Annotated in this window: 89 protein-coding genes, 1 other RNA gene, 2 pseudogenes and 1 other annotated feature; of the genes and pseudogenes, 6 read left to right on the plus strand and 86 right to left on the minus strand. The window is 28.5% G+C overall.

The window, feature by feature from the left end:
• The 19 genes from ACTHUW_RS01620 to ACTHUW_RS01710 form a co-directional block, all read right to left on the minus strand.
• Window positions 1-1,049 (minus strand): RelA/SpoT family protein (locus tag ACTHUW_RS01620; RefSeq protein WP_442212354.1); only part of this gene is annotated, 1,049 nt, incomplete at its 3' end.
• 22 nt (window positions 1,050-1,071) lie between these two features.
• Window positions 1,072-1,584, minus strand: a complete 513-nt coding sequence (locus ACTHUW_RS01625) for an adenine phosphoribosyltransferase (protein ID WP_442198031.1) — start codon at window positions 1,582-1,584, stop codon at window positions 1,072-1,074.
• An 18-nt stretch (window positions 1,585-1,602) separates the two neighbouring features.
• A complete protein-coding gene (gene recJ / locus ACTHUW_RS01630; RefSeq protein WP_442212357.1) occupies window positions 1,603-4,008 on the minus strand; it encodes a single-stranded-DNA-specific exonuclease RecJ in 2,406 nt (801 codons plus the stop codon).
• A 69-nt stretch (window positions 4,009-4,077) separates the two neighbouring features.
• On the minus strand, window positions 4,078-4,419 hold the full coding sequence (locus ACTHUW_RS01635) for a LapA family protein (RefSeq protein ID WP_442212359.1): 342 nt from the start codon (window positions 4,417-4,419) through the stop codon (window positions 4,078-4,080).
• A 13-nt stretch (window positions 4,420-4,432) separates the two neighbouring features.
• Window positions 4,433-6,106: an ABC1 kinase family protein gene (locus ACTHUW_RS01640; protein WP_442210510.1), complete on the minus strand. Its 1,674-nt coding sequence runs from the start codon at window positions 6,104-6,106 to the stop codon at window positions 4,433-4,435.
• 118 nt (window positions 6,107-6,224) lie between these two features.
• Complete coding sequence (gene secF / locus ACTHUW_RS01645; protein ID WP_442210512.1) at window positions 6,225-7,088, minus strand: protein translocase subunit SecF; 864 nt, start codon at window positions 7,086-7,088, stop codon at window positions 6,225-6,227.
• A gap of 12 nt (window positions 7,089-7,100) precedes the next feature.
• Entirely contained in the window at window positions 7,101-8,369 is a 1,269-nt protein-coding gene (gene secD / locus ACTHUW_RS01650; RefSeq protein ID WP_442199064.1) for a protein translocase subunit SecD, read from the minus strand.
• 20 nt (window positions 8,370-8,389) lie between these two features.
• Complete coding sequence (locus tag ACTHUW_RS01655) at window positions 8,390-8,893, minus strand: gamma carbonic anhydrase family protein (protein WP_442198692.1); 504 nt, start codon at window positions 8,891-8,893, stop codon at window positions 8,390-8,392.
• A gap of 14 nt (window positions 8,894-8,907) precedes the next feature.
• Window positions 8,908-10,260, minus strand: coding sequence for a thioether cross-link-forming SCIFF peptide maturase (gene scfB / locus ACTHUW_RS01660; protein WP_442210514.1), 1,353 nt, complete (start codon window positions 10,258-10,260; stop codon window positions 8,908-8,910).
• A gap of 63 nt (window positions 10,261-10,323) precedes the next feature.
• The gene (gene scfA / locus ACTHUW_RS01665; RefSeq protein ID WP_442198690.1) at window positions 10,324-10,470 is read right to left on the minus strand and encodes a six-cysteine ranthipeptide SCIFF; all 147 of its coding nucleotides are present in this window, start codon (window positions 10,468-10,470) and stop codon (window positions 10,324-10,326) included.
• 65 nt (window positions 10,471-10,535) lie between these two features.
• Complete coding sequence (locus ACTHUW_RS01670; RefSeq protein WP_442199328.1) at window positions 10,536-10,916, minus strand: TIGR04086 family membrane protein; 381 nt, start codon at window positions 10,914-10,916, stop codon at window positions 10,536-10,538.
• 83 nt (window positions 10,917-10,999) lie between these two features.
• Window positions 11,000-11,275: a preprotein translocase subunit YajC gene (yajC, locus tag ACTHUW_RS01675; protein WP_442197894.1), complete on the minus strand. Its 276-nt coding sequence runs from the start codon at window positions 11,273-11,275 to the stop codon at window positions 11,000-11,002.
• A gap of 90 nt (window positions 11,276-11,365) precedes the next feature.
• Window positions 11,366-12,487 (minus strand): tRNA guanosine(34) transglycosylase Tgt, encoded by a 1,122-nt coding sequence (tgt, locus tag ACTHUW_RS01680; RefSeq protein WP_442197896.1) that lies wholly within the window; start codon window positions 12,485-12,487, stop codon window positions 11,366-11,368.
• A 14-nt stretch (window positions 12,488-12,501) separates the two neighbouring features.
• Window positions 12,502-13,524: a tRNA preQ1(34) S-adenosylmethionine ribosyltransferase-isomerase QueA gene (gene queA, locus ACTHUW_RS01685; protein WP_442210516.1), complete on the minus strand. Its 1,023-nt coding sequence runs from the start codon at window positions 13,522-13,524 to the stop codon at window positions 12,502-12,504.
• Between the two features lie 4 nt (window positions 13,525-13,528).
• Window positions 13,529-14,536: a Holliday junction branch migration DNA helicase RuvB gene (gene ruvB / locus ACTHUW_RS01690; RefSeq protein WP_442197892.1), complete on the minus strand. Its 1,008-nt coding sequence runs from the start codon at window positions 14,534-14,536 to the stop codon at window positions 13,529-13,531.
• Window positions 14,537-14,548: 12 nt separating this feature from the next.
• On the minus strand, window positions 14,549-15,136 hold the full coding sequence (gene ruvA / locus ACTHUW_RS01695) for a Holliday junction branch migration protein RuvA (protein ID WP_442197891.1): 588 nt from the start codon (window positions 15,134-15,136) through the stop codon (window positions 14,549-14,551).
• Between the two features lie 12 nt (window positions 15,137-15,148).
• Window positions 15,149-15,643, minus strand: coding sequence for a crossover junction endodeoxyribonuclease RuvC (gene ruvC / locus ACTHUW_RS01700; protein WP_442197890.1), 495 nt, complete (start codon window positions 15,641-15,643; stop codon window positions 15,149-15,151).
• A gap of 70 nt (window positions 15,644-15,713) precedes the next feature.
• On the minus strand, window positions 15,714-16,295 hold the full coding sequence (locus tag ACTHUW_RS01705) for a hypothetical protein (RefSeq protein ID WP_442197889.1): 582 nt from the start codon (window positions 16,293-16,295) through the stop codon (window positions 15,714-15,716).
• A gap of 67 nt (window positions 16,296-16,362) precedes the next feature.
• Window positions 16,363-17,106, minus strand: a complete 744-nt coding sequence (locus ACTHUW_RS01710) for a hypothetical protein (RefSeq protein ID WP_442197888.1) — start codon at window positions 17,104-17,106, stop codon at window positions 16,363-16,365.
• A gap of 110 nt (window positions 17,107-17,216) precedes the next feature.
• Here ACTHUW_RS01710 and ACTHUW_RS01715 point away from each other — a divergent pair, with 110 nt between their 5' ends.
• Window positions 17,217-17,726: an HPP family protein gene (locus ACTHUW_RS01715; protein ID WP_442212362.1), complete on the plus strand. Its 510-nt coding sequence runs from the start codon at window positions 17,217-17,219 to the stop codon at window positions 17,724-17,726.
• 141 nt (window positions 17,727-17,867) lie between these two features.
• Here the strand turns inward: ACTHUW_RS01715 and ACTHUW_RS01720 are convergent, their stop codons facing one another.
• The gene (locus ACTHUW_RS01720; protein ID WP_442212364.1) at window positions 17,868-18,596 is read right to left on the minus strand and encodes a YebC/PmpR family DNA-binding transcriptional regulator; all 729 of its coding nucleotides are present in this window, start codon (window positions 18,594-18,596) and stop codon (window positions 17,868-17,870) included.
• Between the two features lie 80 nt (window positions 18,597-18,676).
• A complete protein-coding gene (gene cysK, locus ACTHUW_RS01725) occupies window positions 18,677-19,594 on the minus strand; it encodes a cysteine synthase A (protein ID WP_442210518.1) in 918 nt (305 codons plus the stop codon).
• A gap of 128 nt (window positions 19,595-19,722) precedes the next feature.
• Between cysK and ACTHUW_RS01730 the strand changes: the two genes are divergently transcribed.
• Window positions 19,723-20,079, plus strand: a complete 357-nt coding sequence (locus ACTHUW_RS01730; RefSeq protein WP_442197884.1) for a sulfite exporter TauE/SafE family protein — start codon at window positions 19,723-19,725, stop codon at window positions 20,077-20,079.
• Window positions 20,076-20,432 (plus strand): TSUP family transporter, encoded by a 357-nt coding sequence (locus ACTHUW_RS01735; protein ID WP_442197883.1) that lies wholly within the window; start codon window positions 20,076-20,078, stop codon window positions 20,430-20,432. Before ACTHUW_RS01730 ends, ACTHUW_RS01735 begins: the two co-directional genes overlap by 4 nt.
• Window positions 20,433-20,453: 21 nt before the next feature.
• On the opposite strand, the gene ACTHUW_RS01740 is transcribed toward ACTHUW_RS01735, so the two are convergent.
• From ACTHUW_RS01740 to ACTHUW_RS01770, 7 genes are all read right to left on the minus strand, one after another.
• A complete protein-coding gene (locus tag ACTHUW_RS01740; protein ID WP_442197882.1) occupies window positions 20,454-20,831 on the minus strand; it encodes a CoA-binding protein in 378 nt (125 codons plus the stop codon).
• Window positions 20,832-20,884: 53 nt separating this feature from the next.
• The gene (locus ACTHUW_RS01745; RefSeq protein ID WP_442197881.1) at window positions 20,885-21,532 is read right to left on the minus strand and encodes a YigZ family protein; all 648 of its coding nucleotides are present in this window, start codon (window positions 21,530-21,532) and stop codon (window positions 20,885-20,887) included.
• Window positions 21,533-21,590: 58 nt separating this feature from the next.
• Window positions 21,591-22,022, minus strand: coding sequence for an NUDIX domain-containing protein (locus ACTHUW_RS01750; protein ID WP_442197880.1), 432 nt, complete (start codon window positions 22,020-22,022; stop codon window positions 21,591-21,593).
• A 69-nt stretch (window positions 22,023-22,091) separates the two neighbouring features.
• Window positions 22,092-22,727: a HEAT repeat domain-containing protein gene (locus ACTHUW_RS01755; protein ID WP_442197879.1), complete on the minus strand. Its 636-nt coding sequence runs from the start codon at window positions 22,725-22,727 to the stop codon at window positions 22,092-22,094.
• A gap of 9 nt (window positions 22,728-22,736) precedes the next feature.
• A complete protein-coding gene (gene hflX, locus ACTHUW_RS01760) occupies window positions 22,737-24,011 on the minus strand; it encodes a GTPase HflX (protein ID WP_442197878.1) in 1,275 nt (424 codons plus the stop codon).
• Window positions 24,012-24,065: 54 nt separating this feature from the next.
• Window positions 24,066-24,362, minus strand: a complete 297-nt coding sequence (locus ACTHUW_RS01765) for a sporulation protein YunB (protein WP_442197877.1) — start codon at window positions 24,360-24,362, stop codon at window positions 24,066-24,068.
• Window positions 24,349-24,681 (minus strand): hypothetical protein, encoded by a 333-nt coding sequence (locus ACTHUW_RS01770; RefSeq protein ID WP_442197876.1) that lies wholly within the window; start codon window positions 24,679-24,681, stop codon window positions 24,349-24,351. The genes ACTHUW_RS01765 and ACTHUW_RS01770 overlap by 14 nt, the downstream gene beginning before the upstream one ends.
• A 206-nt stretch (window positions 24,682-24,887) precedes the next feature.
• Here ACTHUW_RS01770 and ACTHUW_RS01775 point away from each other — a divergent pair, with 206 nt between their 5' ends.
• Complete coding sequence (locus ACTHUW_RS01775; protein ID WP_442197875.1) at window positions 24,888-27,851, plus strand: penicillin-binding protein 1A; 2,964 nt, start codon at window positions 24,888-24,890, stop codon at window positions 27,849-27,851.
• A 60-nt stretch (window positions 27,852-27,911) separates the two neighbouring features.
• On the opposite strand, the gene spoVAE is transcribed toward ACTHUW_RS01775, so the two are convergent.
• From spoVAE to spoIIAA, 5 genes and pseudogenes are all read right to left on the minus strand, one after another.
• Window positions 27,912-28,268, minus strand: a complete 357-nt coding sequence (spoVAE, locus tag ACTHUW_RS01780; protein WP_442197874.1) for a stage V sporulation protein AE — start codon at window positions 28,266-28,268, stop codon at window positions 27,912-27,914.
• 1 nt (window position 28,269) lies between these two features.
• Window positions 28,270-29,079 (minus strand): annotated as a pseudogene (locus tag ACTHUW_RS01785) (stage V sporulation protein AD); the annotation flags it as partial.
• A pseudogene (locus ACTHUW_RS01790) lies at window positions 29,069-29,431 on the minus strand (sigma-70 family RNA polymerase sigma factor); the annotation flags it as partial. The pseudogenes ACTHUW_RS01785 and ACTHUW_RS01790, both read right to left, overlap by 11 nt.
• A 6-nt stretch (window positions 29,432-29,437) precedes the next feature.
• Complete coding sequence (gene spoIIAB, locus ACTHUW_RS01795) at window positions 29,438-29,875, minus strand: anti-sigma F factor (RefSeq protein WP_442197873.1); 438 nt, start codon at window positions 29,873-29,875, stop codon at window positions 29,438-29,440.
• A gap of 16 nt (window positions 29,876-29,891) precedes the next feature.
• Window positions 29,892-30,227 carry an anti-sigma F factor antagonist gene (gene spoIIAA / locus ACTHUW_RS01800; protein WP_442199317.1) on the minus strand — a complete coding sequence of 112 codons (336 nt, stop codon included), beginning with the start codon at window positions 30,225-30,227 and terminating at the stop codon, window positions 29,892-29,894.
• A 187-nt stretch (window positions 30,228-30,414) separates the two neighbouring features.
• Between spoIIAA and ACTHUW_RS01805 the strand changes: the two genes are divergently transcribed.
• Window positions 30,415-31,368 carry a phosphoglycerate dehydrogenase gene (locus ACTHUW_RS01805; RefSeq protein WP_442211065.1) on the plus strand — a complete coding sequence of 318 codons (954 nt, stop codon included), beginning with the start codon at window positions 30,415-30,417 and terminating at the stop codon, window positions 31,366-31,368.
• 51 nt (window positions 31,369-31,419) lie between these two features.
• On the opposite strand, the gene ACTHUW_RS01810 is transcribed toward ACTHUW_RS01805, so the two are convergent.
• From ACTHUW_RS01810 to ACTHUW_RS01875, 14 genes are all read right to left on the minus strand, one after another.
• Entirely contained in the window at window positions 31,420-32,865 is a 1,446-nt protein-coding gene (locus ACTHUW_RS01810) for a leucyl aminopeptidase (protein ID WP_442212366.1), read from the minus strand.
• Window positions 32,866-32,917: 52 nt separating this feature from the next.
• Window positions 32,918-33,511, minus strand: coding sequence for a nitroreductase family protein (locus ACTHUW_RS01815; RefSeq protein ID WP_442212368.1), 594 nt, complete (start codon window positions 33,509-33,511; stop codon window positions 32,918-32,920).
• Window positions 33,512-33,601: 90 nt separating this feature from the next.
• Window positions 33,602-33,889, minus strand: coding sequence for a DUF92 domain-containing protein (locus ACTHUW_RS01820; RefSeq protein WP_442212370.1), 288 nt, complete (start codon window positions 33,887-33,889; stop codon window positions 33,602-33,604).
• 38 nt (window positions 33,890-33,927) lie between these two features.
• Entirely contained in the window at window positions 33,928-34,449 is a 522-nt protein-coding gene (gene heR, locus ACTHUW_RS01825; protein WP_442212418.1) for a heliorhodopsin HeR, read from the minus strand.
• A gap of 94 nt (window positions 34,450-34,543) precedes the next feature.
• Window positions 34,544-35,464, minus strand: coding sequence for an alpha/beta hydrolase (locus tag ACTHUW_RS01830; protein WP_442212373.1), 921 nt, complete (start codon window positions 35,462-35,464; stop codon window positions 34,544-34,546).
• Window positions 35,465-35,512: 48 nt separating this feature from the next.
• Window positions 35,513-36,385 (minus strand): hypothetical protein, encoded by an 873-nt coding sequence (locus tag ACTHUW_RS01835; protein ID WP_442212375.1) that lies wholly within the window; start codon window positions 36,383-36,385, stop codon window positions 35,513-35,515.
• A 91-nt stretch (window positions 36,386-36,476) separates the two neighbouring features.
• Window positions 36,477-38,153 carry a DUF262 domain-containing protein gene (locus ACTHUW_RS01840; RefSeq protein ID WP_442212377.1) on the minus strand — a complete coding sequence of 559 codons (1,677 nt, stop codon included), beginning with the start codon at window positions 38,151-38,153 and terminating at the stop codon, window positions 36,477-36,479.
• A gap of 62 nt (window positions 38,154-38,215) precedes the next feature.
• Window positions 38,216-38,929, minus strand: coding sequence for a M48 family metallopeptidase (locus ACTHUW_RS01845; RefSeq protein WP_442212379.1), 714 nt, complete (start codon window positions 38,927-38,929; stop codon window positions 38,216-38,218).
• Window positions 38,930-42,019, minus strand: coding sequence for a type I restriction endonuclease subunit R (locus tag ACTHUW_RS01850; protein WP_442212381.1), 3,090 nt, complete (start codon window positions 42,017-42,019; stop codon window positions 38,930-38,932). It lies immediately after the preceding gene.
• Window positions 42,016-43,236 carry a restriction endonuclease subunit S gene (locus ACTHUW_RS01855; protein WP_442212383.1) on the minus strand — a complete coding sequence of 407 codons (1,221 nt, stop codon included), beginning with the start codon at window positions 43,234-43,236 and terminating at the stop codon, window positions 42,016-42,018. The genes ACTHUW_RS01850 and ACTHUW_RS01855 overlap by 4 nt, the downstream gene beginning before the upstream one ends.
• Window positions 43,230-45,593, minus strand: a complete 2,364-nt coding sequence (locus ACTHUW_RS01860) for a type I restriction-modification system subunit M (protein ID WP_442212385.1) — start codon at window positions 45,591-45,593, stop codon at window positions 43,230-43,232. Before ACTHUW_RS01860 ends, ACTHUW_RS01855 begins: the two co-directional genes overlap by 7 nt.
• Before the next feature lie 173 nt (window positions 45,594-45,766).
• Window positions 45,767-45,916, minus strand: coding sequence for a hypothetical protein (locus tag ACTHUW_RS01865; protein ID WP_442212387.1), 150 nt, complete (start codon window positions 45,914-45,916; stop codon window positions 45,767-45,769).
• Window positions 45,917-46,010: 94 nt separating this feature from the next.
• On the minus strand, window positions 46,011-46,403 hold the full coding sequence (locus ACTHUW_RS01870) for a hypothetical protein (protein WP_442212389.1): 393 nt from the start codon (window positions 46,401-46,403) through the stop codon (window positions 46,011-46,013).
• Between the two features lie 67 nt (window positions 46,404-46,470).
• Window positions 46,471-47,022 carry an HD domain-containing protein gene (locus ACTHUW_RS01875; RefSeq protein WP_442211083.1) on the minus strand — a complete coding sequence of 184 codons (552 nt, stop codon included), beginning with the start codon at window positions 47,020-47,022 and terminating at the stop codon, window positions 46,471-46,473.
• Between the two features lie 132 nt (window positions 47,023-47,154).
• On the opposite strand from ACTHUW_RS01875, the gene ACTHUW_RS01880 reads away from it, so the two are divergent.
• Window positions 47,155-47,925 (plus strand): nitroreductase family protein, encoded by a 771-nt coding sequence (locus ACTHUW_RS01880; RefSeq protein ID WP_442212391.1) that lies wholly within the window; start codon window positions 47,155-47,157, stop codon window positions 47,923-47,925.
• 57 nt (window positions 47,926-47,982) lie between these two features.
• On the opposite strand, the gene ACTHUW_RS01885 is transcribed toward ACTHUW_RS01880, so the two are convergent.
• From ACTHUW_RS01885 to rpsU, 39 genes are all read right to left on the minus strand, one after another.
• Window positions 47,983-49,431: an NAD(P)/FAD-dependent oxidoreductase gene (locus ACTHUW_RS01885; protein WP_442212393.1), complete on the minus strand. Its 1,449-nt coding sequence runs from the start codon at window positions 49,429-49,431 to the stop codon at window positions 47,983-47,985.
• Between the two features lie 25 nt (window positions 49,432-49,456).
• Entirely contained in the window at window positions 49,457-49,948 is a 492-nt protein-coding gene (locus ACTHUW_RS01890) for an HD domain-containing protein (protein WP_442212395.1), read from the minus strand.
• 131 nt (window positions 49,949-50,079) lie between these two features.
• Window positions 50,080-51,891 (minus strand): BCCT family transporter, encoded by a 1,812-nt coding sequence (locus ACTHUW_RS01895; protein ID WP_442212397.1) that lies wholly within the window; start codon window positions 51,889-51,891, stop codon window positions 50,080-50,082.
• Between the two features lie 219 nt (window positions 51,892-52,110).
• Window positions 52,111-53,424 carry a WD40/YVTN/BNR-like repeat-containing protein gene (locus tag ACTHUW_RS01900; RefSeq protein WP_442199773.1) on the minus strand — a complete coding sequence of 438 codons (1,314 nt, stop codon included), beginning with the start codon at window positions 53,422-53,424 and terminating at the stop codon, window positions 52,111-52,113.
• 129 nt (window positions 53,425-53,553) lie between these two features.
• Window positions 53,554-53,991, minus strand: a complete 438-nt coding sequence (locus tag ACTHUW_RS01905) for a DUF2871 domain-containing protein (RefSeq protein WP_442212399.1) — start codon at window positions 53,989-53,991, stop codon at window positions 53,554-53,556.
• Between the two features lie 30 nt (window positions 53,992-54,021).
• Window positions 54,022-54,408, minus strand: a complete 387-nt coding sequence (locus tag ACTHUW_RS01910) for an HsmA family protein (RefSeq protein ID WP_442210570.1) — start codon at window positions 54,406-54,408, stop codon at window positions 54,022-54,024.
• Between the two features lie 143 nt (window positions 54,409-54,551).
• On the minus strand, window positions 54,552-55,118 hold the full coding sequence (locus tag ACTHUW_RS01915; protein ID WP_442197355.1) for a TetR/AcrR family transcriptional regulator: 567 nt from the start codon (window positions 55,116-55,118) through the stop codon (window positions 54,552-54,554).
• A gap of 186 nt (window positions 55,119-55,304) precedes the next feature.
• The gene (gene putP, locus ACTHUW_RS01920) at window positions 55,305-56,786 is read right to left on the minus strand and encodes a sodium/proline symporter PutP (RefSeq protein ID WP_442197356.1); all 1,482 of its coding nucleotides are present in this window, start codon (window positions 56,784-56,786) and stop codon (window positions 55,305-55,307) included.
• Between the two features lie 191 nt (window positions 56,787-56,977).
• Complete coding sequence (locus ACTHUW_RS01925; protein ID WP_442197357.1) at window positions 56,978-58,135, minus strand: DUF362 domain-containing protein; 1,158 nt, start codon at window positions 58,133-58,135, stop codon at window positions 56,978-56,980.
• A gap of 106 nt (window positions 58,136-58,241) precedes the next feature.
• Window positions 58,242-58,582: RNase P RNA component class A (gene rnpB / locus ACTHUW_RS01930), an RNA gene on the minus strand.
• Between the two features lie 27 nt (window positions 58,583-58,609).
• On the minus strand, window positions 58,610-59,344 hold the full coding sequence (locus ACTHUW_RS01935; protein WP_442197358.1) for a zinc ribbon domain-containing protein: 735 nt from the start codon (window positions 59,342-59,344) through the stop codon (window positions 58,610-58,612).
• 22 nt (window positions 59,345-59,366) lie between these two features.
• A complete protein-coding gene (locus tag ACTHUW_RS01940; RefSeq protein WP_442210573.1) occupies window positions 59,367-60,194 on the minus strand; it encodes a Nif3-like dinuclear metal center hexameric protein in 828 nt (275 codons plus the stop codon).
• Window positions 60,172-60,873: a tRNA (adenine(22)-N(1))-methyltransferase gene (locus tag ACTHUW_RS01945; RefSeq protein ID WP_442212401.1), complete on the minus strand. Its 702-nt coding sequence runs from the start codon at window positions 60,871-60,873 to the stop codon at window positions 60,172-60,174. Before ACTHUW_RS01945 ends, ACTHUW_RS01940 begins: the two co-directional genes overlap by 23 nt.
• Window positions 60,874-60,926: 53 nt before the next feature.
• Entirely contained in the window at window positions 60,927-62,054 is a 1,128-nt protein-coding gene (rpoD, locus tag ACTHUW_RS01950; RefSeq protein WP_442199547.1) for an RNA polymerase sigma factor RpoD, read from the minus strand.
• 25 nt (window positions 62,055-62,079) lie between these two features.
• Window positions 62,080-63,876, minus strand: coding sequence for a DNA primase (gene dnaG / locus ACTHUW_RS01955; RefSeq protein WP_442212403.1), 1,797 nt, complete (start codon window positions 63,874-63,876; stop codon window positions 62,080-62,082).
• 22 nt (window positions 63,877-63,898) lie between these two features.
• Complete coding sequence (locus ACTHUW_RS01960; RefSeq protein WP_442199549.1) at window positions 63,899-64,372, minus strand: DUF188 domain-containing protein; 474 nt, start codon at window positions 64,370-64,372, stop codon at window positions 63,899-63,901.
• Window positions 64,373-64,487: 115 nt separating this feature from the next.
• Entirely contained in the window at window positions 64,488-65,471 is a 984-nt protein-coding gene (locus ACTHUW_RS01965) for a deoxyguanosinetriphosphate triphosphohydrolase (protein ID WP_442212405.1), read from the minus strand.
• A 105-nt stretch (window positions 65,472-65,576) separates the two neighbouring features.
• Window positions 65,577-66,389 (minus strand): pyruvate, water dikinase regulatory protein, encoded by an 813-nt coding sequence (locus ACTHUW_RS01970; protein WP_442199637.1) that lies wholly within the window; start codon window positions 66,387-66,389, stop codon window positions 65,577-65,579.
• Window positions 66,390-66,401: 12 nt separating this feature from the next.
• Complete coding sequence (locus tag ACTHUW_RS01975; RefSeq protein WP_442199638.1) at window positions 66,402-67,091, minus strand: helix-turn-helix transcriptional regulator; 690 nt, start codon at window positions 67,089-67,091, stop codon at window positions 66,402-66,404.
• Window positions 67,063-69,138: a glycine--tRNA ligase subunit beta gene (gene glyS, locus ACTHUW_RS01980; RefSeq protein WP_442212407.1), complete on the minus strand. Its 2,076-nt coding sequence runs from the start codon at window positions 69,136-69,138 to the stop codon at window positions 67,063-67,065. Before glyS ends, ACTHUW_RS01975 begins: the two co-directional genes overlap by 29 nt.
• On the minus strand, window positions 69,139-70,014 hold the full coding sequence (gene glyQ / locus ACTHUW_RS01985; protein ID WP_442199639.1) for a glycine--tRNA ligase subunit alpha: 876 nt from the start codon (window positions 70,012-70,014) through the stop codon (window positions 69,139-69,141). It lies immediately after the preceding gene.
• Between the two features lie 52 nt (window positions 70,015-70,066).
• Window positions 70,067-70,237 (minus strand) — a binding site (T-box leader).
• 62 nt (window positions 70,238-70,299) lie between these two features.
• Window positions 70,300-70,794, minus strand: coding sequence for a DUF4342 domain-containing protein (locus tag ACTHUW_RS01990; protein WP_442197369.1), 495 nt, complete (start codon window positions 70,792-70,794; stop codon window positions 70,300-70,302).
• A 22-nt stretch (window positions 70,795-70,816) separates the two neighbouring features.
• A complete protein-coding gene (gene recO / locus ACTHUW_RS01995) occupies window positions 70,817-71,563 on the minus strand; it encodes a DNA repair protein RecO (RefSeq protein ID WP_442199640.1) in 747 nt (248 codons plus the stop codon).
• A gap of 26 nt (window positions 71,564-71,589) precedes the next feature.
• Window positions 71,590-71,742 (minus strand): YqzL family protein, encoded by a 153-nt coding sequence (locus ACTHUW_RS02000; RefSeq protein WP_442199641.1) that lies wholly within the window; start codon window positions 71,740-71,742, stop codon window positions 71,590-71,592.
• A 93-nt stretch (window positions 71,743-71,835) separates the two neighbouring features.
• A complete protein-coding gene (era, locus tag ACTHUW_RS02005) occupies window positions 71,836-72,735 on the minus strand; it encodes a GTPase Era (RefSeq protein ID WP_442197372.1) in 900 nt (299 codons plus the stop codon).
• A complete protein-coding gene (locus ACTHUW_RS02010) occupies window positions 72,716-73,138 on the minus strand; it encodes a cytidine deaminase (protein ID WP_442197373.1) in 423 nt (140 codons plus the stop codon). The genes era and ACTHUW_RS02010 overlap by 20 nt, the downstream gene beginning before the upstream one ends.
• A gap of 15 nt (window positions 73,139-73,153) precedes the next feature.
• The gene (locus ACTHUW_RS02015; protein ID WP_442212421.1) at window positions 73,154-74,188 is read right to left on the minus strand and encodes a DUF3048 domain-containing protein; all 1,035 of its coding nucleotides are present in this window, start codon (window positions 74,186-74,188) and stop codon (window positions 73,154-73,156) included.
• A 14-nt stretch (window positions 74,189-74,202) separates the two neighbouring features.
• Window positions 74,203-75,474 (minus strand): hemolysin family protein, encoded by a 1,272-nt coding sequence (locus ACTHUW_RS02020; RefSeq protein WP_442199512.1) that lies wholly within the window; start codon window positions 75,472-75,474, stop codon window positions 74,203-74,205.
• A gap of 21 nt (window positions 75,475-75,495) precedes the next feature.
• The gene (locus ACTHUW_RS02025) at window positions 75,496-76,185 is read right to left on the minus strand and encodes a diacylglycerol kinase (protein WP_442197375.1); all 690 of its coding nucleotides are present in this window, start codon (window positions 76,183-76,185) and stop codon (window positions 75,496-75,498) included.
• Window positions 76,186-76,202: 17 nt separating this feature from the next.
• Window positions 76,203-76,658 carry an rRNA maturation RNase YbeY gene (ybeY, locus tag ACTHUW_RS02030; RefSeq protein ID WP_442199511.1) on the minus strand — a complete coding sequence of 152 codons (456 nt, stop codon included), beginning with the start codon at window positions 76,656-76,658 and terminating at the stop codon, window positions 76,203-76,205.
• Window positions 76,659-76,668: 10 nt separating this feature from the next.
• Window positions 76,669-77,640 carry a PhoH family protein gene (locus tag ACTHUW_RS02035; RefSeq protein WP_442197377.1) on the minus strand — a complete coding sequence of 324 codons (972 nt, stop codon included), beginning with the start codon at window positions 77,638-77,640 and terminating at the stop codon, window positions 76,669-76,671.
• A 2-nt stretch (window positions 77,641-77,642) separates the two neighbouring features.
• Window positions 77,643-78,887, minus strand: coding sequence for a sporulation protein YqfD (yqfD, locus tag ACTHUW_RS02040; RefSeq protein ID WP_442212409.1), 1,245 nt, complete (start codon window positions 78,885-78,887; stop codon window positions 77,643-77,645).
• A gap of 12 nt (window positions 78,888-78,899) precedes the next feature.
• Window positions 78,900-79,175: a sporulation protein YqfC gene (gene yqfC, locus ACTHUW_RS02045; RefSeq protein ID WP_442210590.1), complete on the minus strand. Its 276-nt coding sequence runs from the start codon at window positions 79,173-79,175 to the stop codon at window positions 78,900-78,902.
• Window positions 79,176-79,231: 56 nt separating this feature from the next.
• The gene (locus ACTHUW_RS02050; RefSeq protein ID WP_442212411.1) at window positions 79,232-79,825 is read right to left on the minus strand and encodes a hypothetical protein; all 594 of its coding nucleotides are present in this window, start codon (window positions 79,823-79,825) and stop codon (window positions 79,232-79,234) included.
• Window positions 79,826-79,833: 8 nt separating this feature from the next.
• Window positions 79,834-80,835 carry a flotillin-like protein FloA gene (gene floA, locus ACTHUW_RS02055; RefSeq protein ID WP_442212414.1) on the minus strand — a complete coding sequence of 334 codons (1,002 nt, stop codon included), beginning with the start codon at window positions 80,833-80,835 and terminating at the stop codon, window positions 79,834-79,836.
• Between the two features lie 17 nt (window positions 80,836-80,852).
• Window positions 80,853-82,148, minus strand: coding sequence for an NfeD family protein (locus tag ACTHUW_RS02060; RefSeq protein WP_442212416.1), 1,296 nt, complete (start codon window positions 82,146-82,148; stop codon window positions 80,853-80,855).
• Window positions 82,149-82,267: 119 nt separating this feature from the next.
• Window positions 82,268-82,999, minus strand: a complete 732-nt coding sequence (gene nagB, locus ACTHUW_RS02065) for a glucosamine-6-phosphate deaminase (protein WP_442199507.1) — start codon at window positions 82,997-82,999, stop codon at window positions 82,268-82,270.
• A gap of 93 nt (window positions 83,000-83,092) precedes the next feature.
• Window positions 83,093-83,539: a GatB/YqeY domain-containing protein gene (locus tag ACTHUW_RS02070; RefSeq protein ID WP_442198766.1), complete on the minus strand. Its 447-nt coding sequence runs from the start codon at window positions 83,537-83,539 to the stop codon at window positions 83,093-83,095.
• Window positions 83,540-83,559: 20 nt separating this feature from the next.
• Window positions 83,560-83,742, minus strand: a complete 183-nt coding sequence (gene rpsU / locus ACTHUW_RS02075; protein WP_442199506.1) for a 30S ribosomal protein S21 — start codon at window positions 83,740-83,742, stop codon at window positions 83,560-83,562.
• Window positions 83,743-83,868 lie beyond the last annotated feature (126 nt).

Below are 83,868 nucleotides of genomic sequence, written 5' to 3' on the forward strand. Positions count from 1 at the left end.
AAATTTTCTTCTTCTTTATTTCCCTCTTTATATTTCCAATGTGCTGCTATACCATATTCTGCAGTTTTGTGCATATCCCAAGTTCTTATTTGAACTTCAAATATTTCACCACCAGGACCTATCAATGTAGTATGAAGTGATTGATACATATTTGCTTTTGGCATAGCAATATAATCTTTAAATCTTCCAGGTATAGGTTTCCACAAAGTATGAACTACACCAAGAGCACCATAGCAATCTTTTACTGAATTTACTATTATCCTTATAGCGGTTAAATCAAATATTTGTTCAAAAACTTTATTTTGATAAACCATCTTTCTATATATGCTATAGAAGTGTTTAGGTCTACCATTGATTTCACTTTCTATATCAACTTCATCTAATTTAACATTCAATTTATCTATTACTTCATTAATATATTCTTCTCTTTCTTTTCTCTTTTTAGAAACCTTATCTACTAAATCATAATATCCTTCTGGATCTATATATCTAAGAGATAAATCTTCTAATTCCCATTTTATTTTAAAAATACCTAATCTATTTGCTATAGGAGCATAAATTTCTAAAGTTTCTAAGGCCTTTTCTTTTTTCTTTTCATCAGACATATATTCTAAAGTTCTCATATTGTGAAGTCTATCTGTTAACTTAATTATGATAACCCTGATATCTTTTGCCATTGCAATGACCATTTTTCTCAAACTTTCAGCTTTTCTTTCTTCCTTTGTCTTATATTGGATTTTCTTTAGTTTAGTTACTCCATCTACTAAATTAGCTACTTCCACGCCAAATTCTTCTTTGACTAAATTATAGCTATTTTCAGTATCTTCAATGACATCATGAAGTAGACCAGCTATTATAGTGCTAATGTCCATATTCATATCTGCTAATATTATTGCAACATTAACAGGGTGAATTATAAAATCTTCACCTGAATTTCTCAGCTGTCCCTCATGAGCCGATTTAGCAAAATTATAAGCCTTCCTTACTTTTTCTACATCTGCTTGAGGGTTATATTGTTTTATTTTTTCAACTAGCTTTTCTATTGACAATTAACCCACCTACTTTATCAATTTAATATTTCACTAATGATTTCACATTATATCCTTTTATCTGATCAATACCATTTAAAAAAGTTAATTCTATCAAAAAATATAATCCCACTACTTCTCCACCTAATTGTTCAACCATTTTAATGGTAGATGCTACTGTTCCACCTGTAGCTAAAAGATCATCAACTATAATAACCTTATCATTCTTCTTTATAGCATCCTTATGTATTTCTAATACATCCGTACCATATTCTAAATCGTATTCATAACTAATAGTCTCAGCCGGTAATTTCCCAGGTTTTCTTATAGGTATAAATCCTTTATTAGTAGCATATGCAAGCGGTGCACCAACTAAAAATCCTCTTGCTTCTGGCCCAAGAATAAGATCAAACTCTACATCTTCTGTCAATCTCTTTAATTCATCTATTGAATATTTGAATGCATCTTTATCCTTTAGAACTGTTGTAATATCTTTGAAACTTATCCCTTCTTTTGGAAATCCATCTATATTTCTAATTTTTTCTTCTAAATTCACTCGTGTTCCTCCTTTAATTTATACTACATAATCATTTAAAGACCTTAATAATTTGGAAGATTTTATATCCACTTTATTTTCTGTCTTTATTAATTTAATATAATAATTTTTACTATCTATCTTTTTAAAATCTAATAAGTTTGTTTGCTTTAAAATTTTAAGAGCAAATACAATTTTCATCTTATTTAAATTTTTATCAGATAAAGAATTGATATATTTATCTATTTGAAGTTTAAATACTTCTTTATTTCCCATAAAGGTCTTATAAATGAACCTTAGTTCTTTTATATTTGGTGTCCATTTTTCAATATTATCCATATTGTTTTTTAAATCATACTCACAGGATAAAACTTCAATATCAGGATGTATATTTCTCATAATATCATAAATTTCTTTATCAATAGGCAAATCATAAAGAATTGTTTTTTTATTATTATTTATAATTTCATTTTTTGTAGGATTAATTATAATTTCAATTTTCTTAAATATATCTCTACCCGATTTATCAATTCTTTTCATAAGTAAATTCAAATTATCTAAATCATTAATATATATCTTTATTTTTTTAGCTTCTAATATTTTATCATATAAATAATCTATTTTGTTTATATTAGTATTATTTAAAACTATATTTTTATTATATTTTTCAACTTTTGATGATATATTTTCAAAAACATTTTCAAAATATTTATTTTCAAACTCTTTATTTTTTTTAGAATTAATAATTATATCACGAGTAATAATTTGAACAGTTTTTTTATTCATGTATTCATTTATATCCAAGCTACCTATTATATTTATAATATCAGTATGTTCTATTTCATAAGCTAAATGTCCTAAATTAAATCCAATAGAATCAATTTCAATGCCTTTATATATTACAGATAGTTTTAAATGTGATTTATCTTTTCCTACTGCCCTAATATCCTTTACTATTGCATCTTCAAATAAAAATACTGGACTTGAATTACCCATTCCAAAGGGTGAAAGATTTTCTAATGTTTTTACAGTATTTATGCTTATATCTTCTGCTTCAACTATAGCATCAATTTTGACTTCTTTTATAAAATCTTCATCATCTAACATGTGACCTACAATATCATTGATTTTTTCCTTAAATATTGGAAGATTTTCCTGGTCTATGGAAAGTCCTGCAGCCTGACTATGACCTCCAAAGCCTAAAAATAAATCCTTACATTCTTTAAGGGCATCATAGATATTTAGGGGACCTATACTCCTTGCTGATGCCTTTCCTATTCCTTTATCATCTATTGAAATTAAAATAGAAGGTCTATGATATTTTTCAGTGATTCTTGAACTCACTATGCCTATAACACCAGAATGCCAATCTTTAGATGCAAGCACTATTATATTATCATTTGCCATATCATGTTTTTTAACCATTTTTTCAGCTTTTTCTAAAATCTCAGCTTCTACCCTTTGTCTATTCTTATTTTCTTCATCTAATTTTTTTGATATTTCTAATGCCTTTTCATAATCTGTTGATGTAAATAGTTCTACACCTAAACTTGCTGATTCCATTCTCCCAGCTGCATTTATTCTTGGACCTATTATAAATCCAACATGACCTGAACTAATCTTTTTATCTTTTAATCCTGTAACCTCTATCAATGATTTTATTCCTAAATTTGAAGTTTCTTTGATTAAGTCTAATCCTTTTTTTACTATTAATCTGTTTTCATCAATTAAATCTACAATATCTGCTACAGTTCCTATAGCTACTATAGGAAGAAGTGACAGATAGTCAACCTCAATTTCAAACTCGAAACTCACAGCTTGAACTAATTTAAATGCTACTCCAACACCTGCTAATTTTTTGAAAGGATAAGTGCTATCATGCCTACTTGGATTGATTACAGCTATAGCTTTTGGCAAACTTTCACTTGGTGTATGATGGTCTGTAATTATCATATCAATTCCTATTTCATTTGCATAATCTGCTTCAGATATGGAAGTTATACCACAATCTACAGTTATAATTAAATTACCTTTTTGCATTTTTATATAATCAATTGCAGATTTGTTTAATCCATATCCTTCACTATGTCTATTTGGAATATAAAATTGTACTTTTATACCAATTTGAGAGAAAAAATTAACAAGCAGCGAAGTGCTTGTTACTCCATCCACATCATAATCTCCATATATCCATATCTTTTCATCCAGCTCTATAGCTTTCATTATTCTTTTAGTTGCAAGCTTCATATCATTTAAAAGAAATGGATCATGCAAATCATTATAAGTAGGATTTAAAAATTTTCCTATATCTTCCTTGTTTTTTATTCCTCTATTCAATAAAATTTTAGTAATCAAATAAGATATATTCATTTCTTTTGAAATGTTTTTTATATCATTTTCATTTTGATTTAAAAGCTTTAAAAACTTTTTGTCATTATTTGTCATATATTCACCCACTATATTTGTAAACATATATAATATTATAGCTAATAGATAAGTTTATTTCAACATTGTTTAATATTTTTCATTATTATTTGTCATATTTTCACTATCTACTTCTTTTATTTCATTGTTATTTAACTCTTGTTTTTTTCTATCAAGTCTAGTACAATCCTTTTTAAGTCTTTCTATTTCTATATTTTGATCTTTTATAGTTTTTGACATCTTCCTATGTCTAACCATTCCTAAAAGTGCTACTATTATTGCTCCAACTAAAGCGGAGATAAATATAACTAATGCTTGTGAAACTTCTACCTCAGTAAATAAAAAATTAATAAGTACAGATGCAGAATTTTGAAGAGCAAATACTGCTATTAATATAGCAAATACTAAAGATATTATAAACCACAGTTGCATGAAAATCCCTCCTTTATTTTTTGATTTCCCAAGAACGAAATATTATAGATATAATAAGTATTATACCCATTACTCCTGCAAGTAAAAACCCTATAAGCCCTATAGCACTCATTCCCAATATTTGAGGACCAGCTTCATTTTGAGCTATAGTTGATGAACCTATTATTATGGCAGATATTATAAGACTTAAAGAGAGCTTATTGGATATAGAGTTTAATTCTTTTCTGAATTTAGAAAGCCCTTCATGGTTCATATTTATCGTAGTCTTATCATTGCTTATTTTATAAAATATATTATTTAACATCTTAGGTAGTTCTGATACTTCTTCTAGCATTGTATGAATAGAGCTTGAAGTTTTCTTAAATATTTTTTTACTATTTAATTTATCCTTTTTTATAGTATCTAACAAATCTTTTGAAACATCTGTAAGATTAAATCTTGGATTTAGATTTTTAGCTGTACCTTCTATTGATATAATTGTCTTTATTAACACTATTAATTGACTTGGCACTCTCACCTTATGCTTATAAGTTATTCTTAAAATGTCAGTAAGTGCATCACTAAAATCTATTTTATCAAAAGATAAATTATAATAATAATTTAATACATAGTTTATATCTCTTTTAAACAACATCTTATTAGTATCTTTTGGTATAGAATCCATCTTATAAAGTGTTTCTACTATTTTTTCAGAGTTTTTTTCTACAGAAGATTTTAAAAGCAACATTAATAATTTAGTGCTTTCATCATCTAAATATCCAACCATACCAAAATCTACAAATCCTATTTTTTCCTTCTCTACTACAAATAAATTCCCAGGATGAGGATCTGCATGAAAAAAACCATGAACAAATACTTGTTCCATATATGTTTTAGCTAAATTATATGCTATTTTTTCTTTATTATAGATATTTTTTGATAGTTCTTTGATATTATTTATCTTTATACCATCTATCTTAGATGTTACAAGTATTTTCCTTGTAGTAAATTCCCAAAATACTTTTGGTACAAAGGCATACTTATTTTCTTTTAAAGCTTCTTTAAAGTTTTCATAATTTTGAGCTTCCATAGTATAATCCAATTCTCTTCTTAATGTTGTTGAAAATTCTTCTACTATATCTTTAAAATTAACTACATTTTTCTTTACAACATAATCATCTATAATTCCCGCTATTGTATCTAATATATCTAAATCTTTTTCAATTAAATTTTTTATGTTTGGTCTTCTTATTTTTATTACAACTTCTTCACCTGAAAAAAGTTTAGCATTATATACCTGACCAATAGAAGCTGCTGCTAGTGGATTTTCATCAAATTCTAAGAAGCAATCTTCTATATTTTTGCCTATTTCTTCTTTAAATAATCCTCTAGCCTTATCTAAGCCAAACTCTCCTACATCATCTTGTAATTTAGATAACTCCTCTACTATATCATTAGGTAGTAAGTCATATCTAGTACTCATCAATTGCCCTAGCTTAATATAGGTAGGTCCTAGCTCTTCTAGAGCCATCCTAAGTCTTTCACCCCTAGTATAATTCTCACTTAATTTACTAGACTTTCTAAAAAAAACCTTCTTAAAAAACATCCTATTAGGAAGTCTATCTGCAACTACACTAAAGCCATATTTAGTTAGAATATTATAAATTTCCCTATATCTATGTATTTTAGTTGTTTTATTTTTTTTCATATCTACCTACCTCTACTAGTATTACTTTATTATTAGTTTACCCCAAATTCATCCATACTAATAACCATATAATTAATAAATTATATAAATAAAATCTCAGGAAAACCTGAGATTTTATTTATTTTGAATTTGCTTTTAATAAATACCATACTGGACTTGCAATAAATATTGAAGAATAAGTTCCTATTAAAACACCAAGTATTAAAGGAAGTGCAAATTCTCTGATTGCATCTACTCCAAATATATATAGACAACCAATAGCTACAAGTGTAGTAAATGAAGTATTTATAGTTCTTATTATAGTTTGAGATATACTAGTATCTACTAATTTATCATATTCTGTTTTCTTAAATAATCTTAAATTTTCTCTTATTCTATCAAATACAACAATAGTATCATTTATAGAATAACCTACTATTGTAAGAAGAGCTGCTACAAATGAAACATTTACAGGCAATTTTAATATAGCAAATATAGCTAGAGTTATTAGTATATCATGGGTTAATGCTATAAGTGCAGATATACCAAATTTAAACTCAAATCTAAAAGTTATATATATAAGCATTCCAACCATTGCAATAGCTATAGCAATTAATGCATCATTTCTAATCTCCTCACCTATTGAAGGTCCAATCTTTATAGATTGTAATGGTTTGTTATCTTTTAAATCATATTTTTCTTTGAATTTATTAAATATTTCATTTCTTTCTTCTATAGAATAATCTTCTTTTGTCTTAATGATTATTTCATGATTTTCATCACCAGCATGAACTATATCAGCATCCTTATCATAATCATCAGTTATTTCTCTTGCTTCTTTTACAGGGATATTTTTACCCAAATCTATCTGAATCAAAGTTCCTCCAGTAAAATCAATTCCAAAATTTAATCCATTTATAAATAACATCACTATTCCAATTACAATAACAATAGTAGATATTATAAAAAATATATTCCTTTTTTTAATTATTTCTAAATTCAAATTTTCTCCCCCCTATGCGCCAAACATTTTTGTATTTTTTGTTATTTTCATATTAATAACTAGTTTTAATAATAACCTTGTAATAAATAAAGCAGTAATCATAGATGTGATTATACCTATTATAAGCGTTACTGCAAAACCTTTTATAGGTCCTGTACCAAAATTAAATAAAACTATTCCTGCAATAAGGGTAGTTATATTAGAATCTACAACAGTTGATAGTGCATTTTTAAAACCAGCATCTACAGAAGATCTAATTGATTTTCCAAGTCTTATTTCTTCTTTTATCCTCTCAAATATTACCACATTAGCATCAACAGCCATACCAATAGAAAGTATAAGCCCTGCTATACCAGGAAGTGTAAGGGTTGCATTTAAACTAACCAATGTAGCTAATACTATAAGTATATATATAGTAAGAGAAATATCAGCTATAAGTCCTGGTAATCTATAAAAACCAATCATAAATAAAAATATTAATATAATTCCTATTGTAGCAGCATATACTGACTTATCTAAAGAAGTAAGTCCAAGGCTTGGTCCAATTTCAGATGCTTGTACTTCTTCCATTTCTATAGGAAGTGCTCCTGCCTTTATAAGAGTTGATAATTCTGTAGCTTCTTCTATTGTAAAATTACCTTCTATAGTAGCAGATCCATCTGTAATAACATCATTTACAGCTGGTGCTGATATAACTTCATCATCTAAAACTATACTTATAATCCTACCTTCACCTACTGGATTTGCCATAGCTTTTTCTGTTCCTTCTTTAAACAATTTCGCACCTTCAGAATCAAATTCCAATGATACTACCGGAACATTTTTACCAGTTGTTTGTTGTTCTATATATACAGGCTCAGAATTCTTTACATTTTTTCCACTTACAATAACTTCGCCTTCTGAATTGATGAATTGTAACTCTGCAGTTTTTCCTATCATATCAAAAGCTTCTTGGGTATCTTTTAGTCCTGGAAGTTCAATTCTTATTCTATCTTCCCCTTCGATTGTTATAATAGGTTCTGTAACACCTAATCCATTTACACGTTGGTCAATTATAGCTTTAGCTTCTGTCATCTTTTTCTTTAGTTCTTCTCCACTCGCATCACTTTTTGCTTCAAGTACAACATATACTCCACCTTCTAAATCAAGACCCAAATTAATAGATTTATTAATTGGCTCAATTTCAAATTTTCCAATATTAATTCCTTCAAGAGCTACAAATACACCTGTACCTACTATCAAAAGAATTAAAAGGAAAATAATGATACTTTTAGACTTCATAATCTTTCCTCCTCAAAATATTACTCTTTATGTTTTTTTGATAATTCAACATAGTTTTTTGCTGATTTTTTTAAATTTTCAATTTCATCATCTGTTAATTTTCTTATGACCTTAGCAGGAGAGCCAAGTGCAAGTGTTCCTTTAGGAATTATCTTTCCTTCAGTTACCAAACTTCCAGCTCCTATAAGTACATTTTCTTCTATTTTAGCTCCATTTAAAATTATAGCTCCCATTCCTATAAGCACATTGTTTTCAATATTGCATCCATGAATTATAGCTTTATGACCTATAGTTACATTGTCTCCTATTATTGTAGGAATGTTTTTTTCTACATGAATTATAGTACCATCTTGAATGTTTGAATTTTGTCCAATAACTATTTTATTGATATCTCCTCTTAATACAGTTTGATACCATATATTAGAATCCTTACCTACAAATACTTGTCCTATTATATCAGAACTTTCTGCTATAAAACATGACTTGTCAATTACAGGTGAAAATTCTTCAAAATCTTTTATCATTTTATACCTCCCATTTATTCCTCTAAATTTGCAAGTATGGAAATTGAACTTTCAATTCTCTTTTTTTCCATTTCACAGCCTATAGTATAAGGCTTGTTTATGTTTTTATTAAAATTATAAGCATTTGCATGACATCCACCACTACAATAAAACTTTGCCCAACAATTAGAACAATCTTCCTTATTATATACATTTGCTTCATTGAATTCATCAACTAAGCTAGTATTTTTTATACCTTCATCTAAATTCCCAAGTAAAAATTTCTCATCTCCTACAAATTGATGACAAGGATATAAATCTCCTTCTGGAGTTACAGCTAGATACTCAACCCCTGCTCCACAACCTGAAGCTCTTTTTATTGCACACGGGCCTTGATTTAAATCTATCATAAAATGAAAAAAGTTAAAATCCTTATCTTTTCTTTTTATCTTTATATATTCTTTAGATAATTTATCATATTCATCTAATATTGTAGCCAAATGTTTTTCAAGTATTGCATATTCCATTTCTGGTTCAGTTACAACAGGTTCAACAGATACAGATTTAAAACCTAGCTTATACATTTCCATTATGTCTTTAGAAAAATCTAAATTTTTCGAAGTAAAGGTTCCTCTTAGATAGTAATCCTTACCATTTCTTGAATTTGCCATATCTAAAAATTTAGGAACTATCAAATCATAGCTACCTTGTCCATTTATAGTTTTTCTCATATTATCATTTACTTCTCTTCTTCCATCTAAACTAAGTACAACATTGGACATGTGTTCATTGATAAAATCCATTTTTTCTTGATCTAGGAGTAAGCCATTTGTAGTTATAGTAAATCTAAAATTTTTATTGTTTTCTTTTTCTATTTTTCTACCATAATAAACAAGTTCCTTTACTACATCAAAATTCATAAGAGGTTCTCCACCAAAAAAATCTACTTCAAGGTTTCTTCTATTCTTAGAGTTTTTAACTAAAAAATCCAATGCTTTTTTTCCAGTTTCTAGACTCATAAATGCCTTTTCACCATTGAAATCTCCTTGGGATGCAAAACAATATTCACATCTCAAATTACAATCATGGGCTATATGAAGACATAGTGCTTTCACTATTTTTTCCTTATTCATATTAACATCTTGCAAGTAATTATCATTAGAGAAAATCATCTCATTTGATTCTAATTCTTTTATTTCTTCATATCCTTCTTCTATAAGTTTCATATCATATCTATCTTTTAAATCTTCTTTTATAAGCTTTAAATCTTTTTCTTTATATAAATCAATTAAATCCCATATTAATTCATCCACAAGATGTACTGCACCACTATTTACATCAAGTAGGACAAATTTATCATTTTGCTTAAATTTATGTATATTTTTCATTTGTTTTTTCCTCCTGTGCTTTGCTAATTCAAACGATAAAAAAGTAGTGTTTCACACTACTTTTTACCTCTTTGTGTTTTCACAACTTTGGTTACCTACTGTGCATGATGTCTTACATGCTGATTGACAAGATGTCTGACATTCACCACATCCACCATATTCCATTGTGTTTTTTAAATTTTTACTGCTTAACGTTTTAATATGTTTCATTTTCTTACCCCCTAATTCATAACTTACGTTTAAATTATATCATAAACTATACTGGGTATAAAGCTTTATTTTAAGTTTACTCCTATCATTCCAGCTATCATTCCTGTAAAAAGTCCAACTAATAATTTTGTAAAAGTAAAAATAGAAAATGCTGAGCTTTTAAAAGCTATTATACTAAAAAGTATTAAAACAAGCATATAGGATAGGCCTACTATTCCTCCATTAATAAAACCTTTTTTAGATGAATTAATAGACATTTTTATTGCACCTAAAGATATAGATAATATTAATATTATAGTATTGACTAGTGGTATCCATTTTTCTCCTAGACTTGTATAGGTAAATATTAAAGTGAATATTATAAAAAACACCAAACTTACTATAAAACTAAGTAATAAAGATTTCCCTAATAATAAAAAATATTTATTATTTTTTTTATTATCCATCAAACACACCTCCACCTTAATTAATAGATATGCATGTTTGATTTTTTTTATGACAATAAAAAAGACTGGCCAAAGGCCAATCTCTAATTATTTGCACTCACGTTTACTTGGTTACCTACTGCCCATTTCTTTATATCGAATTTTACCTTGTCAGCACCAACTTCAATTGTAATATCATCTTCTTTTATCTTTCTAATTATCCCAACTATACCGCCTATAGTTACAATGTGATCTCCTACTTGTAAATTACTTCTCATTTCACGTACTTTTTTATCCTTTTTTTGTTGCGGTCTGATAAGTAAAAAGTAGAATATAGCAAGTAATGCTATTGGAAATGCAAATGCTCTTAAAATATCCATTAATATATACACCTCTTTCCATTCATAATATATTCATTATATATTTTTTATATGTCTTTTTCAAGATAAGTAAAGAATTTTCTAATATATTTATTTTAAATAACCATATTTCTCATAAAATTCGTCCCTATATTCAAGTAATCTATCTTCTTTTATAGCTTCTCTTATATTTTCCATAAGCTTGATTAAGAAATATAAATTATGTGTAGTTGTAAGTCTTGCACCTAATATTTCATCTGCTTTAAATAAATGTCTTATATAGCTTCTAGTATAATTTTTGCAAGTATAACAGCCACATTCACTATCTAGTGGAGAAAAATCTTCCTTATACTTTGCATTTTTAACTACAACTCTACCACTACTTGTAAAAACAGTACCATTTCTTGCAATTCTTGTAGGAAGTACACAATCTGCCATATCTATACCACGAATCACAGCTTCAAATAAATAATCTGGACTACCTACGCCCATGAGATACCTTGGCTTATCTTTTGGCAAAAGTGGGACAGTATAATCTAGTACTTCATACATCAATTCTGCAGGTTCTCCTACACTAAGTCCTCCTACTGCATATCCTGGAAAATCTAAATCTGTTATTTCTTTAGCACTTTGTTCTCTTAAATCCTTATACATACCACCTTGTACTATGCCAAAAATGCCTTGACTTTCAGGATTTTTATGAAAATCCTTACATCTTTTTGCCCATCTTGTAGTTCTTTCTAGAGACTTTTTAACATAATCTCTATCTGCTGGATATGGAGGACATTCATCAAATGCCATAACTATATCTGAACCAAGAGAATTTTGAATCTCTATGGATTTTTCTGGACTTATGAAATGTTTAGAACCATCTATATGAGATCTAAAATGAACTCCTTCTTCCTTTATCTCTCTAAGATCGCCTAAACTAAATACTTGAAATCCACCACTATCAGTAAGTATAGGTCTATCCCAATTCATAAATTTATGAAGTCCACCTGCTCTTTCTATCAGCTCATGGCCAGGACGTAAATATAAATGATAAGTATTACTTAATATTATCTGAGCATTCATATCCTTTAGCTCCTCTGGTGTCATAGCTTTAACAGTAGCTTGAGTACCAACAGGCATGAAAATAGGTGTTTCTATTTCACCATGAGGTGTAGTAATTTTTCCAAGTCTTGCCTTTGTATTTTTTTCTTCTTTAATAAGTTCATATTTAATTGCCAATATATTCACTCCCAAAACTATTTTATAATCATTGCATCTCCAAAACTAAAAAATCTATATCTTTCCTTTATAGCTTCTTCATATGCATTTAATACATTTTCCTTGCTTGAAAGTGCACTTACAAGCATTACAAGTGTTGATTCAGGTAAATGAAAGTTTGTAATAAGAGAATCTATTACTTGGAACTTAAAACCTGGATATATGAAGATATCTGTCCATCCTCTAGATTCTTTTACCCTACCATCTACACTAACTGATTCAAGGGTTCTAGTAGATGTAGTACCTACTGAAATTATTTTTTTATTGTTTTCTTTTGCCTTATTGATTATATGTGCTGTTTCTTTGCTTACCTCAAAAAATTCTGAATGCATCTCATGATTATCTACATCATCTACCTTTACAGGTCTAAATGTGCCAAGACCCACATGAAGTGTTATATAGGCTATATTTACACCTTTTTCTTTTATAGCTTCAAGTAATTCATCAGTAAAATGTAGACCAGCAGTAGGTGCTGCAGCTGAACCTTTAATTTTAGAATATACAGTTTGATATCTTTCCTTATCTTCTAATTTTTCTGTTATATAGGGTGGCAGAGGCATTTCACCTAATTTGTCTAATATTTCATTAAAAATACCATCATAAATAAATTTAATTTTTCTAGTTCCACCTTCTTTTATATCAACTACTTCTGCCTTTAAAATTCCATCTCCAAATTCTATTATATCACCAATTTTTGCTTTCTTACCTGGTTTTACAAGAGTCTCCCAAAAATCACCTTCTATGTTGTTTAGGAGTAAAAACTCTACCTTTCCACCAGTATTTTCTTTTTTACCTAAAAGTCTTGCAGGGATTACACGAGTATTGTTTAATACAAGTACATCACCTTCATTTAAAAAATCAATTATATTAGTAAAGTTTTTATGTTCTATTTCTCCACTTTCTTTATCTAAAACCAAAAGTCTTGATTTTTCTCTATCTTTAAGGGGTGTTTGTGCTATAAGTTCTTTAGGTAAATCAAAATAAAAATCACTTGTTTTCATAAAATCATTCCTTACTATTGATATTAAAATGTTCCAAACATTTTTTAGTTATAACCCGACCTCTTGGAGTTCTATTTATAAATCCAATTTGAAGTAAATAAGGTTCATATACATCTTCAATCGTATTTCTTTCTTCACCAATGGTTGCAGCTAGTGTATCTAGCCCTACAGGTCCATGAGAAAAATTATGGATTATAGAAAGTAATAATCTCTTATCTATATTATCAAGTCCTAGTTCATCTATTTCCAATAAGGTTAGAGCCTTATCAGCTACTTCCTTTGTAATTATTCCATCTTCTACAACCTCAGCATAGTCTCTAACTCTCTTTAATATCCTATTAGCTATTCTAGGTGTCCCTCGAGATCTCTTTGCTATCTCAAGTGCACCTTTTACATCTATTTCTATACCTAGTATTCCAGCTGATCTTATAACTATACTTTCTAAATCCTCTATATTATAATAATCAAGTTTTGCCATAACTCCAAATCTATCTCTTAATGGAGATGTTAAAAGTCCAGCACGAGTTGTTGCTCCTATAAGAGTAAATCTGGATAAATCAAGTCTTATAGAACGTGCGCTAGGTCCTTTTCCTATTATTATATCTAGAGCAAAATCTTCCATAGCAGGATAAAGTATCTCCTCAACACTTCTATTTAACCTATGAATTTCATCAATGAATAGAACGTCTCCTTCACCTAAATTAGTAAGTATTGCAGCTAAATCTCCTGCCTTTTCTATTGCAGGACCAGATGTAATCCTTAGATTTACCCCCATCTCATTTGAAATAATACTTGCAAGAGTTGTTTTACCAAGTCCAGGAGGTCCATATAGTAATACATGGTCAAGAGATTCATTCCTAATTTTTGCAGCTTCTATAAATATCTTTAATTTTTCCTTTACCTTGTTTTGACCTATATAGTTTTCTAATAATTTAGGGCGCAAAGTACTTTCTATATCAATATCTTCATCTTTTATATTACTTGTAATTATTCTATTTTCCTTTTCATCCATAATTATCACCTCTTATCTTTTTGATAATTCACTTAAAGATAATTTTATTATATCTTCAGTGAGAAGCCCTTCTACATCAATACGTGCTATTATATTTCCAACTTCATATTTTGTGTAACCAAGTGATACCAATGCATCCATTGCTTCATCAGTATTAGAGTTTATTTTTATACTACTAGTATCTAGTTTTTCGATATCATAATCTTTAATCTTATCTTTTAATTCTAGAATCATTCTATTAGCAGTTTTTTTGCCTACTCCTTGTGCTTCAGATAATTTATTTGCATCTTCATTTATAATAGCATATTTTATTTCATCTACTGACAATGTAGATAGGATTCCAAGTCCTACTTTTGGTCCTATTTTTGATACTGATATTAAATTCAAAAATAATTCAAGTTCATTTTTTAAACTAAAGCCATATAAACTCATATCATCTTCTCGTACATTTAAATAAGTATAAACTTTAACTTCTTCACCTAGTTTTAAATCTCTTATAGTGTTTACAGATGTGCTTATCTTATATCCAATACCATTATTTTCTATAACAATATAATCTTCCTTCATCTCTTCTATAAATCCCTTTATATATCTATACATTTTATCACTCCACTATCTCATTTTAAATAATTTATCAAAGGCACCAGAATGAGCATGACTTATAGCAACAGCCAGTGCATCGGCAGCATCATCTGGTTTAGGTATTTCCTTTAAATTAAGTAATATCTTCACCATTTCTTGAACTTGTTTTTTTGTAGCCCTACCATATCCTACTACACCTTGTTTTACCTGAAGTGGAGTATATTCAAATATTTCTATATCTTGATTCATAGCTGCAAGTATTTCTACTCCTCTTGCTTGTCCAACTTGAATAGCTGTTTTTACATTCTTATTAAAAAACAATTCTTCTATTGCTACACAATCAGGATTGCTTTGTTTTAATATTTCAGTTAACTCATCATATACACACTTTAATCTCGCTTGTGGGCTCATAGTAGATGGTGTGGTTATTACTCCATAATCTATAACTTTAAAATTATTTCCAACATAATCTACAATACCATATCCTACTATAGCTATTCCTGGATCTATACCAAATATCCTCATTTATACATCTCCTAAACTTTCTATTATATAATTCTATCATATTTAAACGAATAATAGAAAACTTCATAAGCTAGCTTATGAAGTTTTCTATTATTGCTCCTATGTCATCTATACTATCAACTAATATACCTTTTTTTAATTTATTTTTATCATAGTCACTAAAAAATTCAATAGATTGATCTAATTTCTTAAACAAGGTTTTCTTGCCCTCATCATCTATCTTATATATAGAGACAAATCCTTCATATTCTCCTACTATATAATGATTTGGACATAGATAGTCTTTTGAAATACGAATTATAATCCTATCAGAATCAAATCTCAAAATTTTCATTTCATGATTTGTTTTAAAATTCTTTTTAAATTTTTCTTCATTCATTTTTATGTATTTTTTCTTATCAGCTTCAAATTCCCTTAGAACATGTTCACACTCAGTATAATAATTTTCATATTCAATAATTGTATCTTCATTTATCTCTTCCTCAGGACTAACATTTATTTCTTTTGATAGTTCTTCTTTAGCTTTGTCAATTTCCACTTTGTTTTTGTTATCTTGCTTATTTAAAGTAATATCTAAAAATGTAAATACTAAAAATACAAAAACAAGTGATAAAGCTAAAAACAAATAAAATATTTTATAAGATTTTTTCATAATATCCTATCATCCTTTCTTAAAGATATTATGTCCTATAAATTATTTTATATTCAATTATATATAATTAGCAGGGGTATCTCTTTAAGACCCTATCATTTAATGCATACCAACATGATCCTTTAAATATATTCATAAGATTTTTTATAAGTTCTTTAACTAATATATCATAAACTCTATCTAATTCTTCTTTTGTAAAATTTATGTTTTCTTCTCTTATATTAAATTCATTTGGATTAAAATCAAGTTTCAATTGTCTATCAATATAATCATCAATATTTTTTATTTTAGAGTGGATTATTTTTTCTGCAAAAACCCTTATAAGGCTTGTATATTCTGAACTTTCACTTTCATTTATATCAATTTCTTCTCTTATTTTATGTCTAACATTATTGATTTCTTGATTTGCATAATTAAAATGAAATAAATATGTTTTATCATAAAGAGTTTCTAAATCAAAATATTTAAGTCCCATTTCTTCTAACACATTGATCCATTTATTATTGTAAAACCCATATTTATAACCTTCCATATAAAAACAAAGTTCAATCCTATCAATATCTTCATGAATAACCTTTGTAATTGATTTAGCTATAGTAAGTGGATTCTTTCTGTGTTTTAACACATTTTTTATTTTATTTTCAATATTCTTCATACAAATATATTGAGGATAAATATTACTTATATTTTTTTCCAAATCATATAATGATAACAATATATGGATTGAATTTATATCATTTTTAAATAAAAATTTATTTTTAAGACCTTCATACAATTCCCAAGGCTCTATAGCAGAAGCTTGCAAATCCATCCCTCCTTCTTTAGAAATTATTACCAGTATAAAATAAAATAAACCTATTTATTTTATTATTTTTTGTGTTGTGATACTATATAATTATATTTATTTAAACATAAGGGGTGTTGATAATCATTTTTTTTGATTCTAAATTCAAAGATAATATTAAACGATATATATTTCAATGTATATTAGCTACAATTTCAATAATGTTTATATTATTATTTTTAAATTATTTTGTATATACAACCATAATAGCAAGTCTTGGTGCTACTACTTTTATTGTTTTTACAATGCCAAAGACTCATTCCGCTCAAACTAAAAACATATTAGGTGGTTACACACTTGGTATAGTTTTTGGTATAATCTTTCATCTAATATCAATATTTTTAATAGATATAATTGATTCTATCAACTTACATACACTTTATATGATTACTGGAGCATTATCTGTAGGAGTTACAAGCTTCATTATGACTATTACAAATACAGAACATCCACCAGCTGTAGGAATGGCTCTATCTTTAATTCTAACCCCTTGGGAGTTTAAAACTTTATTTTTTGTCTATCTATGTATAATCCTTATGATAGTAGTAAAGAAGCTACTTAAAAAGCAACTAATTGATTTACAATGATTGCTTTTCGACAAAAAAAGACTCGAACGTTTATTATACTATTATATCATATTTTTTTCAACAATTGGCAAAAATAAAACACTCTTCTTTGAAAAATCTTACATCAAAGTTAGAGTGTTTTATTTGTATTTTAATTAATTTTTATTCCATATCCCAGTTGTGATGTACTTCTTGTACATCATCATGATCTTCAAGATTATCTATAAGTTTTTCCATGTTTTTTAAATCTTTTTCATCATCTAATTTTGTTTCATTTTGAGCTATGAAAGATACTTCTGCTGTTGAAAATTTATATCCCATAGATTTAAGATTTTCTCTTACATCTTTAAAATCTTCTGGTGAAGTTGTAATTTCAAAATATTCATCTTCAGCCTGAAAATCCTCTGCACCAGCTTCAATAGAATTCATCATTAATTCTTCTTCATCTATATGATCATTTTTTTCTATCAGTAATATACCTTTCCTATCAAACATAAAAGATACACAACCTGTTGCTCCTAAATTACCATTGTATTTAGAAAAGAAATGTCGCACATCAGCTGCTGTTCTATTCTTATTATCAGTTAAACATTCCACCATTACAGCAACTCCATTTGGTCCATAACCTTCATAAGTAATCTCTTCATAAGTTACACCATCTAAATCTCCAGAACCTTTTTTAATAGCCCTATCTATATTATCATTTGGCATATTTTCTGTTTTAGCCTTTTCTATAGCATTAGCAAGTTCAGTGTTATATTCAGGATCATCTCCACCTTCTTTTACTGCTACTGTAATAGATCTAGCTAATTTGGTAAATATTTTTCCCTTTTTTGCATCTTGTCTGCCTTTTCTATGTTTAATATTGGCCCATTTTGAATGTCCAGCCATTTATATTCCTCCTTTATAACTTCCTTTAAAATTATTAATATTCTAACACAATATTAATAATTTTTAAAGCTAAAGTATCATTAGTTAAATATATTCATACTTAAGTATCTCTCACCACTATCAGGTGCTATTACTACTAATCTTTTTCCCTTACCTAATTCTTTAGCTACCTTTAAAGCAACATTTATTGCAGCCCCAGAAGAAATACCTACAAATATACCTTCCTTCTTAGCTAATTCTCTAGTAGTTTTTACTGCATCTTCTCCACTTACCTTTTTTATTTCATCTATAAAATCCATATCTAATACATGTGGAATGAATCCTGCTCCTATACCTTGTATTCTATGCGTTCCTGGATCTTCACCACTCATCACTGCAGACTCACTAGGTTCTACTGCTATTATCCTTATATCCTTATTTATTTCTTTTAAAACAGATCCAACACCAGTTATAGTACCTCCTGTACCAACTCCAGCTACAAATGCATCTATATTCCCATCTGTTTGTTCAAGTATTTCTTTTGCTGTAGTTTTTTTGTGCATTTGTGGATTATTGTTATTTTTAAATTGCTCTGGCATAAAATAATTATCATTTTCACTTTTTAATGAATTGGCCTTTTCTATGGCCCCATTCATACCTTTTTCACCCATAGTTAATACTAATTCTGCTCCGTATGCTCTAAGTAAAGTTCTTCTTTCCATACTCATAGTATCAGGCATTACGAGTATCACCTTATATCCTTTAGCTGCACCTATCATAGCAAGACCAATTCCAGTATTTCCACTAGTAGCTTCTATTATAGTTGAGCCTTCCTTTAGTAATCCTTCTTTTTCAGCTTCTTCTATCATATTTAAAGCAATTCTATCCTTTATGCTACCTCCAGGATTAAAAGATTCTAATTTAACCAATACCTCTGCACTATCACTATCAATAATTTTTCTTAATTTAATCATAGGCGTTAGACCTATTAATTCACTTATATTATCTACAATTTTCAAAGTTATACCTCCTAATTTTAAACCCTTAATTTCCTACTCATTTATATGTATTAATATTATTTTATATTATATGAACTGTCAAGGAATAAGATTTGATTTTAAAGCTAATATTAATTAAAGGTGATTATATGAAAAATAAACTCAAATTAATTTTAATTGGATTATCTACAGGCTTTATAAATGGATTGTTTGGTTCAGGAGGAGGGATTTTGATAGTACCTTCTCTTATATATATATTAAATATAGAAAGACACAAGGCTCATGCAACTGCTATATCAATTATTTTACCCCTATCTATAATAAGCACCTATATTTATATGAAAAACAATCTAATAGATTTTAACATAGTATTTTTCATATCTATTGGAGCTATGATAGGTAGTTTTTTTGGAGCTAAATTTTTAAATAAAATTTCTACCACAGTTTTAAAAAAAGCTTTTAGTCTATTGATAATTTATATATCTATAAGGTTGATAATATTATGAAATTAATATTGATTGGGATTTTTTCAGGAATATTAGGAGGTATGGGTATTGGAGGGGGAACTATCTTAATCCCTGCTTTAATATTTTTTTTAAATCTAAGTCAACGAGGAGCTCAAGGAGCTAATTTGATTGTATTTATTCCTACAGCTATAATTGCACTTATAATACATTTTAAAAACAATAATATAATAAAAAACATAATAATTATTATAATAATACCAGGTATAATAGGCTCTATTATAGGAAGTGTGCTAGCTGTGAAAATAGATGAAACTATATTAAGAAAAACATTTGGAGTATTTATCTTGTTTATAGGAATTTATCAATTCTTTAGTAAAAGGGAAAAATCATAAAAGAGACCCTAAGGGTCTCTTTTATGAAAGTGCTACAAGAACACAATCTTCTACTATATTAAAGTCATTTTCTTTTGCTTTTTTAATTACATCTTCATTAAAAGTTCCTGGTTGGAACCACACATTTTTTACGCCCTTTTCTTTTGCCTCATCTAAGGCACCTAGACTTACTCTTGGTGGAACTACAAAATCTATAACATCTGGTACTTCTGGTAAATCTTCAATTGATTTGTAGCATTTATCTCCATTTATATCTTCATATCCTGGATTTACAGGATATACTTTATAATCATTATCCTTTAATTTTTTATATATTTTATATCCAAACTTATCCTTGCTAGGACTAGCACCTATTACTGCCCATACTTTTTTATCTAACATATCTTTTTTATTACTCATCAAAATCAACCTCCTAGTTAATATTTTACCCCTTAAACTTAGATAAAAACAATTTATTTTATTAGTTTGTCATCTTTAAAGGATAGGTATTCATCTTCTAATCTCATGATATAAACCTCTCCATTAGTTATATCCATTAATAAATTTTTCAATTCTTCTAATTCACCTTTTTTTGATAAGATTATCATATTAACTGCATCATCATAGCTAGTATCTTCTATAAAAAACTTAGAATTATTTATTATATTTTCCATCTTGCCATTAAAAGTATAATCAAACCTTATTTTATTCTTTTCATATAAAACTTTATCTACTATTAAAGCATTGTTTAAAGCAATTTTTGCTCCATTTAAATAAGCACGAACAAGCCCACCTGCACCCAGTTTAATTCCACCAAAATATCTAGTTACCACAATCACTATATTCCTAAGATCCTCTTTTTTGATTAATTCTAAGATAGGTATTCCTGCAGTTCCACTTGGTTCTCCATCGTCATTATATCTTTGAATATTACTATTTTCTCCCACTACATATGCATATACATTGTGTGTTGCATCCTTATGCTTTAATTTAATTTCTTCTATGAAATATATAGCTTCTTCTTCACTTTCTATAGATTTTGCATAACCTATAAATTTAGATTTTTTTTCTATAAAATAATCTTCTCCAAATTTATGTATGGTTTTATATATATCTTTCATAACTACTCCCTTCCTTTTTAAAAATATTATACCATAAGAAAAAGGGCATATGCCCTTTTTATACTACAAGTAAATTTTCGCTTTTGAGTTTTAAATATTTCTTGTGTGAGAGATTTACTAGTGATTTATCTTGACTATAAGTAATTTTTTCTATAGCTTCATCTATTTCATAAAAACCACCCTTTTGAAATTCATCATCTATGTCATATTCCAGAGAATTTGCTTCCATTATAAACCATATTATTTCATTGCATACAGGTTTTCTTCTACTTACAGAGTAAAACTCATAATATGTTTCACCAGCTGTTGAAACTATAGAAACATCTTTTAAACCAGTTTCTTCTTTTACTCTTTTTTTAGCAGTTTCAATTGCCAAGTCTCCACTTATGATTCTACCTTTTGGAAGTACCCATTCATCTTTTTCATTCTTTAATATAAAGACCTTTCCTTCATGAAATACAACGCCACCAGCACAATTTCTCAAGAGCATATTTAAAAACCTCCTTTTTATTATTACTATAATCATATAACAATTTGTCAGAAATTTCAATTGATTTCTTTAATTTGCTTTTAAAATTTTTATAGCTTCTATGGCTGCACGCTTTACATATTCTTTTTCATTATTATCACTTAAAATTAATTTCAATTTATTAACACTAGATTGATCACCAATTTCTTTTATAGATTTGATAGCATATTGCCTAACTTGAGCATTATCATCATAAAAAAACTTCTCTAAAACCTCTTTATAATCTTTGCTTTTAATCTTTCCTAAAGCTGAAATAGAAAGTCTTCTATAATTGACATTCTTACTTTTTAACTCCATTAATAAAAATGGTATCAATCTTTCATTTTTTAATTCACCAATTAACCATATTAATATCATTCTATCTTCAGGATTTTTAAACTTAATATATCTTTTATAGATTTCACCAGCTAATTTTTCTTTTTCTTCTTTAAGCAATGTGTTTATATATTCTAATCTTTTTCCTTTTTGCATAGATATTATCTTTATCAATTCATCATCGTTTTTTTGCCTTTTATATTTTATCTTTGCTTCTATAATATGTTTTTCCACTTCATTATATGGCAAGTTTCTTATTTTTGATATTATCTTTATACTTTTGCCTTCAAGATATAAAAGATAGCTTATTTGAAAGCTTTCCATTTTATCAATAGTCTCCCACTTACTCATCCTATCACCTTAATCTATAATATATTTTTTATATTTATTATAGTCTTTTTTGTTTAATACTACATCTATAATAGTTCCATTTTCTTCATGTGTCATCTCATTAGGTGTATAATTATTTAATAAATATGAAGTAATATCAGAGTCAGAAAAAGGTATAAGTAATTTAGCCTTATAAAATTTATCTGAAAGTGCTTTTTCTATCTCTTGCCATAATTTATCAATATTTGTGTTTTCCCTTGCAGAAATATATAATTTTGGTCCTTCTATATTATATCCTATATCTTCTATATCTTTTTTATCCATCTTATTAAATACGGTTATAATAGGTTTACCTTCTACATCTAAATCATTTAATATGTTTAATGTAGTTTTAATTTGTATATCTAAATCACTATTTGTAGCATCCACCACATGAATCAAAACATCTGCGAAATTCACTTCTTCTAAAGTACCTTTAAAGGCAGCTACTAAATGTGTAGGAAGTTTACTTACAAATCCAACAGTATCAATAATAAGTGCCTTTTGCCCATTTGGTAAATTAGTTTTTCTAAGTGTGGTATCAAGTGTTGCAAAAAGCATATCTTTTACATATACATCTTTTTCTATATCATATTCATTTCCAGATTTTAATAATTCATTAAAAAGAGTAGATTTACCAGCATTAGTGTATCCTACAAGAGCAATTATAGGAATATCTGAATCCATCCTATTTTGTCTTTTAGTCTCTCTAATACTTTCTACTTCTTTTAATCTTTTTCTTATTTCATCAACCCTATTTTCAATATGTCGTCTATCTGTTTCTAGTTTTTGTTCACCTGGACCTCTAGTACCTATCCCACCACCAAGCCTTGAAAGTTCTATTCCAAGTCCTTTAAGCCTTGGTAGTCTATATTTCAGCTGAGCAAGCTCTACTTGAAGCTTACCTTCTCTTGTGCTAGCTCTTTTTGCAAATATATCTAATATAAGTGTGGTTCTATCAATTACCTTTACATCTAATACATCTTCTATATTTCTAAGTTGAGCTCCTGATAATTCATCATTAAAAATTACTGTATCTATTTCTAGTTCTTCACAATAAACTGATACCTCTTCAAGCTTTCCCTTTCCTATATAAAGTCTATAATCAACCTTATCTTTATTTTGAATTACAGTTGATATAGGATTTGCATTTGCTGCAATAGCAAGTTCTTTTAATTCTTGCATAGAACTTTCAATATCAAAATCATCTCTTTTATTTAAATTTAATCCTACCAATAAAACTCTTTCTTTCATTTGTTTTTCCACTAAAGCACCTCTATTCTTCTTTATAGTAATAGTATAACAAAAAAACTACAACTTTTATTCAACAACATTTAAAAAATCTTTTTCTGGTACAGATATATAGCTATCTGGAACCTCTCCTACAATAACAGTTTCAGCTATGGGTATCTGAGTTATAACTTTTTCAGTTTCTGTAGCAAGTGGTACTATTATTCTTACATTGGTCTTTATTATAAGTATTACCCTATGAACAGTTTGATTAATACCTGATTCTATAAATTCTGAAGTGAAATCTACAGTAACAGATCCTTGAGGTGTCATTTTCATACTTACTTTTGGACCATATTGAGATAAGAGTTGACTATTTAATGCCAATTTGTCTTATTTCATCTTGAACAGCTAAAGCTATATTTGAAGAAATTTTAGTCATCATCATTGTATTATTCTGTATAGTTCTTAATTTACCCTCATTATCATAATTTAAATTTATTAAATTTTTATATTGTAATTCTTCTCCTATGTTTTCTTTTACAGCATCGTTTATTGCTTGAGTTGCTACCATTCTAGCTTTAACCTGGCTTATAGCTAAAATAGTAGGCCTTATATTTTTATCAATTATTAAAAAACTATAAATAATAAATACTATTAAAATAACTATAATAACATATCTTTTTTTAAAAGTTTTTCTCTTCATATAATCACTCCTATTTTTATTATATGTAGCATATGCGCTTTATTTGCCAAATAATAATTTTGTTATATAATATGTTTTAATGGCAATATTTATAGTATAATTAATAAAATATAAGGTTAAAAAGTTATCTCTTTTTATTTTTTATGATATAATTGTCTTTATATAATAATATTAATTTTTATATGTATATTAGAGGAGGTCCATAAATGTCTAACGAAAAAAATGCCAAAACAGATAAAAATAGAAAGGAACATAAAAAAAGAAATACTGTACTTAAAGTTTTACTAATAGCTTTTCTTTTATTTGTTTTTATCTCTGTTGGTACTGTAGGTGGAATATTGTTTGGTGTAATAAAAGATTCACCAGAAATAAATCCATCACATGATATAAATACACTAAGTGAGAATTCCAAAATATTTGATACAGATGGTACTTTGATTGAAGAAATTCTTACAGAAGAAAAAAGAACCATAGTAAAACTAGAAGAAATGTCACCTTTTGTGCAAGAAGCATTTATTGCAGTAGAGGATGAAAGATTTAGATCTCATTCAGGTATAGATTTAAGGGGTATAGCAAGAGCTATAGTTGTAGATATCAAAACTCGTTCCTTAGATGAAGGAGCATCTACTATAACTCAACAATTAGTAAGAAACCTATATCTTAGTAAAGATAAGGTCTTTACTAGAAAGATAACTGAAATGTATTTAGCTATGAAAATGGAGAGAGAGATATCAAAAGATGATATATTAGAAGCATATTTAAATACAATATATCTTGGTCAAGGAGCATATGGAGTTGAAGCTGCATCTAAAACATATTTTAATAAAGATGCAAAGGATTTAACACTTGCAGAATCCTCTCTTTTAGCAAGTATAACTAAATCACCTAGTCAGTATCAATTATTTAAAAGGATTGAACCAGAAAATATTGAAGATGACAATGTGAATGTAGTAGGAACAATAGAGGTAATTGGTAAACAATATGTTGCAGTATTTAATGAAAACATACTAAATAGACAAAAGACTATTCTTTCCCTCATGAAAGAACAAGGTAAAATTACAAAGGAAGAATATACAGATGCCTTAAGTGAAGATGTAATTTCACTTATTAATCCAGGACAGATGAAAAATCAAAATATAAAAACTTCATATTTTACAGATTATGTGAAAAAACAAGTTACAAAAGATTTAGTTTCAAAAGCAGGCTACACCAAAGAAGAAGCTGAAGAAGCATTATTTATAGGTGGACTTAAAATATATTCTACCATTGATGTAAATATGCAATCAAAGGTTGAAGATATATATAATTCCTTTACAGATAATGTAGCTAACAAATCATGGTTAAGACCAGATTATAGGACAAGTGGAGGAAATATTGTAGATAGCTATGGAAGAATTTCATACTATCAAAAAGAAAACCTATTAGATAGTGAAGGTAATTTATACCTATCAAAAGATTCCTATTCCATAGATGAAAATGGGAATTTAACTATAAAATCACCAAAAATAAAATATACTAATCTAGATGTAGTAGATTATTTCACTAAAGAAAATGGTACAATTTATACTCATATAACAGGCTCATTAAATATAAATAAAGAAAGTTTCACTGTAGATAAAGAAAATAAAAGTTTTACTATAAAAGCAGAATATTATAAAGAGCATAGTGATTTATATCAAGTAAAAGATAATGCACTTCATATATCTAAGGATGTATTTTTTAATGATGAAAAAGGTGCCATTCAACCTCAATCTGCCGTTACAATAATGGATCCTACAACAGGTCATTTAAAAGCAATAGTAGGTGGTAGGGATGATGAAGGACAAATGATATTAAATAGGGCTACAAGTCCAAGGCAGCCTGGTTCTGCTATTAAACCTCTTTCAGTATATACACCAGCTTTAGATAATGGATTTACAGCTGCATCAGTAGTTGATGATGTTCCTTATACTAATAGTAAAGGTTGGAGTCCAACAAACTATTCAGCAAGTGTTTTTTATGGTTTAACTCCAATGAGAAAAGCACTTGAACATTCTTATAACGTATCAGCTGTTAAATTTTTAAACAAGGTAGGAATAAATGCCTCAGTAGATTATTTAGCTAAATTTGGAATCATAAACAAAGATAATCCAGATAATGATACATTTGAAGAAGCAGATAAAGATGAATCACCACTTGCTTTAGGTGGTATGACACGTGGTATATCTACACTTAAAATGACAGCAGCTTACAATGCTTTAGCCAATCAAGGGAATTATATAGAGCCTATAGCATATACAAAAATTGAAAATAATAAGGGTGAAGTTATCCTAGATAATAAACCAAAACAAAATACAGTTGTAAGTCCTCAAGTTGCCTATATTATGACTGATATGCTTGAAACTGTAGTTAAAACTGGTTCAGGGTCCAGAGCAAACTTCCCAAATATGTCTGTAGCAGGTAAAACTGGTACAACAAATGATTCAGCAGATGTTTGGTTTGCAGGATATACTCCTTATTACACTGCAGCTGTATGGATAGGAAATGATAGCCCAGCTATTAAACTTTCAGAATCAAGTAGAATTGCTGCAAGTTTTTGGAGCCAAGTAATGAAATCAGTTCATGAAGGTTTAGACAATAAAAGCTTTAAACGTCCTGAAGGCATAGTTTCAAGACAAGTATGTATTGATTCTGGAAAATTACCTACAGATCTATGTTCTAAGGATCCAAGAGGAAGTAGAGTTAGAACAGAATTGTTTGTAGCAGGCACAGAACCACGCGAAAGATGCGATGTTCATGTATCTGCAAAGATTGATACTTCAACAGGAATGCTTGCAAATGAGTTTTGTCCAGATGATGTAGTCAAAACAGGTGTCTTTATAAAAAGACCTACACCTTATTATCCATCAAAAAATGGTGGTAAAGTACCAAGAGATTATCAATATCAAATGATCAATAAGGTTTGTGATGTTCATACAAAACCATCTAATCCAATAAAAGATTTTATCGATGATATATTAGATAAAGATAAGGATAAAGATAAAGATGATGATAAAGATAAGGACAAAGAACCAGAAACACCAGAAGAAAAGCCTGAAGAGCCTAAAGATCCAAAACCGGAACCTAAACCAGATCCACAGCCTAAACCAGATCCGGATTCTAATAATGGATCCCAAGATAAAAAAGAATAAAAAATCAAAATAAATATTATTAAAGCAAAAAGAAGGCAATTTATCATAAATTGCCTTCTTTTATTTTTTAGTTTTAGGATTAAAAATTACAGCCATAATATATCCAAAAAATATAGCTGCTCCAACTCCACCTGAGGTGGCAGTAATTCCTCCTGTAAATATACCAATAGCACCTGTCTTATCTACAGCTTCTACTGCTCCTTTAGCTAGAGCATAGCCAAAGCCAAGAAGTGGAACGCTTGCACCAGCACCAGCAAATTTTACTAAGGGTTCATATATTCCAACAGCTGTAAGAATCACTCCAGATGTAACAAATGATACTAATATATGAGCAGGAGTTAATTTTGTTCCATCCATGAGTAATTGAGCTATAAAACATATTATTCCTCCTACTAAAAAAGCCTTTATATAATCCATATTATAATTCACCACCCAAATTATTTGAAATAGTAACAGCATGAGCTATACATGGAATGGATTCTCCCTGCTGAGCACTGGTAGTAGAATGTAGTGCTCCTGTTGCAATAAGTAATATTCTATTTATCTCCTTGTTTTCTAATAAATAATGAAGATATCCATTAAAAACTACAGCAGAACATCCACATCCACTTCCTCCTGAATGAGTATCTTGTTTTTTATTATCAAATATTAAAACACCACAATCAGTATGTCTTTTAGAAATATCTAATCCTTCCTTTTTACACATGTCTATTAGTATTTCTGATCCAATCACACCTAGATCTCCTGTAGCTATATAATCATAATCATTAACTTTAAGGCCACTTTCTCTAAAATGAGCTAGAATTGTATCACAAGCAGCTGGTGCCATTGCAGCTCCCATATTGTTTGGATCTATTATACCCTTATCTATTATCTTTCCTGTGGTTACATGACTTATATAGGGTCCATTTCCCTGTGATGATAATATAGAAACTCCTGCTCCTGTAACGGTCCATTGAGAAGTTACTGGTCTTTGGTTTCCAAGTTCAAGTGGAAATCTAAATTGCCTTTCAGCTGTAGAAAAATGACTTGATGCTATACACACAACTTTATCAGCAAAACCTCCATCAACTGCCATAGCTCCAAGTGAAAGAGCCTCACTCATTACAGAACATGCTCCATACAGACCAAAAAATGGAGCACCAATATCTCTTGCAGCAAAGCCTGTAGCTATGATTTGATTTAATAAATCTCCACCAAAGATATATTCAATAATATTTTGCTTTAGTAGCTGTTTGCTTTAAACTCCTGCTAACCTTTATAATTCCATCATCACGTAAAAATCTTCTTATTTCCCCTATTATCATAGGGACAGCATATGTAGAAAATTTTACATTGTAGCTATCATCAAATTTTTGTATAGCTTTTATAAGGCCTATAGAACCAAGTTGAAAAATATCCTCAGAATCATAACCCCTGTTAATAAACTTTTTAACCACACTACGTATAAGTCCCAAATTATGATTAACTAGTATATCTTGTGCTTCTTCATCTCCGGCTTGTGCCTTGTTGATTAATTCAATAGTTTCCTCATGACCTAATAAATCATGGGTTTTAGTTTGTGCATTACAAAATTCCATACTACACTACTCCTCTGAAGATATTTTTTTGAACTCTTTTACCATCTTAATCCTTGTTCCATTATTCTCCTCAGAATATACCTCCAGTCCACTCATGAATGTTTCCATTACAGTAAATCCCATACCAGATCTTTCAAGTTCTGGTCTTGAAGTATAAAAAGGTATCCTAGCCTCTTCAATATCTGGTATACCAACACCAAAATCTTGAATTATTATCTCAAGCACCTGTCCTTCTATACTGCATTCTATAAGTATTTTACCTATCTTATCTTCATATCCATGGATTATTGAATTAGTAACTGCTTCAGATACAGCAGTCTTTATATCTGCAAGCTCTTCTATAGTAGGATCTAATTGAGCTGCAAAAGAAGCTACAACAACTCTTGCAAAAGCTTCATTTTGTGATTTACTAGGTATTTCTAATTTCATCGTATTATCTTTCATTTTCTTTAACACTCCCTTATAAATGTTCTAAAACTTCATCTTCAGTATCATAAACTTCAACTAATTTATATATTCCACTCATTTCAAGTATCTTACTTACTCTTGGATTAACATTAGTAAGAAATAATTTTCCCCCAAGCTCATTAGTTAATTTATACCTTCCCATTATAAGTCCTATTCCTGAGCTATCCATAAAATTAAGCCCCTTGAGATTAATAGATATATTCTTATAACCTACTTGAGAAAATAAAGCATCTATTTTTTCCCTTATCTTTTTAGCATTGTGGTGATCTAGTTCACCATTTACATCTACAAATAGTGTGTTTTTCTTATTAGTAAAATTTATATTCACATTCTTCCCTCCTATTTTTGTTTCTACTCTTAATAATTCTATATAGACCTTTAAAAGTCCTTCAATGAAATTTGACTAGTTTTATATAGTTTTAACTAGTTTTGTAGTATTATGTAGTTATTAAGTTAAATATATATTTTAAAAGTTAATTTACCCTATAAAGTGGTATAAATGTAATTGGAGGTGTATTAGTATGAAAGTTCTTTTTACCTATAAACAAAGAGAAGAAAATATAAAAAAAATAAAAGATTTAGGATATGAAGTAATAATTAAAGATAGGGATAAGGAAGATTTAAAAATAACAGATGATATTTTAGATATAGATGCAATGGTTTGCTATAAACCATTTGAAAAAATAGATATATCTAAATTAAAGAATTTAAAATGGATTCAATTATCAAGCATAGGAATAGATCAAGTACCAATAGAAAAACTTAAAAAAAATGATATTATACTCACAAATAATAGGGGTGGATATAGTATACCTATGGGCGAATTTATAGTGATGAAAATACTAGAAATGCTAAAAAACTCAAAAGAATTCTATATTAAACAAAAGAATAAAAACTGGCAGATGGATACATCACTATTAGAGCTTTTTGGCAAAACAGTAGGCTTTATAGGAACTGGAACAATATCAAAAGAAGCAGCTAAAAGACTTAAAGGATTTGATGTAAATATATTAGGTATGAATACAGATGGTAGGGATGTAGAATATTTTGATAAGTGCTATTCAAATGATGAGATTGATGAAATGCTAAAAATCTCTGATATAGTAGTTGTAGCCATACCATATACAGAAAAAACACATCATCTAATCAATAAAGATAGATTTGATGCAATGAAAGATGAATCATATTTCATAAACGTAGCTAGAGGAAGTATAGTAGATGAGGATGATTTGATTCATGCACTAGAGATAAAAAAAATAAGAAAAGCAGCAATTGATGTTGTAGAAGAAGAACCCTTAGATGAAAAAAGTAAACTTTGGGATTTGGACAATATTATAATAACCCCTCATAACTCTTGGATATCTGAAAATAAAGCTATAAGAACATTTGATACCATATATGAAAATCTTAAAAGATTTAAAAATGATGAAGAACTAAAAAATAAGGTGAATATAAATAGAGGATACTAAAAAAGAATCCACTAGAAAATCTAGTGGATTCTTTTTTATTTTATTCTTCTTTTAATTTTTTGCTAAATAATAAAGTGGTCTTACAGCTATACCCGTTCCACCTTTAGATAAAATACCATTTCCCTTTTTAGCAAAGGCAGTACCAGCTATATCTACATGAATCCAAGGGAGATCTCCATTGAATTCACCAACAAATAATCCAGCTGTAACAGTTCCAGGATTACCAGCTGTATTAGTTAAATCAGCCTCTTCATGTTTTATAAGCTCCTTATATTCATCAAATATAGGCATTCTCCATATTTGTTCACCGCTTAATTTAAAGCTATTATCTAAATCCATGAAGAATTCACTATCATTACTAATAGCAGCAGAAGCCGCATCACCAGTACAATAAATAGCAGCACCTGTAAGAGTTGCTATATCAAGTACCTTATTTACATTTTCTTTAGTAACAATATAATTCATAGCATCAATCAGAGTAAGTCTACCTTCTGCATCAGTATTTCCAATAAAAATAGTTTTTCCACCCATAGAGTTTATTATATCTCCAGGTCTATAACTATTTCCAGCAATCATATTTTCACAAGCTGCAACCACACTAACTACATTTCTTTTAACCTTAGCTTCAGAAATAGCGCACATAGCTCCAATAACGGCAGCAGCACCACCCATATCACTTTTCATAGTTACCATGCCAGAAGTCGGTTTTATAGATAGTCCACCTGAATCATAAGTAAGACCCTTACCAACATATCCTAATATATCTTCATTTTCACTATCTCCCTTATATCTCATAATAATGAATTTAGGTTCTATAGCTGATGCCTTAGCTACAGATAAGTAAGCATCCATTTTTAATTCCTTTATTTCACTTAAACCAAGTACCTCAACCTCAAAACCTTTTTCTTTACCTAATTTTTTAACATCTTCTGAAAGTTTTAGAGGATTCATTATATTAGCAGGTTGATTGACTAAATTCCTTGCAATTATATTTGAATTTGCAAGAATCATAGCTTCTTTTTTTACATCTTCAAAATTACTAGCATTATCAACTAATATATCTAGAGATATTTCTTCTGATTCTTCCTTATCAGTCTTATAATCATCAAATTTATAATCTGACATCATAATAGATTCTACAGCAGCCTTAATATTTATATCATTAATTTCTATATTGTCATTATTAAATATTAGCGCCATATTCTTAATATTTTCTTTTTTTAGAGAACGAAATCCATCAGCTAAGGTATTGAGTAATTTTCTATAAGATATATCATCCTTCTTTCCTAGTCCAACAAGCACAACTTCAACCAATTTATCCCCACTTGAGATAGTCATTTTATAAGTTTTACCAAGCTTTGCTTCAAAACGCTTTGATTTCTTTAATTTATCTAGTGGAATATCTATTCCATCAAGTTCTAATTTGTCTTCATAAACCGGTAGGATCAATCCATCATACTTATTAATTTCTTTTGTTTCAATTAAAGATATTTTCATTTATACAAGTCCCCTTTATAAAATAATTTGCTATCTATTATTATATAACAAATTAATCTAATATTCTAATTCTTTTATCTAGAGATTCAAATTCTTTTTCTCCAGCCTCTTCTTCTTTCTTACCAAAAGGCATTTGTGCAATTAATTTCCAAGATTCATTTATATTCCATTCTTTTTGTATATCGCTTTCAATAAGTTCAGTATAATGTTGAAGTGATGCACCTAAACCTTCTATAGCTAGACCAGTCCATACATTATATTGAAGCATGCCTGATGCTTGAAGTGAATAAGATGGGAAACTATCCTTATATAATGGAAATTGCTCTTGAAGAGATTTAACAGTCTCTTGATCTTCAAAAAATAATATAGTACCATATCCAGACCTGAAAGATTCTATCTTTTCCTTAGTAGGTTCAAATTGACCTTCTGGAACTACCTTTCTTAAAGCATCTTCAGTTATATCCCAAAATTTATTATGGTTTTCATTTAAAAGTAACATCACCCTACCAGTTTGAGAATTAAAAGCTGTAGGTGTATGTTTTACACTTTCCTCTACTATTTCCTTAATCTTTTCATCTGAAACTGTAGAAGAATTACTTATACTATATATACTCCTTCTATTTTTCATTGCATTAAAAAATTCCATTAAAAAAACCTCCTATTATTTGATAATTCTGATCATTAATACAGATTTACCCTAAGTAGGAGGTGATATTCAAATATTACTATAAATTCATTATAGAAAAATCAAAGTAATTAAAGTAGCTAGAAATATACTTGTTATATTTACAAAATCATTATTTATAAGCTTAAAGCCTCTAGATAATCTTCTTATATTTCCATTTGAAATTTTTCTTTCAGTTTCCTTATCATCTTCATCCAGATATATAGCTTGAATGGAAGCACCTAGAATACTATCTATAATAGTACCTAAAAAAAATATAACATAATATAAATCAGTAAATCTCTTTAAAGTTTCTGCAACTATAAGTATAAGAAATACAAAAACAAAATATATAATCATACCAAAAAACCCACTACAAAAGTAGTAGATTTTAAAAATTAAGGTTGCATAACTCCAGCAAAAGCAATCCATGCAAGGACAGATTTTGCAACTAAGCTTAATATAATATATGCTCTCTCGCCATAAATATAATCTTTCCATTTACCCACTTTTTTGTATTGTAAAATCATATTTATAGGGAATAGATTAAAGAATACAAAATATGAACCAGCTAATGCATATACAAACCATGGTACTTCAGAAGGTTCAGCATTACCAAATGCATATAATACTATAACTATCCATGGAACAATTCCTGCAACAGATCCAAATACAAATGGTTTCCAATCTGTCTTTTCCTTATATTGATTAATTTCTTCCATTATAAGTCCAAATAAATTCATAGAAGCATTAGCTACAAACATAAGCATCAATGCCCCGATACCATATACACCAAAAAGCATCGCTATAAGTACAATCATAAGTGATGAACTTAGTGCATATTCATACCATCTAAACCTATTCATTCCCCTTTCTAAATCCCTATTGTAAATCTTGTTTCCCCAAGGGCTTACAATGATAACTAATTTCTTTTTTCATATATATCACTCCAATCTGTTGTGATGAATATACCCTTGGGAGTTAGATTGAAGCAATACTTTGTTTAATATATGTTTAACTTATATGATTTTCTATCCATTTAATAATATCATCATACACTTCTCTTTTATTTATCTCATTTAACATTTCATGTCTACCATCAATATATAATTTCATATTTACATCTTCTATTCCTATATCTTTATATGTGATATATAGATTTTTTGCCATTTTCCCATATCCTCCTACTGGATCCTTATCACCTGAAAATATGAATATAGGTAAAGATTTTGGTATTTTTTCCAATCTCTCATCAATATAAAGTTTAGATAATCCCCCAAAAAAATACTTGAAAAATATAATGGGAAAAATTGTTCCACATAGTGGATCTTCATCATATTTCTTAACCTGTTCTTCATCCCTAGTGAGCCATGAAAATTTTGAATTTGGATGTTCTATCTTTTTATTAAATCCTCCAAAGCTAATTTTATCTATTAAATAATCTTTCTTTTTAGAATTATATATTTTGGACTCAACAATTGATACAAGTTTACCTAGTTTTACATCCATCCCTTTCATTTTAGCAGAGCCTGAAAGTATTAGACCATCTATAGTATATCCATATCTGATTATATATTCTTGAGCAATAAATGAACCAAAACTATGACCTAAGAGTATTATAGGTAGATTAGGATATCTCTTATTTATCATAGTATTAATTATATATCCATCTTCCACTATATTGTTAAAACCATCTTTTCCTATATCACCCAAATCACCTATTCTTTTTGCAGTTTTACCATGTCCTCTGTGATCAGATGCATATACAATATAACCTTCATTGTTCAGATATCTAGCGAATTCTTCATACCTAGCTGCATGTTCTGCCATACCATGAAATATTTGAATAAGTCCCTTGGGACTACTTACTCTATCCCATATATATAGGTGTATTGGAAATCCGTTTTTTCCTTTTATGAATGTACTATTAGCCATGTGAATTCTCCTTTTTGTAATTGATATCTTTTATATATACCAATTATATCACACCAATCCCTCATATCTAAGCCTTGCATCTATTTCTATTTTCTTTTCATTTATTGCATTATAGATACATGTACTTAAATAGGAAATAGGATTTTTAATCTTCACAGTTTTACTTATTTCTTTAAATTTATTTATTGCATATTCTATAGTGAAATGATCTAGCTTTTCTAAGTCTTTTTTTACCATAGATGATGGAATATAGGTATTTCCTATTTTTACCTTAATATTATTTTCTATGTCTAATAAAAGCATCTTTATAGCATGACTTACAGCAGATCTATATGATTCATCTAAATCATCTATATAGCAATTATTAAGTATTCTTTTAAAATCATCATTAAAATTATTAGGATTATTCCTTCTGTCAATTTGTCTTTCTTCTTTTTCTTCTCTTACTACTACTTCTTCCTTTACTATAGTATTAGACTGACTGATAGACTTATTTATATCTTTTGTTGAATTCTTTGTAGAAGTCTCTGGTATTGGTGGGGTAATTTTTACCTCTTGGATTGGTTCATTTTGTTCCTTTGCATTAGGTAATAATCTTTTAAGCTCTTCATAATCAATTGTATACCAAAGGGTCCTGTCCATTTTCATAGTATTATAATTTCCTATTAAAAGTAATTTCATTTCCCTTAATTTCTTAAAAATTCTTTTTACTGTTTCCTTACTCCAAAATGGAAATTCTTCTCTCCATTCTTCTATAGTATTGTATGTCCAATATTTTCCGTCCCTAAAATTATGATTTTTCTTTCTATTAACCTCTAGCCAGTAATTAATTTGCTGAAGTACTATTGTCTCATTTAATCCTAAAACTCTTGCTATATCTCTATTAACTACTATTGGGTTACTGTTAAATAAATTTTGCATAAAATTACCTCCAAATTTTTATATTTACTACTTATATAGAAATTTGGAGGTAAAGTTACTATTGTATTTTTGGTTTTTTGTGTTCGAAAAATTATTTATTTCTAATTAATTTTTCGACTAATTCTTTTTGTCTGATTCTAAGAATATCTGGTGTCCAATTATCATTTTTCTCTAAAAAAATCTTATTAGCATGAAAAGCATCTACTCTTTGTTTTAAATATCTTTCCTTCTTTTCTTTAAATTCTAAGTTGCTCAATTTAGAATTTTTAATTTTACTTATTAATACTAAATTAGCGATCTTATGAGTCCATTTTTCTCTTTCTAAATCATTAAAATCTTTTAACCACTTACTATTTTCTCTAGGATTTTGTGGTAATACATGTTCTACACTTATTCGTTTATATCCTGATAAATGTACAGTATTATCACTCATTAAATATTCTAATTTTAATAGTATATATCTACCAAATCTTCTTTTATATACTTCTCCTTCTATCATCAATCTGAATTGATTCATATCAATATTAAATAAATCATTATTATTAATCAAACTATCAATATTATTCTCATCTGTTTTTTCAATTTGTTTTAATATACGATTCATAGCCTCTATTCTTTTAGTAGGATTTTCTTGACAAATCCAATCACCTGCAAATTTATATTCTAATCTTTTTAAAAACTCGAATAATTTATTCATTTTAAATTTACTATAATAAAAAAGTAAAGGAGGAATCCAATCTTCAGATGGGAGACCTATCTTCATAATTGTAATTAGATTTTTATATTCATTGCTAAGTTTATCGCTTTCAAGTTCTATTATTTGATTATATATATCATCATAATTCATCATTAAATTAATTGTTTCTTTACCTAGTGATATAATATTTTTATTATAAATATTTTTTTCAAACTCTTCTAATAAATTTATCCTAGCCTTTTCTTTTACAAGGATTGTTCTTATAAATGCTAAAAATCTATCAAAATCCTCACCATATTTACCTTCTATTTCTTCCCAGATTCTTGCATATTTTTTTATTTCTTTGTCGCTTGTAATTGCTCCAATATTTTTTGATTTTAATATGTCGGAACTTGTTAATGGAATCCCTCTGTCATTTAAAATTGTGAATAATCTAAATGCATCTTCTGTGTTATCTGTTGATACATAAATAAACAATGCTTTATTTAATAAAAACTCTGCAAAATCTTCTAATCGCTCATTATTTTCTAAAAAATTACGCACTGTTAAAATTGCATTAGCCATATTAGATATAGAAATATTATCCTCATTGATTTTATCACTAATATATTGTTTGTTATTTGTACCATTTTCTTTAACAATATTTTCTTTAATAAAATCTTCTACCCTATCTCTTATATGAAATGTAATTCTTTGTCTAGAAGGGATTTTTAAAAGCTTATTTTCTTCTTGAAAAATTAATTTTTGAAGAGTTCTTTTATAGCTATCATTATCTAAAACATCCCTTAATGATGCAATTATTATAAGAAAAGTAGTAAGACGTTGTTGACCATCTAAAACTTCATATTCATCATAATCTTCATTATCAGTCTTTTTTAAAACTAGTGATCCTAGAAAATATTCATTTTTAGGTTTATTATCAAATGCAAATTTCAAATCATCAAGTAGCTCAGATACGTTATCATTTTGCCACACGTAAGATCTTTGATATTCTGGTACTACAAACCAAAAATCCTGAGAAAAAATCTTTTGAAGCAATTTCTTATCAACACTTATTTTACCACTTCCCACTAATATCACTCCTAATATTTAAATTTTTTATCTTAATTCTACTTTTATATTAAACCTTCTTATCAAATCCTAGTATTACTCTCATACACCATATTATTAAGTTCAGCCCTTATGCCCCTCCAATTTGGCATGAACTTGTCCATATATGCATGAAATCTTTCATTATGGTGTCTTTCTAATAAATGCACCATCTCATGGACTATTATATATTCAAGGCATCTTGGTGTTTTTTTAGATAATTCTAAATTTATCCATATTCTCTTTGCTTCCACATTACAAGTTCCCCATTTTGTTTTCATTCTCTTTACTCTACTTTCATTCACAGAAACTCCAATTATTTTTTCCCATTTATTGATATAGTCTGGTATAGTTTGCTTTAGATGATTTCTATACCATTCATTCATTATTTTCTCCCTTTTTTCTATAGTGCTATTAGACTTTACATACAAATCTATATATTTTTTATTTCTTATTTCTACCCTTTGCTTTTCTTTTGTTTCAATTACATTTAACAAATATCTAGTCCCTGAAAAATAATGACTTTCTCCAGATATAAACTCTCTTTTTGATTGTCTATCCTGTGATAGAAATTTTGATTTTTGTTTTTTTATCCAAGGAAGTTTTGATATTGCAAAGAGTCTTACTGATTCATCATCTAGCTTTTTAGGTACAGCCAGCCTCACCCTACCTTCTGGTGGATGAACTGACAAATGAATATTTTTTATATTTTTTCTTATAAACTCAATATCAATATTTCCTATATTTATATTTTCCAATTAATATTCACCTTGATTCTTTATTATGTCTATAGTAGAGTCTACAAGCTCTTCATCATCTCCTAGATATTCTCTTAAAGTGTTTTTTACATATCTTTCCTTTATTCTATTCCCTCTCCAACCATCTGGAGTGTTGAATTCAAGTTCTGCATTTATTTCTAATACTAAATCCTTATCTTCATTTAAATTATCATATAGAGCCATCTTAGCTTTAGTATTAATTTCTTTAGGATAGGATTTTGAATCTGATGGATTTTTAGCCCTTTTAGTTAAATCTATGATTGTTTTTAAATACTCTTCATAATCTTTCACTTTTTCTTTTCTCTCTCTAATAAGTTCATCTAATAAAATAGACATCTTTTCATAATATTTTGGATTAGTAGGTTTTTCATCCGTTATTAATTTTCTAACATTGTTTTCTATAGTTTCTGCTGTAGCTTCCTTATCTTCCTTTATACCTTCAGGTAATTCATCTAAGGCATCCTTACCTCTTTCAACTATTAATTCTACTAAAGAAAGGTCATCAAATGCTGATATTTTTTTGTGTTCTTTTGCACTTATATATGAATCTATTAAATGTCTCATAGCTGGCTCATAAGATTTCAAATCAATATAATCATTGGCTGCTATCATTACTTCCAATCGAATGTTGTCATAATATTTTACATCTTTTTTTATTGAATCAATTTCACTATCACTATATCCTGCTTCTTTCATTTCATTAGCTATATGTGAATATGCTCTAAGCAGTCCTGCACTATATTTATATAAGGCTTTTCTCTTTTCTTCATTTTCTTTTAGAGCATCTTTATCACTGGTATCTTCTGCGCAGAAATATCTAATATATTCCTTAGATTCTTTAGGTGGTACTACTGGTTCACAAAGTGCCTTTATACTTTCAAGTGCAGTATCCAGCCTTTCACTAGATTTTTCTAACCTATCTTTTAAAAGACCTTCAACATCTTCTTTTTCATATGAGTCAAATGCTTCGGATGTATAGTCTTCTACTGATTTTTCTAAGCTTTTGAATAAATCCATATAGTCGATCACATAGCCATATTCTTTGTCCTCTCCATCTAAACGATTAACCCTACAAATTGCTTGAAATAGACCATGGTCCCTCATAGATTTATCAATATATAGATAAGTGGCTGGTGGAGCATCAAAACCTGTCAAAAGCTTGTCTACTACTATTAGTAATTTCATTTGAGCTGGTGATTCTATAAATTTCTTTTTTACTTCCTCTTCAAACACCTCTGGCTTTTTACCATTTAGCATCTCCTGATATACTTCATATTTCTCTATATTTTCAGTATCTTCTTCTCCTGTAGATTCACCTTTTATATCAGATATATGAGGATTATATGAGGTAATGATAGCGCATTTTTTAAAACCTTCTCCTTGAAATATTTCATAGTATTTACAGGCTTCATAGATACTTCCAGCGACTAAAATAGCATTACCCTTGCCACTTTCTAATCTATCTTTGGTGCTCATATCATGAATTATGTCATTTACAATTATCATAAGTCTTGATTTGGAGCTTAGTACTTTTTGTAGAGTGCCCCATCTTTGCTTTAATTTGATTTTAGTATGGTCTGTAAGTCCTCTTGTTTTAGCTTCAAACCATTCATCTATCTTTTCTTGAGAATTTATATCTTGTTCTACATCCCTTGCTTCATATTGTAAATCTAGTACAACTTCATCCTTTACTGCTTCATCAAATTTATAGGTATGAATATATGATCCAAATACTTCTATACTTTTTTGTTTGTCTTTTTTAAGAAGTGGAGTACCAGTAAAACCTATAAATAATGAATCTGGTAGAATGGTTTTCATAGCTTCATGTAACTTACCTGATTGAGTCCTATGACATTCATCTACAAATACATAGATATTACCCTTTGCTTTGAAATCCTTGGGTAGTGAATTATTAAGTTCCTCTATATACTTATTGTAATCAGATTCTTTGACCTCTCCACTTTTTTTACCAAATTTATGAATTAAAGAATTTATAAGAAGTGGAGTCGTAGAGTTTAGCTTTTCTATTAAATCTGAACCACTTTTAGTCCTGTAGATACTTTCATCTACACCCTTAAAAACCTTCTCAATTTGAGAGTCTAGCTCTTCCCTATCAGTTATAATTAATATTCTTGAATCCGCTATATTTTCCCTAATCCATTTGGCAAGCCATACCATAGTGAGACTTTTTCCACTTCCTTGAGTATGCCAAATTATACCACCTTCTCTTTTTTTGATTCTTTTAGTAGCTGCATTTACTCCAAAATATTGATTTGGTCTACAAATCTTCTTGATACCACTATCAAACACTATAAAGTCATGAATAATTTCTAAAAATCTTTCCTTGTGACATAATTTTATTATTTGTTTATCTAATAACTCTTTTACTTCACCAGATATTATTTTTACTTCTTCAGATAAGGGATCATTTGCCTTGTCATCTTCTTTCCAGTTTAAATAATATTTTTCACTAGTTTCAATAGTTCCATATCTAAGACCTGCTGTATCATTTCCTGCCATGACTAATTGCATAGTATTATAAAAAGGTTTTATAAATTCTTTCTTCTGATTATCTAAGTTTTGTCTTATGCCTTCTGAAATTGATACAATAGATCTTTTAAGTTCTATAACTCCAAGGGCTATTCCATTTACATATAGGACGATATCTGGTCTTTTAGTATTTTCTCCTTTTACAGTGACTTCTTCTGCAATATAGAAATCGTTGTTTAGAGGGTTTTGCCAATCTATAAACATAACAGTCTCATTGTTTTCACTAAAATCTTCTTTTACCTGAACACCATATCTAAGTAATGTATATACTTCCTTGTTTATATCATATAAACTTTCAATATTATTAGTAGATATTTCTATGAATTTTGAAGTAGCACGATTTATAAGAGTATCACTATAGTTTTGTTCTTTTAAATAATTTCTCAAAAGTTCTTCTTTAATGTTTGAATTGTTTTCCCTATCTTCAAAATTACCAAGATAATTATAGTTTAGCTTGTCAGTAAAAACATTTACTACTCTATTTTGAGTTTGTCTTTCTCTTTGACCTACTTTACTCATATCAATCTAATCCTCCCTGTAAGAAGTTCTTGCATCATGCCTTTTTTAATAGTTTTATATTTTTCTAGTTTTTGTTGTTGTAGTTCTATTTCTGAGTCCATGTCAGATAGTATTTGAGCTATAGCTTTTTGTTCTTTTATGTCTTTAGGTGTTTTTATATTCAATAATTTTAGTGATTCAAAATTCAAAGCAGCCATTGTAGTTGAGCTAGATAATTGTGCAATTTCTTTTTTCATGTAAGTCAAGAGATAATAAAAAAATTTATTATATATTACTATTTTAGGATTTAAATGAAATAAATTATTAGCTATAACTCCTTCAAAATCATATCCAACAATTCCAGGTTCACCATATCTAATCATAAACAAATCATCATTTGATACATGATGTTCAAGTCCTGGATCTTTAATATATCTAGGCAACTCATCATTTTTTGTTAAATCTACTATTCTTATAAACCTTACTAAACCTTCTTCTTTTAATACTCTCTGCTTTAATACAGAGCATTGAACCCCTTGTTTAAAATTAAATAATTTTTCTAAATTTTTAGTTATCCACTCAGCACTAAATCCATCTAATCTTTTCTTTCCTGTAAGTAACTCTTGAATTGTTCCTTGTTTCATTTTTTTCTTTTTATCTATTAATTTTTGAGTTGATTCAATTAAATCATCCATATCACTTAAGACTGTAGCAATAGCTTTTTGTTCTTTTAGTGGGGGTAATAATATTGGAGTTTCTCTTATTGTTTTAAGAGATAAGTTTCTTATAGTAGTTCCAGTTAGTTTATTTTCATAAAATTTGTTAATAGATTCCATTTGTAATTGATAAAAAATATATTTTTTATTTGCACCTTTATTTATATTTATATAACTAGCACTCTTTCCCAAAATAATTTTTTCATTATTATAGAAAGCTAAATTTCCTATTGTACCATTTATTGACATTAAAATTGTATTATTATTTAAATTTTTCTTATGCTTTTCATATTCAATTTTATTTATACATTTTGTCTCTTTAAAAATTTTTATTTTTCCATTGATTAAATTATTTCCATTTATAAAATAAGTCTCAGAATTAGATACATACTTAGGAGTAGTATGTATTCCGTCTCCTATCAAATTAGATATTTCAATAAGATTTACTACTTCCCAATCCTCAGGTATAACTCCGACCTCTGTCTTCTTATATCCATCTCTAATTTTCATCTCTTCTACCATGAAAATCCCATCCTCTTTAAATGTCCTTCTACCTTACTTTCTAATTCTTTTATCTCTTCTTCTATTTGAGGTAATGGCTCGTCATATCTTTCTGCTAGTTCTTTTATCCTTGTTGTTAATCTGTGAGATATTCTTTCTAATTCTCCATTTACTTCTTTAGTTATTGTTGGAACCCATTTATAATCTATTACGAGTCCCTTTATTTGATCTTCACTTAGTTCTTTATATTTATTATCTACTTTTTTATTTAATTCTTTCTCTAACTTTTTGATTTCTTTGTTAGCTTTTGATTCATTATCTACTAATTTTAAATAATTATTTAATACTTCATATTCTTCTTTGTAGTCTTCATTATCTTTGGTTTCTTTTATTTTGCTCTTTAAATTTCCCTTTGTAATGTTTCCTTTGTCGTTTTTTATTTCTTCAAGTATTCCTTCTTCTTCACTATGTTCTTCTTCATATTCTTCTTTTTCTCTTGATATTTCATCTTTTTCTACTTCTTTTGCTTCTATATATTCCTTTTCTTCAATGAAATATTTATCTATTATTAATTCTTGGGGTACCAAATCTTTATCTGCTATCCAGCCATTTTCAACTATCATATAAGTATCATCTTTCATAGTATCTAGCCAATAGTTCATTAGATATTGGTATATGTCATATTTATCTATAAGTATTCTGCCATCAAATTTTTCTAATATATCTTCTGATATTATTTCAATTATTTCCTTTGGGTTTGATCCTGTCTTTATATTTCTAAACATTTCCCTATATTTATTAGACCAATTATTTATAATAGTATTTATTTCTTGCCTGTAGTTTATAAATTCTTCATCATTAAATATAGTTTCCTTTATATTTTCTTTTTCTACATTTAATTTGCTATATCCTTCTTTTTCACTATTAGAAAAAAGTGTATTTCTTGATTTTGGATATACCTCCCAATATTTTTCTAACTCATCTATATCTCTATTTGGTATTCCCCCACTTAGATGAGCTCTTATATCTTGGATGTCTTCCTCTTCAGTGTTATCAATATATCTTGGGATGTTTAGATTATATTCATTTTCTTTGATTTCATCTATTGGTATCATTCTAGAATATTTAGGTATTTCAGTTTTATTATTAAATACGTCTACTATTTTATGAATATCTTGTTCTCTTAATCTATTTTTATTTCCATCTTTGATAAAACCTTTACTTGCATCTATCATAAATATACCTTTTCTTACAGAAGCATTTGCCTTATCAATTACTATGATTGCTGCAGGTATTCCTGTACCATAAAATAGGTTAGCAGGGAGACCTATTATACCTTTTATATATCCTCTTTTTATTATATTTTCCCTTATAGTAGCTTCTGCATTTCCTCTAAATAATACTCCATGAGGAAGTATTATGGCACCTTTTCCTTTGTTACTTTTTAAAGATTTTATTAGGTGAAGTAAAAATGCATAGTCACCATTTTTAGCTGGTGGAAGTCCATATCCATCAAATCTTTTGTATAAATCATTTGCTGGGTCAAAGCCATTGCTCCAACTCTTTGTAGAAAAAGGCGGATTTGCTACTGCAAAATCAAATGTTTTAAGTTTACCTTCTTTATCTCTGAATTCAGGTGAAGATAAGGTATCTCCTTGACGAATATCTGATAGTTCATTGTTATGTAATATCATATTCATCTTTGCAAGTGCTACTGTTGCTACATCTTTTTCTTGACCATATAGGGTAAGACCGTTTCCTGATTCATCTGCTACCTTAAGTAGTAGGGAACCACTGCCTGCTGTAGGGTCATATACTGTTTGAGATTGTTTTTCTATACTTTCAACCCCTATTACCTGGGCCATTATTCTTGATACCTCTGCCGGGGTATAGAACTGTCCCTTACTCTTTCCTGATTCAGTTGCAAAATGCTTCATGAGATATTCATAAGCATCACCTAAAATATCATCGCCTTCTGCTGTATTACTACCAAAGTTCAATTTTTCATCTTCAAATATGGCTATTAGATTAGACAACCTATCTACCATTTCTTTTCCTTTTCCAAGCTTATCAGAATCATTGAAGTCTGCTACTGTTATAACCCCTACTAAATCATTTTCATCTGCCATTTTTCTAATAATCTTATTAGTCTTGTCTCCTATTTCTTTATCACCCTTTAATTCCATAAGGTCTTTGAAGCTTCCACCTTCAGGCACATAAATAAGGGCATCTTTTTTACCATAGTATTTATCTGTTACATATCTCATAAATAAAAGTATTAGTATATAGTTTTTATATTGAGAGGCATCCATGCCTCCCCTTAATTCATCACAACTTTTCCATAGTTTGTTATATAATTCACTCTTTTTTATAGCCATTTTGTCAATTCCTCCATTGTTGTAAATTAATTATATATATATAATTATTATATATATCTTTAGCTATTTTAGCAATTTTCTAAACTTAATTAATAAGTATAATGAGATTTAATATAAAAAAACATAGGTAAAATAATCAATTATTTTACCTATGTTTTAGAAAAAATGTACTTCTAGTTTTTACATCCATTTTTGTTACAAGTGATTCTTTGATGAGAGTTTACCCAATGACTCGATTGATCTTTAGTATCAATACCACATCCAGTCTTTCCACCTTTATTTCCACTATGAATAACACCAGTTGGAATATGCTTTACAGCCATAATATCCCTCCTTTCATATTTTTTTAATAATACTAGTAATTATTACTATAAAAACATATGAAAAATAATATTTATTGAATCATATAATTATTTCCTACTTAACTCCAACTTTTTCTTCTCTTTTGCTTTCCTTCTCACCATACATACCCTTATTCCTAAAATAATGAACCATCAACAATCCTCCAAATACAAGACTAAGCACTGACCATATTGCAAGGTCTGCATATGAACCTATATTTGTTATACCTATTAATCCGCCTAATACATAAAAAACTATAGCTGTTATAAGTATGCCTTTTTTATCTTTTGAAATCATTGCAAGTATTCCACCTATGAGCATTGATATAGCTAAAAGAAAACCTGCACTGCCACTTATCTCACCTTGACCTTCCATAGCGTTTCCTAATCCAACTACACATGATTGAAGCATTATTATCATAAATAGTACTAATGATATGATACCTATAACTTTTTTCACTATGAACATCTCCTCATTTATTAGTTATATCTATTATTTCAAATGAGGAGTCCATTTGTAAGGACAGTAAAAATTGCTAATCAAATACTTTTTCTACATATTTTATGTATTCGTGATATTCTTCATATTTATCTAGGATTTTAAAACTTTCTATAAGTGAGCTATAGTACCACTTGTGTTCCTCTTTATCTTTCATATTAAATCTCTTCCAAAAATTTTCTCCCATATCTTCTCTACAATAATCTCTATATAATGATTTAATATTTGCTAATTTATCTGCTAAAGCCACTATTAATATATCTTCGTCTTTTTCATTTTTCAAATAATTTATTGTATGACCTTTTCTTTCCTTCCAAGATTTTGTCTTATCTTCACTTTGTGCACTTACTAACTCAGCTATTCTCCCATTAAACATTTCTTCTAATGTTTCAATGTTTACTTGTGAATCTTCAACTACATCATGTAAAAGTGCTGCACATATTATGTTTTCATCATACTTGATATGACTAGCTATTGTAGCGACTTCCATTGGATGCATTATATAAGGTATTTCCTTACCCTTTCTCTTTTGATTTGAATGGGCTATGGTTGCAAACATTATAGCCTTGTCTATTAATGAATTAGTCAATATATTCCCTCCAATATAATAATATTTAAAATCCTATTATATTATATCATGAAAATATTTTGAAAATTCAATAGATATATAGAGGATTATTTAAAACTATAGCGAATAATATAAAATAGAGGAGGAATTTATATGAATGAAACCTTAGAAGTATTAAATAATAGAATGTCCCTTAGAAGGTACAAGGAAAAAGAAATTACTGATGAAGATTTAGAGAGGATTCTTCATTCTACTATGAGGGCTCCTAGTGCGGGTAATATGATGCTCTATTCTATACTGGTTATAAAGGATAAGGAAAAAATCAAAAAACTTAGTGAAACCTGTGATAATCAACCCTTCATAGCTAAGGCTCCATTAGTGCTGCTTTTTCTTGCTGATATGGAAAGATGGACTGATTATTTAAAGCACTGCGATATTGAAGAGTATTGTAAGGAAAATGATATGGACTATAAGGGTCCAAATAATGCAGATCTTTTCTTGTCTATATCAGATACTATGATTGCTGCTCAAAATGCTGTAATTGCTGCTGAATCACTTGGTATTGGTTCATGTTATGTTGGAGATATTATGGAGAATTATGAAGTTCATAAGGAAATGTTTGATTTACCTGATAAGGTTTTTCCTATAGGGATGTTGACACTTGGTTATTATCCTGATGATATGAAAAGAAGAAAGACTTCTAGATTTGATGAGAAATATATTGTGTTTAATGAAAAGTATAAAAAGTTATCAAAAGAAGATTTTGATCATATGTTTAAACATTTGAATGATAAAATCAATCCTAATAATAAGGCCCATGCAAAAAATTATGGTCAATTAATTTATTCAAGAAAATTTGGTGCTCCTTTTTTTAAAGAAATGGAGAGGTCTGTAAATGTGATACTGGATCATTGGAATAGATGATAAGATTTAAAAACCCAACTCCTAATTTTTAGGGTTGGGTTTTTATCCTAACTGTACTTATTTCTCAATTTTTCTAATCTTAGTTATATCTACTCTTTTAGGAACTGAATCTAAATTTTCATCTCTTATTTTTACTTGATCAATTGGTATATCTTTTTCTTCTGATATCATTTTTTTTACTCTTGGTCTACAAAATCTACCTTGACAATTTCCCATACCTGCTCTTGTTCTTCGTTTTATAGCATCTATCGACTTAATGGGAATATTTCTATTCATTGCATCAATTATTTCATATTCTGTTACCTTTTCACATCTACATATTATATTTTTCTTTGGGTCTTTATGATCAATTTCTCCTTCAAAGCCCTCTTTATTTTTTATTATAGATTTCCTATAAGGATTAAAGTCTTTATCTTTTTTTAATTTTAAACCTATTTCTTTCAATATATCTACAACCATTAATCCTATAGCTGGGGAGGATGTTAGTCCCGGTGAATCAATTCCTGCAACATTTATAAATCTCTTTATATTACTTTCTTCTATTATAAAATCTCCTGTATTACTTCTTGCCCTTATTCCTGAGAATGTAGTTAAAGCTCTTTTTATATTAAAGTCAGGTATGGATTTTCTGGCGCTGACAACTATTTCATTTAAAGACTCCAAGGTAGTATCTACATTCCACCTGTCTCTTATATCTTCTGCATCTGGTCCTATCATAAAATTACCATGGAAGGTAGTTGTGACTAATACTCCCTTTCCTTTATTAGTTGGAGTCTGGAATATAACAGTATTTACTAGATTTCCTTGATCTTTTCCTAGTAATATATATTGTCCCTTACGAGGTAATATTTTAAAGCTATTGTCTCCTACCATATTAGCTATATTATCACTATAAATACCTGCTGCATTTATAATATATTTTGTATGGATTTCTTTATCCTTAGTTTTCAATATGAAGTAATCTTCTTTTTTTATGATATTTGTTATTTCTGTGTTTAATTTAAGATTTACTCCATTTTCAATAGCATTTTCTACTAGGGCTATTGTCATTTCATAAGGAGATGTAACTCCTACACTTTTACAATAAAATCCGCTCTTTACTTTTTCACTGATATTGGGTTCTATTTTTTTTATTTCATCGAAGGATATTATACTAATGTCATCTTCATCATGACCTACTTTAATTGCATTTTCATAAATTCTTTCTAAGTTTTTTTCATCTTCTTCATCAAATGCTACTACTAATCCTCCTGTTTTTCTATATCCAAAATTAAGTTCTTTGTCTAATTCTTCAAACATTCTATTGCCTTTTATACATAGTTCTCCTTTTAATGTGCCATGCTCACTTACATAGCCTCCATGAACTATACCACTATTTCCTTTTGAAGCTCCTAAAGAAACATCGCCTTCTTTTTCTATTAAGGAAATATTCAAATCATATTTTGATAATTCTCTTGCAATAGATCCACCTATTACTCCAGCACCTATTATGCTAATATCATACATAAAATTCACCTTCTATCTATTAATCCTACATATTATATAGGTCTTTAAATATCTTTTTACCTGCTGAGCTTTTAAATATATTGGTATAAATATTCTTTTTTTCTTCCTTAGATAAGTCATTCTCATAAACATTTACTAGAAAGTCAGCTTCTACTAATATCTGATGGTCTATTTTTTCGATATTGTCATAAGTATGATGATTTGCTATTAAAAAATCTACCCTATCTATTAGTTCAGCTCTATATCTCATTCCTTCAAGTATCTTCCTTGCTTCAGGTGGTCCTTCTATCTCTTGATAGTTTCCAGCAGAACTCTTATATTTTTCCAAGCTATTTTTAATTCCTATATCATGCATTAGTGCTGCTATTTCAATGATTTCTTTTGTATCTTCATCTACATTTTCTATTTCAGAAATGGTTTTTGCAAATCCATATACTTTTAGAAAATGGTTTACTTGCTGTAGATCTTGACTATAGTAGTCAATCATTTTATTTATTACTTGTCCTATTTTAGCCATTAATTCTCCTCCAATAATCAATTATATTAATATAATTATATCATACGAGTCTCTCATATTTCTTTTAATTTATTACATAAAAAAACTCCAAATTTCTTTTTGATATTTATAGAAATTTGGAGATAAAGTTACTATTCTTTTTTTTCTTCTTCTTTATTTTTATTAACCAATGCTTTATCATGAACTTCTGTATTAATAGCTTCGTTGATAACATGACCCCTTCTTACTTCTTTAACTCTCTTATAGACTATTTTTTCTACTTCGTATTCCTGTTTTAGTCCTTCATTTAAGGAATAAATCATCATCAAGAGAATAATTGCAAAGGGCAAGCCTGTAATGACTGAGGCTGTTTGTAGGGCTGTTAACCCACCACCAATAAGTAAGGTAGCAGCAACTACTCCTTCCATTACTGCCCAAAATACTCTTTGAGGTATAGGTGAATCTAGTTTTCCTCCTGATGTTAAATGATCTACTACAAGTGAACCTGAATCAGAAGATGTAACAAAGAAAACTGTCACAAGGATGATACCTACTACTGATAAAATACTACTAAGTGGTAGTGAATCCACCATAGCAAAAAGTGCAAGTGAAGTATCTGCGCCTATTATTGATGTAATGTCTGAAAGTCCATTAATTTCTTGAAATATTGCCGTTCCTCCAAATACTGACATCCAAAATAAGGATAATAATGATGGAAATAGCATAACTCCTAGAATAAATTCTTTTACAGTTCTTCCCTTTGATATTCTTGCTATAAACATGCCAACAAAAGGAGACCAAGAAATCCACCAAGCCCAGTAGAATATTGTCCATCCTCCCTGCCAATTACTATCAGCGAAGGTCTCTGTCCATGAACTCATTTCCATAAAGTTAGACATAAAATAACCCATATTTTGTGTAAAGCCACTCAGTATGTATACAGTTGGTCCAACCAATAAAATAAAGATCAAAAATATTCCAGCAAGAACCATATTGATCTCACTAAGTCGCTTAACTCCTCCATCAAGTCCTAATACTACTGAGATTGTAGCTAAGGCTGTAATTCCTATAATTAATCCAACTTGAATTGGTACACTAATTGAAACACCAAACAAGTGGTTTAGACCTGCATTTATTTGTGATACTCCAAGACCTAGTGATGTTGCTAATCCTGTTAAGGTTGCTAGTACAGATAATATATCAATTAGGTTACCCCAAAATCCATAAATTTTGTTTCCAATGATTGGATAAAAAACTGAACGTATGGTAAGAGGTAGCCCTCTATTATATGCAAAAAATGCTAGTGCTAATCCTACTAGTGAATAAATAGCCCAAGGATGTATTCCCCAATGGAAAAATGTGGTAGCCATCGCTGCTTGTACGGCTTGTGGACTATTAGCTGGTAGGTCTCCAAAAAGTGGTGATGGACTGTTTAAATGTGATATTGGTTCTGCAACACTCCAAAATAATAAGCCAATTCCCATTCCTGCACTTAGAAGCATTGCATACCAGCCAAACTTAGTGAATTCTGGTTTAGCTTCTGCCCCACCAATTTTTAAATTCCCATATTTTCCAAATGCAAAAACAATTGCTGCAATTACAAAAATATTTGCTGATAAAATTAAAAACCATCCTGCATTATTAGTAATTCCATTTAAAGTAGCATTAAAAACATCTTCAGCCCTACTTGGAAACATAAGTGTTAATGAAATAAAAATAGCTAAAAATATTACAGAGAAAACAGTTACTTGGGGATGTATATCAAAACCATATCCTTCCCAATTATTTTCTCCTGGTTCCTGTTTTTTTGATTCATCAAATAAAGATACTGTTGGACGAATCTGTAAACCTTTAAATGGTTTACGATTTTTTATAGCTTTTCGCCTTGCTTCTTTTTCTGCTTTTTTTAACTTCTTTGCTAAATTTTTTTGTGCTTCTATTTCTTCTTTTTTTTCATTCTTCATAGAATTCCTCACTTTCTTTAGTAATTTTGGTTTTGCATATCATTATACATTATTCTAATTATATATCCAAGGGAATTTTGTATGTTTCTCTGATTTTTATACGAATTATATAATATTTTGGCAATAATATATATTATTGCCAAAATATTATATATTTTATCATTAAAACAATTTTAATTGAGTACCTCTTATATAATTTACCATATTCTTATATTCGGCTTATCCTAATTCTTCAGAATGTGGTTCTACTAATCCTATATACTCCCACGTTTTTCCCTTATCTTCTGATTTTAATTTTGCTTTTATTCTTCCTCCTAGATAATCCCCTTGAGAGCCTTGATTTACTAAAAGAAATAGCTCTCCATTTTCTTCATATGGGATTTCTGGTTGGATAAAAGGCTCAAAGCTTGCATCCATCCACTGTTTTTCTATAGTTGGTAATATTATAGGTTCAAATGTGCTTCCTCCATCTTCGGTCCTATAAAAGTTGGTTTCTGCTCCTTCTATTCCTGGATAAGATATGAATCCTATATTTTCATCTATAAAGCCTGCTGATTGTATTAGCCAAGTACTAGGTCCAAACCCTATTTCTTTAAAGCTATGACCTCCATCAGTGCTCTTATATATGACTTGTACTTCTTGAGACATTGTTCTTCCAGCACTTGCTACTACATATCCTATATCATCTGTTGGAAAGCTTAAAAACTTCACTCTATTGCTATCTATTTTTTCATCTATTATAGTAGTTTCAAAAGTTTTTCCCATATCTTCTGAATAAGTAATCATGAGGGGATTTTCCCTATTGCCACCATATACAAAGGCTGTTTTTTCAGGACTTACTATATAGCTACCTTCTTGTAATTGGTTATAGTAATCATTACCATCTCCAGTTTCTACTAATGTTTCTAGTGAAATTGGAAGCTCTATCCAATTAGTTCCTCCATCATAACTTACATAGCAAGTTTGATCTTCTATTTTATAGGTATATTGCTTCTTTCCATAGGGAATTTCAGTTACGTGTTCATTTTCATATTCGTCTCTTTCTTTTTCTCCACTTGCTTGATATTTTTCTAAATCATATCCTGCAGGTCTTTGAATCTTTTTTACTGTAAAAATAGTTTCTTCATCTAACTCTTCTTCTTCAAACCATAAAACCCATTGAATAGAAATTTTATTATTCTTTATAATGCCATTTAAATTATAATCTATCTCTTCATCTATTTGTTCAGGTTCGATTAAAAAGTTTATTTGAATTATATTTTCTTCTTTAACTTCAATACTATCAATAGCATAGCTATTTATCTTTTTATTTCTAGCTACAAATTTTCTTTGGTATTGACTTATATATTTATCTAGCCATTCTTCCCCTACTTTTCTTATATTACTTGTATCAGACTCAACTGAAAATCCTTCTGGAGCTTTAAATACTAATTTACTTTGTTGATATTTATAATATCCAAAATAGGAAAGAATTAGAATTAAAATTACTGCTGATATTATTAAAATTTTGGATTTTGTATCTTTAAGTTTCATAATTTGTTCTCCTAACTATATATAATTTTACATAATATAATTATATCATAGCAATACTTAATATCTAAATTTAAAAATATATAAAAAACCCCTAGAATATTTTACTTTATTCTAAGGGTTAAAATGCAATTATATTTTTTGTGTTTGATACTTAAAATCTTTAGATGCTTTATTTAAAATTAAAAGCATTGTTATAAGTCCAATTGTTAGAGAAATATGTCCAAGTCCAGCTATTCCACTAAAAGCTTTATTCAAGCTGCTACTAACATTTGATTCTAATACTTGTGTAATACCTCTTACTAAAAACATTACTATAGTTGTCATAAGCCCTACATTATAAAAGATATTAAAAATCTTAAATCCTTTAAAAGTACTCATTTGAAACTTATCTTCAAATAAAGCAAGGATTAGAAAAAACATCATACCTAAAATCAAAGTGTGGACATGTATGAATGCTAAAGGTGTGCCTCCTTCTACTCCATTAAATTTAGTGAATTCTCTATAGAAAACACCTGATGCAAGACCAATTATAGCGTAATAAATTGCAATTTTTATATAACGATTCATCAATTTATACCTCCTATTTAATATATAAAATTATATTATATTCATTCCCACCAACATCCCTAATATAAAAGAAATTAACCAAATAAGCCAAACTACTATACTGAACTTGTGGAAATTTTTCTTTGCCTTTTCATCACCTTTTACATATACTAAAACAGCCCATATTAGATGTATTAACATTAGAGTAACAGCAAGTCCTCCTGTGACCTGATGAATTCCTAGCTTACTTCCACCTCCATCTTGTGCTATCTGTCTCATCAAAATAGTTCCGGTAGTATCTAGTATCAATCCTATTAAAAAGCTAATTAAATGTTTTACTTTTATAGTGCCTGATAACTTCTCACCCCATACACCAAATGTATAAAATATTAGGGCTAAAACCATTGCTATACTTGCTATTATTAAAGTACTATCCATATTCATTCTCCTAACATACTATGTTTAGAAGTAATTTTTACTAAGGCTTCTAAGCACAGTTCTTATTTTTTACTTAGCATTTAACACATTAATGAACATTGTTCATCGTTGTTCAAATTAAAAATCATACTTAGGTGTATGATTCAATTTGACATTATTTTTTTTAGAAGTTCAATAAAAAATTTCATATCTTCTTTTTCTTTTTTAAGCATAATTAACATATTCTGAAATATAAACTCCGACATATTTTCTTTTGAAATAGTTTGCGACCATGGATACTTTTGTAATTCCTTATCCATATCTATTAATAATCTTATTTTATCGTACATTTTTTGAAAATATTCATCTTCTTTTTGTCTTCCCATTAATTTTTCGTGAGTTTTTAAAAGAGCTAATTGTTCAAGCCAATTCTGTTTAAACTTATGAAGATATTCATATAAAATACTATAAACCTTTTCTAGATTCTCATAAAAATCATTATCTCTTAAACTTCTCCAATCAACATCATTGAAAACCCCTTGCCAAAAGTCTTCTATAACAGATATCAGTAATTCACTCTTTGAAGGAAAATAATTATATACTGTTCCTATAGCAACTCCACTTTTTTTTGCTACACTGCGTATATTTATTTTATTCATACCTTCATTTAGAGCAATCTCTTTAGCTTTGGATAAGATAATTTCTTTATGGTTTCTATTAGAGTTTTCCACTTTTAATATTCCTCCTGAACATTGTTCATCTTATTATATATTATTTATTTTTCATTGTCAAAATATTTTTATACTATTAAGGTAATATCCAACCGAACATTACTTATATTTCTCTACATTTCATATAAAAAAGCATATAAATTTCTTTAATAGTTAAAAAGAAATTTATATGCTTTTAATTTTATTTTATACTTTACTTGTTAATATAGAATCAAATTCATCTTGTATTTCTTTTGATGGTTCTTTTCCCATTAGACTTACTACAACTATTACTATACATGCTAATAGAAATGCTGGTACCATTTCATATAATTCAAATATGCCACCTGACAAGTTACCCCAAATAAATACTGTAACTCCTCCTACTATCATACCTGCTGCTGCACTCATCCTTGTCATTCTCTTCCAAAATAATGAGAATAAAACTACAGGTCCAAATGCTGATCCAAATCCAGCCCATGCATTTGCTACTATATCAAGTACAGAACTATCTGGGTTTAATGCAATAATGTATGCAATTATAGCTATGGCTAAAACTGTAAATCTACTTACCATTAAAAGTTGTTTTTGTGTTGCTTTTTTATTGATAAGTGGTTTATATAGGTCTTCAGAAAAAGCTGATGCAGTAACTAGTAGTTGTGAATCTGCAGTGCTCATAATTGCTGCTAATACAGCAGCTAAAAATAGTCCTGCTATTATTGATGGAAGCAATGTATCTATTAAAACCATAAATACCTCTTCAGAATCACCAAGCATTTCCGGTATAACTACTCTTCCTACCATACCTACAACTATAGCAGCTATTAAACTTACAGTAACCCAAGTCATAGCAATTCTTTTTGATTTTTTAATTTGAGATGAAGATTTTATTGCCATGAAACGAACTAAGATATGAGGTTGTCCAAAATATCCAAAACACCAAGCAAATGATGATAAAATAGCAAGCAAGCCCATTTTACTTCCATCTAGATTTGTAAGGGGATTTAAAAGTTCAGTGTTAAATCCACTAATTGTATCTAATGTAGCTGTGGGTCCTCCGTTTGTAACAATTGCAATAACTGGTACTGTCACAACGGCTATAAACATTATTATTCCTTGAATAAAATCTGTTGTACTTACTGCCATAAATCCACCTAGAAATGTATATGATACAATCACTATAGCTCCTATTGTAAGTGCAAATGTATAATCTAATCCAAATACAGTTGAAAAAAGTTTTCCTCCTGCTACAAATCCAGATGCTGTATAAATAGAAAAATAAAATACTATAATTATAGATGATACTATTCTAAGTATATTATTTTTATCTCTAAACCTATTTCCAAAATAAGATGATAGAGTAAGTGAGTTTCCTGCTACTTCAGTATATTTTCTAAGTCTTGTTGCGACGAATTGCCAATTTAAAAATGTACCTATACCAAGTCCTAATGCTATCCATACAGAACCTAGTCCTGTAAGATATGCTGCTCCTGGAAGTCCCATGAGTAGCCAACCACTCATATCGGATGCTTGTGCACTAAGTGCTGTTACCCAACTTCCAAGCCCACGTCCTCCTAGTACATAATCAGAAATATCTGTTGTTTTCTTATAATAATAAATCCCTATTCCGAGCATAACTCCTAAGTATAATATAAATGCTACTAATATTGCCAAATTACCTTCTAACATAAATTCTCTCCTTTAATTTTATTTACTTCAAGTACTATGTGAAAAACACGAACTTTAAATTAATTATTCATGCTTTTAACTGTTAAATAGTATACACCCTTAGAGTTTATTTGTCAAATATTCGTGAAATATATATTAAATGGCTCCTAGCATTCTAGGAGCCATTTAACTAAGTGATTATATACTTTTTTCTATAATTTTGCCATTAATTTCATGACTAGTGGTCTATGGATATCTATTGCATTTACCGGACATAATTCCTGGCAACAAAAACATCTTATACATTCATCTAAATTTGCAATTGGTTTATTGTTATTATCCATAGTTATTACTTGTGGTGGACAATTGTCTAGGCATCTTCTACAAGATATACATATTTCACTATTAAATATAGGTTTTGGTTGGATGAGATTATTTAATATATCTCTCATGAATTTGGGTAATTTTCCTTCTAGTAAATCTAAGCTTCTTATATCTGGTACTATAAAATCATCTATTCTAAGTTTATTTATATCTTCACCAAGTAATTCAATGTCTGACATGTCACCTTTTATTAGTTCTCTTTCTATGCATCTTTGTATGGTAGGTACTTTTGTAGGATTTAAATTTATCAAATTTGTAGCTACTACATCTAAATGATATGGGCTTGTAGATGCTATTACAAGGCCTATATGGCGTGGTTCCCCTCCACTTGGACCATTACCCTCCATTCCTACTACTGCATCCATAAAGGAAAGTACTGGCTTTGAGAGCATACATATATCTACTAATGCATTTGAAAAGTCTTTATTATTTGGCATACGAACATGATATTCTGCTTTTTCAAGTCCTGCTACTATACCAAACATATTTTTTACTGCTCCAGTAAACATCATCATTCCATGGGTTTTTAATTTGGATACTGAAATAACCTTGTCTACTTCATTTAATACTTCTATTGCATTTATATTTTTTAATATTAATCCATTTTCATTTTTCATATTAACTGCATTTGTATTGTAATTAAGCTTTGCTCCTACTTCATCTGCTATTTGCTCTATCCCACAAGCCTTATATACCCCATTTAAGATAGATGTATTGAATGGACCACCTGGACTATCTCCTATTATCACTTCTGCTCCATAGTCTATTAGAACCTTTGCTAGAGCTTTTGTAAATATAGGGTGGGTTGTTGTAGCTTCCTCTGGCCTTTTTTTCATAAGCAAATTTATTTTAAGTAATACCTTATCCCCCACCTCTATATATTTTGCTATTCCACCTAAATTTTCAAATGATTCTATTATAGACTTTTCCACTTTTTCATAATCATAATCTTTGCATTTTAAAACTGATACTTTCGTCTTATTCATATTTTCACAGCCTTTACTTTGAGCTTTTATTAATATAATACCATATTATTTTAATATTCTATACAACAAAAAACCATTACCTCTTGCGGTAATGGTTTTTATGATTCATACGACTAAATCTATAAGCCGAGTTCTGTATTTGACGATCATCTTTCTAGGTCTATTGTTGCCAATAGACTCAAGCGACCTACCTACGGGATGCTACGAGCAGTAGCTTTTCTAGTCCCTACTTGGTCTTGCTCCGGATGGGGTTTACATAGCAGACTAGTCACCTAGCCTCTGGTGAGCTCTTACCTCACCTTTCCAGCCTTACCTACTTAAAAAAGCAGGCGGTATATTTCTGTTGCACTATCCTTAAAGTTGCCTTCACTGGGGTTTAGCCAGCACCCTTGCTCTATGGAGCTCGGACTTTCCTCATGCAATGCATGCGATCATCTGATTTACTCGTACTAATAATATATCATAGATTAATCCTTACTTCAAGTGGGTATCATTTCCATCTTGATCATAATAAAGTATTCTACCACAATTATCACAATTTACGATTTCTTTCCCTCTTTTAACTTTTGATATTACAGAAGAAGGTATTGACATATGGCAACCTCTACATTTATCATCTTCTAATTTTGATATTGGTTTAGAATTTTTTTCTTTTAATTTTTCATATTTTGCTAAATGTTCTGGATCTAATGAAGATTTTAGAGTTTTTATTTGATTTTCTAAATCCTGGTATTCTTTATCTATATAATCTATTTTAATTTTGTTATTCTTTTTAAAATTATTATACTTATCATTTAATAGTTTATGTTTTTTTTCTGAATCATATAGTTTGTTAGTATTAAATTCTATAATCTCCATAAGTTCTAATATTTCATTTTCTAATTTTTCCTTTTTTTCTTTTATATCCTTTTCATCTTCTTGTAATTTAGTTAATTTTTTTACGTTTGTAGTATCTCCACTATATAATTTTGTATTTATTTCTTTTAGTTCAAATGTGATTTCTTTTAATTTATGGTTTAATCTCTTTATTTTAATATCATCTACTTCTAACTGAGTTTTGAAATTGGTTATGTCATATTCTTTTTCTTTCATGCTAACTATTATTTCTTCTAAGTTTTCATTTGTTTGTAGATAACTTTTATCTTTTAATAAATTTTTTAAATCTTTTTCATGCTTATAGATTATCCATAGATTTTCAATTTTACTCATAAAATCCCCCTAAAATACACTTTTATATTGTCTTGTATGGAGCTATATTATCATTCTTTGCTATTATAATTTCTACATCAGAATCAACTTTTTGATCTAAATATTTTTTTATTCTATTCATTACAATTTTTTCTGTATGGAAATGTCCTGCATCTATTAGTATTATTCCTATTTCATTTGCAAGCTGTGCATCATGATGTTTGATATCTCCTGTAATATATACATCCGCCTTCTTCTTGTATGCATCTATTATGAAATCTGAACCACTTCCTCCTGCTACTGCCACTCTTTTTATAGGTTTTTCAATATCTCCATAGACTCTTACATCTTCTACTTTTAATTTTTTCTTTATTTTTTCTGCTAAATTTTCTATATTTGTTTTTTCTATATGACCAACTCTACCTATCCCGTACTGATTTCTTTTATTTTCTAATTCTATTATATCACATTCAACTTCTTCACTATTAGTTTTGACTAATATTTCTGGGTGTTTTATATCTAGGACTATTGCAAGTTCATCATTTACTCCATCATTAGATGAATCTAAATTTGTATGGGCAGAATATACTAATATATCATTTTTAATTAACTTTTCTATCATTTTACCCTTATAGCTTTTAAAATCTATTCTTTTTAGATTGCTAAAAAACAATGGATGATGAGATATTATCATATCTACTTGTAAATCTATTGCATCATCTACTACTTCTTTAGTAATATCTAAGGCTAATAGTACTTTTTTTACTTCACTTTCTACATGACCAATTTGAATTCCTACATTATCCCAGTCTTCTGCTATAAATTGTGGTGCTATTTCTTCTAAATGATCAATTATAGTTTTTGCAATCATTATATATCACCTCTAATTTTGAAAGTCTTTTTTTAAGTTCTATATATTTTTGGTTTTTTTCTTTATCACTGTTTTTTTCTATATTTTCTAAGATTGTTTTTGTCTTTTTTATCTTTTTTTCTATATGCAATTTTAGCAATGGATCTTTTTTTTCAATTAGTTTTTTACCTATTTCATAATATATATTATTCTTTATTTCATCTTTGCCATGTACTGCTACTATTATTTCATAAAATCTATTATCTTCACGTACTAATTTTTCATCTATTATTTTATAATTATTTTTATATAGATATTTTCTCAAATCACTACTTGCTATCATAGGTTGTAAGATGAATTTTTCTATAGTTTTTACTATATCTTTATTGTCATCTAAAATATTTGTGATTAATATTCCACCCATTCCTGCTATTATTGCAGTATCTACCTCATCTATATTAATTGGACTTAAGCCATCTCCTAGCCTTGTATCTATCTTTTCATTTAATTTTTTTGTATTTATATAGTTTATAGCAGATTGAAGTGGAGCTTCATTTATATCACAAGCTATTACTTTTTTTGAGATTTGATTTTCTATTAAATATACTGGAATATAACCATGATCTGTTCCTATATCTGCAACTAGAGTATTTTCATCTACCATCTTAGCTATTTCTAATAATCTTGGGCTTAGGTTCATTTCTACCTCCTTAAATATTTAGAAAATATAAAAATGCTCAAAATTGAGCATTTTTATTCTAAAAAGTCTTTTAATTTTTTGCTACGACTTGGATGTCTTAGCTTTCTTAGTGCTTTTGCTTCTATCTGTCTTATTCTCTCACGTGTAACATCAAACTCTTTACCTACTTCTTCTAAAGTTCTTGCTCTGCCATCATCTAATCCAAATCTAAGGCGCAATACCTTTTGTTCTCTATCAGTAAGAGTGTGTAATACTTCTACTAATTGTTCTTTTAGCATTGTAAATGTAGCTGCATCAGCTGGTGCTTGAACATCTTCATCAGGTATGAAATCTCCTAAATGACTATCTTCTTCTTCGCCTATAGGTGTTTCAAGTGATACTGGTTCTTGGGCTATTTTTAATATTTCACGTACCTTTTCTTCATCTAAACTCATTTCTTTTGCTATTTCTTCAGGTAGTGGATCTCGACCTAAATCTTGCAATAATTGACGTGAAACTCTTATAAGTTTATTTATAGTTTCTACCATATGCACAGGTATTCTTATTGTTCTTGCTTGATCTGCAATTGCTCTTGTTATTGCTTGTCTTATCCACCATGTTGCATAGGTTGAAAATTTGTATCCTTTAGTGTAGTCAAATTTTTCTACAGCTTTTATAAGACCCATATTACCTTCTTGAATAAGGTCTAAAAACAACATTCCTCGACCAACATATCTTTTAGCTATACTTACTACTAATCTTAAATTGGCTTCTGATAATGTTCTTTTGGCTTCTTCATCTCCTGCTTCCATTCTCTTAGCTAGTTCTACTTCTTCTGGACCTGTTAAAAGAGGTACCTTACCTATTTCTTTTAAATACATTCTTACAGGATCATCAACACTTACACCCTTTGGAACTGTTATAAGAGGTGCTTTATGCTCTCTCTTTTGCTCTCCTATAGTATTATCATCATCATCTTCTTTATCTCCTACTACATCTATACCCTTATCTTCTATTTCTTGATATATTTCATCTATTTCCCCAGGTGATAAATCCATTTCTTCTAAGGGGTCTATTATTTCCTTGTATGTGAGCATACCCTTCTTTTTACCTTTATTAATAATTTTTTTAATTAGTGCTTCTTTTTTGATATCATTTTTATTTGCTTTTTTAGTTTTTTTATCATTCTTTTTATCGTTCAATGAATTTGCTCCTTTCAATAACCAATTAGTTATTCATTTTTAAATCTTTATTTAGCTGAGTATATTCTATAAATAGTTCATTTAATTTTTCAGTTTCTTTTTTATCACTCAGCTCTTTTATTTGCTTCTTTAATTCTTCTCTTCTGATTTTTAATTTATAGTAATTGATATTTTCAATATAGTCTAATACTGCCTTTTTTTTGTCATCTACAACTAAGTCTATATTCAAAATTTCATCTAATGTTTTTATTAATTCTTGATCAAGTTTTCCCTTTATATCTTCTATATCTATATCTTTAGAACTTTCGTATTCTTCATATAGTATTTTTGCTATTTCCCTGTTTTCTTCATTTAAAAAATCTAAATATATGAAGTTATCCTTTATACTTTCATATATATTTTTATGATTTATAATTAAATTGAGTAAATTCTTTTCCGATACAATATGTCCTGATTCTTGCTTGTATTCTACAGGTATAATGTATTTCTTTTGATTGTAATTATAATATCTATTTGAAGAATTATCCTTAGCTTTGTTTACATCTTTATATATTTCATTTTTTATAGCTTGTAAGGATATATTTGTGCTGTTTGCAATTTCATTTATATATACATCTAATTCTATTTCATTTTTTATGCTTTTAAGAAAACTTGCTATTTCTTTTGTGAAATTTATTTTACCTTCTGAAGTAGATATATCAAATTTCTTTTTAAGGGAATATATTTTATAATCAATTAAATTAAGTGATTGATCTATAGCCTTTTCAAAAGCCTTTATTCCTCTTTCTTTTATGAAATCATCTGGATCTTTTCCTTTTGGTAAAATTATAACTCTTGGCTTTATACCTTCTTTATAAAATACACTCAATGCCTTTTCTGTAGCCCTAATACCTGCATCATCTGAATCATAGCAGATAAAAAATTCTTTTGCATATCTTTTTAGAAGTTCAGCTTGATTTCTTGTAAATGCTGTGCCAAGAGATGCTACTGATTCATTTATACCATAGTTGCTTAGTGATATAACATCCATATATCCTTCTACAAGTATTGCCCTATTATAATACTTGTTCTTTTTTAATATATTTATACCATAAAGATTATATCCCTTGTTAAATACTGGCGTATCAGGAGTGTTTAAATACTTAGGCAAACTATCATCTATTACCCTTCCTCCAAAACCTATAATTTTTCCTCTGATATTTATTATAGGAAATATTATTCTGTTTCTAAAACGATTATAATATCCACTACTATCTTTTCTTTTTACTATTAGACCCACCTTATAAATTAAATCAGTTGAATATCCTTTGCCTTTAAGATATTTAAATAAATCATCCCAACTATCATTTGCAAATCCAATTCCAAATTTGTTAATTATCTTATAGTCTAATTGTCTTCTTTTTAAATATTCTAATGCATTTTTATTTTGTTTTAAATTTCTATAATAATATAATGCTGCTTCCCTGTTTATATTATAAAGCTTTTCTTTTTGTTCATATTTCTTTTTTTCTTCTTCATTATTATACTCAGGAAGCTCAATATTTACTTTATCTGCTAATTCCTTTAATGTTTCTATGAAATTTAAATTCCTATGCTTCATCAAAAATGTTATAACATCTCCTCCTTCTCCACAACCAAAGCAATGAAATATTTCTTTAGTTGGAGATACCATAAAGGATGGAGTTTTTTCATTGTGAAAAGGGCATAGTCCCTTATAATTTGTACCTGTCTTTTTTAAATCTACATAGTCTGAAATAACATCTACAATATTGTTTGCATCTCTTATTTCATTGATTAATTCATCATTATAATTGTTAGGCACCTTAAATCACCTTCATATTTATCTATTCGCCAGAAAAGTCAATTTTCCTTCTTATTAAATAAATTAATTTTATAAATTCTTTTATAAATTTTTTATCATCATAATCTTGTCTTTTTTTGTTAGTAGATTTAACCTTATTTTTTCTCTTTCTTTGAATACTAGCTAAATATCTACTAGTTAAGAGACCACTTATATTCTCTTCACTATATATATATCCCTTTGTGGATATAGCATAACATTTTTTTGATAATACTAGAGATGCAAGACCATAATCATCAGTCACTACTATATCATTTACATCTAGCCTATTTATTATTTCTATATCTGCAGATTCTTTCATATTGTCTACATATATGAATTTAGAACTATCTATATCAGAGTTAATAGTGTAGTGAGAAATACTTGTGATGAAGAAAATATCAATATTTTCTTTGATTGAAATATCATGAACTAAATCTTTTACAGGACATGAGTCAGAATCAACTAGAATTTTCATTTAATCCTCCTCATTGATTTTTGAATCTAAATATTTTAAGGCTCTAAAGTATAAAATTCGACATTTTTCTCTAAAACCCTTTTTTTTTATAAATTTAATTATTAACTTTTGTTAATTATTTATGCCAAGGTGATGGAACAAATATATTATTGAATTTTTTTATAGCATATCTATCTGTCATTCCTGCTATATAATCTGAAATAATATCTTCCTTATCGCCAGGATTATGTCTAAATTCCTTGGGGATACTATCTATGTTTTTCACATAATGCCTATATAGTTGTTCTATGAGATATTCTGCTTTTTCTTCTTCTTTTTTTGCTTTTTTATTTAAATAAACTTCTTCAAACATAAAATCCCTAAGTTTATTTGTATAAAATTCTATATCCTCACTCATTTTTATATCATCTTTATTTCTACTATTTTTTATTATATCTATAATCATAGTATTTATCCTTTGACCATGAGAATGTCCTAATACTTCCATTGTATCTTTTGGTAAATCACTTTGATTAAGGATTCCTGCTCTAACTGCATCATCTATATCATGGTTTATATATGCTATCCTGTCACAAAATTTAAGCAATCTACCTTCTAAAGTATGCGCCTTTAAACTTCCTGTATGATTTAAAATTCCATCTTTAACTTCAAAGGTTAAATTTAAATTTTCAAGAAAAGAAACCACCCTAAGACTTTGTTCATTGTGATGAAATCCTTTTTTATTTAGTGTATTTAAAACTCTCTCTCCAGTGTGTCCAAATGGAGTATGTCCTAAATCATGACCTAGAGCTATAGCTTCTGCTAAATCCTCATTTAAATGAAGTGCTCTTGCTATAGTTCTTATAATTTGTGAAACTTCAAGGGTATGGGTAAGTCTAGTTCTATAGTGATCACCTTCTGGTGATAAAAATACTTGTGTCTTATGTTTTAATCTTCTAAAGGATTTTGAATGAGTTATCCTATCACGATCTCTTTGAAAGGGAGTTCTTATTTCACAATTATTCTCTTCTCTTTCTCTTCCTTTTGAATTTATGCTTAAGCTAGCTTTGGTAGATAATATTTTTTCTTCTAAAAGTTGATTTTCTTCTCTTAAATTCATATTTTACCTCTTTTCTTTAGGGTAATTTATACTTGCTATAAATATAACCATAATAACCACTACTTAAACATAATTAAAGAGGGTTAACCCCTCTTTAATATTATTTTAATTATTGTTTTCTCTTAGTATTTCTAATATCAAGCCTGCTGTTTCTTCTACTGCTTTATTTGATACATCTATAGTTTTACATCCCAAATCTTCCATAAGTTCATCTGCATATTCTATTTCCCTAAGAATTCTATCCATACTAGCATAACTTGCAGTATTGCTAAGTCCTAATGCTTTTAATCTCTCTTGTCTTATTTCATTAAGTTTGATGGGATTTGCTGTTAAACCTATTATTTTTTTAGGATCAATTTCATATAATTCTTTTGGAGCTTTTACTTCTGGTAAAAGTGGTATATTTGCTACTTTCATATTTTTATGAGCTAAATACATGCTTAAAGGAGTTTTAGAGGTTCTAGATACTCCTATCAAAACTATATCTGCTCTTTTTATACCTCTAGCATCTTTTCCATCATCATATTTCACTGCAAATTCTACAGCTGCTACTTTTTGAAAATAATTTTCATCTAATTTTCTAATCAATCCTGGTTCTCTCTTTGGTTTTATATGAAATGATTTTTCTATAGCATTTAATATAGGCTCCATTATATCCACTGCTTTTATATTATATTCTTTAGATTTTTCCATCAAGAAATTTCTAAGTTCTTCTACTACTATAGTAAATAATATTATACTTTTTTCTTGCTTTGCTTCTTCTAAAATTTCTTCTATTTGTGCTTTGTCGGTTATATATGGAAATCTTCTCATTTCAAAGTTATTAGAATCAAATTGACTCATTACAGCTTCTGCCACTTCTTCTGCTGTTTCACCTATAGAGTCAGATAATACATATGTTACCATTGATTTACCCATGTAATCCCACCTTTAATTTTCCATACCTAAATCTACAAACAATTTAGTTATATTAGTTTTTGATATTTTACCTGTGACTTTAAGTTTGTAATCACCAGAATCATCTTTTTCTTTTTCTACTATGGGAAGACTATCCACTTCATGATCTATTATTTTAATAGCTGCTTGAAGTACAGATTCATTTTCTTCTAAAAAAACTATATTAGGCATTCTACTCATTATTATAGCTACTGGAACTTTTTCTATGTCAATACCACCAATTGCAGATTTAAGTAGGTCTTTTCTGGATATAATACCAGCGAAAAATCCATTTGAGGTCACAAATATACTTCCTACATCATCTATAAAAAGGGTAACTATTGCATCATATACTGATGTGGATTCATCTATTATAGTTGGTAGAGATTTGATCTCTCCTACCTTTATAGATTCTATTTTATCTCTAAATATATTTATATCAGATTTCCCTGAATAAAAATATCCTACCTTAGGTCTTGCATCAAGTATACCACTCATAGTAAGAATAGATAAATCGGGTCTTAATGTAGCTCTAGTTAATTTAAGTCTTTTAGCTATAGCTTCACTAGTGATAGGTTCATTTTCTCTTACAATTTCTATTATAATTTCTTGTCTTTCTGAAAGTTTTATACCTCTCACCTCTTTTAATTCTGTTTTATTCTTTTGAAATTTTTGATAAGTCACAAACTTCAAGCATCATTTTTGATATGCTTTTGATTAGTGCTAATCTATTTCTTTTTAAATCTTCATCATCTACCATAACCATTACATTTTCAAAAAACTCATCTATTGGTTTTCTTAAATCAGTTATTTTTTCTATAGCTATATTATATTTATTCTTTCCTATGTTTTCATGAACATCTTCTTTTATTTCTATATATTTTTCATATAATTCTTTTTCATTTTCTTCCTTTAGAAGTTCTTTTGAAACTTCATCAGTGTCTGCTTTTTCTGCTATATTTGAAATTCTATTAAAGGCAATTAATATCGCTTCTATATCTTCATTTTTAATCCACTCATCTAATTGTTCTACTCTAATTTGAATATCAGTTATATTGTCATTTCCTGTACTTAATACAGCATCAATTATGTCATATCTAATGCCCTTATCAATGAACATGTTTTTAATTCTATTATTAAAGAACTCTATTACTTGGTCTTTTATTTTTTCAAAATCAAAATAAAGTTCATTTTCTATATATATTCTAAGAGAATCTGATATAGCTTGATTTAATGATAAATCTAAGTTTTTATCAAGTATTATATTTACTATCCCTAGAGCCTGTCTTCTGAATCCATAAGGATCTTGACTTCCTGAAGGTTTATTTTCTATAGCAAAACCACCACAAATACTATCTAATTTATCTGATATGCTGATTATTGCTCCAGCAGTCGTAGTTGGTAGATTATCTCCTGAATATCTTGGTAAATAATGCTCGTATATAGCAAGGCTTACTACTTCATTTTCACCTTCTATTTTTGCATATTCTCTTCCTATGACACCTTGAAGTTCTGTAAATTCATTTACCATTTTCGTAACTAAGTCAGCTTTTGAAAGTAAGCTTGCTCTGTCTATATTGCTTTCAGTTTCTTCTCCTAAATCTAAATCTTTTGCTATATCTATTGCTAGTTCATTTATTCTTTTTGTCTTATCATATATTGTACCTAATTTTGCTTGATAAACTATCGATTTCAAACTTTCTACATAATCTTCAAGTGGTATTTTTAAATCTTCATTATAAAAGAATTTTGCATCTTCAAGTCTTGCACCTAAAACTTTTTCATTTCCCTTTATTACTGTATCTATATACTCAGAATTACCATTTCTTACTGCAATAAAATATGGCAAGAGATTGTTTTTATCATCTACTACAGGAAAATACCTCTGATGTTCTTTCATAGGCGTAATTATAACTTCTTTAGGCATTTTTAAATATTCTTCTTTTATCCTACCTCTAAAAGGTGTTGGATACTCCACTATATATGTGAGCTCTTCTAATAATTCATCATCTTCTAATAAATTTCCACCTTTTTCTTTGGCAAGTTTTACGCATCCTATTTTGATGATTTCTTTTCTTTTTTCTTGATCTACTATTACATAATTTTCTTTTAACTTAGTAAAATATTCATCTACATCTTTTATTTCTATAGAGCTTGAACCTAAAAATCTATGACCTCTTGAAATATTAGATGACTTTATACCTTCTAAATCAAATTCTACTATTTCACTATCAAGTAGTGATATTAACCACCTTATAGGTCTTGCAAATTTTATGTTTTTTCCTCCCCATTTCATTGGTTTTGGAAAATTAATGCTCTTTATAAATTCACCCATATTTTCTTTTAATATATTTTTTGTCTCTTTTCCCTTTACATGTTTATTTGCAAAAACATATTCTTCACCATTAAATTCATCTATAAATATATCATCTATTTCTACACCTTGACCCCTAGCAAAACCTAAAAGTGCTTTAGAAGGATTGTTTTCAGCATCATATGCAATTTTTTCAGACGGACCTTTTACTGTTTCATGAAGGTCTAATTGCAAGTCACTTATATTTTCTATTAAAACCACAAGTCTTCTTGGTGTTCCATAAGTATCTATTTTTTCATAATCTATTCTATTTTCATCTAATAATTCTTTCATATTTTCTTTCATCTGTATAAGTGTATTTTTCATAAATCTATATGGTATTTCTTCTGTTCCTATTTCTAAAAGATATTTTCTCATTTATTTTCCCTCCTTTAGCAATGGATATCCTAATGCTTCTCTTTTTTCAATAAATTTAGAAGCTATTAGTCTTGCTAAATTTCTTACCTTGGATATATATCCTGTTCTTTCAGTTACAGAAATTGCCCCTCTTGCATCTAAAATATTAAATACATGAGAACATTTAAGTACATAATCATAGGCTGGATATACTAGTCCTTCTTCTATTAATCTTGATGCTTCTTTTTCATATACTGAAAATAAATCAAATAACATTTCTTTTTTTGCTTTTTCAAAACTATAAACAGAATGTTCAAATTCAGCTTGTTTAAATATTTCACCATATTTTATATCTTTTGTCCAATTAATATCAAATATATTATCTACATCTTGTAGATACATTGCAATTCGCTCTAGTCCATATGTTAATTCTGACGATTCAAGTTCACAGTTTATTCCTCCAACTTGTTGGAAATATGTAAATTGAGTTATTTCCATTCCATCAAGCCATACTTCCCAACCAAGCCCCCATGCTCCAAGTGTAGGTGCTTCCCAATTGTCTTCTACAAATCTAATGTCGTGCTTTAAAGGATCTATTCCTATAGCCTTTAAACTATCTAAATATAATTCTTGTATATCTTCTGGAGAAGGTTTTATGATTACTTGCAATTGATGATGTTGATATACTCTATTTGGATTTTCTCCATATCTAGCATCAGCTGGTCTCCTTGAAGGTTCTACATATACTACCTTCCAAGGTTCAGGTCCAAGTGCTCTTAGAAATGTATTAGGGTTCATAGTTCCAGCACCCTTTTCCACATCATAAGCCTGCATTATAATGCATCCTTTTTCACCCCAATATTGTTGTAATTTTAGCATAAGGTCTTGTAAATACAATTTAACTCCTCCTCTTTTATCTTTTGGGACAATAAAAAACCCTTCATCCCTATATAGGGACGAAAGGTTACTTCCGCGGTTCCACCCTATTTGGTACAAATTGTACCCACTTTGAATATTGCTCAAAAGTGCCTTCAATTAAAATATTATTTCAGGCTCTCACCTTTCCTGAATCGCTTTGATAATAATCCTTTAATCTACTATTCTTCATCTTAGCAAAAAGTGTTATATTATAATAATTTAGCAGAAATCTATTCTATTGTCAAGATAAGACCATTATTATACTTATTCTGTATAATCTTCATCATCTTCTCTTGTATTATCATACTGTGTATTACTTTTATTTTTCTTATCTTTTCCCATGAATTTATTCATAGTATCACCTGCAAGTTTATTTAAACTAACAACTTCTCCATCTTCTTTTACTATTTTTATAGTTGTTTTAGATATCATAGCTGCTGCTACACCAAGTGCTGATAATTGTGGAGCTAGTACTGCTCCTATTGCTCCTGCTGTGACAGGGATATTCATGATTATATCTCCATCTTTTTCTAGTATTATTTTTGTTATATTACCCTTTTTAATAGTATCTTTTAATGTAGATATTATTTCTTCGCTCTTTCTATTGAAGCTAAACCCTTCACCTTCTTCACTAGATTCAATATCAACAAGTGCTTCTAATACATCACCATCATTTCTTTCTAGTGCTTCTTTTGCTTCTTTATAGCTCACTCCTGTACGTTCTCTTATAGTATCAATTTTTTCTAAACTTATATCCATTTTTTGCACCTCCGTATTATTTTCAAATATTTTTTAATGAATCTATAAAATTTAAAGATTTAAAGCTAGTCTTATCTAAATGCTTTAAAATAAAATTCACCATTATATTTTCTATATTTTTCAAAATATTTTCATCAATGTCCACCTTTAATATTTCATCAAATGAAGTAAATAACATAAATCTCATTATATTTAATGTTTCTATATTTAAGGGTTTTGAAAACCTATCTATACTTTTACATTTTTCACATAATACCCCACTATTTGATATACTAAACTTAAAATTAGAATTTAATTCATTATGGCAGTTGACACAATCTATTAGATGGGGCCTATATCCTAAATATGAAATAAATTTAAGCTCAAATGCCCTAGTTATTAATTCATATTTTTCTTCTTTTAATATTATGTCTAATGTCTTTAATAAAAGCCCAAATATTTTTGTATTTACTTCTTCTTCAATTAATCCAGCACTAGTAAGTTCTATGATATATGAAGCATATGATAATTTATTTAAATCATCTCTTAAGGGATAGTAGGAGTTTATTATTTCAGATTGATTTAAATTATATAAATTTCTACCTTTATAAACTACAAAATCACTTAAAGAAAACACTTGTGTTGATGCCATATTTTTACTTCTAGGTTTTCTTACCCCATTTGCTATTGCTTGAATCTTGCCACGTTCTTTAGTGAATATAGTAAGTATTTTATCTGAATCCTTGAAGTTTATTGATTTTAAAATTATCCCTTGAACTTTCAATAACATCTTTTGCACCTGCTTTTATTATACTTCTAACTTAATTTATTTTCTTGTGTATCATCTTCTAAGGTTAAATTTTCTTCTTCAAAATCTTCATCATTATTTTCATTATTTGTTTTACAATATAAATATGCATCTATCTTTCCTGTTGCTTCAAATATTTTCCACATTTCATCCTTTAACATTGTAATCCTCCCCATATTTCAGTATGAGTTTAGTTTGTGGATATAATAAAAGATTATACAATGTAAAAAGTGTAAATAATATGAAGTTTTTACTTATCTTTTGTATCCCATTCTCTTAACTAAATTTTCCTTTTCACGCCAATTTTTATTGACCTTTACCCACAATTGAAGATTTACTTTTATATCTAAAAATCTTTCTATATCTTCTCTTGCACTTTTACCTATTCCTTTTAATTTTCTACCATCCTTACCTATTATTATACCCTTATGTGAGTCTTTTTCACAATAAATAGTAGAATGTATATCAATTATATCTTTATCTTTTCTTTCTTTCATCATAGTTGTTTCTACAGCTATACCATGAGGTATCTCTTGATCTAAATATTTAAGAGTTTTTTCCCTTACTATTTCTGCAACTATTATTCTCTCTTGTTGGTCTGTTATCATATCTTCTGGATAATACTTAGGACCTTCAGGAAGTAAGCTTTCTATTGATTCTAGTAAGGTATCAACATTTCTACCTCTTTGTGCAGAAATAGGAACTATAAATTTAAAGTCATGTCTTTTTTTAAATTTATCAACTAATTTACTTATATTTTCATTAGATAATTTATCTATTTTATTTATTACAAGTATCTTTGGAATGTTTATTCCTTCAAGTCTTTGTAATATCTTGCTATCTCCTGGTCCTATTTCCATACTATCATCTATAACCCACACAAGTACGTCCATATCTGCAAGAGCAAGTGATACTTCCTTATTCATAAATTCTCCTAATTTATTTTTAGGTTTATGAATTCCTGGAGTATCTACAAATATCATTTGACTATTTTCTGTAGTATGTATAAATTGTATCTTATTTCTTGTAGTTTGAGGTTTATCTGATATTATAGATATTTTTTCTCCTATTATATGATTTAATAGTGTTGATTTACCTACATTTGGTCTTCCTATTATTGTTATAAATCCTGATTTAAAATTCAATTTTATCATCCTTTAATTTGTTTTGTATTAAATCCTCTGGCCCAAAGCTATGAGGTAATAATTCTTCTAATGTAAATTCTTTATATTCATTTTCATTTTTAACTATATAGATTTTAAGTTTGGGTGAAAATTCTCTCATGACCTGTCTACATACTCCACAAGGAAAAGTATATCCTGAATCACTTGTTACTGCAATTGCTGTGAAGTTTTTATCTCCTTCTGATACTGCTTTAAATATTGCTGTTCTTTCTGCACAATTAGTAGGACTATAACTTGCCGATTCTATATTGCACCCTTTATATATTTTACCATCATCAGTTAAAAGTGCTGCTCCTACTCTAAACTTAGAATAAGGAACATAAGCCATCTCTTTTGCTTCTATTGCTTTTTTTACAAGTTCTTCTACATTCATTTAATCCACCGCCTATTAGAATATTTTGATACTTGGATCTATAGGTGTTACTTGTATCCAAGTATTTCCTGGATTTAGTTTTATTTCATTTTGATCTTCATCAAAATATTTTGTCTTAGAATACTTATCTTCTTTTTCCCAATTTATATTTATATATTTACCCCTTGTGAAATATTTTCCAGATCCTTGACCAATTGTAGATATTTCAAGCCTTCCTTGATCATCTAGCACACTAGTTTCTGCTTCTTGAACTATTATATTTGTAGCTGTTAAGTTTTTATTGTTACTTTCATCTATATGAGCTTCACCATCTTTATATCTAATATAGGCCTCTAATTCTTCGTCATATTTATATGAAGTTTGATTATATTTAGCATAGTTAATTTGTATTTCATTTGCTATTTGACCATCTAATTCTTCCTTTTTATCATTAAAAGAGAATTTTTCATAATTAGCTTTTATGTTAAAGCCTTTTTCCTCTTCATATTTTCTTATATCGTTCATGTTGGTATATAAATTATGAGGAGCTTTTTTGCCTACCTTGTTGTTTCTATAAAATACATATCCACGTGCACTCATACAATCTACTTCATCTATTCCAAGGCTTACTATTTCCTCTTTTGCCTGAGGACTTCCACCACAATGAACATATATAGAGTCATATTCAAGCAAGGCAGTTAAATAGTAGGGTCTTGCACTTCTAATTGGACCTATTACATCAGGACTGTTCTTTAAATATATAGCCATATATCTAGTAATATTTCCTTCAACTAAAAATTCATATGCTATCTCTGCCTCTCCAAGTCCTGCTTGCCATCTTGCATCTTTTTGATTATCAAACATTATAGCTACTGGTCTTTTATCACTTAAATCTTCTTTTACTTCCACTCCACTTAATGGAGATATGAAAGTGCTTTTACTTTCATTTTCTTTAGAATTATTATTTTCTTTAGAAATTTCATCTTTATTTTCTTCTGTTTTTGTTGACTCACCATCTTTGCTACACCCAATATTTATCAATGATAAAATACATATCAAAATTAAAATCACTTTTTTCAACTAAATCACCCCTGATTTTTAGTTATTTCTACTAATATTACTCTTCTATTTGTTACCTTTTTTACTATAATAGATATTTTAGAATTTTCTAATTTATCACCCTTAATGGGTACTCTTCCAAGTGTATTAAATATATATCCACCTAATGAATCAAATTCTTCTTCTGGAAAATCAGTTAAAAATATTTCATTTATATCTTCAAGAGAAACTTCAGCTTTTACATTGAAGGTGTTTTCATTTATTTTTTCTATTAAATCTATATCCACATCATATTCATCTAATATATCGCCTACTATTTCCTCTAAAATATCCTCTATTGTAACTAATCCTTCTGTCCCTCCATATTCATCTAAAACTATAGCCATATGCACTTTGTTAAATTGTAATTCCCTTAAAAGTTTGTTTACTTTTTTAGTCTCTGGTACATAATATGCATTTCTCATTATATCTATTATTTTAGTTTCATTTATCTCTACATTTTTATATCCTATAAAAGGTAATACATCTTTGGCATAAAGTATTCCTACAATATTATCTATACTTTCTTTATATACAGGAATTCTAGAATGTCCAAATTTAGTTATCTTTTCTAGTGCATCTTCCATGCTATCATCTTCTGCAACTGCTATTATATCAATTCTAGGAACCATTACATCCCCTACATCAATATGATCTATTTCAAAGATATTTTCTATCATTTCCTTTTCTTGTAGCTTTACTACACCTTCTTCTTCACCTACATCAACTAAAGATCTTATTTCTTCTTCTGTTACAAATGGTCCTGTATGATTTATATCTCCACCCATTAATTTTATGAAAAATCCAGTGATAAAATTAAGTATTATAAGTACAGGTTTAAATATAAATGAAAGAACTACAAGTGGCCTTGCTATTAAGATAGATACTTTTTCAGGATTTTGTGCTGCATATGTTTTAGGTGTTATTTCACCAAATATCAATATAATAATAGTCATTATTGCTGTAGATATAAGTGTTGAGCTACTGCCTTTAAAAACTTCTACTGTTATTTCAGTAAGTATTGCTGTTGCTAATATATTTACTAGATTATTACCTATCAAAATTGTAGATAACATCATATTTATTTGCTTTTTTATTCTTTCGAGTAACAAAGCTTTTTTTTCATTTGTTTCTCTTAATTTTCTTATTTTAGCAATTTTAAGAGTTGTGATTGCAGTTTCTGAGCTTGAAAATATTGCAGATAGTATTATAAGGATAAATAAAATACCTATCCGTATATATAAAAAATTTTCTTCCAAAATAAATCCCTCCAGAGACCTCTATAATAATTGAAATATTAATGTAGTTATTAATATACCCAATAATGCTCCATTAACTACTTCAAAAAAACTATGGATTTCACCTTCTATTCTACTTTGACCCACTAAAATAGATAATAAAAAGGCTAATGAAGCTATTAGTATATTTTCTGTTAAAAAAGTTACAACTGTTGATATAGTAAATGCAAATGCCGCATGTCCACTAATTATACCACCTTTAAAAGGTGTCCCTGTTTGAGATATTGTTTTTACTACAATAGTAATAATAGTTATAAGTAAAATACATATAAAGGTAAGATGTATAGGAGAGGATCTTATTTTAAATATGATTGACCCTGTAAATGGATTTACCCTATCAAAGAATAAGAGATATCCAACCATTACAGAGTTTAATGCTGCCACTAAAACTGCTCCTGCTGCAACATTCTTTGCAATTTTTGCTAAAGGATGAAATTCACTTGTGAACATATCTATAGTTTTTTCTACAGCTGTATTTATCATTTCTGCTATTATAACAAGAGATATAGCAAAAAATAGTGATAATAACTCTAGCTTTGAAAAATTAAAAAACAGACTCAAAAATAATATGAGTACCATGACAGAAAAATGTATTCTCATATTCTTTTGTGTTTTTAAGGTATAGATAATTCCTTCTACTGCATAGTTGAAACTATCTATCAATCTTTTCATGCGTTTTCCCACTTTCTTTATTGTTTAAAAATTTTTAGTTTTTTCATAACATCTTTTTCTTTTTTTCTCATAAGAAGTTTTTCTTCTTCATTTAAATGATCATAACCCATTAAATGAAACATGCTGTGGGCTGTTAAGTATGCTATTTCTCTTTCTAAACCATGACCAAATTCTTTTGCTTGAATACTAGCCTCTTCAGCAGATATTATGATATCTCCGAGTATGGGAATATAGTTTTCTCCTTCTAATTCATCTTCCATTGGAAATGATAATACATCTGTTTCAATATCCTTAGCACGAAATCTCTTATTTAATTCTTTTATTTCCGTATTATCTACAAATGAAACACTTATTTCATAATTAAATCCAAAATCTTCATATTCTAAACATTCCTTTATTACATTTTCAACTATGGTCTTAATGTTTTCATCTAATAAAATTTTTGTCTGTCTATTATCAATATAAACTTCCATTTTAGTCTCCTTAATCTTTCTTTTTTTCGTGATTTTCGTATGCTTCTATTATTCTCTGTACTAATTTATGTCTTACTACATCTTCTTTACTAAGATAAGTAAAATCAATTCCTTTTACATCCTTTAATATATGTGTTACTTGTTTTAAGCCAGATATTTTACCATGTGGTAAATCTATTTGAGTTATATCTCCTGTTATAATTGCTTTTGAACCAAAGCCAATTCTGGTAAGAAACATCTTCATTTGCTCTGATGTGGTATTTTGTGCCTCATCTAGTATTACAAAGGCTGAATCAAGTGTTCTACCTCTCATATATGCAAGTGGTGCAATTTCTATTAGCCCTCTTTCTCTGTTTTTAAGAAATGCTTCTCCTCCAAATATATCAAATAATGCATCGTATACAGGTCTTAGATATGGATCTACCTTATCTTGTAAATCCCCTGGTAAAAAGCCTAACTTTTCTCCAGCTTCTACGGCTGGCCTGGTTAAAATTATTCTTTCTACTTCTTTATTTTTAAAAGCTTGAACAGCTTTAGCTACAGCTAGATAGGTTTTACCAGTTCCTGCAGGGCCAATTCCAAATACAAGATCATTTTTAGCCATAGCTTGAATGTATTTTTTTTGTCCTAAGGTTTTTGGCTTTATAGTTTTTCCTGTATAAGTTATACATACAGTATCATTTAATAAACCTCCCATCTTATCTTCATTTCCTTGATTCACAAGTGTTATTGCATATCTTATTTGTTGATTTGTAAGTTTTCCTTCAACCTTTACTATATCTATCAATTTTTTTATTAATATATCTACTTGATCTATAGCTTCTTTTTTTCCAAGTATTTTTATTTCACCTTCACGTGATACTATATCTACATCAAATTGTTCTTCTATAAGTTTGATATTTTTATCAAAATCACCATAAAGCTCTCTACTAAAATCCTCATCATTTATCTTTATGCTTTTTTCTAGTCTATTTTCTGTCAATACTATTCCTCCTCATTTTCTTTTAAATCGTCATTTGAATCATCATTTTGAATTTCTATATTTTCATTTATATATTCTTTTTCTGCTATATTTTCAATCATCTCTAGTTTTATACTTGTTATTAAAAAATTATCTTTTTTTTCAAATGTTATTTCCTTTGATTCTACCTTCATATCTTCTTTTACTTCTTTCATAGCTTCTTTTGTTATTATAACACTTAAAGCTTCTTTTAATGAATCTATATTTTGTTTAACTTCTTTTATTCTTACTTCCCTATATTCATGTTTAATTATATCAAAAGGAATGATTGAATAAAACTCATTACTTCTATCATCTACATGCTCTATATAATTTTTAAATGGTATGTCATCATTTTTGATATGTATGCTCTTTTCTCCTATCTTTATTTCCCTAGAAAAATATTTTTCTCCCGTTTCTTCTTTTACTTTTTTTATTATAGGTTCTTTTATGGTCTTATAATAATAAGTTTTAGCAAGTATCTCTCCTTCAGAATGAACTAATAATATATTTTCTTCCTCTTCATTTTTTAAAACTCCTGTTATTAGTACTTGACCTTTTTTTACAATATCTCCTTTTTCAACTAGGGGATTGCCATTTTTGGCTATTACTTTTTGTACTACTCCCTTTTTAGATGAGATGATATTAGCTGGTTTATTCTTATCCCATTTATCATCATTAGAATAAAACTCTCTTTCTTTTAAATTAACTATTAATTTTGTTCCTGTTATTTTCAAATTAATATATGCTATATCATCAAATTCTTTTAGTATTTCTATTTTCAATTCTTCATTATCTACAAATGATTTCCTTACTCCGATTTTAACCCCTTTTTCATTTAAATATTCCACCAATTCTTCTTGGTTAAATCCTTTTGGTGAAGATATATCTATATTCCAAATAAATGAGGTTAAAAAAAAGATTACACCTATCATTAAGATGAACCCTAAAGCTAGCATCTTCCTTTTTCTTAGTTTAGTCAAAAAAAATGGTAAACCTTCTCTTGATAATATATTGTATCTAGAACCAACTTTTAATATTATTGGTTTAAGTTCTTTAAATCCTTTAAGACTAACTTTTGCTTGGATTGTAGTATAATCTAATCTTTCAATATCCCAAAGGTATATGTTATTTATTGTGGAAAGATTTATAAATCTTTCTAGTGTTAATCCTTCAATTCTAATAATAACATAACCACTTATATAATTCCATAACCTAACGATTAACAAGCTTACACCTCCTTATATGAATTCTACATTTATTATTTCTCCTTTTATTATAACTTCTTCTGAAACTATGTTTTTTATGAGCATATTCTTTCCTACTATTTTTATAACACCTGCCTTGCTATTTATTCTAATGCTATCTTTAGTATATTCAATTATTCCTTTATGATTTTCTATATATAATTGAATATTGCCAACCAAAGTTATCTTAGGTAAATCAAGTATTATTTCCTTTGGCAGTTCTAAAGCTTCTGCTATATTTGTTTTTAAGTCATCTATTTTTTTACTCATTAAATTTCCTCCTCTATATTAATTTATGCTTACAAAAAAGAAGTAATGCATATGCATTACTTCTTTTTTTCTAAAGCTTTTGGTTTTGATAATATTTCCGATAAAATTACACCTTGAACAAGTTGTGTCTTATCAAATCTTAAATCTATATCATCTCTACCTATTTCTTCTTGTTTTATATAATCTAAGTCTACATTTCTTTTTCTACTTCTATTTCTATCAGAAATTATCTCTTCTTCATCTATTTTGTTTCTGATTTTCTTGTTTCTGCTTAATTTTTTTTCACTATTAGCATAAATTTCTCTTTTCATCTTCAATTCTTTTATTCTTTCTTCTTCTGTGATTCGTTTTTCTTCTTTTATATATCGCTCTTCTCCTATATGTTCTTCTTCTTTTATATGTTTTTCTTCATCCATTCTTGTTTTCTTTGTTTTTAGTTTTCTTTCTTCCATGCTTTTTGGTTTTCTCTCAAACCTATCATAATAATTTGGTATATTCTTTACATCTTCTTTTTTAGTTGCTTGATCATTTTTATTAGTGGAGCTTTTCCTAGCATTTTTTTCTTCTGTTTTTTTCTTTTGACTGAAGCTTTTAAATATTGCTGGACCTAATAAAATTAACAATGGAAATAGTAGATCTAAAAAATCCATATAATCACCTAATCTCTTTTATTGCTATTATTGTTGTTGTCATTTTCTTTGTTTATGTTTGAAATAGATTCTCTCATGTTTGTATCAGACATTATATTTTTCATATTATAATAATCCATAGCTCCCATGTTTCCACTCTTTAATGCTTCTGCAAGTGCAAGTGGTACTTGTGCTTCTGCTTCTACAACCTTTGCTCTTTGGAACTGAACTTCTGCTTTCATTTCTTGCTCCTTAGCAACAGCCATAGCTCTTCTCTCTTCTGCTTTAGCTTGTGCTATCCTCTTATCTGCTTCAGCTTGATCTGTTTGAAGTGTAGCACCTATATTACGTCCTACATCAACATCAGCTATATCAATAGATAATATCTCAAAAGCTGTTCCTGAATCTAATCCTTTATTTAATACATTTTCAGATATGCCATCTGGATTTTCTAAAACTGCCTTGTGAGTTTCAGCACTACCTACAGTAGTTACTATTCCTTCTCCAACTCTTGCAATTATAGTTTCCTCTCCAGCTCCACCTACAAGTCTTTCTATGTTTGCCCTAACTGTTACACGTGCTTTAGCCATTACCTCTATACCATCTTTAGCTACTGCTGCCACATTTGGCGTTTCAATAACCTTAGGGTTTACACTAACTTGTACTGCTTCTAATACATTACGGCCTGCAAGGTCTATTGCTGTTGCTCTTTCAAATCCTAGCTCTATATTTGCTCTTTGTGCTGCTATTAATGCATCTACTACAGTATTTACATTACCTCCTGCAAGATAATGAGCTTCTAGCTTATCTACATCAATGTTAATACCACCTTTTGTTGCCTTTATCATTGGTCTTACTATTCTTGATGGTATAACCTTTCTAAGTCTCATTCCTACAAGTGTGAAAAGTCCTATTTTAACCCCAGAAAAATATGCTGTTATCCATAATCCCACTGGTACAAAACTAAACAACAATGTTAAGAATATTAATACTGCTACTCCAATTATAATTATTGGTATTAAAGCTTCCATTTAATCATTCCTCCTATTTAAAATAATATCTTTCTTACTACAATTCTTGAACCTTCTATCTTCACTATTTTAATTCTTTCCCCCTTCTTGATAAATTGTCCTTCTGTAACTGCATCTAATCTAATATCATCCACTATAATAGTACCTGAAGGTCTAAGTGTAGTCAAAGCTTCACCTTCCTTGTTTAGATACATTATATTATCAATAGTACTTGAATAACCAGAACTACCTTCACCTTTTTCATTTAAAACTATTTTATCAAAATAAGGACTTTTTTGTCCGTATTTTAAGAACAAATACGCTACTAATATACTTAAAACAAATGCTAATATTATAGAGAATATCGCTATTTGTACGTCAGGAGATGCAAGTACTATAGCTACTACTATACTTGCAATACCACCAATGCCAGGTATTCCAAATCCAGGCACTATAGCTTCTATTATTAGTAGTATTATTCCAGCTATAAAGAGTAAAAGTGCTGTCCATCCACTATTTCCAACTATAAAATTACTTCCAAAATATAGGGTAAATGATAGTATTGATATTGTAGCTCCTACACCAAATCCTGGTGTAAATATTTCCACTACTATACCAATAAATCCAATAGTAAGTAATAAACTAAGCACATAAGGATTTACTACAAATTTAGCAAGTTTTGTTATAAAATCTACTTCAGTTACTATTATTTCATCATATTCTATATTTAATTCATCTAATATTTCACTATGACTATTTGCAATAAAATCTGCAAATCCTAATTCTTTTGCTCTTTTAAAGTTCAAATTAAGAAGTCTACCTTCATCAATTATACCATCAATGCTTATACTATTATCTGCCATAGATGCAACAAGTTCAGGATCTCTATCTTTAGTTTCTGCAGTAGATCTAAGCTCTTCTACCCAATATGAAAGTGTCTTTTCAGTATTTGGTATAGGTTCAGCTGATCCTATTGTAGAACCATTTGACATGACAATGCTATCAGCTGATATTGTAAGTAAAACTCCTGCTGATTCAGCTTTGGTATTTACATAGGAAATAGTAGGAATACCAGCTTTTACAATAAGACTTTTTATCTTTTCTGCCTGATCTATAAGCCCTCCAAAAGTGTCTATTTCAAATATAATTGCACGAGCATCATTTTCTGTTGCGATTTTTATTTCTCTTTCTACAAATTGATATGTTGAATTATCAATATCACCTTTTATGGGTATTACATATACATCTTTTTCAGTATCAGCAAATACTAATGATGAGCTTGAAATAATCATAAATATCATAATAAGAAATATAAAAATTTTCTTTTTATTCATACTCTTCACCTCTTTATATCATTATATCTTATTATATCAATAAATTATACGAAATATTTAAAATTTAATGAAAATGAAACAATATAAGCAAAAGCATATCTTTTCGATATGCTTTATTTTTACTTGTTTAATCTTGAAGCTGCATCTTCATCTAATATAAATGTAACATCTGGATGAAGTTGTAATATTGAAGCTGGAACAGATGGATTAATAGGACCTTCTATTGTGCTTTTTATAGCTTGTGCTTTGTTTTCTCCACTTGCTAATAATATTACTTTTTTTGCTGCCATTATATTTTTCATACCCATACTTATTGCTTTTTTAGGTACTTCTTCTTTACTCTTAAAAAATCTTGCATTTGCATCTATTGTTTCTTGCTTTAAATCTACTAAGTGCGTACCTTTAGCAAATTTATCATCTGGTTCATTAAAACCTATATGAGCATTACTTCCTATACCTAGTATTTGCAAATCAATGTTTCCACTTTTTTCCACCAAGCTATCATATCTTTTGCATTCTTTTTCAGGATTTTCAGCTTTTCCATTTGGTACAAAAGTATTTTTTTTGTCTATATTGATATGATTGAACAAATTCTGATTCATAAAACATCTATAAGATTGTTCATTTTCTTCTGATAAATCATAATATTCATCTAAGTTATATGTAGTAATATTTTTAAAATCGATCAATTTATCATTATAGATATTTATTATTTGTTTATATGTACCAATTGGAGTAGACCCTGTTGCAAGACCAAGGACCGAGTCTTCTTTTATACTTACTTGGCTTGCTATAATAAATGCTGCTCTTTTACTCATTTCTTCATAATTTTTCACTTTGATTATTTTCAATTTTCATTACCCCTTCAACTATAGCATTAAATATAATTATAACATATTTTAAATTAAAAAAACATTCTACGACCAATAAGTCGTAGAATGTTTTTATTTGTTAAAATATTTAATTGCAATTTTATTTACAAGACTACCGTCTGCTCGTCCTTTGATTTGAGGCATTACTTTGCCCATTATTTTCCCCATATCTTTCATAGAAGTTGCATTAGTATCATCAATAGCTTGTTTCACTATTAATTCTAATTCAGCTTCAGATAATTGAGGTGGTAAATATTCCATAAGAACAGCAATTTCTTTTTCTGTTTGAGAAACTAAGTCTTCACGGTTACCTTTTTTAAATTCATTTATAGAATCCTTTTTTTGTTTCACTTGTTTAGATATTATATCTAATATAGCTTCATCATCAAGTTCTATTCTTTCATCTACTTCTTTTTGTTTGATAGCAGATCTTACTAATGTAATGGCATTTTTCCTAAGTTTTTCTTTGTTTCTCATAGAATCCTTTAGATCATCCATTAATTTGACTTTAAGTGACATTCATTCACCTTCTTAAAAAATTATCTTCTTTTTTTGTTCTTTTTTCTAGCTGCTTCTGATTTTTTCTTACGAGCTATGCTTGGTTTTTCATAATGCTGTCTGTTTCTAGCCTCTGATAAAACGCCGCTTCTAGAAGTTTCCCTTTTAAATCTTTTAAGTGCATTTTCTAATGACTCGCTATCTCCAACTTTGATTTCTGCCATTTTTCTCCCTCCCCTCATTTCTGCAATATTCCATAAATCTTTGCAGTAAGTGGATATTGGCACTATATAATTATATCTTAAATATAATATTTCTGCAACTATTTTATTTTTAATTTAAAATCTTTT

This window comes from Senegalia sp. (in: firmicutes) (genome assembly GCF_052088025.1).
Classification (GTDB): Bacteria; Bacillota; Clostridia; order Tissierellales; family SIT17; genus Anaeromonas.

What these genes read in the sequence shown, in the direction of transcription:
- recJ (WP_442212357.1), bottom strand. Translation starts at nt 4,008, where the DNA reads ATGACAAATAATGACAAAAAGTTTTTAAAGCTTTTAAATCAAAATGAA.
- ACTHUW_RS01635 (WP_442212359.1), bottom strand. Translation starts at nt 4,419, where the DNA reads ATGCAACTGTGGTTTATAATATCTTTAGTATTTGCTATATTAATAGCA.
- ACTHUW_RS01640 (WP_442210510.1), bottom strand. Translation starts at nt 6,106, where the DNA reads ATGAAAAAAAATAAAACAACTAAAATACATAGATATAGGGAAATTTAT.
- secD (WP_442199064.1), bottom strand. Translation starts at nt 8,369, where the DNA reads ATGAAGTCTAAAAGTATCATTATTTTCCTTTTAATTCTTTTGATAGTA.
- ACTHUW_RS01655 (WP_442198692.1), bottom strand. Translation starts at nt 8,893, where the DNA reads ATGATAAAAGATTTTGAAGAATTTTCACCTGTAATTGACAAGTCATGT.
- scfB (WP_442210514.1), bottom strand. Translation starts at nt 10,260, where the DNA reads ATGAAAAATATACATAAATTTAAGCAAAATGATAAATTTGTCCTACTT.
- scfA (WP_442198690.1), bottom strand. Translation starts at nt 10,470, where the DNA reads ATGAAACATATTAAAACGTTAAGCAGTAAAAATTTAAAAAACACAATG.
- ACTHUW_RS01670 (WP_442199328.1), bottom strand. Translation starts at nt 10,916, where the DNA reads ATGGATAATAAAAAAAATAATAAATATTTTTTATTATTAGGGAAATCT.
- yajC (WP_442197894.1), bottom strand. Translation starts at nt 11,275, where the DNA reads ATGGATATTTTAAGAGCATTTGCATTTCCAATAGCATTACTTGCTATA.
- queA (WP_442210516.1), bottom strand. Translation starts at nt 13,524, where the DNA reads ATGAAAACAAGTGATTTTTATTTTGATTTACCTAAAGAACTTATAGCA.
- ruvB (WP_442197892.1), bottom strand. Translation starts at nt 14,536, where the DNA reads ATGGATGAAAAGGAAAATAGAATAATTACAAGTAATATAAAAGATGAA.
- ruvA (WP_442197891.1), bottom strand. Translation starts at nt 15,136, where the DNA reads ATGTATAGATATATAAAGGGATTTATAGAAGAGATGAAGGAAGATTAT.
- ruvC (WP_442197890.1), bottom strand. Translation starts at nt 15,643, where the DNA reads ATGAGGATATTTGGTATAGATCCAGGAATAGCTATAGTAGGATATGGT.
- ACTHUW_RS01705 (WP_442197889.1), bottom strand. Translation starts at nt 16,295, where the DNA reads ATGAAAAAATCTTATAAAATATTTTATTTGTTTTTAGCTTTATCACTT.
- ACTHUW_RS01710 (WP_442197888.1), bottom strand. Translation starts at nt 17,106, where the DNA reads ATGGATTTGCAAGCTTCTGCTATAGAGCCTTGGGAATTGTATGAAGGT.
- ACTHUW_RS01720 (WP_442212364.1), bottom strand. Translation starts at nt 18,596, where the DNA reads ATGGCTGGACATTCAAAATGGGCCAATATTAAACATAGAAAAGGCAGA.
- ACTHUW_RS01730 (WP_442197884.1), top strand. Translation starts at nt 19,723, where the DNA reads ATGAAAAATAAACTCAAATTAATTTTAATTGGATTATCTACAGGCTTT.
- ACTHUW_RS01735 (WP_442197883.1), top strand. Translation starts at nt 20,076, where the DNA reads ATGAAATTAATATTGATTGGGATTTTTTCAGGAATATTAGGAGGTATG.
- ACTHUW_RS01740 (WP_442197882.1), bottom strand. Translation starts at nt 20,831, where the DNA reads ATGAGTAATAAAAAAGATATGTTAGATAAAAAAGTATGGGCAGTAATA.
- ACTHUW_RS01745 (WP_442197881.1), bottom strand. Translation starts at nt 21,532, where the DNA reads ATGAAAGATATATATAAAACCATACATAAATTTGGAGAAGATTATTTT.
- ACTHUW_RS01750 (WP_442197880.1), bottom strand. Translation starts at nt 22,022, where the DNA reads ATGCTCTTGAGAAATTGTGCTGGTGGCGTTGTATTTCATGAAGGAAAG.
- ACTHUW_RS01755 (WP_442197879.1), bottom strand. Translation starts at nt 22,727, where the DNA reads ATGAGTAAGTGGGAGACTATTGATAAAATGGAAAGCTTTCAAATAAGC.
- ACTHUW_RS01770 (WP_442197876.1), bottom strand. Translation starts at nt 24,681, where the DNA reads ATGAAGAGAAAAACTTTTAAAAAAAGATATGTTATTATAGTTATTTTA.
- ACTHUW_RS01775 (WP_442197875.1), top strand. Translation starts at nt 24,888, where the DNA reads ATGTCTAACGAAAAAAATGCCAAAACAGATAAAAATAGAAAGGAACAT.
- spoVAE (WP_442197874.1), bottom strand. Translation starts at nt 28,268, where the DNA reads ATGGATTATATAAAGGCTTTTTTAGTAGGAGGAATAATATGTTTTATA.
- spoIIAB (WP_442197873.1), bottom strand. Translation starts at nt 29,875, where the DNA reads ATGAAAGATAATACGATGAAATTAGAAATACCTAGTAAATCACAAAAT.
- ACTHUW_RS01810 (WP_442212366.1), bottom strand. Translation starts at nt 32,865, where the DNA reads ATGAAAATATCTTTAATTGAAACAAAAGAAATTAATAAGTATGATGGA.
- ACTHUW_RS01815 (WP_442212368.1), bottom strand. Translation starts at nt 33,511, where the DNA reads ATGGAATTTTTTAATGCAATGAAAAATAGAAGGAGTATATATAGTATA.
- ACTHUW_RS01820 (WP_442212370.1), bottom strand. Translation starts at nt 33,889, where the DNA reads ATGATTATATATTTTGTTTTTGTATTTCTTATACTTATAGTTGCAGAA.
- ACTHUW_RS01830 (WP_442212373.1), bottom strand. Translation starts at nt 35,464, where the DNA reads ATGGCTAATAGTACATTCATAAAAGGAAAAAACGGATTTCCAATACAC.
- ACTHUW_RS01835 (WP_442212375.1), bottom strand. Translation starts at nt 36,385, where the DNA reads ATGCAAAATTTATTTAACAGTAACCCAATAGTAGTTAATAGAGATATA.
- ACTHUW_RS01850 (WP_442212381.1), bottom strand. Translation starts at nt 42,019, where the DNA reads ATGAGTAAAGTAGGTCAAAGAGAAAGACAAACTCAAAATAGAGTAGTA.
- ACTHUW_RS01855 (WP_442212383.1), bottom strand. Translation starts at nt 43,236, where the DNA reads ATGGTAGAAGAGATGAAAATTAGAGATGGATATAAGAAGACAGAGGTC.
- ACTHUW_RS01860 (WP_442212385.1), bottom strand. Translation starts at nt 45,593, where the DNA reads ATGGCTATAAAAAAGAGTGAATTATATAACAAACTATGGAAAAGTTGT.
- ACTHUW_RS01865 (WP_442212387.1), bottom strand. Translation starts at nt 45,916, where the DNA reads ATGGCTGTAAAGCATATTCCAACTGGTGTTATTCATAGTGGAAATAAA.
- ACTHUW_RS01870 (WP_442212389.1), bottom strand. Translation starts at nt 46,403, where the DNA reads ATGTTCATAGTGAAAAAAGTTATAGGTATCATATCATTAGTACTATTT.
- ACTHUW_RS01880 (WP_442212391.1), top strand. Translation starts at nt 47,155, where the DNA reads ATGAATGAAACCTTAGAAGTATTAAATAATAGAATGTCCCTTAGAAGG.
- ACTHUW_RS01885 (WP_442212393.1), bottom strand. Translation starts at nt 49,431, where the DNA reads ATGTATGATATTAGCATAATAGGTGCTGGAGTAATAGGTGGATCTATT.
- ACTHUW_RS01890 (WP_442212395.1), bottom strand. Translation starts at nt 49,948, where the DNA reads ATGGCTAAAATAGGACAAGTAATAAATAAAATGATTGACTACTATAGT.
- ACTHUW_RS01895 (WP_442212397.1), bottom strand. Translation starts at nt 51,891, where the DNA reads ATGAAGAATGAAAAAAAAGAAGAAATAGAAGCACAAAAAAATTTAGCA.
- ACTHUW_RS01900 (WP_442199773.1), bottom strand. Translation starts at nt 53,424, where the DNA reads ATGAAACTTAAAGATACAAAATCCAAAATTTTAATAATATCAGCAGTA.
- ACTHUW_RS01905 (WP_442212399.1), bottom strand. Translation starts at nt 53,991, where the DNA reads ATGAATCGTTATATAAAAATTGCAATTTATTACGCTATAATTGGTCTT.
- ACTHUW_RS01910 (WP_442210570.1), bottom strand. Translation starts at nt 54,408, where the DNA reads ATGGATAGTACTTTAATAATAGCAAGTATAGCAATGGTTTTAGCCCTA.
- putP (WP_442197356.1), bottom strand. Translation starts at nt 56,786, where the DNA reads ATGTTAGAAGGTAATTTGGCAATATTAGTAGCATTTATATTATACTTA.
- ACTHUW_RS01925 (WP_442197357.1), bottom strand. Translation starts at nt 58,135, where the DNA reads ATGAATAAGACGAAAGTATCAGTTTTAAAATGCAAAGATTATGATTAT.
- ACTHUW_RS01935 (WP_442197358.1), bottom strand. Translation starts at nt 59,344, where the DNA reads ATGAGTAAAATTGAAAATCTATGGATAATCTATAAGCATGAAAAAGAT.
- ACTHUW_RS01940 (WP_442210573.1), bottom strand. Translation starts at nt 60,194, where the DNA reads ATGATTGCAAAAACTATAATTGATCATTTAGAAGAAATAGCACCACAA.
- ACTHUW_RS01945 (WP_442212401.1), bottom strand. Translation starts at nt 60,873, where the DNA reads ATGAACCTAAGCCCAAGATTATTAGAAATAGCTAAGATGGTAGATGAA.
- ACTHUW_RS01960 (WP_442199549.1), bottom strand. Translation starts at nt 64,372, where the DNA reads ATGAAAATTCTAGTTGATTCTGACTCATGTCCTGTAAAAGATTTAGTT.
- ACTHUW_RS01965 (WP_442212405.1), bottom strand. Translation starts at nt 65,471, where the DNA reads ATGAATTTAAGAGAAGAAAATCAACTTTTAGAAGAAAAAATATTATCT.
- ACTHUW_RS01970 (WP_442199637.1), bottom strand. Translation starts at nt 66,389, where the DNA reads ATGGGTAAATCAATGGTAACATATGTATTATCTGACTCTATAGGTGAA.
- glyS (WP_442212407.1), bottom strand. Translation starts at nt 69,138, where the DNA reads ATGAGAAAATATCTTTTAGAAATAGGAACAGAAGAAATACCATATAGA.
- ACTHUW_RS01990 (WP_442197369.1), bottom strand. Translation starts at nt 70,794, where the DNA reads ATGGATATAAGTTTAGAAAAAATTGATACTATAAGAGAACGTACAGGA.
- recO (WP_442199640.1), bottom strand. Translation starts at nt 71,563, where the DNA reads ATGTTATTGAAAGTTCAAGGGATAATTTTAAAATCAATAAACTTCAAG.
- ACTHUW_RS02000 (WP_442199641.1), bottom strand. Translation starts at nt 71,742, where the DNA reads ATGTTAAAGGATGAAATGTGGAAAATATTTGAAGCAACAGGAAAGATA.
- era (WP_442197372.1), bottom strand. Translation starts at nt 72,735, where the DNA reads ATGATAAAATTGAATTTTAAATCAGGATTTATAACAATAATAGGAAGA.
- ACTHUW_RS02010 (WP_442197373.1), bottom strand. Translation starts at nt 73,138, where the DNA reads ATGAATGTAGAAGAACTTGTAAAAAAAGCAATAGAAGCAAAAGAGATG.
- ACTHUW_RS02025 (WP_442197375.1), bottom strand. Translation starts at nt 76,185, where the DNA reads ATGAAAAGATTGATAGATAGTTTCAACTATGCAGTAGAAGGAATTATC.
- ybeY (WP_442199511.1), bottom strand. Translation starts at nt 76,658, where the DNA reads ATGGAAGTTTATATTGATAATAGACAGACAAAAATTTTATTAGATGAA.
- yqfC (WP_442210590.1), bottom strand. Translation starts at nt 79,175, where the DNA reads ATGAGTAAAAAAATAGATGACTTAAAAACAAATATAGCAGAAGCTTTA.
- ACTHUW_RS02050 (WP_442212411.1), bottom strand. Translation starts at nt 79,825, where the DNA reads ATGGATTTTTTAGATCTACTATTTCCATTGTTAATTTTATTAGGTCCA.
- floA (WP_442212414.1), bottom strand. Translation starts at nt 80,835, where the DNA reads ATGGAAGCTTTAATACCAATAATTATAATTGGAGTAGCAGTATTAATA.
- ACTHUW_RS02060 (WP_442212416.1), bottom strand. Translation starts at nt 82,148, where the DNA reads ATGAATAAAAAGAAAATTTTTATATTTCTTATTATGATATTTATGATT.
- ACTHUW_RS02070 (WP_442198766.1), bottom strand. Translation starts at nt 83,539, where the DNA reads ATGTCACTTAAAGTCAAATTAATGGATGATCTAAAGGATTCTATGAGA.
- rpsU (WP_442199506.1), bottom strand. Translation starts at nt 83,742, where the DNA reads ATGGCAGAAATCAAAGTTGGAGATAGCGAGTCATTAGAAAATGCACTT.